General features: G+C 74.1%; 100 protein-coding genes, 8 pseudogenes and 1 riboswitch. Of the genes and pseudogenes, 66 read left to right on the forward strand and 42 right to left on the reverse strand.

Going from position 1 to position 115343, the window contains the following annotated elements; translation table 11 throughout:
- Positions 1-49 precede the first annotated feature (49 nt).
- The gene (locus KCH_RS20460) at positions 50-625 is read right to left on the reverse strand and encodes a TerD family protein (protein WP_035864943.1); all 576 of its coding nucleotides are present in this window, start codon (positions 623-625) and stop codon (positions 50-52) included.
- Positions 626-742: 117 nt separating this feature from the next.
- Positions 743-1234, reverse strand: coding sequence for a hypothetical protein (locus tag KCH_RS20465; protein ID WP_035872985.1), 492 nt, complete (start codon positions 1232-1234; stop codon positions 743-745).
- A 62-nt stretch (positions 1235-1296) separates the two neighbouring features.
- Between KCH_RS20465 and arfB the strand changes: the two genes are divergently transcribed.
- Positions 1297-1725 (forward strand): alternative ribosome rescue aminoacyl-tRNA hydrolase ArfB, encoded by a 429-nt coding sequence (gene arfB, locus KCH_RS20470; protein WP_035864945.1) that lies wholly within the window; start codon positions 1297-1299, stop codon positions 1723-1725.
- Between the two features lie 7 nt (positions 1726-1732).
- On the opposite strand, the gene KCH_RS20475 is transcribed toward arfB, so the two are convergent.
- Positions 1733-2296, reverse strand: coding sequence for a flavin reductase family protein (locus tag KCH_RS20475; RefSeq protein WP_425268792.1), 564 nt, complete (start codon positions 2294-2296; stop codon positions 1733-1735).
- A gap of 286 nt (positions 2297-2582) precedes the next feature.
- Here KCH_RS20475 and KCH_RS20480 point away from each other — a divergent pair.
- From KCH_RS20480 to KCH_RS20495, 3 genes and pseudogenes are all read left to right on the forward strand, one after another.
- Positions 2583-4357: pseudogene (locus KCH_RS20480) on the forward strand (diguanylate cyclase domain-containing protein).
- 75 nt (positions 4358-4432) lie between these two features.
- Positions 4433-4945 carry a hypothetical protein gene (locus tag KCH_RS20490; RefSeq protein WP_035864949.1) on the forward strand — a complete coding sequence of 171 codons (513 nt, stop codon included), beginning with the start codon at positions 4433-4435 and terminating at the stop codon, positions 4943-4945.
- Positions 4946-5138: 193 nt separating this feature from the next.
- Positions 5139-5360, forward strand: coding sequence for a hypothetical protein (locus KCH_RS20495; protein WP_157032132.1), 222 nt, complete (start codon positions 5139-5141; stop codon positions 5358-5360).
- Positions 5361-5408: 48 nt separating this feature from the next.
- On the opposite strand, the gene KCH_RS20500 is transcribed toward KCH_RS20495, so the two are convergent.
- The 4 genes from KCH_RS20500 to KCH_RS20515 form a co-directional block, all read right to left on the reverse strand.
- Complete coding sequence (locus KCH_RS20500; RefSeq protein WP_035864955.1) at positions 5409-6266, reverse strand: class II fructose-bisphosphate aldolase; 858 nt, start codon at positions 6264-6266, stop codon at positions 5409-5411.
- A gap of 88 nt (positions 6267-6354) precedes the next feature.
- Entirely contained in the window at positions 6355-7530 is a 1176-nt protein-coding gene (nagA, locus tag KCH_RS20505) for an N-acetylglucosamine-6-phosphate deacetylase (RefSeq protein WP_035864957.1), read from the reverse strand.
- Complete coding sequence (locus KCH_RS20510) at positions 7527-8459, reverse strand: ROK family protein (protein WP_035864958.1); 933 nt, start codon at positions 8457-8459, stop codon at positions 7527-7529. Before KCH_RS20510 ends, nagA begins: the two co-directional genes overlap by 4 nt.
- Before the next feature lie 126 nt (positions 8460-8585).
- On the reverse strand, positions 8586-9506 hold the full coding sequence (locus KCH_RS20515; protein WP_035864960.1) for an SIS domain-containing protein: 921 nt from the start codon (positions 9504-9506) through the stop codon (positions 8586-8588).
- Between the two features lie 175 nt (positions 9507-9681).
- On the opposite strand from KCH_RS20515, the gene KCH_RS20520 reads away from it, so the two are divergent.
- The 4 genes from KCH_RS20520 (at position 9682) to otsB (ending at position 12994) form a co-directional block, all read left to right on the forward strand.
- Positions 9682-10470, forward strand: a complete 789-nt coding sequence (locus KCH_RS20520) for a DeoR/GlpR family DNA-binding transcription regulator (protein WP_035864961.1) — start codon at positions 9682-9684, stop codon at positions 10468-10470.
- A gap of 148 nt (positions 10471-10618) precedes the next feature.
- A complete protein-coding gene (locus tag KCH_RS20525; RefSeq protein ID WP_244305380.1) occupies positions 10619-11881 on the forward strand; it encodes an extracellular solute-binding protein in 1263 nt (420 codons plus the stop codon).
- A 25-nt stretch (positions 11882-11906) separates the two neighbouring features.
- On the forward strand, positions 11907-12137 hold the full coding sequence (locus KCH_RS20530; RefSeq protein ID WP_035864965.1) for a DUF3263 domain-containing protein: 231 nt from the start codon (positions 11907-11909) through the stop codon (positions 12135-12137).
- A gap of 41 nt (positions 12138-12178) precedes the next feature.
- Positions 12179-12994 (forward strand): trehalose-phosphatase, encoded by an 816-nt coding sequence (gene otsB, locus KCH_RS20535; protein WP_425268793.1) that lies wholly within the window; start codon positions 12179-12181, stop codon positions 12992-12994.
- Between the two features lie 178 nt (positions 12995-13172).
- On the opposite strand, the pseudogene KCH_RS20540 reads toward otsB, so the two are convergent.
- Together KCH_RS20540 and KCH_RS20545 are read right to left on the reverse strand one after the other, a co-directional pair.
- Positions 13173-14637 (reverse strand): annotated as a pseudogene (locus tag KCH_RS20540) (alpha,alpha-trehalose-phosphate synthase (UDP-forming)).
- 245 nt (positions 14638-14882) lie between these two features.
- A pseudogene (locus tag KCH_RS20545) lies at positions 14883-15843 on the reverse strand (glucosyl-3-phosphoglycerate synthase).
- Between the two features lie 175 nt (positions 15844-16018).
- Positions 16019-16147, forward strand: a riboswitch (SAM riboswitch).
- Positions 16148-16164: 17 nt separating this feature from the next.
- Between KCH_RS20545 and thrC the strand changes: the two are divergent.
- The 5 genes from thrC (at position 16165) to KCH_RS20570 (ending at position 20944) form a co-directional block, all read left to right on the forward strand.
- Positions 16165-17445 carry a threonine synthase gene (thrC, locus tag KCH_RS20550; RefSeq protein ID WP_035864973.1) on the forward strand — a complete coding sequence of 427 codons (1281 nt, stop codon included), beginning with the start codon at positions 16165-16167 and terminating at the stop codon, positions 17443-17445.
- Between the two features lie 35 nt (positions 17446-17480).
- Positions 17481-17759, forward strand: a complete 279-nt coding sequence (locus KCH_RS20555; RefSeq protein WP_035864975.1) for a MoaD/ThiS family protein — start codon at positions 17481-17483, stop codon at positions 17757-17759.
- A gap of 588 nt (positions 17760-18347) precedes the next feature.
- The gene (locus KCH_RS20560) at positions 18348-18554 is read left to right on the forward strand and encodes a cold-shock protein (RefSeq protein ID WP_014137493.1); all 207 of its coding nucleotides are present in this window, start codon (positions 18348-18350) and stop codon (positions 18552-18554) included.
- Between the two features lie 320 nt (positions 18555-18874).
- Positions 18875-20497 carry a chaperonin GroEL gene (gene groL, locus KCH_RS20565; RefSeq protein ID WP_035864977.1) on the forward strand — a complete coding sequence of 541 codons (1623 nt, stop codon included), beginning with the start codon at positions 18875-18877 and terminating at the stop codon, positions 20495-20497.
- A 90-nt stretch (positions 20498-20587) separates the two neighbouring features.
- The gene (locus KCH_RS20570; RefSeq protein ID WP_035864979.1) at positions 20588-20944 is read left to right on the forward strand and encodes a hypothetical protein; all 357 of its coding nucleotides are present in this window, start codon (positions 20588-20590) and stop codon (positions 20942-20944) included.
- A 13-nt stretch (positions 20945-20957) separates the two neighbouring features.
- On the opposite strand, the gene KCH_RS20575 is transcribed toward KCH_RS20570, so the two are convergent.
- On the reverse strand, positions 20958-21587 hold the full coding sequence (locus tag KCH_RS20575; RefSeq protein ID WP_035872995.1) for an HD domain-containing protein: 630 nt from the start codon (positions 21585-21587) through the stop codon (positions 20958-20960).
- A gap of 170 nt (positions 21588-21757) precedes the next feature.
- Here KCH_RS20575 and KCH_RS20580 point away from each other — a divergent pair, with 170 nt between their 5' ends.
- The 8 genes and pseudogenes from KCH_RS20580 to KCH_RS20610 all read left to right on the forward strand — a co-directional run bounded on the left by KCH_RS20580 (position 21758) and on the right by KCH_RS20610 (position 27416).
- Entirely contained in the window at positions 21758-22474 is a 717-nt protein-coding gene (locus tag KCH_RS20580; protein ID WP_035864982.1) for an ABC transporter ATP-binding protein, read from the forward strand.
- The gene (locus KCH_RS20585; protein WP_035864984.1) at positions 22471-23070 is read left to right on the forward strand and encodes a hypothetical protein; all 600 of its coding nucleotides are present in this window, start codon (positions 22471-22473) and stop codon (positions 23068-23070) included. Before KCH_RS20580 ends, KCH_RS20585 begins: the two co-directional genes overlap by 4 nt.
- Before the next feature lie 344 nt (positions 23071-23414).
- Positions 23415-23750, forward strand: a pseudogene (locus KCH_RS47255) (FtsX-like permease family protein); the annotation flags it as partial.
- Between the two features lie 344 nt (positions 23751-24094).
- On the forward strand, positions 24095-24949 hold the full coding sequence (locus KCH_RS20595; protein WP_035864988.1) for a hypothetical protein: 855 nt from the start codon (positions 24095-24097) through the stop codon (positions 24947-24949).
- 71 nt (positions 24950-25020) lie between these two features.
- The gene (locus tag KCH_RS41535; RefSeq protein WP_157032133.1) at positions 25021-25173 is read left to right on the forward strand and encodes a hypothetical protein; all 153 of its coding nucleotides are present in this window, start codon (positions 25021-25023) and stop codon (positions 25171-25173) included.
- Between the two features lie 103 nt (positions 25174-25276).
- Complete coding sequence (locus KCH_RS20600) at positions 25277-25621, forward strand: PadR family transcriptional regulator (RefSeq protein WP_035864990.1); 345 nt, start codon at positions 25277-25279, stop codon at positions 25619-25621.
- Positions 25618-26604: a hypothetical protein gene (locus KCH_RS37610; RefSeq protein ID WP_051653272.1), complete on the forward strand. Its 987-nt coding sequence runs from the start codon at positions 25618-25620 to the stop codon at positions 26602-26604. The genes KCH_RS20600 and KCH_RS37610 overlap by 4 nt, the downstream gene beginning before the upstream one ends.
- Positions 26605-26729: 125 nt before the next feature.
- A complete protein-coding gene (locus tag KCH_RS20610; RefSeq protein ID WP_035864993.1) occupies positions 26730-27416 on the forward strand; it encodes a copper homeostasis protein CutC in 687 nt (228 codons plus the stop codon).
- 30 nt (positions 27417-27446) lie between these two features.
- Here the strand turns inward: KCH_RS20610 and KCH_RS20615 are convergent.
- A pseudogene (locus KCH_RS20615) lies at positions 27447-29515 on the reverse strand (HelD family protein).
- Positions 29516-29826: 311 nt separating this feature from the next.
- On the opposite strand from KCH_RS20615, the gene KCH_RS41540 reads away from it, so the two are divergent.
- Positions 29827-29982, forward strand: coding sequence for a hypothetical protein (locus KCH_RS41540; protein ID WP_157032134.1), 156 nt, complete (start codon positions 29827-29829; stop codon positions 29980-29982).
- A 7-nt stretch (positions 29983-29989) separates the two neighbouring features.
- Here the strand turns inward: KCH_RS41540 and KCH_RS20620 are convergent, their stop codons facing one another.
- The 4 genes and pseudogenes from KCH_RS20620 to KCH_RS46670 all read right to left on the reverse strand — a co-directional run.
- A complete protein-coding gene (locus KCH_RS20620) occupies positions 29990-31621 on the reverse strand; it encodes a DNA repair helicase XPB (protein ID WP_035864995.1) in 1632 nt (543 codons plus the stop codon).
- Between the two features lie 121 nt (positions 31622-31742).
- A complete protein-coding gene (locus tag KCH_RS20625; protein WP_063750170.1) occupies positions 31743-32930 on the reverse strand; it encodes an acyltransferase family protein in 1188 nt (395 codons plus the stop codon).
- A 111-nt stretch (positions 32931-33041) separates the two neighbouring features.
- A complete protein-coding gene (locus KCH_RS20630; protein WP_341865485.1) occupies positions 33042-34061 on the reverse strand; it encodes a DUF2079 domain-containing protein in 1020 nt (339 codons plus the stop codon).
- A gap of 79 nt (positions 34062-34140) precedes the next feature.
- Positions 34141-34872 (reverse strand): annotated as a pseudogene (locus KCH_RS46670) (DUF2079 domain-containing protein); the annotation flags it as partial.
- Here KCH_RS46670 and KCH_RS20635 point away from each other — a divergent pair.
- Positions 34795-35067 (forward strand): hypothetical protein, encoded by a 273-nt coding sequence (locus KCH_RS20635; protein ID WP_157032135.1) that lies wholly within the window; start codon positions 34795-34797, stop codon positions 35065-35067. The pseudogene KCH_RS46670 and the gene KCH_RS20635 overlap by 78 nt on opposite strands.
- Positions 35068-35109: 42 nt before the next feature.
- On the opposite strand, the gene KCH_RS20640 is transcribed toward KCH_RS20635, so the two are convergent.
- Entirely contained in the window at positions 35110-37545 is a 2436-nt protein-coding gene (locus KCH_RS20640; protein ID WP_035864999.1) for a helicase C-terminal domain-containing protein, read from the reverse strand.
- A gap of 209 nt (positions 37546-37754) precedes the next feature.
- On the opposite strand from KCH_RS20640, the gene KCH_RS37615 reads away from it, so the two are divergent.
- A complete protein-coding gene (locus tag KCH_RS37615; RefSeq protein ID WP_157032136.1) occupies positions 37755-38627 on the forward strand; it encodes a hypothetical protein in 873 nt (290 codons plus the stop codon).
- A 10-nt stretch (positions 38628-38637) separates the two neighbouring features.
- Here the strand turns inward: KCH_RS37615 and KCH_RS20650 are convergent, their stop codons facing one another.
- Positions 38638-39645, reverse strand: a complete 1008-nt coding sequence (locus tag KCH_RS20650) for an ABC transporter substrate-binding protein (protein ID WP_035865001.1) — start codon at positions 39643-39645, stop codon at positions 38638-38640.
- 109 nt (positions 39646-39754) lie between these two features.
- On the opposite strand from KCH_RS20650, the gene KCH_RS20655 reads away from it, so the two are divergent.
- Positions 39755-40360 carry an HAD family hydrolase gene (locus KCH_RS20655; protein ID WP_035865003.1) on the forward strand — a complete coding sequence of 202 codons (606 nt, stop codon included), beginning with the start codon at positions 39755-39757 and terminating at the stop codon, positions 40358-40360.
- A gap of 7 nt (positions 40361-40367) precedes the next feature.
- On the opposite strand, the gene KCH_RS20660 is transcribed toward KCH_RS20655, so the two are convergent.
- Positions 40368-40622 (reverse strand): hypothetical protein, encoded by a 255-nt coding sequence (locus KCH_RS20660; protein ID WP_035865006.1) that lies wholly within the window; start codon positions 40620-40622, stop codon positions 40368-40370.
- Positions 40623-40790: 168 nt separating this feature from the next.
- Here KCH_RS20660 and KCH_RS20665 point away from each other — a divergent pair, with 168 nt between their 5' ends.
- Both KCH_RS20665 and KCH_RS20670 read left to right on the forward strand, forming a co-directional pair.
- Positions 40791-41924 (forward strand): alpha/beta hydrolase, encoded by a 1134-nt coding sequence (locus tag KCH_RS20665; RefSeq protein WP_035865008.1) that lies wholly within the window; start codon positions 40791-40793, stop codon positions 41922-41924.
- A 325-nt stretch (positions 41925-42249) separates the two neighbouring features.
- A complete protein-coding gene (locus KCH_RS20670) occupies positions 42250-42633 on the forward strand; it encodes a cold-shock protein (protein ID WP_035865009.1) in 384 nt (127 codons plus the stop codon).
- A gap of 43 nt (positions 42634-42676) precedes the next feature.
- Here the strand turns inward: KCH_RS20670 and KCH_RS20675 are convergent, their stop codons facing one another.
- The 4 genes from KCH_RS20675 to KCH_RS20690 form a co-directional block, all read right to left on the reverse strand.
- A complete protein-coding gene (locus tag KCH_RS20675) occupies positions 42677-43528 on the reverse strand; it encodes a 1,4-dihydroxy-6-naphtoate synthase (RefSeq protein ID WP_035865011.1) in 852 nt (283 codons plus the stop codon).
- A complete protein-coding gene (locus tag KCH_RS20680) occupies positions 43513-44208 on the reverse strand; it encodes a futalosine hydrolase (protein ID WP_035865015.1) in 696 nt (231 codons plus the stop codon). The genes KCH_RS20675 and KCH_RS20680 overlap by 16 nt, the downstream gene beginning before the upstream one ends.
- A gap of 11 nt (positions 44209-44219) precedes the next feature.
- On the reverse strand, positions 44220-44738 hold the full coding sequence (locus KCH_RS37620; RefSeq protein ID WP_051653275.1) for a hypothetical protein: 519 nt from the start codon (positions 44736-44738) through the stop codon (positions 44220-44222).
- Between the two features lie 61 nt (positions 44739-44799).
- Complete coding sequence (locus KCH_RS20690; RefSeq protein ID WP_035865017.1) at positions 44800-46122, reverse strand: MFS transporter; 1323 nt, start codon at positions 46120-46122, stop codon at positions 44800-44802.
- 510 nt (positions 46123-46632) lie between these two features.
- Here KCH_RS20690 and KCH_RS20695 point away from each other — a divergent pair.
- On the forward strand, positions 46633-47514 hold the full coding sequence (locus KCH_RS20695) for a DUF3027 domain-containing protein (RefSeq protein ID WP_035865020.1): 882 nt from the start codon (positions 46633-46635) through the stop codon (positions 47512-47514).
- Between the two features lie 206 nt (positions 47515-47720).
- Positions 47721-51008: a sacsin N-terminal ATP-binding-like domain-containing protein gene (locus KCH_RS20700; RefSeq protein WP_157032137.1), complete on the forward strand. Its 3288-nt coding sequence runs from the start codon at positions 47721-47723 to the stop codon at positions 51006-51008.
- Between the two features lie 38 nt (positions 51009-51046).
- On the opposite strand, the gene KCH_RS20705 is transcribed toward KCH_RS20700, so the two are convergent.
- Entirely contained in the window at positions 51047-53470 is a 2424-nt protein-coding gene (locus tag KCH_RS20705; protein ID WP_035865030.1) for an HAD-IC family P-type ATPase, read from the reverse strand.
- An 84-nt stretch (positions 53471-53554) separates the two neighbouring features.
- Positions 53555-53830, reverse strand: a complete 276-nt coding sequence (locus tag KCH_RS20710) for a DUF2530 domain-containing protein (RefSeq protein WP_035865033.1) — start codon at positions 53828-53830, stop codon at positions 53555-53557.
- Between the two features lie 174 nt (positions 53831-54004).
- Between KCH_RS20710 and KCH_RS20715 the strand changes: the two genes are divergently transcribed.
- Positions 54005-55465 (forward strand): NCS2 family permease, encoded by a 1461-nt coding sequence (locus KCH_RS20715; RefSeq protein ID WP_035865035.1) that lies wholly within the window; start codon positions 54005-54007, stop codon positions 55463-55465.
- Between the two features lie 63 nt (positions 55466-55528).
- Here KCH_RS20715 and KCH_RS20720 read toward each other — a convergent pair whose 3' ends face one another.
- A complete protein-coding gene (locus KCH_RS20720) occupies positions 55529-56839 on the reverse strand; it encodes a type III PLP-dependent enzyme domain-containing protein (protein WP_051653276.1) in 1311 nt (436 codons plus the stop codon).
- 280 nt (positions 56840-57119) lie between these two features.
- A complete protein-coding gene (locus KCH_RS20725) occupies positions 57120-58757 on the reverse strand; it encodes a helix-turn-helix domain-containing protein (RefSeq protein WP_035865037.1) in 1638 nt (545 codons plus the stop codon).
- A 216-nt stretch (positions 58758-58973) separates the two neighbouring features.
- On the opposite strand from KCH_RS20725, the gene aspS reads away from it, so the two are divergent.
- Positions 58974-60290, forward strand: coding sequence for an aspartate--tRNA(Asn) ligase (aspS, locus tag KCH_RS20730; protein WP_157032138.1), 1317 nt, complete (start codon positions 58974-58976; stop codon positions 60288-60290).
- A gap of 13 nt (positions 60291-60303) precedes the next feature.
- Here the strand turns inward: aspS and KCH_RS20735 are convergent, their stop codons facing one another.
- A complete protein-coding gene (locus KCH_RS20735) occupies positions 60304-60792 on the reverse strand; it encodes a hypothetical protein (RefSeq protein ID WP_035865039.1) in 489 nt (162 codons plus the stop codon).
- A gap of 184 nt (positions 60793-60976) precedes the next feature.
- Here KCH_RS20735 and KCH_RS20740 point away from each other — a divergent pair, with 184 nt between their 5' ends.
- From KCH_RS20740 to KCH_RS20750, 3 genes are all read left to right on the forward strand, one after another.
- Positions 60977-61522 carry a DUF1707 and FHA domain-containing protein gene (locus KCH_RS20740; protein WP_035865041.1) on the forward strand — a complete coding sequence of 182 codons (546 nt, stop codon included), beginning with the start codon at positions 60977-60979 and terminating at the stop codon, positions 61520-61522.
- 74 nt (positions 61523-61596) lie between these two features.
- Positions 61597-62031, forward strand: coding sequence for a MarR family winged helix-turn-helix transcriptional regulator (locus KCH_RS20745; protein WP_035865044.1), 435 nt, complete (start codon positions 61597-61599; stop codon positions 62029-62031).
- A gap of 119 nt (positions 62032-62150) precedes the next feature.
- Positions 62151-63710: an MFS transporter gene (locus KCH_RS20750; protein ID WP_035865046.1), complete on the forward strand. Its 1560-nt coding sequence runs from the start codon at positions 62151-62153 to the stop codon at positions 63708-63710.
- A gap of 111 nt (positions 63711-63821) precedes the next feature.
- On the opposite strand, the gene KCH_RS20755 is transcribed toward KCH_RS20750, so the two are convergent.
- Complete coding sequence (locus KCH_RS20755) at positions 63822-64358, reverse strand: GNAT family N-acetyltransferase (protein ID WP_208865972.1); 537 nt, start codon at positions 64356-64358, stop codon at positions 63822-63824.
- Positions 64359-64410: 52 nt separating this feature from the next.
- Between KCH_RS20755 and thpR the strand changes: the two genes are divergently transcribed.
- Entirely contained in the window at positions 64411-64989 is a 579-nt protein-coding gene (gene thpR / locus KCH_RS20760; protein WP_051653277.1) for an RNA 2',3'-cyclic phosphodiesterase, read from the forward strand.
- A 90-nt stretch (positions 64990-65079) separates the two neighbouring features.
- On the opposite strand, the gene KCH_RS20765 is transcribed toward thpR, so the two are convergent.
- Complete coding sequence (locus KCH_RS20765; RefSeq protein ID WP_035865048.1) at positions 65080-66846, reverse strand: glycoside hydrolase family 35 protein; 1767 nt, start codon at positions 66844-66846, stop codon at positions 65080-65082.
- 94 nt (positions 66847-66940) lie between these two features.
- Between KCH_RS20765 and KCH_RS20770 the strand changes: the two genes are divergently transcribed.
- Positions 66941-67795, forward strand: coding sequence for an AraC family transcriptional regulator (locus KCH_RS20770; protein WP_035865050.1), 855 nt, complete (start codon positions 66941-66943; stop codon positions 67793-67795).
- A 225-nt stretch (positions 67796-68020) separates the two neighbouring features.
- On the forward strand, positions 68021-69013 hold the full coding sequence (locus KCH_RS20775) for an aldo/keto reductase (RefSeq protein ID WP_035865052.1): 993 nt from the start codon (positions 68021-68023) through the stop codon (positions 69011-69013).
- A gap of 63 nt (positions 69014-69076) precedes the next feature.
- Here the strand turns inward: KCH_RS20775 and KCH_RS20780 are convergent, their stop codons facing one another.
- The gene (locus tag KCH_RS20780) at positions 69077-69538 is read right to left on the reverse strand and encodes a MarR family winged helix-turn-helix transcriptional regulator (RefSeq protein WP_035865055.1); all 462 of its coding nucleotides are present in this window, start codon (positions 69536-69538) and stop codon (positions 69077-69079) included.
- Between the two features lie 136 nt (positions 69539-69674).
- On the opposite strand from KCH_RS20780, the gene KCH_RS20785 reads away from it, so the two are divergent.
- Positions 69675-70772, forward strand: a complete 1098-nt coding sequence (locus KCH_RS20785; RefSeq protein WP_035865058.1) for an NAD(P)/FAD-dependent oxidoreductase — start codon at positions 69675-69677, stop codon at positions 70770-70772.
- A gap of 56 nt (positions 70773-70828) precedes the next feature.
- On the opposite strand, the gene serC is transcribed toward KCH_RS20785, so the two are convergent.
- Together serC and KCH_RS20795 are read right to left on the reverse strand one after the other, a co-directional pair.
- Entirely contained in the window at positions 70829-71953 is a 1125-nt protein-coding gene (gene serC / locus KCH_RS20790) for a phosphoserine transaminase (protein ID WP_035865059.1), read from the reverse strand.
- A 182-nt stretch (positions 71954-72135) separates the two neighbouring features.
- The gene (locus tag KCH_RS20795) at positions 72136-73236 is read right to left on the reverse strand and encodes a citrate synthase 2 (RefSeq protein WP_035865060.1); all 1101 of its coding nucleotides are present in this window, start codon (positions 73234-73236) and stop codon (positions 72136-72138) included.
- A 402-nt stretch (positions 73237-73638) separates the two neighbouring features.
- Here KCH_RS20795 and pdxH point away from each other — a divergent pair, with 402 nt between their 5' ends.
- From pdxH to fxsT, 6 genes are all read left to right on the forward strand, one after another.
- Positions 73639-74274, forward strand: coding sequence for a pyridoxamine 5'-phosphate oxidase (gene pdxH, locus KCH_RS20800; protein ID WP_035865062.1), 636 nt, complete (start codon positions 73639-73641; stop codon positions 74272-74274).
- A 206-nt stretch (positions 74275-74480) separates the two neighbouring features.
- Complete coding sequence (locus KCH_RS41545) at positions 74481-74651, forward strand: hypothetical protein (protein ID WP_157032139.1); 171 nt, start codon at positions 74481-74483, stop codon at positions 74649-74651.
- A gap of 44 nt (positions 74652-74695) precedes the next feature.
- Positions 74696-77092, forward strand: a complete 2397-nt coding sequence (locus KCH_RS20805; protein ID WP_279635894.1) for an FxsB family cyclophane-forming radical SAM/SPASM peptide maturase — start codon at positions 74696-74698, stop codon at positions 77090-77092.
- A 138-nt stretch (positions 77093-77230) separates the two neighbouring features.
- Positions 77231-78022 (forward strand): AAC(3) family N-acetyltransferase, encoded by a 792-nt coding sequence (locus KCH_RS20810; RefSeq protein WP_035865067.1) that lies wholly within the window; start codon positions 77231-77233, stop codon positions 78020-78022.
- A 102-nt stretch (positions 78023-78124) separates the two neighbouring features.
- Complete coding sequence (locus KCH_RS20815) at positions 78125-79375, forward strand: TIR-like protein FxsC (RefSeq protein WP_157032140.1); 1251 nt, start codon at positions 78125-78127, stop codon at positions 79373-79375.
- 122 nt (positions 79376-79497) lie between these two features.
- On the forward strand, positions 79498-83499 hold the full coding sequence (gene fxsT / locus KCH_RS20820) for an FxSxx-COOH system tetratricopeptide repeat protein (protein ID WP_244305381.1): 4002 nt from the start codon (positions 79498-79500) through the stop codon (positions 83497-83499).
- 188 nt (positions 83500-83687) lie between these two features.
- Here the strand turns inward: fxsT and KCH_RS20825 are convergent, their stop codons facing one another.
- The 3 genes from KCH_RS20825 to KCH_RS20835 form a co-directional block, all read right to left on the reverse strand.
- Positions 83688-84557: an alpha/beta fold hydrolase gene (locus tag KCH_RS20825; RefSeq protein ID WP_035865069.1), complete on the reverse strand. Its 870-nt coding sequence runs from the start codon at positions 84555-84557 to the stop codon at positions 83688-83690.
- A gap of 14 nt (positions 84558-84571) precedes the next feature.
- Positions 84572-85501 (reverse strand): DUF4231 domain-containing protein, encoded by a 930-nt coding sequence (locus tag KCH_RS20830; RefSeq protein WP_035865071.1) that lies wholly within the window; start codon positions 85499-85501, stop codon positions 84572-84574.
- A 152-nt stretch (positions 85502-85653) separates the two neighbouring features.
- Positions 85654-86403 (reverse strand): sugar isomerase domain-containing protein, encoded by a 750-nt coding sequence (locus KCH_RS20835; protein ID WP_035865073.1) that lies wholly within the window; start codon positions 86401-86403, stop codon positions 85654-85656.
- 220 nt (positions 86404-86623) lie between these two features.
- On the opposite strand from KCH_RS20835, the pseudogene KCH_RS39885 reads away from it, so the two are divergent.
- Positions 86624-87312 (forward strand): annotated as a pseudogene (locus KCH_RS39885) (iron-dependent transcriptional repressor DtxR).
- Between the two features lie 351 nt (positions 87313-87663).
- On the opposite strand, the gene KCH_RS20850 reads toward KCH_RS39885, so the two are convergent.
- Positions 87664-88368 carry a bifunctional DNA primase/polymerase gene (locus KCH_RS20850; RefSeq protein WP_035865080.1) on the reverse strand — a complete coding sequence of 235 codons (705 nt, stop codon included), beginning with the start codon at positions 88366-88368 and terminating at the stop codon, positions 87664-87666.
- A gap of 255 nt (positions 88369-88623) precedes the next feature.
- On the opposite strand from KCH_RS20850, the gene KCH_RS20855 reads away from it, so the two are divergent.
- Both KCH_RS20855 and KCH_RS37625 read left to right on the forward strand, forming a co-directional pair.
- Entirely contained in the window at positions 88624-90000 is a 1377-nt protein-coding gene (locus KCH_RS20855; protein WP_035865082.1) for an NsdA family TPR-like regulatory protein, read from the forward strand.
- 274 nt (positions 90001-90274) lie between these two features.
- Positions 90275-91408, forward strand: coding sequence for a hypothetical protein (locus tag KCH_RS37625; RefSeq protein ID WP_051653279.1), 1134 nt, complete (start codon positions 90275-90277; stop codon positions 91406-91408).
- 51 nt (positions 91409-91459) lie between these two features.
- Here KCH_RS37625 and KCH_RS20865 read toward each other — a convergent pair whose 3' ends face one another.
- Positions 91460-92734, reverse strand: coding sequence for an ABC transporter substrate-binding protein (locus tag KCH_RS20865; protein WP_063750294.1), 1275 nt, complete (start codon positions 92732-92734; stop codon positions 91460-91462).
- Between the two features lie 282 nt (positions 92735-93016).
- Here KCH_RS20865 and KCH_RS20870 point away from each other — a divergent pair, with 282 nt between their 5' ends.
- The 8 genes and pseudogenes from KCH_RS20870 (at position 93017) to KCH_RS20905 (ending at position 100260) form a co-directional block, all read left to right on the forward strand.
- Complete coding sequence (locus KCH_RS20870; protein WP_244305382.1) at positions 93017-93454, forward strand: SCO4402 family protein; 438 nt, start codon at positions 93017-93019, stop codon at positions 93452-93454.
- A 114-nt stretch (positions 93455-93568) separates the two neighbouring features.
- Positions 93569-94432: a formyltetrahydrofolate deformylase gene (purU, locus tag KCH_RS20875; protein ID WP_035865084.1), complete on the forward strand. Its 864-nt coding sequence runs from the start codon at positions 93569-93571 to the stop codon at positions 94430-94432.
- A 362-nt stretch (positions 94433-94794) separates the two neighbouring features.
- Positions 94795-95246 (forward strand): annotated as a pseudogene (locus KCH_RS20880) (ATP-binding protein).
- Between the two features lie 381 nt (positions 95247-95627).
- Positions 95628-96896, forward strand: coding sequence for an MFS transporter (locus KCH_RS20885; RefSeq protein ID WP_244305383.1), 1269 nt, complete (start codon positions 95628-95630; stop codon positions 96894-96896).
- A gap of 81 nt (positions 96897-96977) precedes the next feature.
- Entirely contained in the window at positions 96978-98294 is a 1317-nt protein-coding gene (locus KCH_RS20890) for an MFS transporter (protein ID WP_035865089.1), read from the forward strand.
- A 22-nt stretch (positions 98295-98316) separates the two neighbouring features.
- Positions 98317-98844 (forward strand): GNAT family N-acetyltransferase, encoded by a 528-nt coding sequence (locus KCH_RS20895; RefSeq protein WP_035865090.1) that lies wholly within the window; start codon positions 98317-98319, stop codon positions 98842-98844.
- Between the two features lie 74 nt (positions 98845-98918).
- Entirely contained in the window at positions 98919-99245 is a 327-nt protein-coding gene (locus tag KCH_RS20900) for a DUF4229 domain-containing protein (protein WP_035865092.1), read from the forward strand.
- A 4-nt stretch (positions 99246-99249) separates the two neighbouring features.
- Positions 99250-100260 (forward strand): LacI family DNA-binding transcriptional regulator, encoded by a 1011-nt coding sequence (locus KCH_RS20905; RefSeq protein ID WP_051653282.1) that lies wholly within the window; start codon positions 99250-99252, stop codon positions 100258-100260.
- Positions 100261-100267: 7 nt separating this feature from the next.
- Here the strand turns inward: KCH_RS20905 and KCH_RS20910 are convergent, their stop codons facing one another.
- Positions 100268-100702 (reverse strand): GNAT family N-acetyltransferase, encoded by a 435-nt coding sequence (locus KCH_RS20910; protein WP_035865097.1) that lies wholly within the window; start codon positions 100700-100702, stop codon positions 100268-100270.
- Positions 100703-100748: 46 nt separating this feature from the next.
- Positions 100749-101939 (reverse strand): MFS transporter, encoded by a 1191-nt coding sequence (locus KCH_RS20915; protein ID WP_035865099.1) that lies wholly within the window; start codon positions 101937-101939, stop codon positions 100749-100751.
- 425 nt (positions 101940-102364) lie between these two features.
- Between KCH_RS20915 and KCH_RS20920 the strand changes: the two genes are divergently transcribed.
- Together KCH_RS20920 and KCH_RS20925 are read left to right on the forward strand one after the other, a co-directional pair.
- Positions 102365-103681: a dicarboxylate/amino acid:cation symporter gene (locus tag KCH_RS20920; RefSeq protein WP_035865108.1), complete on the forward strand. Its 1317-nt coding sequence runs from the start codon at positions 102365-102367 to the stop codon at positions 103679-103681.
- Between the two features lie 119 nt (positions 103682-103800).
- Positions 103801-104349 (forward strand): Uma2 family endonuclease, encoded by a 549-nt coding sequence (locus KCH_RS20925; RefSeq protein ID WP_035865110.1) that lies wholly within the window; start codon positions 103801-103803, stop codon positions 104347-104349.
- Here KCH_RS20925 and KCH_RS20930 read toward each other — a convergent pair.
- From KCH_RS20930 to KCH_RS20940, 3 genes are all read right to left on the reverse strand, one after another.
- Positions 104259-104909, reverse strand: a complete 651-nt coding sequence (locus tag KCH_RS20930) for a DUF1707 SHOCT-like domain-containing protein (protein ID WP_341865397.1) — start codon at positions 104907-104909, stop codon at positions 104259-104261. The two genes, KCH_RS20925 and KCH_RS20930, sit on opposite strands and share 91 nt — an antisense overlap.
- Positions 104906-105937 carry a bile acid:sodium symporter family protein gene (locus tag KCH_RS20935; RefSeq protein WP_084223800.1) on the reverse strand — a complete coding sequence of 344 codons (1032 nt, stop codon included), beginning with the start codon at positions 105935-105937 and terminating at the stop codon, positions 104906-104908. The genes KCH_RS20930 and KCH_RS20935 overlap by 4 nt, the downstream gene beginning before the upstream one ends.
- A 230-nt stretch (positions 105938-106167) precedes the next feature.
- Positions 106168-106371 (reverse strand): cold-shock protein, encoded by a 204-nt coding sequence (locus KCH_RS20940; protein ID WP_031063656.1) that lies wholly within the window; start codon positions 106369-106371, stop codon positions 106168-106170.
- Between the two features lie 388 nt (positions 106372-106759).
- Here KCH_RS20940 and KCH_RS20945 point away from each other — a divergent pair, with 388 nt between their 5' ends.
- The 9 genes from KCH_RS20945 (at position 106760) to KCH_RS20980 (ending at position 114986) form a co-directional block, all read left to right on the forward strand.
- A complete protein-coding gene (locus KCH_RS20945; RefSeq protein WP_035865115.1) occupies positions 106760-107659 on the forward strand; it encodes a menaquinone biosynthetic enzyme MqnA/MqnD family protein in 900 nt (299 codons plus the stop codon).
- A gap of 123 nt (positions 107660-107782) precedes the next feature.
- Positions 107783-108751 (forward strand): serine/threonine-protein kinase, encoded by a 969-nt coding sequence (locus tag KCH_RS44715; protein ID WP_051653283.1) that lies wholly within the window; start codon positions 107783-107785, stop codon positions 108749-108751.
- On the forward strand, positions 108703-109257 hold the full coding sequence (locus KCH_RS44720; RefSeq protein WP_051653284.1) for a hypothetical protein: 555 nt from the start codon (positions 108703-108705) through the stop codon (positions 109255-109257). Before KCH_RS44715 ends, KCH_RS44720 begins: the two co-directional genes overlap by 49 nt.
- A 78-nt stretch (positions 109258-109335) precedes the next feature.
- Positions 109336-110544, forward strand: a complete 1209-nt coding sequence (gene mqnC / locus KCH_RS20955; protein WP_035865117.1) for a cyclic dehypoxanthinyl futalosine synthase — start codon at positions 109336-109338, stop codon at positions 110542-110544.
- 7 nt (positions 110545-110551) lie between these two features.
- Complete coding sequence (locus KCH_RS20960) at positions 110552-111136, forward strand: hypothetical protein (RefSeq protein WP_035865118.1); 585 nt, start codon at positions 110552-110554, stop codon at positions 111134-111136.
- Positions 111137-111259: 123 nt separating this feature from the next.
- Complete coding sequence (locus KCH_RS20965) at positions 111260-111829, forward strand: hypothetical protein (protein ID WP_157032141.1); 570 nt, start codon at positions 111260-111262, stop codon at positions 111827-111829.
- A gap of 44 nt (positions 111830-111873) precedes the next feature.
- Positions 111874-112569 carry a demethylmenaquinone methyltransferase gene (locus KCH_RS20970; RefSeq protein ID WP_035865120.1) on the forward strand — a complete coding sequence of 232 codons (696 nt, stop codon included), beginning with the start codon at positions 111874-111876 and terminating at the stop codon, positions 112567-112569.
- Positions 112570-112657: 88 nt separating this feature from the next.
- The gene (locus tag KCH_RS20975) at positions 112658-113938 is read left to right on the forward strand and encodes a geranylgeranyl reductase family protein (protein ID WP_035865121.1); all 1281 of its coding nucleotides are present in this window, start codon (positions 112658-112660) and stop codon (positions 113936-113938) included.
- Between the two features lie 139 nt (positions 113939-114077).
- Positions 114078-114986 (forward strand): DMT family transporter, encoded by a 909-nt coding sequence (locus KCH_RS20980; protein ID WP_035865123.1) that lies wholly within the window; start codon positions 114078-114080, stop codon positions 114984-114986.
- The last annotated feature ends 357 nt before the right edge of the window (positions 114987-115343 follow it).

A 115343-nucleotide genomic window follows, 5' to 3' on the forward strand; every position in this document is an offset into this window, starting at 1 on the left:
GGCCCCCGCTCCGGCCGGAGCGGGGGCCCTTTCACGTGGTGCCGGGGGCTCAGACGTTGACGCCGAAGTCCTGGGCGATGCCGACCAGGCCGGAGGCGTAGCCCTGGCCGATGGCGCGGAACTTCCACTCGGCGCCGTTGCGGTACAGCTCGCCGAAGATCATCGCGGTCTCGGTGGCCGCGTCCTCGGAGAGGTCGTAGCGGGCGATCTCGGCGCCGCCGGCCTGGTTGAGCACCCGGATGTAGGCGTTGCGGACCTGGCCGAAGCTCTGGCCGCGGTTGTTGCCGTCGTAGATCGACACCGGGAAGGTGATCCGGGTGACGTCGGCGGGCAGCGCGGCCAGGTTGACGTTGACCTGCTCGTCGTCGCCGTCGCCCTCGCCGGTGCGGTTGTCGCCGGTGTGGACGACGGTGCTGTCCGGGGTGCTGGTGTTGTTGAAGAAGACGAAGTGGCGGTCCGAGTAGACCTTGCCCTCGCCGTTGAGGACGATCGCGCTGGCGTCCAGGTCGAACTCGGTGCCGGTGGTGGTGCGGACGTCCCAGCCGAGGCCGACGGTGACCGCGGTCAGGCCGGGGGCCTCCTTGGTCAGCGAGACGTTGCCACCCTTGGAGAGGCTCACGGGCATGGTCTGTGGTGTCCCTTCGGTCGGTTTTGCCCAGAGAACGCGGGACGGGCGGCCTTTGGTTCCACCGCTCGGTGGACGGACGGTTCTTTCCCCCGTCCGGCCGCGCCCGACGCCGGGTCAGATTCTGGGGTACCGGCCCTGCACGGTCCAGATGTTCGGATTGTCGGCCAGGTCCTCGTGGAGCTCCGTCAGGTCGGCCAGCACGTCCTGGAGGAAGTCCCGGGCCTCCCGCCGCAGTTCCGCGTGCCGGACCACCAGCGGTTCGTCCTCGGGCCGCCAGGTGGCGGTGATCTCCACCCAGCCGAACCGGCGGGCGAAGCGCAGCAGTTCGGTGTTCTGGGTGAAGTCGAGGTCCTCGGTGCGGACCCGGGCCTCCCGGCTGCCGCGCGGGTCGTCGTCCAGGCGTTCGACGACGTCGCACAGCGCCCAGGCGAAGTCCAGCACCGGCACCCAGCCCCAGCGGGTCTCCACGCCGGCGCCCTCGTCGGTCTCCAGGTAGACGTCGCCGGCGAACAGGTCGTGCCGCAGCGCGCGGACCTGGGCCGTGCGGTAGTCGGTCTGCGGGGGGTCGGGGAAGCGGTTGGAGAGGGAGTAGCCGAGCTCGATCACGCCCGCCATTGTGCCGGGTTAACCAGGTGACGGCGGCCGTGCCCGGGCGGGATGATGGCCGCATGACAGAGCCCGTGCGCGTACGGGGTTCGGTGATCGTCCCCGATGCCGAGCTCGTCTGGCGCTTCTCCCGTTCCTCCGGCCCCGGCGGCCAGCACGTCAACACCTCCGACAGCAAGGTCGAGCTGCGCTGGGACTTGGCGGCCTCCGAGGCGCTGCCGCCGGTGTGGAAGGAGCGCGCCCTGGAGCGGCTGGCCTCCCGGCTGGTCGACGGGGTGCTGACGGTGCGCGCCTCCGAGCACCGCTCGCAGTGGCGCAACCGCGAGGTCGCGGCCGCCCGGCTGGCCTCCCTGCTCGGCGAGGCGACGGCGCCGCCGCCGAAGGCCCGGCGGGCCACCAAGCCCAGCCGCGGCATGGTCGAGCGCCGGCTGGAGAACAAGCGGCACCGCGCCTCGCTGAAGCAGGGGCGCGGCCGGATCAAGCCGGAGTGACGGCCCGTCAGCCGAGCTGGCGGTAGCCGGCCCGGAGGTACACCAGCGGCCGGCCGGCCGGGGCGGGCACCTGCGCGGCGAGCACCCGGCCGAGCACCAGGGTGTGGTCGCCCGCCGGGATGCGCTGCTCGGTGCGGCACTCCACGGTGGCGAGCGCGCCGTCGATCAGCGGGGCGCCGGAGTGCGGGCCGCGGTGCCAGGCGGTGTCGGCGAACAGCAGGCGGTCGGAGAGCCGGCCCTTCATCGCGAAGCGCGAGGCCAGGGTGCGGTGCTCCTCGGCGAGCAGCGAGACCGCCCAGGTCTCGGCGCGGGCCAGCAGCTCGTCCATCCGGGAGTCCTCGCGGACCGAGACCAGCACCAGCGGCGGCTCCAGCGACACCGACAGGAACGAGGTGGCGGTCATGCCGGCGTCCTCGCCGTCCTCCGGGTCGTGCACGGTCACCAGCGAGACGCCGGCCGCCAGTTGGCCGAGGGCGGCGCGGAACTCCTCGGGAGTGGCGCCGGCCTCCGCGACCGGGGCGGGAGCGGCGGGGGACGTGGGGGGCTGCGGGGCGCTGTACACGTACCGCACGGTAGTCCCCGGTCGGGCGCGCCGGTATCGGGCCCTGGTCGTAGGCCGGATCGGTCGCTCGGCCGAGCGGGCGGGCGGTGACGCGGCGGAAGTCGCCCGGTGGGCGTCCTGGCGTTCACCGGCGATTCCGAATACGATCATCACTTGATCATTATGTGATTTGAGTCACACTCACAGGCTATTGCTGACCGAGCGTGCCTATCGGAGTGCTCGCTGTGATTCAGTTCTTCTGGCAATCGGACGACAACCTTTCAAGAACTATCCGAAGCAGCCGGGGAGCCCCCGCATGGAAGCCGAGTCGGAGCCCTACGTCCGCCTCGCGACCCTCCGCACCTTGCACCGGGTCGTGGCGGACCTCAACGCTGCCCGGAGCCTGGCGGGAACCCTGCAGGCGGTCGTCGAGGGCGCGGTCCACGGGCTCGGATTCGACGCCGCCGCGGTCAGCCTGGTCCGCCCCGACGGCGACCTGGTGATCGCCGCCGTCTGGGAGATCGAGGAGACCGCCTTCGGCGGCCCCGCCGTGCTGCTCGGCCAGGTCGGCTCCCGCGAGTCCTGGGACCGGATGCTCCAGGTCGCCGACCACTGGGGCACCCTGCGCTTCCTCCCGCACGACCGCGGCTGGGCCATCGGCACCGACATCCCTGCCTGGACCGGCGACGGCCCGCTGCCCGTCTACGACAACGACTGGCACCCCGCCGACGTCCTGCTCGCCCCGATGTACAGCGCCGGCGGCGACCTGCTCGGCATCCTCTCGGTGGACCGCCCGCGCAGCGGCAAGCGCCCCGGCGCGTGGACCCGCGAAGCCCTGGAGATGTTCTCCCTGCAGGCCTCCATCGCCATCGGCAACGCCCGGCTGCGCGCCGAGATGCAGCGCGCCCTGGCCCGCCTGGAGAAGGAGCAGCAGGCGCTGCGGGCCAGCGAGGAGTCCTTCCGGCAGGCCTTCGAGTACGCCCCCAGCGGCATGGCCATCACCGAACTGCACGGCGACGGCTGCGGCCAGCTCACCCGCGTCAACGACGCGCTCTGCCGGCTGCTCGGCCGGCCCCGGGCCACCCTGCGCCAGCAGCGCTTCGTCGACCTGGTCCACCCCGACGACCTGGAGCTGCTGCGGCGCACCAGCGCCGAGGGCGGCCGGGCAGAGCTGAGACTCTCCCGCCGGGACGGCGGCTACCAGTGGGTGTGCCTGCGCAACTCGGTGGTCGCCGACGCCACCGAGGGGCCGAGCTTCCTGCTCACCCACGTCGAGGACATCGAGGAACGCAAGCGGCACGAGTTCCAGCTCGCCCACCGGGCCAGCCACGACGCCCTCACCGGCCTGCCCAACGGCGCCGAACTGCGGGCCCGGCTGGCCCGCCGCCTCTGTTCCCGCCCCGGACTGCCCGGCCAGGCGCTGCCGCCCGGCGCCGCGCACCAGCCGCCCCACGCCGCCCAGGACGGCCCGGCGGCCCCGCAGCCCCCGCCGCCCTCGCGCACGGCTACGCGGCCCCGGACGAGGCCCTGGAACGCGACCGCGAGGCCTTCGCCGCGGGCGAGGTGCTCCGCCACGACGGCACCCCCGCGCACCACGTGCACGCCGTCGTCCCCGCCGACCCGGCGCACGGCGAGCTCTGGCACGGCCAGCGCCGGGCCGGCGCCGACAAGGGGCTCGCCGTCCTCTACTGCGACCTCGACGGCTTCAAGCTGGTCAACGACCGCTACGGCCACAACGCCGGCGACGCCGTGCTGATCGAGATCGCCCGCCGGCTCCTGCAGGTCGTCCGGGAGGGCGACACGGTGGCCCGGATGAGCGGCGACGAGTTCGTGGTGCTGGCCGACGCGATCGGCCGCGAGGAGGCGAAGGAGCTCGCCGGGCGGCTGCGCAGCGCGATCCTCCCGCCGATGCGGATCGACAACCGGGTGGTCCGGGTCGGCGTCAGCCTCGGTATCGGCTGGGCCGGCTGCGGGATGAGCATCGACGAGGTCCTGCACTCCGCGGACGAGCGGATGTACGACGAGAAGCGCACCCGGGGCGGCGCGGCCCGCGGCTCGCGCGGCGATCGCTCGCACCGTCGGGCGGGCTGAACCGTTTGTTCCGTCCTCGGTGACGGCAGGTAGGGTGCCCTGGGTACGAGAGCATCCAGTACTGGGGAGTTGACCGTGACCACGGCCGGCAGCAACGGCGGCGCGCCCGACGGCGCGGGCGAGGACGACCCCTTCGCGTACCTGTACCGCCCCGCCGAGGGCGAGCAGCCCGCACCCGAGCGGCCCCGCGCAGGCTACAGCCGCCCGATGGAGGTCGGCCGCGCCAACTACGGCGAGCGGCCCGCCTACCCGCAGACCCCGCCGCCCGCCGGCCCCGGCGCCGCGCCCGGCGTCGCGCCCGGCCAGGAGACCGCCGCGCTGCCGCAGCAGTCCCGGTACGCCGAGCGCTCCCGACCCCGGCCCGGCGAGGACAGGCCGGCCGGCCGCGGCAAGGCCGCCGTGATCGGCGCCGTCGCGGTGGTCGCGGCGATCGCCGTCGGCGCGGGCGTCGCGCTCTCCACCGGCGACCCGGACGGCGGCAAGAACCAGGCCGCCACCACGCACAGCCCGACCGCCCCGGCGGCCCCGAGAGCGCGGCCCCTCCAGCGCCGCGCCGAGCCCCAGCGCCGCGACCGAGCCGCTCGGTGACGCCTCCAAGCTGCAGGCGCAGGGCGCGAGCACCGGCTCCGCCGTCAAGGGCGCGATCTCCGCGGACGGCAACTACCTTGCGCTGCAGGGCGGTTCGTCGTTCACCTGGACGGTCAACTCGGACACCGGCGGGCAGACCAAGTTCTGGCTGCACTTCAACAACACCGGCGCCGACCAGCCCGCGCAGGTCACCGTGAACGGCAAGGAGCACCCGGGCGGGGTGACCTTCAAGAACTACTCCAAGGGCGGCACCCAGGACCCGAACCAGTCCTGGTACAGCACCAACATATGGCCCGTCCTGCAGGCCGGGCCCAACACCCTGACCGTCACCCTGCCGGCCGGCGCCGCCAGCCCCGTCCTGGTCGACCAGGTCGCGCTGACGCCGATGTCGGTCGGCAGCTACCCCACCAAGTGACGCACCGCGACGGGGCGCCGGGAACCTCCCCGGCGCCCCGTCGGCAGGTCAGCGGGCCGCGGCGACCACCCGGGCCAGGTGCTCGACGGTGCGGGTCATGGCGTCCCGGGCGGCGGTGAGGTACGGGCGCGGGTCGGTGGTGTCCGGACGGGCCGTCAGGTGCTCGCGGACGGCCGGGGTGTAGGCCAGGTTGAGGGCCGTACCGATGTTGATCTTCACCATGCCGGCCGCGACGGCCGCGGCCAGCTGCCCGTCGGGGACGCCCGAACTGCCGTGCAGCACCAGCGGGACGGGGACGGCGGCGGCCAGCTCGCCGATCAGCGCGAGGTCGAGGTCGGCGGTGCGCGAGGTCATCGCGTGCGAGGAGCCGACGGCGACGGCGAGCGCGTCCACGGCGGTGTCGGCGACGTAGCGGGCCGCCTCCGCCGGGTCGGTGCGGGCGCCGGGGGCGTGCGCGGACAGCGGCGGCTCGCCGTCCTTGCCGCCGACCCGGCCGAGCTCGGCCTCCAGGTGCAGGCCGTGGCGGTGCGCCCAGGCGGCGGCCTCGGCGGTGGCCTTGACGTTCTCGTCGTGCGGCAGCGCGGAGGCGTCGAACATCGCGGAGGAGAACCCGGCGGCGGGGGCCGCGCGCAGCAGGTCGAAGTCCTCGACGTGGTCGAGGTGGAGCGAGACCGGCACCCGGGCGGCGGCGGCGATCTCCGCACAGGCGCGGGCGATCGGCAGCAGGCGGCCGCCGCGGTAGGCGACCGCGTTCTGGCTGAGCTGGAGCACGACGGGCGTGCCGACGGCTTCGGCGCCGGCGGCGATCGCCTCGGCGTGCTCCAGCGTGATCACGTTGAAGGCGGGCAGTCCGCGCCGGTCGGCGGCGGCGGACGCGAGCAGGTCGGAGGTGGGGACGAGCGGCAAGGGGGTCTCCCGGTTGGGGTGAGCAACGAGGCGCAGGTTCCGCTGCTCACCCCCGTGCGGGAGCGGTCGGGGGAGGCCCCCGGCCGGGTCAGGCCGGGTTGCCGGCCCTGGTGAAGCGGTCCGCGCCGACGATCCACTCGCCGCGGCGCATCACCGCGGCGAGCTCGAAGGTGTCGGAGTCGAGGACGACCAGGTCGGCGTTCTTGCCTGCCTCCAGGGTTCCGAGGGTGTCGGCCAGGCCCAGCAGCCGGGCCGGGACGGTGGACAGCGAGGTGACGGCCTGGTTCAGGGAGAGGCCGAGCACGGTGACGGCGCGCCGGAAGGCGACGTCCAGGGTGAGGGTGGAGCCGGCGATCGAGCCGCCCTCGACGAGGCGGGCGACGCCGTCCTCGACCCGGACCTGGAGCGGGCCGAGCGGGTACAGGCCGTCGCCCATGCCGGCCGCGCCCATCGCGTCGGTGATCAGCGCGACGCGCTCGGCGCCGGCCGTGCCGTAGGCGAGTTCGAGCACCGAGGGGTGCAGGTGGATGCCGTCGTTGATCAGCTCGACGGTGACCCGCTCGTCCTCCAGCAGCGCGACGATCGGGCCCGGGGCGCGGTGCTGGATGCCCGGCATCGCGTTGAACAGGTGGGTGGCGACGGTGGCTCCGGCGTCGATCGCCTCCAGGGTGACCGCGTAGTCGGAGTCGGTGTGGCCGACGGCGGCGATGATGCCCTGGTCGGCGAGCATCCGGACGGACTCCAGGCCGCCGGGCAGCTCCGGGGCCAGGGTGAACATCTTCGCGTGGCCGCGGGCGGCGTCGGCGAGCTTGCGCACCAGCGCCGGGTCCGGGTCGCGCAGCAGGTCGGGGCGGTGGGCGCCGCACCGGTTGTGCGAGATGAACGGGCCCTCGAAGTGGATGCCGGCCAGCACGCCGTCCTCGACGAGCTCGGAGAGGACGGCCGCCTGGCGGCAGACCTCGTCGATCTCGCCGGTGACGGTGGAGGCCATCGTCGTGGTGGTGCCGTGCTCCAGGTGCGTGCGGGCGGCGGTGAGCGCCTCCTCGGCGATCCCGGACGCGTAGCTGGCGCCGCCGCCGCCGTGCACGTGCAGGTCGACGAAGCCGGGGACGACGGTGTACCCGGCCAGGTCGAGGTCGCCGGCCGCGGCCTCGCCGCCGAGGTCCGCGATGCGCGCCCCCTCGACCGTGAGCCGGCCGCCTTCGATCACCCCGCCGGGCAGGACAAGTCGGGCTCCGGCCAGTGCAGTTCGGTCCGCGGTCACGCGGTCACCTCCATGGAGAGCAGATCCCAGGCGAGCAAGCCGGCGCCCAGGGACGCGGCGGTGTCTTTGAGCATGGCCGGAACGACCTTCGGGGGCATCTGGAAGGTCAACCGCTCGGTCACCGCGGCGCGCAGCGGCGTGAAGAGGGTGTCACCGGCCTCGGCCAGCCCACCGCCGACGATCACCGTCGACGGGTCGAGCAGGCTCTGCGCCAGCACGATGCCGTCGGCGAGGGCGTCCACCGCGTTCTGCCAGACCTCGACGGCCGCCGGGTCGCCGGCGTCGACGGCCAGCGCGCAGGCGGCGGCGTCGGCGTCCGGGTCGCCGGTGGCCGCGGCCCAGGCCCGGGACACCGCGGAGGCGGAGGCCAGGGTCTCCAGGCAGCCGCGGGCGCCGCAGCCGCACAGCGGGCCGCCGGGGCGGACCACCACGTGCCCGATCTCGCCGCCGTAGCCGTGGGCGCCGGCCTCGATGGCCCCGCCGATGCCGATCGCGCCGGCGATGCCGGTGCCGAGCGCGATGAACAGGAACCGGTCGACTCCCCGGCCGGCCCCGATCCGGCCCTCGGCGAGGCCGCCGGAGCGGACGTCGTGGCCGAGGGCGACCGGGATGTTGCCGAGGCGCTCGCCGAGCAGCTTGCGCATCGGCAGGTCCCGCCAGCCGAGGTTGGCGGAGAAGACCGCGATCCCGTTCTTCTCGTCGATCGTTCCCGGCACGGCGACGCCTGCCGCGAGGGGGGCGGCACCGAACCGGGTGCGGCCCTCCTGCGCCAGGTCGGCGGCGAAGTCGAGGATGGTGGCGACGACGGCATCCGTGCCGTGCTCCCGCCCGGTCGGTCGGCGTGCTTCGTACAGCACGGAGCCGTCCTGGGCGACCAGCGCGGCCTTCATGCCGGTGCCGCCTACATCGAGTGCGATGACGTGCTTCACGGGGGACAGTTTCCCTTGGCCAGGTCGAAGAGGTCTAGTCCAGTTGCTCGATTGGTCTGGTCCTGAGAGGTGAGGTTTATCGCTCTTTGCCGACTCCTGGGGTTTTTGCCGGGCCGGGGCGGGCGGTCAGGACAGGATGATCGAACGGGTCAGGTTACGCGGCTCGTCCGGGTTCAGGCCGCGGTGCGCGGCCAGCGCGACGGCCAGCTTGTGCACCCGCACCAGGTCGGCCAGCGGGTCCAGGCCGCCCGCGCCGGAGTCGGCCACCAGCCGGCCGCCGACCGCCGCCACCTCGTCCGCCAGGCCGGCCGGCAGCGCGCCGAAGGCCCAGGCGGCGCGGCCCGGAGCGGTGATCGAGATCGGGCCGTGCCGGTACTCCATCGCCGGGTACGCCTCGGTCCAGGCGAGCGCCGCCTCGCGCATCTTCAGCCCGGCCTCCTGGGCCAGGCCGTTGGTCCAGCCCGCGCCGAGGAAGGAGATCTGCTCCAGCTCGACCAGCTCCCGCGGCACGTCCCAGGCGACCGCGCGCTCGGCGTCCTCGGCGGCCTCGGCGACGGTGGCCACCCCGGCGGGGCGGGCCTCCTCCAGCTCCAGGTGGGCGCGGAGCAGGGCGAGCACCGTGGTGGCGAAGCGGGTCTGCACCACCGAGCTCTCGTCGGCGAAGCCCAGGTCGATCAGGTGGCCGGCCGAGGCGGCCACCGGCTGGTCGGTGCAGGCGGTGATCGCGGTGCTCGGCAGGTCGGTGTCGGCGAGCAGCCGCAGCACCTCGGTGGTGGTGCCGGAGCGGGTGATCGCCAGGACCCGGTCGTAGCGGCGGCCGTGCGGGAACTCGGACGCGGCGAAGGCGTCGGTCTCGCCGTGGCCGCCGGACTCGCGCAGCGCGGCGTACGCCTGCGCCATGAACCAGGAGGTGCCGCAGCCGACCACGGCCACGCGCTCGCCGCGCTGCGGCAGGCCGGCCGGGCCGCTCGCCGCCAGCGCCGCGGCGGTGCGCCAGTTCTCGGGCTGGGTGGCGATCTCCTCGCCGGTCAGGGACGGGTGCGGCATGGGTGCGGACTCCTTCGGCGGTATCCGGGCGGCGACACAGGAAGTGTGCGCAAATCTGATTGATTTATAGCCGTTTCGCGCATCACTGCGCAATGCACTGGCGCAGACCCGGTTGTGCGAAGCTGTCCCGACCGGCCGCGGGGCGCGCGGTGGCGAGCGCGGGAGGAGCGGAACGATGTCCAGGTACGAGCGGTGGAACGCACTGCTGGAACTGCTGGCCGAGCACGGCAAGTTGGACGTCGAGGAGGCGGCCGGCGCGCTGGACGTCTCGGCCGCCACCATCCGGCGCGACCTCGACCAGCTGGCCCGCCAGCAGATGGTCACCCGCACCCGGGGCGGTGCGGTGGCGCACAGCGTCTCCTACGATCTGCCGCTGCGCTACAAGACCGCCCGCAACGCCGACGCCAAGCAGCGGATCGGCGCCCTGGTGGCCGGCCTGATCGCCCCCGGCGAAGTGGTCGGCCTCAACGGCGGCACCACCACCACCGAGGTGGCCCGCGCCCTCGCGGTCCGCCCCGACCTGGCCGAGCACCCCGAGAACGGCCAGAGCCTCACCGTGGTCACCAACGCGCTCAACATCGCCAACGAGCTGACGGTCCGCCCGCAGGTGAAGATCGTCGTCACCGGCGGCGTCGCCCGCCCGCAGTCCTACGAGCTGATCGGCCCGCTGGCCGCCCAGGTGCTCGGCGAACTCACCCTGGACACCACGGTCCTGGGCGTGGACGCGATCGACGCCGGACACGGCGCCACGGCCCACCACGAGGGCGAGGCGGCGGTCAACCGGCTGCTCGCCGAGCGGGCCCGCCGGGTGGTGGTGGCCGCCGACTCCTCCAAGCTCGGCAACCGCGCCTTCGCCCGGATCTGCGGTCTGGACCGGGTGGACACCCTGGTCACCGACGACCAGGTCACCGAGGAGCTGGCAGCCGCCTTCGCGGACGCCGGGGTGGCCGTCCTGAAAGCGTGAACGTCCCATTACCGGACAGTTGTTGATGGATCGTCACGCTGAGCGAAACTCGAACTGACACTTCGATAACTCCGTCACCACAGGTATGGACCACCACCTCGGGCGGCTGTCAGGGTCACGCTGTCACCCTCCTGAAGGCGGTCCATCCGTGAAGCGATCAGCGCTGCTCCCCCTGCCCATCGTCGGATCCCTGCTGCTCACCGGCTGCGGCGTCCTGGACATGTCGGGGGGTGTCACGCTCAACCTGGTCGCAGCCGACTACGGAGACAACGAGACCAACTCCAGCTCGATCTACTGGAACGACCTCGCCCGCCGTTTCGAGGCCGCCAACCCCGACATCAAGGTCCGTGTCGACGTGGTCAGTTGGACCGACATCGACAAGCACGTCGCCGACCTGATCGCCAAGGGCAGGACCCCCGACGTGGTGCAGACCGGCGGCTACGCCGACCAGGTCGCCGCCGACCGGCTCTACCCGGCCGGCGACGTGCTCTCCATCGACACCCAGGTCAACATCCTCGACTCCTTCGCCAAGGCCGGACAGGTGCTCGGCAGCCAGTACGGCATCCCGTTCATCTCCTCCAGCCGGGTGTTCTTCTACAACAAGGACATCTTCGACAAGGCCGGCATCACCGCCCCGCCCACCACCTGGGAGGAACTGCGCCGGGACGCCGAACTGATCAGGAGCAAGGTCCCCGGCGTCACCCCGTACGCGCTGCCGCTCGGCCCCGAGGAGGCCCAGGGCGAGTCGATGATCTGGACCATGAGCGGCGGCGGCGGCCTCTCCGACAACGCCGGCAACTACACCATCGACAGCCCGCAGAACCGTTCCACCTTCAACTGGCTGCGCACCAGCCTGGTCGAGAAGCACCTCACCTACGACGACCCCGCCAAGGTCGACCGCAAGACCGCCTTCGCGGACTTCGCCGCCGGCAAGGTCGCCATGCTCAACGGCCACCCCGGCTTGGTCAGCAAGGCCGTCGCCGGCAACGTCAAGTACGGCACCGCCGCGATCCCGCGCAAGGACAAGGCCGTCAAGCCCGCCACCCTCGGCGTCGCCGACTGGATGATGGCGTTCAAGGCGAACGACCACCGCGCCGAGATCAAGAAGTTCCTCAACTTCGTGTACAAGAAGGAGAACACCCTCAAGTTCGACGAGCAGTACAACATGCTGCCCGTCACCCAGGACACCCTCGACGAGATGTCCGCCAACCCCGCCCACAAGGACCTCACCGAGTTCCTCAACGCGCTGCCGAACGCCAACTTCTACCCGCTCGGCGACCCCTCCTGGGACAAGGTCTCCAGCATGCTCAAGCAGCGCATGGGCGAGGCCGTGAAGCCCGGCGGCGAGAACGTCCTCGGCGAACTCCAGGCCGCCGCGGCCGCCGAGGCCTCCCGCGCCCGCAAGGGCTGACGGCCCCCGCGGCTAGCCTGGACGCATGGCCGAACTGACCGACCGCGACCGGGCGGTACTCGAACTGGAAGCACGCGGGTGGCGGACCGCCGGCGCCAAGGAGCAGGCGATCCGGCAGGAACTCGGCATCTCCGCCACCCGCTACTACCAGCTCCTCAACGCCCTGCTCGACCGGCCCGAGGCGCTCGCCCACGACCCCGTCCTGGTCAACCGGCTGCGCCGGATCCGGCAGACGCGACGCGACGCCCGGCAGTGAGACGCGCCCGCGGGCGGCCGGCGCCAGGTAGCGTCTGGGACATGGGAATTGCTGAGCAGATCACGTCCCAGGCAGGTCGGACCGGACTGGCGGGCCTGCTCGCCGACCCGCGCTCCGCGGTCGTGGGACTCGACTTCGACGGCACGCTCGCCCCGATCGTCGCCGACCCCGAACAGGCCCGCGCCCACCCCGGCGTCCTCCCCGCCCTCACCGCGCTCGCCCCGCTGGTCGGCTCGGTCGTCATCGTCACCGGGCGGCCCGCCGCGACCGCCGCCGCGTACGGCGGCTTCGCCGCCGCCCCCGGGCTGGAGCACCTCACGATCCTCGGGCACTACGGCGCGGAGCGATGGAGCGCGCGGGACGGCGTGACGGCTGCGCCGGTGGCGCCGGGGGTGGCCGCGGTCCGGAGCGAACTCCCTTCGCTGCTGGCCGAGTCGAAGGCCGCGGAGGGCGTCTTCGTGGAGGACAAGGAGCGGGCCCTCGCCGTGCACACCCGGCGGGCGCCGGACCCCGACGGGGAGTTGGCACGACTGCGGGCGCCGCTCGGCGAACTGGCCCGGCGGCACGGGCTGGTGGTCGAACCCGGGCGGATGGTCCTCGAACTGCGGCCGCCGGGCGTCGACAAGGGCGTCGCCCTGCGGAAGTTCCTGGCGGAACGCGACGCCGGGGCGGTGCTGTTCGCCGGCGACGACCTCGGGGACATCGCCGCCTACGAGGAGATCGCCTCCCGGCGGGAGGCCGGCCACCCCGGCCTCCTGGTGTGCAGCGGGCCGGTCACCGGCGAGCCCCCGTACGCGAACTCGCCGACCGGGCCGACCTGGTGGTGGCCGGGCCGGCGGGGGTGGTGGACGTGCTGAACGAGCTGGCGGAGCGGCTGGGCGCGTAGCGGCGCGCCGGGGGCTGGGGAGAACCGCGCGACAGGCGCAGGGCATGTCCGCAAGGTCGCGATCGCGTGCAGGTCGTGGCCCTGCGTCGCGACCTTGCGGTTCGGTGCCCGCCGCTTCGCGCGGTTCCCCGCGCCCCCTGGTGGTGCTCCTACAGCGCGTCGAGCTGGTCGAGGAACCACTGCTGGGGCGGCAGCGCCGTCGCCGCGGCGGCGAGCCGCTTGTTCCGGTCGGCGCGTTCGGCGGGGGGCATGGCGAGGGCCCGGGCGAGGGCGTCCGCGGTGGCGACGACGTCGAAGGGGTTGACGGTGATCGCGTCCTCGGCGAGCTCCTCGTGGGCGCCGGCCTCGCGGGAGAGGACCAGGGCGCAGCCGTGGTCGGAGACGACGGGGACTTCCTTCGCCACCAGGTTCATGCCGTCGCGGATCGGGTTGACCAGGGCGACGTCGGCGAGCCGGTACGCGGCGAGGGAACGCGGGAAGTCGTCGTTGACGTGCAGCAGGACCGGCTGCCAGTCGGGGGTGGCGAACTCGGCGTTGATCTCCTCGGCGATCCGCTGCACCGCGGCGGTGTACTCGCGGTACTCGGCGAGGTCGGTGCGCGAGGGGTAGGCGAAGGCGATGTGGACGACCTTGTCGAGCCACTCGGGGCGGGTGCGGAGCAGGTGCCGGTAGGCGAGCAGGCCGCGGACGATGTTCTTGCTGAGTTCGGTGCGGTCGACCCGGACGACGGTGCGGCGGTCGCCGACGGCCTCGCGCAGGGCGGCGAGGCGTTCGTCGACGTCGGGCCGGTGGGCGCGTTCGCGCAGGAAGTCGGCGTCGGCGCCGAGGCCGTGGACGCCGAGCCGGGTGGTGCGGCCGGCGTGCGTGACGGTGAGGGCCTCGCGGTCGACCTCGGCGCCGAGGACGGCCTCGCAGCAGTCGGCGAAGGCGAGCGCCCAGCGGCGGGTGAGGAAGGCGGCCCGGTCGGCGCCGAGGATGCCTTCGAGGACGTCGGCGGCGACGTCGTCGGGCAGCAGCCGGTAGTAGTCGGGCGGGGCCCAGGGGGTGTGCGAGAAGTGTCCGATGCGCAGGTCGGGGCGGAGCTCCCGGAGCAGCGCGGGGCCAGCGACAGGTGGTAGTCCTGCACCAGGACGGCGGCGCCGGGGGCGGCCTCGGCGGCGAGGGCCTCGGCGAAGGCGGTGTTGTAGGCGCGGTAGGCGGCCCACTCGGTGCGGAAGTCCGCGTCGAAGGCGGGCTGCACCGGGGTCTGGTACAGCAGGTGGTGGACGAACCACAGGGTGGAGTTGGCGACGCCGTTGTAGGCCCGGGCGAAGGTCTCCGGATCGATGTCCAGCATCCGGACGGCCTGCCCGCCGACGTCGTGGCCGGCCCGGTCGAGGCGGCCCTCGGGGCCTGCCGGGCGGCGGTGCGGTCGGCGTCGGAGAGGGCGGCGCAGACCCAGACGGCGTTCGGATCGTCGATCGCGGAGAGCCCGGAGACCAGGCCGCCGCCGCCTCTGCGGAGGCTCAGCGTGCCGTCGTCCTCCGTGCGGAAGGACACCGGGCCGCGGTTGGAGGCCACCAGGATCGGGGCGGCTCCGGACTGCGTGGGGCGTTCGGACGCGTGATCGGCCATACAGCCAACCTTGCCGTGTGATCAGCGGACCAAACCACCCGGCGCGGCCCGTGCCGGGTGAACAGTCGGGGTCGGCCGCCGCTCCGGCCCCCGTTCGGCGGGCCGGAGCGGCGGACGGGGACGGCGCAGGGCAGCCGGGCCGGGCGGCCGTCCGGGCACTTCGCGGGCAGGTCGGGGGCGACCGGTCGGGCCGCGCCGAGGCGGTCGGACCAGGTGTCCTCGACCACCGCCCCGCGGGCCGCGAGTCAGCGGTGGCGGTACTCCGGGACGGTGACCATCGGGGGGCGCTCGGTGGCGGGACGGGGTGGGTGCGGGGGCGAAGCCGGCGGCGGCGCGGGTGTACTGGGTGAGCAGCGGGCGGACCAGGTCGGCGTCCGCCTTCAGGCGGTGGGCGCGGTCGAGGCGTTCCAGCGCGGTGCGGTAGATGGTGGCGGCCATCCGGCCGAGGGCCTGGCCGTCCTGGTGCCGGTGGTGCCGCACGCCGACGTCCACCTGGGCCAGCGCGTCCAGTCCGACCAGCTCCAACGCGTCGACCAGCAGGCCGAGTTCGACGCCGTAGCCGGTCGGGAAGGGCAGCCGCTCCAGCAGGCTGCGGCGGGCCGCGTACTCGCCGCCGAGGGGCTGGACGAAGCCGGCCAGCTGCGGCCAGTGCAGGTTGAGCAGCGGGCGGGCGACCAGTTCGGTGACCCGGCCGCCGCCGGCCGGGACGATCGCCCCGTCGGCCTCGAACGGGCGGTCGTACATGGCCTTGACCAGGTGCAGCGCCGGGTCGGTGAGCAGCGGGCCGACGATGCCGGAGACGAACGCCGGGTCGAACTCGCGCAGGTCGGCGTCGACGTAGCAGACGATCGCGCCGCTGCTGGCGAGCAGCGCGCGCCACAGCACCTCGCCCTTGCCGGGGGCGGCGGGCAGCCGGGGCAGGATGGCGTCCCGGTGCACCACCCGGGCGCCGGCGGCGGACGCGGCGGCGGCGGTGCCGTCCACCGAGCCGGAGTCGATCACCAGCAGCTCGTCGACCAGCGGGACGCGCTCCATCAGTTCGGTGCGGATCGCGGCCACGATCTCGCCGACGGTGGGCTCCTCGTCCAGGGCGGGCAGCACCACGCTGACGGTGCCGGCCGGGCCGGCGGCGCGCTTGGCGGCGAGCAGCAGGTCGAGGGGCCGGTCGGCGGCCGTCCAGGACCGGCGGCGCAGCCAGTCGGCCACCTCCGGCAGGACCCCGGGCTCGGGCTGGTCGGCCAAGATCTCGCTCCCTGTCTCGGTTCGTCTCGGGTGTCGGACGGTCGGGTTGGACGGCACGGGCCTTCGGTTACAGTCTTCGTACTGCGCTCGGACCTTCGCACGCCGGGGTCGCTCGCAGCGTACGACCACAACTTCACAGAGCTCATCCAGAGGGACTGAGGGAACGGCCCGTTGAAGTCCCGGCAACCCTCCCGCGCGGCCTCGCAGGCCCGGCGGGACAGGTGCCAATTCCGTCCCGGGCGCGACCGCGACCCGGGGAAGATGAGGAGAAAGGGCCTCGCCACCATGGCTGTTGACACCCCCGCACCTGCCGCCGTCGACCTCGGTCCGGCCACCGCGCTGTCCTGTCGCGAGTGCGGCACCCGCTTCCCGCTCGGCCCGAGCTTCGCCTGCCTGGAGTGCTTCGGCCCGCTGGAGATCGCCTACGACTACGCGGGCTACGACGCCGAGGAGCTGCGCAAGCGCATCGAGGCCGGCCCGGCGTCGATCTGGCGCTACGCCCCGCTGCTGCCCGTCCCCGCCGACGTGGCCGGCAAGCCGAACCTGAACCCGGGCTGGACCCCGCTGGTGAAGGCCGACAACCTGGGCCGCGAGCTGGGCTTCACCGCGCAGCTGCACATCAAGGACGACTCCGGCAACCCCACCCACTCGTTCAAGGACCGGGTGGTGGCCTGCGCGATCGAGGCCGCCCGCGCGTTCGACTTCACCACGCTGTCCTGCTCGTCCACCGGCAACCTGGCCGGCGCGGTGGGCGCCGCGGCGGCCCGGGCCGGCTTCAAGTCCTGCGTGTTCATCCCGCACGACCTGGAGCAGGGCAAGGTCGTGATGGCCGGGGTGTACGGCGGCGAGCTGGTCGGCATCGACGGCAACTACGACGACGTGAACCGGTTCTGCTCGGAGCTGATCGGCGACCCGGCCGGCGAGGGCTGGGGCTTCGTCAACGTCAACCTGCGCCCGTACTACGGCGAGGGCTCCAAGACCCTGGCGTTCGAGATCTGCGAGCAGCTCGGCTGGCGGCTGCCCGAGCAGATCGTCATCCCGATCGCCTCCGGCTCCCAGCTCACCAAGATCGACAAGGGTCTTCAGGAGCTGATCAAGCTCGGCCTGGTCGAGGACCGCCCGTACAAGATCTTCGGCGCCCAGGCCGAGGGCTGCTCCCCGGTCTCCGCCGCCTTCAAGGCCGGCCGCGACGTGATCAAGCCGGTCAAGCCGGACACCATCGCCAAGTCGCTGGCGATCGGCAACCCGGCCGACGGCCCGTACGTGCTCGACATCGCCCGCCGCACCGGCGGCGCCGTCGAGGACGTCACCGACGCCCAGGTGGTCGAGGCGATCAAGCTGCTGGCCCGCACCGAGGGCATCTTCGCCGAGACGGCCGGCGGCGTCACCGTCGGCGTGCTGAAGAAGCTGGTCGAGACCGGCCGGCTCGACCCGAGCAAGGAGACCGTCGCGATCAACACCGGCGACGGCCTGAAGACCCTCGACGCGGTCGCCGACTCCGGCATGACCGCCGTGATCCGCCCGACGCTGGAGTCCTTCCGCGCCGCCGGCCTCGTCTCCGCCTGAAACCTCCCCCCACGCCACGCCCGAGGAGTCACCCCATGAGCGCCACCGTCCGCATCCCCACCATCCTCCGCACCTACACCGGCGGCGCCGCCGAGGTGACCGCCGAGGGCTCCACCCTGTCCGCCGTGATCGCGGACCTGGAGGCCAACCACGCCGGCATCGCCGCCCGCCTGCTGGACGACACCGGCAAGCTGCGCCGCTTCGTCAACGTGTACGTGAACGACGACGACGTGCGCTTCGCCGACGGCCTGGAGACGGAGATCAAGGACGGCGCCTCGGTGTCGATCATTCCGGCGGTGGCCGGCGGCTGCTGACGCCGCCCCGCGCATTCGCCCCGCCGCCGCCAGGCCCGGAATTCGGATTTCCGGCCCGCCTGGCGGCGGTTCGGCGCGCCGGCCCCCGCCGGGCCCCCGCGCAAGCCCTTTGCGGGGCCGGACACCTGCGGTTTCCGGCCCGGCGGGTCGCTGGAATTCCGGCACCTGCGGGGGAGTAGAGTGCCGAGCGGGCCGTTCCCCTCCAACGGCCGTTCCAATCCTCGTTTTTCACCGCACCGCACCTCGCGCAGGCCCCGTTCCGTCCCGCGCTCCGAGACATGCGCCGGACCGCTTACCGCCCGTCCTGTCAGGCCGCCGTCAGAATTCTTCCGGCAATTTGCGGTGATGCGTCCGTTATGTCCGGTGGCAATTGTCGCGCCCCATACCTTTCGCCCCGTCATATCCCCTGCGGGGCCCGGCCTTTCCGTGAAATTGGGGCCTGTTGCAGAGGGCGCATATCCGGATACATTCAGCCGCGACAGAGGCTGCGCCGTACGGGGGGGAGTCCCCACAGGCCGGCCTTCCAGACCTCCGGGTCCGCGTCCCGCGGATCTCTGAAGGGCCAGCACAGCACAAGGGGAGTTCGGAATGGCTCAGGGCACCGTCAAGTGGTTCAACGCCGAGAAGGGCTACGGCTTCATCGCGGTCGACGGTGGAGCGGACGTGTTCGTCCACTACAGCGCGATCCAGATGGACGGCTACCGCACCCTGGAAGAGGGCCAGCGGGTCGAGTTCGAGATCTCGCAGGGTCAGAAGGGTCCGCAGGCCGACATGGTCCGGGCCGCCGGCGCCTGACGGCTCCGGTAGACCGCACACACGCAGATTCAGACGGCAGGTCCGTCCCCGGCGCGACGCGTCCGGGGCGGGCCTGTCGGCGTTCTCCGGCCCGGCCTGCGGGTTTCCCGGGAGGGCCGCCGGAGCGTGCCGAATGGGCTTGCACTCGACACCCCTGAGTGCTAATCATTGGCGTTAGCACTCACAGCGTGAGAGTGACAACGGACCGGGCCGGTGAGGCCCCGGAAGCGGTAGGGGACAGGACCCCCGCTCTCCTGGGCCGTCCGTCGCGGGCACCCCTTGGTCCGAGCAGTCGACCGTGTCCCGGAGGACCACTTCTGATGGCCAAGATCATCGCCTTTGACGAGGAAGCCCGCCGCGGCCTTGAGCGTGGCATGAACCAGCTTGCCGACGCCGTGAAGGTGACGCTCGGCCCCAAGGGTCGCAACGTCGTCCTGGAGAAGAAGTGGGGCGCCCCCACGATCACCAACGACGGTGTCTCCATCGCCAAGGAGATCGAGCTCGAGGACCCGTACGAGAAGATCGGCGCCGAGCTCGTCAAGGAGGTCGCGAAGAAGACCGACGACGTCGCGGGTGACGGCACCACCACCGCCACCGTGCTCGCCCAGGCGCTCGTCCGCGAGGGTCTGCGCAACGTCGCCGCCGGCGCCAACCCGATGGCCCTGAAGCGCGGCATCGAGAAGGCCGTCGCCGCCGTCTCCGACCAGCTGCTGGCCCAGGCCAAGGACGTGGAGACCAAGGAGCAGATCGCCTCCACCGCCTCCATCTCGGCCGCCGACACCCAGATCGGCGAGCTCATCGCCGAGGCCATGGACAAGGTCGGCAAGGAAGGCGTCATCACCGTCGAGGAGAGCAACACCTTCGGCCTGGAGCTCGAGCTCACCGAGGGCATGCGCTTCGACAAGGGCTACATCTCCGCCTACTTCGCCACCGACCTGGAGCGCATGGAGGCGAGCTTCGAGGACCCGTACATCCTCATCGCCAACTCCAAGATCTCCTCGGTCAAGGACCTGCTCCCGCTGCTGGAGAAGGTCATGCAGAGCGGCAAGCCGCTCGTCATCATCGCCGAGGACGTCGAGGGCGAGGCCCTGTCGACCCTGGTCGTGAACAAGATCCGCGGCACCTTCAAGTCCGTCGCCGTCAAGGCCCCGGGCTTCGGCGACCGCCGCAAGGCCATGCTGGGCGACATCGCCATCCTGACCGGCGGCACCGTGATCTCCGAGGAGGTCGGCCTCAAGCTCGAGAACGCCGGCCTGGACCTGCTGGGCACCGCCCGCAAGGTCGTCATCACCAAGGACGAGACCACCATCGTCGACGGCGGCGGCGACAGCGACCAGGTCGCCGGTCGGGTCAACCAGATCCGCGCCGAGATCGAGAACTCGGACTCGGACTACGACCGCGAGAAGCTCCAGGAGCGCCTCGCCAAGCTGGCCGGCGGCGTGGCCGTCATCAAGGCCGGCGCGGCCACCGAGGTCGAGCTCAAGGAGCGCAAGCACCGCATCGAGGACGCGGTGCGCAACGCCAAGGCCGCCGTCGAGGAGGGCATCGTCGCCGGTGGTGGCGTCGCCCTGCTGCAGGCCGGTGTCGCGTTCGACAAGCTGGAGCTGGACGGCGACGAGGCCACCGGTGCCAACATCGTCCGCGTGGCGCTGGAGGCCCCGATCAAGCAGATCGCCACCAACGCCGGCCTCGAGGGCGGCGTCGTGGTCGAGAAGGTCCGCAACCTGCCCGCCGGCCACGGCCTGAACGCCGCGACCAACGAGTACGTCGACCTGATCGCCTCCGGCATCATCGACCCCGCCAAGGTCACCCGCTCCGCCCTGCAGAACGCCGCCTCCATCGCGGCGCTGTTCCTCACCACCGAGGCCGTCATCGCCGACAAGCCGGAGAAGGCCGCCGCGGCCGCCGGCGGCGGCATGCCGGGCGGTGACATGGACTTCTGATCCGGTTTCTGATCGGGTCCGTCGTTCTCACGCTGAGGGCGGCCTCCTTCGGGAGGCCGCCCTTGCGGCGTTCTTTGGGACAATGGACGGATGGCCAGCCCCCAGATCGAAACCGCCCTGCACAACGCCCGCGCGCTGATCCTCGCCGACCTCACGGCGCGGGACGTCGCCGACGCTCCGATCGTCTCGCTGGTCGAGGACGCCGTCACCCATCGCCGGTGGTGGCTCGAACAGTGGCCCGACGGCTGCGAGTTCGTCCTCGGCCTGATCGCGCAGGACGTGCAGGACGCGCTGCTGGAGTCCTACGGCCGGTGGCCGCTCTGTTCCGCCTGCGCGGCGGAGGACGACCCGCACGCGCTCGGCGTGGAGCCGGAGTTGGGGGCGGACCCGCACTGGGTGTGCGGCAAGAAGGGCGTGGTGGTGGCGCCGGTGGGCGGGCTCTCCTGAGGGCCCCGGTCCGTCACCCGGCCAGCTTCCCGATCTCCGCCTGCATGTTGGCCCGCGCCTGCGCGTCGTAGCGGGCGTGGGCCTCCGGGGTCCGGTAGAGGGCGGGGAGGGCGAGCAGGTGGTGGAGGATCGCCGCGCGGCCCTCGCGGAAGGCGTCCGGGGGGACGAAGGAGTATTCGTCGCGGATGGCGGCGGTGTAGGCGGCGTACTGCTCGGGGGGTGAGCCGAGGACGGCGAGGTCGGCGTCGCAGAGGACTTCGCCGTTGTGGTCGCCGGGGGCCGGGTGGTGGGTGACGGTGAGGCGGACCAGCCGGGCGACCTCGTGGACCAGCGGCTCGGGAAGGCCGGCCTCGCGCAGCGCGCGGCAGGCGAGGGCGGCGCTGCGCTCCTCGTTCTCGGAGCGGTCGGGCCGGTAGACGGCGTCGTGGAACCAGGCGGCCAGGCGGACGGCGTCCGGGTCGTCGGCGTGGTCGGCGAGTTCGTCGATGCGGTCGAGGACGGCCCGCAGGTGGTCGGTGGTGTGGTAGCGGCGCTGCGGTTCGGCCCAGCGGTCGAGCAGGTCGCGGGCGTACGGCTCCGGGTCTGCGGTGGTGCCGCAGCGGGTGAGCAGGGCGTGCCAGCGCTCGGTCAGCGATGCGGTCATGACGGTCATTCTGCTCCCTGCCTCGGGTCGTGGTGGCGCGGTCCGGCACCGGCGTGATGTGATCCAGCCTATAGGTAGTTCACCGACTTATGACGCAGACTTGAGTAGTCGTCGCGCGAAGGCTATACATACTCGGTATGCAAGACGTTCCGCTGTTCCGAGGGGGAGCCATGACCGGATCGACCGCGCACGCCGTGCTGCGCCTGGAAGGAGTCGCCCGGGTGCACGGCCGGGGCGAGGCCGAGGTGCACGCCCTGCACCCGATCGACCTGGAGGTGCGCGCCGGGGAGTTCCTGGCCGTGATGGGGCCGTCGGGCTCCGGGAAGTCCACGCTGCTCGCGCTGGCCGGCGGCCTGGACCGCCCCAGCGCCGGCCGGGTGCTGGTCGAGGGCACGCCGCTGGAGGGCCTGAGCCGGGCCCGGCTGGCCGACGTGCGCCGCCGCTCGGTCGGCTACGTGTTCCAGTCGTACAACCTGATCCCGTCGCTGACGGCGGCGGAGAACATCGCGCTGCCGAGGGAACTGGACGGAGTCTCCGCCCGCACCGCCCGCGCCGAGGCGCTCGCCGCACTGGAGGAGCTGGGCATCCGTCAGCTCGCCGACCGCTTCCCGGAGGACATGTCCGGCGGCCAGCAGCAGCGGGTCGCGATCGGCCGGGCGCTGGCCGGCGAGCGCCGCCTGGTGCTCGCCGACGAGCCGACCGGCGCCCTCGACTCGGCCACCGGCGAAGCCGTCCTTCAGGTGCTGCGCGCCCGCTGCGACGCCGGCGCCGCCGCCATGATGGTGACCCACGACGCGACCCACGCGGCCTGGGCGGACCGGGTGGTCTTCCTGCACGACGGCCGGATCGTCGACCGGGCGGCCCAGCACGCGGGAGCGGCCCGATGAGCGCCTGGCGGGCGGTGCTGCGGATCGCACGCCGCGACGCCTGGCGGGCCAAGGGCCGCAGCGCGCTGGTGGTCGCGATGATCGCGCTGCCGGTGCTCGGCGCGACCGGCGTCGACGTGGTGCACCGCAGCGGCCAGCTCACCGCCGCCGAGCGCTCCGACCGGCTGATGGGCCGCGCCGACGCACTGATCGGCGCCTACGACCCGGGCCGGACGATCGAGCAGGCCGTGTTCCCGGCCGACGGCGTCCGCACCCTGCCGCAGCGCCCCGACGCGCGGACGCCCGAGCAGCAGCGCGCCGCCGCGACCGAACCGACCGCGCTGCTCGGCGAGCTGCTCCCGCCGGGAAGCACCCTGGTGCCGGCCCGCACCGGCCCGGTCGCCGCCGTGCAGACCCGCGACGGCCTGGCCCCCGTCGACACCTTCGAGGCCGACCTGACCGGCGGACTGTGGCAGGGCCGGCTGGACCTGGTCTCCGGCCGGGCCCCGCCGCCGCCCACGAGGCCGCCGCCACCCGGGCGTTCCTGGACGCCACCGGCCTGCGGGTCGGCGACCGGGTCACCGTCCGCGGCCTGGAGTCCGCCCCGTTCACGCTGACCGGCACGGTGGAGCACCCCGGCGACCTGAACAGGTCCGAACTGGTCGCCCGCCCCGGCGAGTTGTACCAGCAGCTGGACGCGGCGCAGGTCGTCGCCGGGCTCGCCCCGCAGACCCCGAGCGCCGAGCAGGCCGCCGCCAGGAAGGCCGCCTGGCTGGTCCGGCTGCCCGCCGGGGCGAGCCTCGGCTGGGAGCAGGTCCGCGAACTCAACCGCCACGGCTACACCCTGGCGAGCCGTCAGGTCGCGGCCCACCCGCCGGCCGACGCGATGGCCCGGCAGGAGGCCGTCGGCTCGGCCGACGCCCGCGAACGCCGGCTGATGACCGTCGCCACCACCGCCGCGATGGCGCTGCTGGAGGTCGCCCTGCTGGCCGGTCCGGCGTTCGCCGTCGGCGCCCGCCGGGCCCGCCGCCAGCTCGCGCTGCTCGGCGCGGTCGGCGGCCGTCCCGGGCACGTCCGGGCCGTGGTGCTCGGCGGCGGCCTGGTGCTCGGCGCGGCGGGCGCGGCCCTCGGCGCGGCGCTCGGCGCCGGGCTGGTCGCCGTGCTGCGCACCCCGATCGAGGAGTGGGGCGGCAGCCGGTTCGGGCAGCTCACGCTCCGCCCGTCCGACCTGGCGGCGATCCTCGCGGTCGGCGTGGTCACCGCGCTGCTGGCGGCGCTGCTGCCCGCCCTGCAGGCCGGCCGCCGCGAGGTGCTCGACGGCCTGACGGACCGTGACCCGGTGCGCCGGTCCGGCCGCTGGACGCCGCTGCTCGGCCTGGCCGCCGTGCTGGCCGGTGCCGCCCTCGCGCTGTACGGGGCAGTGCTCGCCCCGACCGGCGGGATGCCGGTGCTCGCCGGACTGTCCACCCGCACCCTGTCGGTGCTGACCGGCGCGACCCTCGCCGAACTCGGCCTGCTGCTGTTCACCCCGGCGCTGCTGGCCCTGCTCGGCCGGCTCGCCCGCCTGCTGCCGGTCGGCCCGCGCCTCGCGCTGCGCGACGCCGCCCGGCACCGCTCCCGCACCGGCCCGCGGTCGCCGCGGTGCTCGCCGCCGTCGCCGGAGCCGTCGCGGTCGGCGTGCACACCGCCGGCGCCGAGGCCCAGGACCGCGCCGCCTACCGGCTGGAACAGCCCGTCGGCGCCGTCCGGATCACCCTGCACGGCGACGCCGGCACCCTGCCGCAACTGCGCACCGCCGTCCTCCAGGACCTCCCCGACCTCGGCGAACGCGCCGACCTGTACGAGGCGCAGTACGTGTTCTGCGAGGGCTGCCTGGGCGTGGTGTACGCCGAGGGCGGGCAGCGCTACGGCGAGGCCGTCGCCCACCCGGCCGTGGTCGGCGAGGCCCCGGTGCTGCGCAACCTGCTGGCGCTGCGCGACCGCACCGCCGAGGCGGCGCTGCTCGACGGGAAGGCCGTGGTCACCGACCCGTCCTACCTGCACGACGGCAAGGCGGTGCTGCGGATGCAGGGCAACGGCCAGGAGGTGCGGAAGGTCGCCGTCGACGCCGTCCTGGTCGAGCGCCCCGCCGGGCAGCGCTACGCGCCGCTGGTGGTCGCGCCCGAGACGATCCGCCGGCTCGGCCTGCAGGTCGCGCCGACCGGGGCGATCTGGCTGTCCACCGGGCCCGTCCCCGACAAGGCCGAGCAGCGGGCCGCCGCCACCGTCGCCCGGCTCGCCCCGCACTCCGAGTTCGGGGTGGAGCGCGGCTACCGGCCGCAGGACAGCGTGGTGCGGGTCGCCCTCAGCGGCTTCGCCGCCCTGGTGGTGCTCGGCGCGGCCGTGGTCTCCACCGCGCTGGCCGCCGCCGACGCCCGCCGCGAACGCGCCCTGCTCGCCGCGATCGGCGCCCGCCCCGGACCCGGCGCACCGTCTCCGGGCTGCAGGCCGCCCTGATCGCCCTGCTCGGCGCCGTCCTCGGCACGATCAGCGGCTTCGTTCCCGCGTACGCCCTGCTGCGCTCCCGGGTGGCCGGGGAGATCGGCGCGCCGCCGGTGCTGAACCCCGGCGACGTGCCGTGGGGGACGGTCGTGCTGCTCGCGGTGGCGCTGCCGCTGCTGGCCGGACTGCTCGGCGCGCTGCGCCGGGACGACCTGGCCGGCTGGCGCGGGCAGGCCTGACGACCGGAACCCGACGGCGCGGTCCCGAGGGTGCGGTCCCGACGGAGCGGTCCCGACGGCGCGGGATGGCGCGGATAGGACGGTCGGCGATATATGTAGTCGTATGACTGAACGCGCCATGCAGGAACCCACCCTGCTGCTGCTCACCGCCCTCGCGGACGCCCCCCGGCACGGATACGCGCTCATCCAGGAAGTCGACGCGATCTCCGGGGGGCGGGTGAAGCTGCGCACCGGCACCCTGTACGGCGCCCTCGACCGGCTGCTCCAGCAGGGCCTGATCGAGGTCGCCGCCGAGGAGATCGTCGACGGCCGGGCCCGCCGCACCTACGCCCTCACCGGCTCCGGCCGGGACGTCCTGGCCACCGAGGCCGAACGGCTGCGCACCGTCGCCGCCGAGGCGCAGCGCCGCCTCGGCGGCGCGGTCCGTCCCCGGGGGGCCACCGCATGAGCGTCGCCCTGCCGCCGGGCGCCGGCCGCGCGGGCGTCGCCCTGCGCACCGCGCTCGCGCTCTACCCCGCCTGCTACCGCCGCGACCGGGGCGCCGAACTCGCCGAGGTGTTCGCGGACAGCACCGCCGGCTCCGGCCGGCTCGCCACCGCCCGCGAGGCGCTCGACCTCGCCGCGTACGGCCTGCGGCTGCGCACCGGCCTCACCGACACCGCGATCGGCGGCCGCCTGCTGGTCGCCGCCGCCCCGCTGCTGGCCGGCACCCTGCTGGGCGTCGGCGTGTTCCCCGGCACCGGCGACTGGCGGGCCTTCCGGGTCACCGACGCCGCCCGCGCCGGGACGGACGTGTCCGGGAGCCTGCTGGTCGAGAACCTCGCCGTGCTCGGCCTCGTCGTCGTCCCGCTGCTGCTGGCCGTCGCCGCCGCCCTCGGCGCCTGGCGCGCCGCCCGGTCGCTCGGCGCGGTCGTCGCGCTGCTCGGCGTCGCCCGGATCTGGTACGCCGCGTTCCACCAGCCGTCCGGCGGGGAGTGGAGCGGCTGGTTCTTCGGCTACGAGGTCACCGCCCTGGTGCCCCACCTGCTGGGCGGCCTGCTGCTGGCCGTCGCCCCGACCGGCCCGGTCGACTCCCGCGGCCGGGCCGACCGCCTGCTGGTGCTGGCCGGCGCGGCCACCGGATTCGCCGTCACCCGCGCCCAGGGCGGCTACGACACCCGCAACCTGATGGACGGCTGGTGGCCGGTCGCCCTGCTGCTCCTCCCGCTGCTGCTGGTGCTGTTCGCCGCCCGCGACCGGCTGCTGCCCGCCGCGCTCGGTCTCGCCGTGCTGCCGCTGACCGCCGCGTTCAGCCTGTTCTCGCTCTGGGAGCAGGTCGGCGGCATCTGGCGGCTCGCCCCCGGGGTGGCCGTCGTCGCCCTGGTCCTGGTGCCGGCCGCGCGGCTGCTCGGCCGTCCGACCCGGCGTCGGTTCACGTCCCGGGCGGGCTGACCGGACGCACGAACGGGACGCCGGCGGGCGAACGGGACACCAGTGGGGCGCGAACGGAGGAGGGCGCGGGGCCGAACGGCCGAGGGGGGTCGCTCGGGGCGGACCGATGTGGCAGGCTATCGGATATGTCTAGACCAATGTTCGAAGTGATCGCGCTGACCGCCCAGGACGCGAGGGCCGCCGAGTCGGGCGGAGCGGACCGCCTCGAACTGGTCACCGACATGGCCGCCGACGGGCTCACCCCCGGCGTCCGGGACTTCGCCGGGATCCGCGCCGCCGTCTCGCTGCCGCTGCGGGTCATGCTCCGCATCCGCGACGGCTTCACCCCCGGCGACCTCGACGAGCTGCTCGCCCGGGCCGCCGCGCTGCGCGCCGAGGGCGCCGAGGAGTTCGTCTTCGGCTTCCTCACCCCCGACGGCGCGATCGACCTCGACGCGACCCGCGCCGTCGCCGACGCCGTCGCCGGCTGCCGCTGGACCTTCCACCGGGCCATCGACCACAGCGCCGACCGCTCCGAGGTCCGCGCCGCCGTCGCGGACCTGCCCGGGCTCGACACCTTCCTCACCTCCGGCGCCGCGGCCGGCATCGACGCCGGGCAGGAAGTCCTGCTCGGCGAACTCGCCAAGTCCGGCGAACCCGGCTACCGCCAGCGGATCCTGGTCGGCGGCGGCCTCCGCGCCGAACACGTCCCGGACCTCCGCGCCGCCGGCTTCGACGCCTTCCACATCGGCGGCGCGGCCCGCGAGGGCGGCTGGGCCGGGGCGGTCGACGCGGCGAAGGTCGCGCAGTGGCGCGAGCTCATCGGAACGTAGCAGCGAAGGCCCGGCCCGCCTGCCCCTGCGTCAGCCCAACTCCTCCGGCAGCGGCTCGGTGTGAAGCACCGTCAGCCCGGAGACGGCTCGGGTCAGGGAGACGTAGAGGCGGCGCAGGCCGGTGCGGCGGTCGGGTTCGCCGGTGACGATCGCGGCGGGTTCGTCGAGGACCACGTAGTCGTACTCGAGGCCCTTGGCGAGCGAGGCGGGGACCAGCGTCAGCCGGGCGTCGGCGGTGGTCTCGGTGCCGGGTTCGAGGTGCGGGAGCCCGGCGGCGGCGAGCGCCTCCGCGAGGACCGGGATCCGGGCGTCGGCCGCGATCAGGCCGACCGAGCCCTCGTGGCGGAGGGCGTCGCGGCAGGCGGCGAGGACGGCCCCGTCGCGGCCGTCCGGGACGTGACGGACGGTCAGCGAGCCGGGGGTGTCGCGGACGGAGGTCGCGGGGGCCAGGCCGGGGGCGATCGTGGGGAGCAGCCGGGACGCGTAGGCGATCACCTCGCCGGGGACGCGGAAGCCCTGGGTGAGCTCCTCGATGTGCGCGCCGTCCTTGCCGAGGTGGTGCAGCGCCTCCTGCCAGCTGCCGGTGGCCCACGGGGTGGTGCCCTGGGCGAGGTCGCCGAGGACGGTCGCGGAGCCGGTGGTGCAGCGGCGGCCGACGGCGCGGTACTGCATGGGGGAGAGGTCCTGGGCCTCGTCGACGACCACGTGGCCGAGCGACGGGGTGCGGTGCACCAGGTCGGCGGTCTCGTCGATCAGCACGGCGTCGGCGGCGGACCACGGCGCGGTGCGGGCGGAGCGCGGCGCCTTGGCCCACCGGATGGCGGCCTGCTCCTCGGCGTCCAGGACGCCGTCCGCGGCGGCGGCCAGGAACTCGGCGTCGGTCAGCAGGCGGTGCACCAGCTTGACCGGGTCGACGGCCGGCCAGCAGGCCTTGACCACGGCCTTCACGGCGGCGTTCCGGGCCACCGCGTCCTGCACCCGGTCGTCGGGGCCTCGCCGCCGTGCTCCATCTTCACCAGCACGGCGTGCGCGATCCGCTGCGGGAGGGCCTCGGCGGCGGCCCCGTAGCGGATCTCGCGGGCCATCAACTCGCGGACGATCTCCTCGAGTTCGTACGCGGGCACGCGCCAGCGGCGGGAGCCGCGGACCACCACGCAGGGCTCGGTCGGCAGCGTGATGCCGGCCCGGACGGCGTTGCGCAGCACCCGGGCCATCCGGGCGTCGCCCTTGATCCGGGCGGCTTCGGCGGAGTCGGCGCCGCGGACCTCGACGTGGCCGACGAGCTCCTGCACGGTGGCCTGGGCGACGTCCAGCTCGCCGAGGGCGGGCAGCACCTGCTCGATGTACTGGAGGAAGGACCGGTTCGGGCCGACCACCAGGGTGCCGGTGCGGGCGAGCCGCTCGCGGTGCGCGTACAGCAGGTAGGCGACACGGTGCAGGCCGACGGCGGTCTTCCCGGTGCCGGGGGCGCCCTGCACGCAGACGGTGCCGGAGATGTCGGCGCGGACGATCTCGTCCTGCTCGGGCTGGATGGTGGCGACGATGTCGCGCATCGGGCCGACGCGGGGCTTCTCGATCTCCGCGGCGAGCAGCGCCGAGCGCGTGTCGCCCTCGTCCGGGTCGGACAGGTTCTCGTCCTCGTAGGCCGTCAACTCGCCGCCGGTGTAGCCGAAGCGGCGGCGCTTGGCGACGTCCATCGGGTCCTTGCGGCTGGCCCGGTAGAACGGCTGGGAGACCGGGGCGCGCCAGTCGATCACCATCGGGTCGCCGTCGGCGTCGTGGACGTGCCGGCGGCCGATGTAGAACTGCTCGCCGCCGCTGCCCTCGGAGTCGGCCTCGCTGATCGCGTGCAGGTAGTCCAGGCGGCCGAAGAACAGCGGGGTGTGCGCCAGGTCGGCGAGCGCCTTGATGCGCTCGTCGATCTGCTTCTGCAGCACCAGCGCGGACACCCAGGTGCCGGTGACGTCGCGCAGGTCGAGCGCCTCGACGTCCTCCCGCATCGCCGTCAGGGCGGCCCGGGACGCGGCCAGGTGGGAACGTTCGCGGCCGAGCGGATCGGCGTCGGCGGCGAGCGTGTCGGTGGAAGTGGGGGAGTGCACGGCGGACCTTCCCGGCCGCCCGGCATCCACGGGCGGCGGACTCGTCTTGGCTCACGGTGAAGGACACCGGCCGGTTTCCGAGCGGCCGGTACCTCCCACGGCTGCCGACGCGGCACCACGGTTCGGGAGGGGCAGACGGACGATCCTAGACCCGCGACCGCGCGGGTGCGAATCGTTTTCCCCTACCCCGGTCCCGGGGATCACCCCCGGAACGGAGTAGGGGTCGGTACGCCTCCAGGACGACCGGGCGCCCGCCAGGTACGGCCTTTCGGGCGATGCCCGCGGCAGGTCGGCGGACCTACCGTGGACCCATGACGACCGAACGAATGAACCCGCAGGTCAACGGCGCGCACAGCAGCTCCGCGCGCCGCCGCAACCCGGTGGCCAACGCCGTCCGCAACGTCGGCATCGTGCTCGACACCGCCGCGCGCGTGCTCTTCCTGGGCCGCGACGGCGTCAAGATGTAGCCGCCGCCTACAGGTCGTCCGCGTCGACGATCCGGTAGGCGTAGCCCTGCTCGGCCAGGAAGCGCTGGCGGTGCGCCGCGAAGTCCTGGTCGACGGTGTCCCGGGCGACCACCGAGTAGAAGTGCGCCGCGTGCCCGTCCGCCTTCGGCCGCAGCACCCGGCCCAGGCGCTGCGCCTCCTCCTGGCGGGAGCCGAAGGTCCCCGACACCTGGATGGCCACGGTGGCCTCCGGCAGGTCGATCGAGAAGTTCGCGACCTTGGAGACCACCAGCACGCTGATCTCCTTCGTCCGGAACGCGTCGAACAGCTTCTCGCGCTGCGCGTTCGTGGTCTCGCCCTTGATCACCGGGGCGTTCAGCGCCTCGCCCAACTCGTCCAGCTGGTCGATGTACTGGCCGATGACCAGGGTCTGGTCGCCCTTGTGCTTCTCCACCAGCCGCTCCACCACCCGGCGCTTGGTCGCCGTGGTGGAGCAGAACCGGTACTTCTCCTCCGGCTCGGCGGTGGCGTACATCAGCCGCTCCGAGTCGGACAGCGTCACCCGCACCTCGCAGCAGTCGGCGGGCGCGATGTAGCCCTGCGCCTCGATCTCCTTCCACGGGGCGTCGAAGCGCTTCGGGCCGATCAGCGAGAACACGTCGCCCTCCCGGCCGTCCTCGCGCACCAGCGTCGCGGTCAGGCCGAGCCGGCGGCGGGCCTGCAGGTCGGCGGTGAACTTGAACACCGGCGCGGGCAGCAGGTGCACCTCGTCGTACACCACCAGGCCCCAGTTGCGGGCGTCGAACAGCTCCAGGTGCGGGTACACGCCCTTCCGCTTGGTGGTCATCACCTGGTAGGTGGCGATGGTCACCGGGCGGATCTCCTTGCGGGTGCCGCTGTACTCGCCGATCTCGTCCTCGGTCAGCGAGGTCCGCTTGACCAGCTCGTGCTTCCACTGCCGCGCCGAGACGGTGTTGGTCACCAGGATCAGCGTGGTCGCCTTGGCCTCCGCCATCGCCGCCGCGCCCACCAGCGTCTTGCCGGCGCCGCACGGCAGCACCACGACGCCGGAGCCGCCGTGCCAGAAGCCGTCCACCGCGTGCCGCTGGTACGGGCGCAGCTCCCAGCCGTCCTCCTCCAGGTGGATCGGGTGCGACTCGCCGTCCACGTACCCGGCGTGGTCCTCGGCCGGCCAGCCCAGCTTCAGCAGCACCTGCTTGATCTGCCCGCGCTCCGACGGGTGCACCACCACGGTGTCCGGGTCCACCCGGGCCCCGACCAGCGGCGCGATCTTCTTCGACCGCAGCACCTCCTCCAGCACCGGCCGGTCGGTGGTCGACAGCACCAGCCCGTGCACCGGGTGCTTCTGCAACTGCAGCCGCCCGTACCGGGCCATGGTGTCCGCGACGTCGACCAGCAGCGCGTGCGGCACCGGGTACCGCGAGTACGTCACCAGCGCGTCGACCACCTGCTCGGCGTCGTGCCCCGCCGCGCGGGCGTTCCACAGGCCCAGCGGCGTCACCCGGTAGGTGTGGATGTGCTCCGGCGCCCGCTCCAGCTCGGCGAACGGCGCGATCACCCGCCGGCACTCCGCCGCCTGCGGATGGTCGATCTCCAACAGCAGCGTCTTGTCGCTCTGCACGATCAGCGGTCCGTTCACGCCTGTGCATCCCCTTCCGCGCGGGCCAAACCTCCAGTGTGCCGCATCGGCGGGCCGACGGCGGACGGCCGCCGCAGCGCATCCCGGAGGAGGCTGCGACGGCCGTCGCCGAAGGCCGGTGCTACCGCGCCGCGCGGGCGCCCCCGGACCGGTTGCGCAGCAGCAGCCTGCGCCCGGGGTTCTCGACGTAGGTGTGCAGCAGCCAGGCCGCGCTCAGCGAGATCGTGAAGGCGGCGCCGGCCACCAGCAGGCCGGTCGGCCAGGGGTCCTTCGGGTGCGAGCGGTACAGGTGCTCGCCGGTGCGGATGACCAGGATGTGCACCATGTAGAAGGCGAAGGAGATCTCGCCCAGCTTCACGCTGATCCGCCCGCGCCACGGCGAGGGCTCGTCCCGCAGGTCGGCCACCGCGGCGGCCGCGATCAGCGAGGCGAAACCGACCACCGTGCAGGCCGCGTAGCGGTACGGGAAGTCCGCCTGCGAGGCCATGAAGTAGCCGAACATGGTCAGGCCGAACGCCACGGTCAGCCCGGGGCCGCGCCACCGGTTCTCCCGGACGAGCTCGGCCAGCACGATGCCGAGCAGGAACTCCGGCACCCGGGCGAGCGGGAAGTAGTAGATCGCCCAGTCCGCGTGCATCGGCTCCGCGAAGCGGTCGACCAGCGTCGGCATCGCCACCACCAGGGCCAGCGAAACGGCGCCGATGGCCACGCTGCCGCGCCAGCCGGTGGCCCGCAGCGGCCGGATGATCAGCGGGAACAGGAAGTAGAAGAACGCCTCGCAGGCGAGCGACCAGCTGACCGGGTTCGCGCTCTGGTAGAAGCTCCCGTCGTGGACCCACGACTGCACCAGGAACAGGTTCGCCAGCAGCTGCCGCCGCTCCGGGATCGTCCCCGCGGCGAGGAAGTACGCCATCGCCAGCGCGATCAGCGCCGTCGCGAGGTGCAGCGGGTAGACCCGCGCCAGGCGGCGCCGCCAGAACCGGACCACGCCGCGGCTGCCCGGCGGCGTCGACCAGGCCAGCACGAAGCCGGAGAGGATGAAGAAGAACGACACCCCGGTGTTGCCGACGCCGAACGCGTAGCCCAGCATGCCGCCGGTCCGCCCGCCGAAGTACTCGACGATGCACACGTGGAACAGGAAGACCATGAGTGCGGCGGTCCACCGCAGGCCCGTCAGCGAGGGCAGCGAGACCGGCCGGGCGGTCTTGGCAGAGCCCCCCGCCGAGGCCTGCTGCGGCAGCGGAGCGCCGTGCGACTCAGGGGCCGGGCCTGTTATGCGATCTGTCGTTGACACGCTGCAAGATAGCACGCGCCCGACCGCGCTCCGGGTAGGCCGGGCACCCGGATCGGGCGCCGAAATAGGCGGCCGGGCGGCCCAGTTGGCAGCCGGACCCGCCGTCACGCGCGGGCCTGCCGGAGGTCAGCCCAGGAAGAAGTTGTGGCCGACGTCCGGCGGGATCTTCTCCTGGTACGGGGTCGAGTCAGGGCCGGGCAGGTGGGTGCCGGGGACCGGCTCGGTGCCGGTGTGCCGGAGCAGGGTGACGCCGTCCTGGTCGAAGAGCTCCTGGTAGCCGTGGGCCAGCAGGAACGCGCGGTACGCGGCCTGGTCCGGGTCGCGCTGGAACGGGAAGGCGCGCTGGGTGTAACGGAGGATCACGTACTCCTGGCCGCGCGGCGTGCCGTCGGCCAGCATCACCCGCGTGCGGTTGGTCAGGCGCGGCGCGACCTGGTTGTCGGCCTCCACCGTCGCCCCGTCCGGGATCAGCTCCGCCGCCCGGGCCAGCGCCGCCGTCGGCGCCTTCGGCTGCCACTCGTACGGCACGGCCAGGTGGTACAGGCCGAGCCCCGCCGCGGCGGCCAGCGACAGCACGGCGGCGGTGGCGCCCAGGCGGCGGGCCCGCCGGCGCCGGCCGCCCGCCCACAGCACGCCCAGGGCCTCGATCGCGGCGGTGACCAGGATCGGCCACAGGAACGCGTCGTAGTGCCGGGCGATCGACCAGTGGTTCGGATTGTCGGACAGGATCCGCTCCGCCAGCAGCGGCAGCGCCACCAGCGAGGTCGCCGAACGGAACGGCAGCGCGGCCGTGGTGAGCACCAGCCAGCCGAGCAGGATCGGCTTCAACGGGCTGGAGAACGCCGACTCCACCAGCAGCCACGGATCGCCCAGCACGTTCCGCAGCGCCTCGCCGCCGTCCGCGCCCAGCTGCGTGTAGTTCCAGTAGTAGCCGGGCACCCCGCCCATCGCCGGTATCAGGTAGCCGATCTCCACCGCGCTGGCCAGCGGACCGCCCGCCAGCAGCAACCAGCCGAACACCTTCGCCCGGCGGTCCGGACCGCCGCGCTCCCGCCACAGCACCACCGCGCCGAACGCGCCGACCGCGAGCCCCAGGTCCTCCTTGGTCGCGCACAGCAGCAGCGCCGCCAGCGCCGCCGCCCCCAGCGCCGCGCCCCGCCCGCTCGAACAGCAGCAGGAACAGCGGAACGGCGAACCCCACCTCGTGGAACCCGCCGCGCGAGGAGATCAGCAGCGGCCAGCCCAGCCCGTACACCAGTGCCGCGACGTCCAGCACCCGCGTCCGGACCCGCGCGTCGGCGCCCGCGAACGCCCGGCTCGCGATCCGGCGCACCAGCGGGACACCCGCCGCGAACAGCGCCGCCTGGCCCACCAGCAGCATCCGCGGGTCGTCCCACACCCAGTACAGCGGGGCGAGCAGCGCCAGCACCGGCGAGAAGTGGTCGCCCAGCAGCGAGAAGCCCGGCGGGAACTCGTGGTGCACGCTCTTCAGCGTCGACACCGGCAGCCTGAAGTGCGCGTAGCCGCGCACCCCCTGGTCGAAGATGCCCAGGTCGAACCCGCCCAGCTGGAGCGACGTCCACTGCTGCAGGCCCAGCGCCAGACACGCCGCGAAGCTCAGCAGGGTCAGCAGGACGGTACGGCGCCGACGGGTGAGCCGGACCCCGGACGCGCGGTCCGTCGCCCGGACGACCGGCGTCTGCACAGCGGGGGAAGTGGTCACGGATTCGGTCCTGTCGGGGGCCGACAAGGGCCCGGTCCGGCGGTCGTTCCGCAGTCTAACCGCCGCCCCGGGCCCCCTCCGGCGGAACGGCAAGCGGAACCCGGGCCCCCGCAGCAGTGACCCCGGGGCCGCCGGCTCGTTGGGCAGGCCATGACCATGCGCAACCGATTCCTGGCCGGCCTCGCGCTGTCCGGCGCCGCCCTTGCCACCACCCTCGGGGCGGCCCCCGCCCACGCGAGCGAGGGCCCCGCCCTCGACCAGGTCGCCGACATCGGCCAGCCCGGCGGCCTCATCGGCACCCTCGCCTTCACCGGCACCGGCCTCCTCACCGGCGTCGAACCGAAGATCCCGGACCCGAAGACGATCGTCGAAGAGGCGAAGAAGCAGAAGGCGGACGAGGAAGCCAAGCAGCACGCCGCGGGCAAGTAGCGGGGGCGAAGGCCGGGAGCCGGCCCGCCGGCCTACTAGTCCCTAGTCGTCGACCTCGGCCACGCCCGTGATGCGGTGCAGGGCGAAGGTGCGGACCTCGTCGGAGAGGTGGTCGTAGGCGGTGACGAAGCCGCCCTCGACCTTCACCGGGTCGATGACGCGCTGCGAGGACAGGCCCTCCGCGTTGATGTAGCCGATCCACATGCGCTCGCCGAGCAGGACGGCGGTCTGCAGCGAGGCGAGCGTGTCGGCGGCGGCGGTGCGCGGAACGGCCGCGCCCGCCGGGCCGGCGACGGCCTCCTTGCGGGGCGCGGTCGCGGCCCGGTCGCCGGCCCGGATGGCGCGGACGGCGGCGGTGAGCAGGGTGTCGTCGGGCCGGGCCGGCCCGTCCGGGACGGGGGTGGGGGCGGTGCGCGGCGGGGTGCGGCGGGCATCGGGGCGGGTGATCACGACATCGCCCTCGGCGGACTCCGCGGCGGGCGCGTATCCCATCGTGCGGAGCACGGTGAGCAGGATGTCCGGCGGGGCCTGCGCGGCGAGCACGGTCGGCGCGAGCAGCCGCAGCCGCAGCTCGGCGGCGCGCCGGTCGGCGAGGACCTCGCCGAGCAGCCGGGGGTCGTCGCAGCGCAGGTAGGAGCTCGCGGCGCCGACGCGCAGGATGCCGTGCCGGCGGGCGACGTCGTCGATCAGGTAGGCGAGCGGCTGCGGGACGGGCGTGCGGGAGTGCTGGGCGAGGAACCCTTGCAGGTCGACGGCGGTGCGGCCGGCGTCCAGGGCGCGGCGGACCGAGTCGGGGGTGAAGCGGTAGACGGTCGCGCCGCCCTTGGACTCGATGTCGGCGCAGAGGGCGAGGGCCTGTGCGAGCGGGGTGAGCAGCGGGCCGGGCGCGATCGCGGTGAGGTCGGGCTGCAGGATGACGTGGTCGAGGGGTTCGGGCAGCAGCGGGGCGAGGACGGGCGTCGGGTCGGCGCCGTCGAGCAGGGCGCGGGCGGGGGCGGCGAGCGCGCCGCGGCCGGTGACGCCGAGCAGTTCGGCCTCGTGCAGGGTCCACTCGGTGAGCCGGTCGCGCAGCTCGTGGCCGTCGGGCCCGGTGGGGCCGCCGCGCAGCGGGCGGTGCCAGCGCAGCGCGGGCAGCAGGGCGTCCGCGCCGGCGGCGGTGCCGGCGGGCAGCTCGGCGAGCCGGGTGAGGGCGGCGCGGCGGACGGACGGGGCCAGGGTGCGGTCGAGTTCCGGCCCGAGGGCGGCGCGCGGCCGGCCCTTGCCGTCGGGGGTGCCGGTGAGCCGGCCGACTCGGGTGGCGGCGAGCCAGGCGCGGGCGAGCAGCGTCCAGCGGTCGGCGGTGTCCTGCTGCCGCCACTGGTCGTACGCGGGGGTCGGCGCCCACACTTCGTCGATCTCGCCGTCGGGGGCGACCAGCCCCGCGGTGTACGCGAGTTCGAGCCAGAACGCGGCGTCGGCCTCGGAGCTCTCCAGCAGCGCGGCGGCGCGCTTGAGGTCGCGGACGCCGAGGCCGCCGGCCCGCAGGGTGGGCGGCGGGGTGACGCCCCAGGCCTCCAGCAGCTCTTCGAGGACGCGGACGGCGGTGGCGGCCTGCCCGGCGGCGGTGCGGTCTACCACGGCCGGGTCGCGTCCGACGACGGGTTCCACGGCGGGCGGGGCGGGCTCGACGGTGCGGTGGGTGCGGCCGCCGCGCAGGTGCAGGGCGAGTTCGCGGGGCAGCACCACCGAGGTCGGGCTGGACGGCAGCAGCAGGCCGCGGGCCAGCAGCCACTCGACGGGGCTGTGCGCGTCCGCGGCGGTCACCTGCCGGGCGGCGTCCGGGACGGTGCCGGTCGGCGGCCCCCAGACCAGGCGCTCCAGCAGGCCGGCGGCGGCGGGCGGGGCCTGGTCGAGCAGCGCGGCCAGCCGCTTGCGGTCGCCGAGCAGCGCGGTGAGCGCGGCGACGGCGGTGACCGGGTCGGGGGTGGGCGGCAGCCCGGCGCCGGCCAGCAGCTGCTGGAGGCGGGCGGGCGACATGCCGACGGTGGCCTCGGCCAGGGTCGGGCCGAGGCCGGTGCGGCCGGGGTTGAGCGCGCTGGGGGCGAGCGCCTCGCGGACGGCGAGGACCAGGCGCAGCGCCGAGTCCGGCCCCCAGACCAGGGCCTGTTCGCGCAGCCGGGCGAGCGCGGCCGGGAGCGCGGCGGTGACGGCGGCCCGGTCGACCGGGTCGGCGCCGGGGTGCGGCTTGACCCGGGCGGGCCCGGCCAGCAGGTTGCGGACCACGGTGTCGGACGCGCCCTCGGGCGCGGCGGCCAGCGCCTCGGCGGTCTGCAGCGTGAAGCGGTCCAGCCGTTCCAGGGCACGCAGCACGGACGCCCGGCCGGAGAGCCGGGCGGACAGCTGGGTGAGGTCGGTGGGCACCGGGTTCAGCAGGTCGGGGCGGGCCCGGAGCAGCGCGGCGACAGCCTCGTCCTCCCGGCCGCGGAGTTCCTCGGCCAGCGTCCGGGGGCGCCTGTGCGGGTGGCGCGCGGCGCGCTCTGCGGTGCGGTCATCCGCTCCAGATTAGTCAACACCCCGGCCGAGGCCCAGAACGGTGGGCGAACTCCCGGCGAATCCGGGCGCCGGCCCGGGCCCGACGGGGCGTCGGGGACGGCCGGCCGGGGCTCGCTTCGGGCGGGTGCGGATGGGTACCGTCTCGGTGCGGCGGGATGTGCGACGTGAGGGCGGGTGGCGGGGCGATGGCGGGCGGCTCGTGGTGGCGCGAGGACGGGTCGGCGGACGGCGCGGACAGCGGGGAGAGCGTGTACGTGCCCGCGCAGGCGCCGCCGCCGCCGGCCCCGGCCGTCCCGCCGCCGCCGACGGTGCCGCCGCAGCCGGCGGCGCCGCCGGTCGGGTTCGACAAGCCGCGCCTGCCGCCGGCCGACCTGCTGCCGCCCGGGCCGTCCCCGGACGAGGTGGACCGGGCCGCGCGGTGGGCGGAGGGGCGCGGCCGGGCCGACGTCACCTCGGTGTTCCCCGGCTGGACCGAGGTGTACTTCGACCTGCCGACGGAGGAGCCGGAGCCGACGGCGGCCCCGAGCCGGAGCCGGAACCCGAGCCCGTGCCCGAGCCGGAACCCCCGCCGAGCCGCGCCCCGGCCTCGGCAGGCAGGTCCTGCGCCTGCTGTTCGGCAAGCCGCAACCGGCCCCCGAGGCCGCGCCGGAAGCCCCGCCCGCGGCCCGGCGGGCGGCGGGGCGCGGCGGCCCGCGCCGCTGCTGCTGCTCGGCGCGCTGCTGCTGGTCGGCGGCGCGGTGGTCGGCAACCTGCTGGTGATGCTGCTGGGCTGGGGCCTGGCGTACCTGTCGAGCGGGCTGTCCGACCTGATGAAGAAGTTCGCCGTGCTGGGCATCCCGCTGCTCACGGTGTCCGGCCTGACGCTGTGGAACTGGGGCCGGGAGAAGGGCCGCTGGGGCGCCGCGCTGGCCCCGGGCACCGATGCGGGCCACGCCACCTGGGCGGCCGCGCCGGGCGTGCTGCGGATCGCGGCGGGCCTGACGGCGCTGTTCCTGCTGGCGGTGACGCTGCGCCGGCGCCGCTCGTAGCCGGGCGGGTTCAGCCCGCGCCGAGGATGTGCAGCAGGTCGGCGATCAGGAAGTGCGCGCCGGTGTAGCCGATGCCCTGGAACCAGAGGCGGTCGTCGACGGGGAAGGCGCGGTGGGCGCGGACCGCGCCGAGGGTGCGCCAGGCGGGGGAGGCGAGCGCGGCGTTGAGGCCGTTGCGGTCGGGGTCGCCGTACCCGGCGTAGAACAGCACGTCGCCGTCGGCGCGGGCGAGCTGGTCGGGGGCGGTCTCGACGGCGAACTGGTCGGTGTTCTGCGGGTCGGGCCGGGGCAGTCCGAGGTCGGCGAGGACGCTGCCGGGGAAGTTCTGCCGGGCGTACAGGCGGACGGTGGGGGAGCCCTCGACGAACCGGACCAGGCTGACGTGCTGCCCGGTGAGGCCGGCGGCGGCGAGGGCCCGGCCGGACTGGTCGAGGTGGCGGGCGTAGGCGGCGACCACGGCGGCCGCCTGCTCGCGGCGGTCCAGGGCCTCGGCGTGCAGGTGGAAGTTCTCCTTCCAGGGGGCGCCGGTGGTCTGCGTGAGCACGGTCGGGGCGAGGCCGCGCAGGAGGTTCAGGTGGGCGGCGTCCCGGGTCCGGTTGGAGAGGATCAGCTGCGGGCGCAGGCTGGCGATCGCCACCGGGTCGGGCGGGTCGCCGATGTCGCCGACCACGGCGATCCGGGCCAGCCAGGAGGCCGGCCAGTAGTCGGGCAGGCCCGGGGCCAGGGGCGCCTTGGCGGCGCCGACCGGCGGGATGCCGAGGGTGATCGCGGAGTCCAGTTCGGCGGTGTCCAGGGTGATCACCCGGGTCGCCCCGCCGGGCACGGCGACCGGCCCGTCCGCGCCGTCGACGGTGACGCTGGGTGTCGGGCTGGGGCTGGGCGAGGGCGAGGGCGGCGGCGAGCCGCCGGCCGTCCCCGGCAGCGGCGGGGCGGCGGGCAGTTCGTGCGGGCCGCAGCCGGCCAGCAGGACGGCGCCGAGCCCGGCGAGGGCGGCACGGCGCGAGAGCGGGGGCGGCACCTGGGACCTCCGGCGGCTCCGGTGGCACGGTCGGACTCCAGCAGTATGTCCGTAATGCGGTCCTCCGTCCGGCTTTTCCGGGCGAATCCGCCCTGACTAGGCTGGCGGCATGGCTCTCACCGTCGGCTTCGACCTCGACATGACGCTGCTCGACACCCGTCCGGGCATCAGGACCACCTACGACGCGCTGGCCGCCGAGACCGGGACGTTCATCGACTCCGAGCTGGCGGTCAGCCGGCTGGGGCCGCCGCTGGTGCACGAGCTGGCCCACTGGTTCCCGGCCGAGCGGGTGGACGCGGTCGCCGACCGGTACCGGGAGCTGTACGTGGAGCACGCGGTGTCCGGCTCGCTGGAGCTGCCCGGCGCACTGGCGGCGGTCGCGGCGGTGCGGGCGGTCGGCGGCCGGGTGCTGGTGATCACCGGCAAGTGGGAGCCGAACGCCCGCCGCCACCTGGACGCCATCGGGCTGGAGGTGGACGCGCTGGTCGGCGACCTGTGGGCGGAGACCAAGGGCGACGCGCTGCGCGAGCACGGTGCGCACGTGTACGTCGGCGACCACCTGGGCGACATCCGGGGCGCGCGGGCCGCCGAGGCCGTCGCGGTCGGCGTGGCCACCGGCCCGTACAGCGCCGCCGAACTGGCCGCGGCGGGCGCGGACGCGGTGCTGCGCGACCTCACCGAGTTCCCCGACTGGCTGGCCGCGCACCTGGCCTGACGGCCGCTCAGGAGGCGGCCGCGGCCTCCCGGGCGGCGCGCCGGCGGCGGGACTCGGCGCGGGCGGTGGCGAACAGGCCGACCAGCGCCACCAGCAGCCCGAGCGGCATCATCATGGACAGCCCCCACGCGATCGACGGCAGCCGCGGCAGGTCGAGGAGGTACGGCACCACGGTGGCGATGGTGGCGAGGGTGCCGAGAACGAACACCACGCCGCCGACGCGGACCAGGTTCTCACCGAGATCGCGGGACCGACCAGTCACTGCTGCACTCCTTCGCGCGGGCTTTGTGCCAGTTTCCCACGTGTGTCCCCGCCGATCGGCGGGGGCACGGGCGCGCGCATTCCACCTGAACGCTCAGGATTCCCAGGAAGCTCTCAGGCATGCTGAATCCTTCGGGGAAATCGGCAGGGAACGAGGGCGCGCGGCGGCATGGGTCTGACCAGTCACAAGGTGCTGGCACTGTCGGCACTGGTCTCGGCGCTGATGGTGGCCGGCACGGTCTGGCTGTGGCCCCGGCTGGCCCGGCAGAGCTGGCGGGCGGTGCTCGGCCGGCTGGGCACCATCGTCGGCACCCAGCTCGCGGTGATGTGCACGCTGGGCCTGCTGGCCAACAACTACTTCGCGTTCTACAGCAGTTGGGCCGACCTGCTGGGCACCGGCGACGACGGCCCGGTGACCATCCAGAACCAGCTGCTCGGCCGCACCCGCGGCGTGGAGCGGATCAGCGCGGAGAACGTCCGCGACACCGGCGCGATGGGCCGCGACCCGGGCCAGGTCGGCCGGCTGGAGAAGGTCCGGCTGCCCGGCGCGGCCACCGGCCTGTCCACCGAGGGCTACGTCTACCTGCCGCCGCAGTACTTCCAGCCCGGCTTCAAGGACAAGCACTTCCCGGCAGCGATCGTCATCACCGGCTTCCCCGGCGACGCCAAGAACCTGATCACCAAGCTGAACTACCCGGCGGTGCAGCTGAAGCTCAGCACCGAGGGCAAGGCCAAGCCGACCGTCCTGGTGCTGATGCGCCCGTCGCCGGCGATGCCCCGCGACACCGAGTGCGAGGACGTGCCGGGCGGCCCGCAGTCCGACCGCTACTTCAGCGCCGACGTGCCGGCCGCGCTGCGCTCCTCGTACCGGATCGCCGGCGGGCCGGGCAGCCTCGGCGTGATCGGCAACTCCACCGGCGGGTACTGCGCGCTGAAGCTGGCGATGCGTCACCCGGACGTGTTCTCCGCCGCGGTGTCGCTGTCCGGCTACTACAAGGCCGCCGAGGACCCGACCACCGGCGACCTGTTCGGCGGCGACCAGCAGCGCCGCGACGAGGCCGACCTGACCTGGCGCCTCGGACACCTGCCGGCCCCGGGCACCGCGCTGCTGGTCGGCGGCAGCCGGGAGGGCGACGGCGACTACTTCGCCGAGACCGAGCGGTTCCGGGCCGCCGCCAAGGGCACCGCGACCACCGTCTCGGCGATCACCCTCGACACCGGCGGGCACAACTTCAACACCTGGTCGCGGATGCTCCCGGCCTCGCTCGGCTGGCTCGGCGGGCACCTCTCCGACCCCTCCTGACCGGCCCCGCGTCACTGCGCGCAACTCGGTGCGCGCAAAGAGTTTCGACCCGCGCCGACCCCGGGTATGCAGCCATCGCGCGGGCGGACCAGCGGCTGGTCCACGAGATGCCCGCCCCGAGCCGACGGGAGGTGTGGGCCGATGGACGGCGCAGCAGGCGCGAGGCACGGCCACACCCCGGCCCGGAATCCCGTCGCCGTTCCGGCGCACGCTGAGGGATCATTGCCCCACTGAGTGACCAGGCCGCCCGTTCCCGGCGGCCGAGCCGCACATCCATCCGCGACCCGACGGGGTCGCTCGCACCCGACACCGAGGACTTTTCGAGATGCCCACCGGCCAGGTCAAGTGGTTCAACGAGACGAAGGGCTACGGCTTCCTGTCGCGCGACGACGGGGGCGAGGTCTTCGTCCACACCAAGGCGCTGCCCGCGGGCGTCACCACCCTGAGGCCCGGGCAGCGCGTCGAGTTCGGCATCGCCGCGGGCCACCGCGGCGACCAGGCGATGAGCGTGACGCTGCTGGACGCGCTGCCGTCGGTGGCGGCGAACCAGCGCAAGAGCGCCGACGACATGGCCCCGATCGTGCAGGACCTGATCACCAAGCTGGACAGCGTCCTCCCCGGCCTGCAGCGCGGCCGCTACCCGAGCAAGCCGGAGGGCCAGAAGATCGCCATGGTGCTGCGCGCGATCGCCGACCAGTTCGACGTCTGACCCCGGCTCAGGGTCCGGCCCCTGCCCAGGGCCTGACCCTGGCTCAGGGGAACGCCAGCGCGCCCGGGTCGACGGCGGGGACGAGTCCCTGCTCGGCGGCCCGGGTGAGCAGGCCGCGCACCGCGGCGTAGCCGTCCTCGCCGAGGTCGGCGGTGAACTCGTTGACGTACAGCCCGATGTGCTGCTCGGCGACGGCCGGGTCCATCTCCTGGGCGTGCGCCAGCACGTACTCCCGGGAGGCCGCCGGGTCCGCCCAGGCCTGCCGCACCGAGGCCCGCACGGTGTCGGCGAGTCCGCGCAGCCGCTCGGCGCCCAGCGAGCGCCGGGCCACGATCGCGCCCAGCGGGATCGGCAGCCCGGTCGCCGCCTCCCACGCCTCGCCCATGTCGGCCAGGCAGTGCAGCCCGTACTGCCCGTACGTGAACCGGGCCTCGTGGATCACCAGGCCGGCGTCCACCCGGCCGTCCCGCACGGCCGGCATGATCTCGTGGAACGGCAGCACCACGATCTCGCCGAACCCGCCCGGCACCGCCTCCGCCGCCCACAGCCGGAACAGCAGGTACGCGGTGGAGCGCTCGCTCGGCACGGCCACCCGCCGCCCAGCCAGCTCGGCCGCGTCGAGCGGCGCGGCGGTCAGCACCAGCGGCCCGCAGCCCCGGCCCAGCGCCCCGCCGCACGGCAGCAGCGCGTACTCGTCCAGCACCCACGGCAGTTGGCCGTAGGAGATCTTCAGGACGTCCAGTTCGCCGCGCTCGGCCAGCCCGTTGGTGACGTCGATGTCCGCGAACCGGACCTCGGGCGCGTCCGCGCCCGCGACCAGGCCGTGCGCCCAGGCGTGGAACACGAACGTGTCGTTCGGGCAGGGGGAGTAGGCGACACTCAGCGGCTCGGCCATGGCGGGACCTCCTGGAGCAGACGGGACACCGGCAGCGCCGCGAAGGCCCGCTCCAGGGCCGCCAGCGCCTCGCCGATCCGCCAGGCCGCGCGGTCGCGCGGCCCGACGGCATTGGACACGGTCCGCAGCTCCCCCGCCGCGAGGCCGAAACGGGCGGCCGCCTCGGCCACCCCGAACCCCTCCATCGCCTCGGCCAGCGCCCGCGGGTGACGCTCCCTCAGCCGCTCGGCGCGCCGCGCCGAACCCGTCGCCGTGGAGACCGTCAGCACCTCGCCGACCGCCCCGCCGGTCGCCCCCGCGAGCAGCTTCGCCAGCTCGTCCGGCACCGCGTACCGGGCCGTGCCGAAGCCCAGCTCGGTGACGTCCGCGAAGCCGTCCGGCGTCTCCGCGCCCAGGTCGGCCGCCACCAGGGCGTCCGCGACCACCAGCGACCCGATCGGCGCGGCGGGCGCGAAACCGCCCGCGATGCCCGCCGACAGCACCAGCCGGAACCCGCCGCGGGACAGCGCCACCGCGGTGCCGGCCGCCGCCGCGGCCGGGCCGACGCCCGCCGCCAGCACCTCGACCCGGGGGTCCTCGCCGAGCCCCCGGCGCACCGCCTCGGCCTCCGCGGGCACGGCGACGACGACGAGCAGCCCGGCGGCGGGGCCGGACTGCTCGGGACGGAGCTCAGCGGTCATCGACCGGAGGTTCAGCTCTTCTGGTTGTTCAGGTTGAAGAACCAGACCGCGTAGTACTCGTTGGTCTGCTGGTCGACCGCGGCGACCGTCACCATGGTCCGGTCGTCACTGGTCATCAGGGTGGTCGCCGAGACCGAGCCCGAGTAGGTCAGCCCGGTGGCGCCCTGCATGATCGGCATGCGGTTCTGGCCGGAGCCGGTGAAGGCGTACCAGCCCTTCTCCGCCAGGTCCTTCGGCACACCCACGCCGACCCGGTCGCTCGCGCGCACGTCGAGGCTGGTGAGCTTCTTCGCCTCGGAGTCCTTCGCCGCCTGCTGGGCGCACTTGGTGAGGTCCGCGTCGGAGATCGCCTTGCCGCCGTTGAAGCAGGCCGGCTCGGCGCGGACCGTCGAGGTCCCGACGACCAGCGTGGCCTCGTTCTTGGCGGGCTTGCCGTTGTCCACGGCCGTGTAGATGCCGAAACCGGCAAGACCGGCGCCGACGACGACGGCGGCGGCGAGTCCGGCGGTGACGGGGGTGCTGAGGCTCATGGGCAAGAGGCTACTCGCCTTCCGTGATCACACGACGCCGGGGTGCCCGAGTCGCGCGAGGTTACGCCACGCGCGGACGCGCCGACGACCGGCGCGGCCCGACCCGCAGCAGCGACCGGAACGTCCACAGCAGCATCAGCGCCGTCACCCCCGCCGCCACCCACAGACCGAGCACCGGGTTCAGCGGCAGCGAGATGCCCACCACGCCGCCCACCACCCAGCTCAGCTGCAGGGCCGTCTCCGACCGGGCGAACGCCGAGGTCCGCACCGCCTCCGGCACGTCCCGCTGGATCAGCGCGTCCAGCGCCAGCTTCGCCAGCGAGGCCGCCATGCCCGAGGTCGCCGCCACCACCGTCACCGTCACGATGCCGTACCAGAGCGCCGCCGCGGCCGCCGCCAGCGTCGCCAGCAGCAGCATCACCGTGACCGTCACCTCCGAGCCGCGGGTCCGCAGCCACGAACCCAGCACCGAGCCCAGCGCGTTGCCCAGGCCCGCCGCCGCCGCGACCACGCCCAGCGCCACCGTCTCCGGCAGCCCGCCCGGCGGGTGCTGGCGGATCAGGAACGCCAGGAACATCACCAGGAACCCGACCAGCCAGCGCAGCGCCGCCACCCCGCGCAGCGCCATCACCACCGACGGCCCGACCGCCCGCAGCACTCCCTTCGGCCGCGGCTCGGACGGCTCCGCGTGCAGCTCCGCCCGCTGCTCGCCCTTCGCCGAGTCCACCTGGTGCGGCAGGTGAAAGGCCATCAGGGTGCCGATCACGAACACCACGAACGCCCCGCGCAGCGGCCAGGCCGGCCCGAGCAGGTGCAGCAGCCCGCCCACCCCGCCCGCCACCAGGGTCGCCACCAGACCCGCCAGCGTCACCCGCGAGTTCGCCTTCACCAGCGACAACTGGGACGGCAGCAGCCGCGGCACCACCACGCTGCGCACCACCCCGTACGCCTTCGAGGACACCAGCACGCCCAGCGCCGCCGGGTACAACGCCAGCCCGCCGCCCGGCACCAGACCCGCCATCACCCACGCCAGCACCGCCCGGGCCAGCATCGCCATCGCCACCGCCGACCGCCGGCCGTTCGGCAGCCGGTCCAGCAGCGGCCCGATCACCGGGGCCAGCACCGCGAACGGCGCCATCGTGATCACCAGGTAGAGCGCCACCCGGCCGCGGGCCTCGCCGGTCGGCACCGAGAAGAAGATGGTCGACGCCAGCGCCACCGTGATCAGCATGTCGCCGAACGAGTTCAGCGCGTGCAGCTCGATCAGCTTCGCCAGGCCCGATTCGCCCGCGCCCTCCGCCGAGGTCGCCCGGCGGATCCGCCGGCCCGTGCCGTGCACCACCCGCCCCGTGCGCACCCCGGCCGCCGACGCGCCCGCGCCCACACCCCGCGCGGCTTCACCGTCGGCGCCCCCGCGCCGTCCTGACCGGCCGTCGGACGCGGCTCATCCGCCTCCGGCTCGCCGGGGGCCGCGGGATGCTGCCGCGGCGCGGCTGACGGCTCCGGCCGGCTCTCCTCCTGCCCGGGGCGCAGTCCGTGCTGCGGCGGGTTCTCCTCCGCCACAAGCCCATCCTGCCCGACAAACACACGCCGTACGAGTGATTGCCCGCGGCACGGCGCGCCCGCGCCCACGGCCCCGGACTGTGCTCCACCGCCGACCGGCGGGTAGCCTGCACTACGCGCCTGCCCGGCCTGCGCAAGGGGGTGGCGGACCGGGGCGGCGCGGCCCGGCCACGGAGCGGTCCCCGGTCGAGCAGAATGGATCGGTCCCGCGTCGGCGGGGGTTGCTCCGGTGACGTGGCAGCAACCGGTGCGAGCCCGCCCAGCGGGGGCCGTCTCGGGACAGACCGCAGGATGACAGGACTGGGAGAGAACCGACGCCGTGAGTGCTGCGATGCGAAGCCGTACCCCTGACCGGCTCTGTGCCGAGGCCGTCGATCTCGCCCGCCAGGCAGTCGTGGAGAGCGTCGGAGAGACCTTCGTCGGCCCCCACGTGAAGGCGAACGCGGACGCCGAGCGGGTCGTCACCCACACCTTCGAGTGCCTCGACCCCGCCTACCGGGGCTGGCACTGGGCGGTGACCGTCGCCCGCGCCCCGCGCGCCAAGAACGTCACCCTCGACGAGGTCGCGCTGCTGCCCGGCCCCGACGCCGTCCTCGCCCCGCAGTGGGTGCCGTGGAGCGAGCGCCTGCGGCCCGGCGACCTCGGCCCCGGCGACCTGCTGCCCACCGGCGCCGACGACCTCCGCCTGGAGCCCGGCTGGACCGGCGAGGACGAGCCCGCCCCCAACTCGGTGCTGGCCGAAGCCGCCGAGGACGACCTGGTGATCGCCGAACCCGGCATCCAGCCGCCGCCGGCCCGCGCCGAGATCGGCGCCGTGGCCGACGAGCTGGGCCTCGGCCGCCCCCGCGTGCTCTCCCGGAGGGGTCTGCACCAGGCCGCCGAACGCTGGGAGACCGCGTACGGGCCGCAGACGCCGATGGCGCAGTCGGCCCCCGCCTCGTGCAACACCTGCGGCTTCCTGGTCCCGATCGGCGGGTCGCTCGGGCAGGCGTTCGGCGTCTGCGGCAACGAGTTCGGTCCCGCGGACGGCCAGGTGGTCTCGCTCGCGTACGGCTGCGGCGCGCACTCCGAGGCCGCGGTCCTGCCGGCCCCGCCGGTCCCGTCCGAGCTGATCCTCGACGAGACCGTCGTCGAACCGCTCCACATCCACCCCGACCGCACCTCCGGCTCCGTCGAGCCGGACGCGCCGGCGGAGGAGCTCGGGCACTCGTAGCGGCACCGCGGGGATCCGCGCGCGGCGGGAGGCACCCGACCGCGGGGTCGGAGCGCGGGGCGACGACTTGCACGTGATCGCGGCCTTGCTGACGTGCGCTCATTGCCCGCGCGGTTCCCCGCGCCCCGGTCGGTGCGCCTCCTGCCGCCAAAGCCCCTGGCAGAATGCCGACTCGTACGCAGACCACGCGAAGGGCGGCTCGGCACGTGGAGTCTCGGATCATCGGCAGCGCGGCGTCCCCCGAGGGCCCGGACGTCTTCGACACGGGCCGGCTGCGGCGGACGGTGCTGGAGGCGTGGGCGGCGGCGCCCTCGCGGTTCCGGGAGGACGCGAACGCCGAGGAGGAGCTCGCGCTCGGAGGCTACCGGGACCGGCTGATCGTCGAGCTCGCGCAGAACGCCGCCGACGCGGCCGCCCGCGCGGGGGTCACCGGCCGCCTCCGGCTGACCCTGCGGGACGGCGTGCTGGCGGCCGCGAACACCGGTGCGCCGCTGGACGCGGAGGCCGTGGAGTCGCTGTCCACGCTGCGGGCGTCCGCGAAGCGCGGGGACGAGCAGGCGGTGGTCGGCCGGTTCGGCGTGGGGTTCTCCGCGGTGCTGGCCGTCAGCGACGAGCCGGCCGTGCTGAGCCACCCGGGCGGGGTGCGCTGGTCGCTCACCGACGCGCGGGCGCTGGTCGCCGAACGGCCCGAACTGGGCGAGGAGTTGACGCGCCGTGAGGGCCACGTGCCGCTGCTGCGGCTGCCGTTCCCGGCGGAGGGCCGGGCCCCGGAGGGCTACGACACCGTCGTGGTGCTGCCGCTGCGCGACCGCGCCGCCGAGGACCTGACGGGCCGGCTGCTCGCCGCCGTCGACGACGCGCTGCTGCTGACCCTGCCGGGCCTGGCCGAGGTGGTGGTGGAGACCGCCGAGGACGTTCGCACCCTGACCCGCGCCGAGAACCCGCCGCAGCCCGAGCAACTGCCCACCGTCACCGTCACCGACGGGACGCGCAGCACCACCTGGCAGACCGTCGGCGCGTCCGGGACCGCCGCCGCCGAACTGCTCGCCGACCGCACCACCGAGGAGCGGGCCCGCCCGCAGTGGACGCTGACCTGGGCCGTGCCGGTGGACGAGCAGGGCCGCCCGCAGCGGCCCGCCACCGCCGCCGTGGTGCACGCGCCGACGCCCAGCGAGGAGCCGCTCGGGGTGCCCGCGCTGCTGATCGCCTCCTTCCCGCTGGACCCGACCCGCCGGCACGTCGCACCCGGACCGCTCACCGACTTCCTGGTCGAGCGCGCTGCCGACGCGTACGCGGACCTGCTCCGCACCCGCGGCGCCGACGTGCACTCGCTGGACCTGGTGCCGTCCCCGCTCGGCACCGGCGCACTCGACAACGCGCTGCGCACCGCGATCCTGGACCGGCTGCCCGGCACCCCGTTCCTGCCGCACCCGCGCGGCACCGAGGAGGGCACCCCGGCGCTGCGGCCGCGCGACGCGGTGGTGCTGGAGGGCGCCGACCACTCGGTGGTGGAGGCGCTCGCCCCGATCTTCCCCGGCCTGCTGCCGGCCGGCCTGGAGCGCCGCACCGAACTGCGCACGCTGCGGGTGCGCCGCGTCCCGCTGGCCGAGGTGGTCGACCAGCTGGGCGGCCTGGAGCGCGAACCCGCCTGGTGGCGCGGCCTGTACGCGGCACTGGAGGGCGCCGACCCGGAGGCGCTCGGCGCGCTGCCCGTGCCGCTCGCCGACGGCCGCACGGTGACCGGCCCGCGCCGGGTCCTGCTGCCGTCCGACCCGGCCGACTGGGCCGGCTTCGAGGGCTACCCCGAGTCGCTGGCCGAGGCCCTCGACCTGCTCGACCTGCGGCTGGCCCACCCGGACGCCGCGCACCCGCTGCTGGGCCGGCTCGGCGCCGTCACCGCCACCCCCGCCGGCCTGCTGGAGACCCCCGAACTGCGCGCCGCGGTCGCCCGTTCGCTGGAACTCGGCGAGGACGACTACGACGCCGCGGTGGACCTCGCGGACGCCGTCCTGGCGCTGGTGAAGGCCGCCGCCCCCGCCCCCGGCGAGCACCCGTGGCTGGCCCGGCTGGCGCTGCCCGACGACGAGGGCGAACTCGCCCGCGCCGGCGAACTGCTGCTCCCCGACAGCCCGTTGGCGCACCTGGCGGGCGAGGACGAGGTCGCGTTCGTGGACGAGGACCTGCTGGAGCGCTGGGGCCCCGAGGTGCTGGCCGCGGCCGGCGCGCTCACCGGGTTCACGCTGGTCCGCGCCGAGGACGTGGTGCTCGACCCCGACGACCTGGAGCGCCTCGACCCCACCGCCTCCGCCGACCGCGCCGCCGGCGGCACCCCCACCGGCCTGATCGACGAGGCCCCCGACGGCCTCGCCGACTGGTGCGAGGACGCCCTGGAGTCCCTGCACGCCGACGACGCGGCCGAGTTGGGCGTCCCGCCGGTGGCCGCCGAACTGCTCGCCGTCCGCGACCTCGACCTGGTCGCCGACGACGCCTGGCCGGAGGCCCTCGCGCTGCTCGCCCGCCCCCCGTACCGGGACGCGGTGGTGACGCCCGTCCGCACCCTGCTGCCCGACGGCACCTACACCGACCTGCCGCCGTACACCGCCTGGTGGCTGCGCGACCACCCGGTGCTGGACGGCAAGGAGCCCGCCGGCCTGCGCGCGGCCGGCGCCGACCCGCTGCTGCGCGGCCTGTACGACGAGGCCCGGACCAGCCTGGACCCGCAGTTCCTGCACGCGCTCGGCGTCCGCACCACGCTGGCCGCGCTGCTCGCCGAGCCGCACGGCCCCGAGGAGCTGATCGACCGCCTGACCGACCCGCTCTCCGTCGTGACCCACCGTCAACTGCACGGCATCTACAGCGCGTTGGCCGCACTGCCGGCCGAGCGGGTGGAGCCGCTGGACGTGGTGCGGGCACTGGCCCCGCTGGACGACCGCACCGGCCGCCGGGACGACGCCACGGTGATCGTCGACGCCACCGCCGCGGTCGTCGCCGACGCCCCCGACCTGGTCGAGCTGCTGCACGACCACCCGGTGCTGCCGGTCCACCCGGCGCTCGCCCCCGCGCTGGCCGAGCGGCTGCACGTCTCGCTCGCCAGCGAGGTGGCCGGCGGCCGGGTGCTGTCCGAGGGCACCCTGCACCGCACCCCCGCCGTGGTCCGCGAACTGCTCCCCGGCTGTCCCGCCGTCTACGAGGAGCACGAGGAGCTGCTGGTCGTCGGCCCCGACGGCGAGGACGCCCGGGTGGACTGGCGCTGGGACCCCGCCGCCACCGCGCCCGAGCAGCCCTACGACCCCGAGGACGCGGACGAGGCCGACGAGGACGACGAGTTCGAGGTGCCGCCCGTCCCCGGCCTGCTGCACGCCGCCACCCCCGAGGGCCTGGCGGCCGGCCTCGCCTGGTCGGTGCAGCAGTGGCACCGCCGCTTCGAGATCCTCGCCGCGCTCACCGAGCCCGACCGGGCGTACGAGCTGCTGGCGGCGCGCGACTACGAGTGACGTCCGCGCAGGCCCGCCCGCCCGCCCGGCGGGAGGGCCTACGCGGCGTCGGGCTCCTTCTTCTCGACGAACACCCGCGAGGTGACCTCCAGCAGGCACCCCGCGACGGCGGCGATCGCCACGCCGGTCAGCGGGTCGCGCCAGCCGACCAGCTGGAGCTGGAAGAAGTCCGACAGCCACGGCACCACCAGCACCAGCGCGAACGCGCCGGACATGGCGCCGATCAGCAGCAGCCGCCACCAGGTGTACGGCCGGGCGACGATCGCCAGCACCCAGATCGCCACGATGAACAGCGTCAGGGTGGCGACCGAGGTGTCCGCCTTCAGCGCCGTCCCGCTGTCGCTGCGGGCCAGCGCGTAGGCGACGAAGGTCGCGGTGCCGCAGATGATCCCGCCCGGCACCGCCAGCCGCAGCACCCGCCGCACGAAGCCGGTCCGGGCCCGCTCGTTGTTCGGCGCCAGCGCCAGGAAGAACGCCGGGATGCCGATGGTCAGCGAGGACAGCACCGTCGAGTGCCGGGGCAGGAACGGGTACGGGACCTGCGTGAACACCACCAGCAGCGCCAGCAGCACCGAGTAGACGGTCTTCACCAGGAACAGCCCGGCCACCCGCTCGATGTTGCCGATCACCCGGCGGCCCTCGGCGACCACCGACGGCAGGGTGGCGAACCGGTCGTCCAGCAGCACGATCTGCGCGACCGCCCGGGTCGCGTCCGAGCCGGTGCCCATCGCCACGCCGATGTCGGCGTCCTTCAGCGCCAGCACGTCGTTCACGCCGTCGCCGGTCATCGCCACCGTGTGGCCCCTGGACTGCAGCGCCCCCACCAGGGCGCGCTTCTGCTGCGGGGTGACCCGGCCGAACACGGCGGTGCGGTCGGCGGCCTCGGCGAGCTGCTCCGGGGCGGTGGGCAGCGTGCGGGCGTCGGTCGCGGTCTCCGCGCCGGGCAGGCCCAGGTGGGCGGCGACCGCGCCGACCGACACCGCGCTGTCACCGGAGATCACCTTCGCCCGGACGTGCTGCGAACGGAAGTAGCGCAGGGTGTCCGCCGCGTCCTCGCGCAGCCGCTGCTGAAGCACCAGCAGGGCCAGCGGCTCCAGCTCGGACGCCGGGTCGGGGCCGTCCAGCGGCAGCGGGCTGCGGCCCAGCAGCAGCACCCGCAGGCCCTTCGCGCCGAGCTCGTCGACCTCGGCCAGCGCCGGGTGCCCGGCGGGCAGCAGCACGTCCGGGGCGCCGAGCAGCCAGCTGCCCTCGCCGCCGCCGGGCTCCAGCAGCTGGACGCCGCTCCACTTGCGCGCCGAGGAGAACGGGATCGCCTCCAGCACTCGCCAGCGGCCCTCCTCCGGCGGCCCGTACGCGTCGATGACGGCCTGCATGCTGGGGTTCGGGCGGGTGTCGGCCGCGCCGATCGCGCCGAGCGCCTCGGCGAGCCGGGCCCGCGCGCCGTCCTCGTCGGTCAGCGGGCGCAGGTCGACCAGGTCCATGCCGCCCTCGGTGAGGGTGCCGGTCTTGTCCAGGCAGACCGTGTCGACCCGGGCCAGGCCCTCGATCGCGGGCAGCTCCTGCACCAGGCACTGCTTGCGGCCCAGCCGGATCACGCCGATCGCGAAGGCCACCGAGGTCAGCAGCACCAGGCCCTCCGGGACCATCGGCACGATCCCGGCGACCATCCGCCGGACGGCCTCCTTCCAGTCGTTGCGCTGCACCGCGAGCTGGCTGACGATCAGGCCCAGCGCGGTCGGGACCAGCAGGTAGGTGATGATCCGCAGGATCTGGTCGATGCCGCTGCGCAGCTCCGACTTGACCAGGGTGAACCGGCTGGCCTCCTCGGCGAGCTTGGCGGCGTACGCCTCCCGGCCGACCTTGGTCGCGGTGAACGCGCCCGCGCCGGCCACCACGAACGAGCCCGACATCACGTGGTCGCCCGGGTGCTTGAGCACCGGGTCCGGCTCGCCGGTCAGCAGCGACTCGTCGATCTCCAGGCCGTCCGCCTCGGTGACGGTGCCGTCCACCACGGCCTTGTCGCCGATGCCGAGCAGCACGGTGTCGTCGAGCACGATCTCGCCGGTGCCGACCTGGACGGCGGCGCCGTCCCGGCGGACCTGCGGGCGGGCCTCGCCGATCAGCGCCAGGCTGTCCAGGGTCTTCTTGGCGCGCATCTCCTGCACGATGCCGATCGCCGTGTTGGCGACGATGACGAGGCCGAACAGGCCGTCCTGGATCGGGCCGACGACCAGGATGATGCCGAACATCACGCCGATGATCGCGTTGAACCGGGTGAACACGTTGGCGCGGACGATCTCCCGCACCGACCGGCTGGAACGCACCGGGACGTCGTTGACCTGCCCGCGGGCGACCCGCTCCGCGACCTCGGCGGCGGTCAGCCCGGGTCGGTACGCCCCGCCCGCGCCGGAGGGGTGCGAGCCTGGGCTCGCCGGGGCCGTGCCTTCCGCTGGGTGCGTCATGGCACCGACTCTAGGTGGGCGATTTGGGCGTTGCGTCCCACCCCGGTCGGATTCGGGCCGGACGAGTGGCGGGCCGCCCGGGCGCTACTGGACCGCGTCGGAGGTCTCGGCCGCCTCCGCGGCCCGGGCGCGTCGGATCGCATCCCGGCGGGCCCGGCAGTACTTCAGGCCGATCAGGCCGAGCAGGCCGCCGGACAGGCAGATCCACGGCCAGCTGCCGTGGCCGTGGTCGGACAGCCGGCCCTGGAACGGCAGCAGCACCACGAAGCCGACGAACCACAGCACCGTGCCGGTGCCGACGATGGCGACGTCGTTCGCCTCTAGCGGCGGGGGAGCGGAGCGCAGCGCGGTCTTGGGCATGCGCCTAGCGTACGGGGCGCCCCCGGCGGGCCGGGAGGGACGGTCGGTCGGCCGAAGACGATCGATCATGATCGTAAGGGCCTCGCTCTACGCGCGAAGATGGCGCGTGCACGACGGGCATCGCCATACTGAAAGTCTCCCCCACCTCTGCCTCACCCGATCGAGGACGCCCGAATGTCTCAGGCCCAGTCGACCACCGCGTCGCCCGAGCCCTCCCAGAACGCGCCGCAGCCCCCGTCCGGCGCCCTGGACCGCTTCTTCCGGATCTCCGAGCGCGGCTCCACGCTGCCGCGCGAGATCCGCGGTGGTGTCGCCACGTTCTTCACGATGGCGTACATCCTGGTGCTCAACCCGATCATCCTGGCCTCCGCCACGGACATGAACGGCGCCCACCTCAGCAGCGCCCAGCTGGTCACCGCGACCGCGCTCACCGCCGGTCTGACCACCCTGCTGATGGGCGTCATCGGCAACGTCCCGATCGGCCTGGCCGCGGGACTCGGCGTCAACACCATCGTGGCGCTCCAGCTCGCCCCCAAGATGACCTGGCCCGACGCCATGGGCATGGTCGTGCTGGCCGGCTTCGCGATCATGCTGCTGGTCGCCACCGGCCTCCGCGAGCGCGTCATGAACGCCGTCCCGCTCGGGCTCCGCAAGGCCATCGCCATCGGTATCGGCCTGTTCATCGCGCTGGTCGGCCTGGTCGACTCCGGCTTCGTCTCCCGCATCCCGGACGTCGCCCACACCACCGTCCCGCTGCAGCTCGGCGCCGGCGGCCACCTGCACGGCTGGCCCGTCCTGATCTTCATCCTCGGCCTGCTGCTCACCATGGCGCTGGTCGTGCGCAAGGTTCCCGGCGCGATCCTGATCTCGATCGCCGTGATGACCGTCGCCGCCGTGATCATCCAGAACTTCGCGGACCTCGCCCCGGAGAACTGGGGCCTCACCGTCCCGGCCTGGCCCGGCAACCCCGTCGCCACCCCGGACTTCGGCCTGGTCGGCCAGGTCAGCCTGTTCGGCGGCTTCTCCAAGGTCGGCCTGCTGACCGGCATCCTGTTCGTCTTCACCGTGCTGATGAGCTGCTTCTTCGACGCGATGGGCACCATCCTCGGCGTCGCCGACGAGGCCCACCTGCTCGACGAGAAGGGCGACCTGCCCGGCATCAACAAGGTCCTGATGATCGACGGCATCGCCACCGCGGCCGGCGGCGCGACCTCCTCGTCCGCCAACACCTGCTTCGTCGAGTCCACCGCCGGCGTCGGCGAGGGCGCCCGCACCGGCTTCGCCTCCATCGTGACCGGCGCGCTCTTCCTGGTGGCGCTCTTCCTCACCCCGCTGGCGACCATGGTCCCCGCGCAGGCCGCCACCCCCGCCCTGGTCACCGTCGGCTTCCTGATCCTGGCGAACTCCATCAAGGAGATCGACTGGTCCGACTACACCATCGCGATGCCGGCCTTCCTCACCATCGTGATGATGCCGTTCACCTACTCCATCACCAACGGCATCGGCTTCGGCTTCATCGCCTTCTGCCTGCTGCGCGTCGTCGCCGGCCGGGCCCGCACCGTCCCGATCCCGATGTACGCGGTCGCCGCGGTCTTCGCGTTCTACTACCTGATGCCGGCCCTCGGCCTGCTCTGACCCCAGGTCGCCCGACGGCCCTCCCCCGCGTTCGCGGGGGAGGGCCGTTCGCGTTGCTGCGGGTCAGGCGGTGGTGCGGGCGACCAGGTCGTCGATGGTCTGGGCGGGGCGGAGGAGTTCGAAGCGGACGGTGCCGTCGGGGTCGGTGCGGGCGCCGTGGACGGGGGGTTCGGGGAGGGAGTTGTAGCTGAAGTGGTGGGAGGCGTAGTAGGCGCCGGTGTCGAGCAGGCAGACCAGGTCGCCGGGGTCCAGGAGGGGGAGCGGGCGGTCGCGGGCGACCAGGTCGCCGGCGAAGCAGCAGGGGCCGGCGATGTCCTGCGGGACGGGGTCGCCGTGCTTGGCGGCGCCGGTCGGGTGGTGGGCGGTGACGCGCAGCGGCCAGCTGTCGGGCATGAAGACGGTGCGGGTGGCGACCTGGGCGCCGGCGTGGCCGACGGCGATGGCCCGGCCGCCGGCCTGCTTGGTGTACTCGACGTAGGAGGCGGTGAAGCCGGCCTTGGCGAGGACGGAGCGGCCGAACTCGGTGACCAGCCGGTAGCCGCCGTCGAACAGCGCGGGGGCGTGCCGGCGGAGCTGCTCCACATAGGCGTCGAAGCCGGGGGCGATCCGGTCGTCGGCGAAGTTGACGGGCAGGCCGCCGCCGAGGTCGATGCCGGTGACCTGGCGGCGGCCGAGCTCGTGGTTGATCCGTTCGGCGAGGTCGACGGTCGCGCCGACGCCGGCCGCCATCAGGGACAGATCGACGCCCTGCGAGCCGACGTGGCAGTGCAGCCCGCTGAGCCAGGGGCGGGCGCGGAAGGCGTCGACCAGGCGGTCCGCGTAGCCGGGGTCGGCGAGCGGGATGCCGAACTTGGAAGTGGCGGTGGCGGTGCTCATCGCCGCGATGCTGCCGCCGCCGACCTGCGGGTTGACCCGGACGCCGATCCGGGAGGCGGTGGGGCGGCCGTTCAGCAGGTCGTCGACGCGGGCGAGCTCCTGCCAGTTGTCGATGTTGACGGCGACGCCGAGGTCGAGCGCGAGGGCGAGTTCGCGGCGGGTCTTGGCGGGGGAGTCGAGCACGATCCGGTCGGGCGCGAAGCCGGCCGCGAGGGCCTGCGCGAACTCGCCGGGGCTGGCCACCTCGCAGCCCATGCCGAGGCCGCGCAGCCGGCGCAGCACCGGCCCGAGCGGGTTGGCCTTGGCCGCGAAGGCGTGCAGCACGTCGAGCCGGGCGGGGAACGCGGCGTGCAGGGCGGCGACGGTCTCGGTGACGGCGTCCAGGTCGAGGAAGGCGGCGAGCGGGGTCTCCTCCGGGTCGAGCAGGCCGTCGCGGACGGCGGCGCGGAGGAGGAGTTCGCGGCGTTCGGGGCCGATCAGGGGCTGGTGGTCGGTCATGGGGCACGCTCCGCGCGGTGTCGGCAGGACGGGGGACCGGGCCCGGTGCGGGTGCCGGGCCGGGCCTCCAGCGTGCGGTTCGGGGTGCCGCCGTGTCTGTGCCCGCCGCGCCGGGTTTCGGCGGGCGCGGCGGTGCGCGCGCACGGCGGGGCGCGGGCGGGCGGCGGCGTCCGGTGCGGGAGGACGGGACGGGCGGGCCGGACGGGTGCGGGACGGCGGGCGGCGGCCGGTACGGCGGCGGGGCGGTGTCCGGACACCGGTTCGGCGGCCCGGAGCGGTGTCAGGACACGCCCGGGTCCCCGTGGTCGAGCAGCCGCAGCTGGAGGTGGGCGAGCAGCCGGGCGTCGGGGTTGTCGACGTCCAGGCCGGAGACCTTCAGGACCTTGTTGTGGAAGCGGCCGGCGAAGGTGGTGCGGGCCACGCCCAGGGAGTCGGCGGCGCGGCCGAGTTCGCGGGAGTGGTCGAGGTAGGCGCGCAGGGCGTCCAGCAGGCTGCGGTCGCCGCCCCGCTCGGCGTGCGCGACCAGCCGGGACACCGAGGTGCGGACCGGCAGCGGCAGGTCGCGGAGGGTCTCCAGGACGTGCCGCAGGGCCACCGCGTCGGCGACCTCGTCGACGGTGGCGCAGCCCAGCTCGGCGCGGCCGAACCGGAGCCCGCTCAGGGCCAGGTCGGCGGACTCGCGGGAGCGGGAGGCGTGGTCCAGCCGGCCTTGGACCGGGCCGAGGCCGGCCAGCACCGGGGTGCGCAGCCGGGCCGAGAGGTCGGCGGCCAGGCGGCGGCCGAAGTCGGCGACCTGGAGTTCGGCGGTGGGCGGGTCGGCCGCCAGGCCGGCCAGCAGGATCAGCACGCCGTGCTCGGCGGGGAGCACCAGGGAGCTGCGGCCCGGGCCGGCCGGGTGCCAGCCGGCCAGCCGCTCCAGCCGGACCCGCAGGTCGTCGTCGACCGGGCCGGCCGGGCCGACGGACAGCACGGCGCAGGGGCGGTCGGCCGGTATGCCGCTGTGCCGGGCGAGCAGGGCGCCGGAGCCGCGGCCGTCCAGCACCGAGCGGGCGGCCTCGGCGAGCAGTTCGCTGCGGCCGTGGTGCCGGGAGCGGTGGTGCAGCAGGTGCGCGGCGGCCAGCCGGGCGGCGACCTGCAGGGCCTCGGCGGCGCTGTCCTGGAGCCGGCCGCCGGAGAGCGCGGCCACCCAGATCGAGCCGAGGCGTTCGCCGCCGGCCTGCACGGCGACCGCCATCCGCTCGGGGATGTCGCCCTCGGCGCGGCGGTGCAGCACCCGGTCGGTGGACCAGAGTTCCTTGAAGAAGCCGCCCTCGGTCATCGCCCGGCGGCGCTCCTCGGGGACCTGCCCGGTGGAGATGGTGAGGATCCGGATCGGGTCGAGTTCGGCGCTCTCGGCGTAGTGCGCGAGCACCCGGGAGTCCGGGTCCTCGATGGTCACTGCGCCCTGCACCTGGACGGCGATCAGCCGGGCCAGGCCGCCCAGGTCGCCGAGCGGCACGTTGGCGCTGCCCGGGGCGGGGCCGGTGGCGTTGGCGGCCCGCAGGGTGGTGATCACCCGCGGCCAGTCCACCCAGGCGGTGCGGAACAGCAGTGCCGTGCCGGCCTGTTCGGCGACCGCCCGCAGCTCCTGCTTGCGCCGGCCGTCGCGGGCCTCGCGCAGCACCACGCCCGCCACCTCGGCCTCCCCGGCGGCGCGCAGCAGTGCCTCGGCGGCCGCGCCCTGCGGGTCGACGCCGACGCCGACCAGCAGGTCGCCGCGGCCGGCCGGACGGTCGAGCGGGTCGAACACCACCAACTGCCGGACGGGCGCCTGGGCCCGCGGCAGCGTGGCGGTCTCGATCAGCGGGCCGACCAGGTCGAGCAGTTCCTCCAGGGACTGCGGCCGCACCACCGGCCGGTCCCACGCGTCCCCGTCCATCCGGACGACCTCCCCGGGTGCGCATGCGTGACGGACCGTCAGACCGGGTCGGCTGCGGTCGAGTCGGGCCATCGTAGGGCCCCGGGCCGCGGCGCGGCGGAAAACCGGAGGTGCCGGGGGTGGGCGGGCGGCTAGCGTGGGCGCGTCCTCGGGCGGCTGTTTACCGCTCTGTTCGTGGCGCGAGCAACGCGCCCGCAACCCAGGGAGTTGCTGGTCATGGTTCGTACCCTCGTCGGTGAGCTGGCGTCCGCGGTGGACGCGACGGTGACGGTCAAGGGGTGGGTGAACACGCTGCGGCTGCAGAGCACGATGCAGTTCGTGGTCGTGCGGGACCACACCGGCACGGTGCAGGTGACGCACCGGCGCGGGGGCGACGGGGACCGGCTCGACGAGATCCTGCGGGGGCTGACGCCGGAGTCGGCGGTGGAGGTCACCGGCAAGGTGGTCGCCAACCCGGTGGTCAAGCTCGGCGGGCTGGAGATCGTGCCGGAGCGGGTCGAGGTGGTGTCGGCCGCCGAGCCCGGCCTGCCGATCACCGCGGAGACCGGGCCGGAGCAGCGGCTCAACTGGCGCTTCCTGGACCTGCGGCGCCCCGAGCGGCGGCTGGTCTTCGAGGTGCAGACCACCGTCGAGCAGGCGATGCGGGAGGTCGCCGCCGAGGAGGGCTGCATCGAACTGCACACGCCGAAGCTGATGGGCACCGCCTCCGAGTCCGGGGCCGAGGTGTTCGAGGTCGGCTACTTCGAGCGCACGGCGTACCTCGCCCAATCGCCGCAGTTCTACAAGCAGATGGCGATCGCCGCGGGCATCGACCGGGTCTTCGAGATCGGCCCGGTGTTCCGCGCCGAACCGTCCTTCACCTCCCGGCACGCCACCGAATTCACCGGCGTGGACGTCGAGTTGGCGTGGATCGACTCGGTCGAGGACGTGATGTCCTTCGAGGAGCGGATGCTGCACCGGGTGCTGGAGCGGGTCGCCGAACGGCACGGCGAACAGATCGAGCGGCACTGGGGCACCCGCGTCGTGGTGCCCGAACTCCCCTTCCCCCGGCTGACGATGGCCGAGGCCACCGCGAAACTGCGGGCCGCCGGCTGGGACCGGGAAGGCGTCCGGGAGGACCTCGACCCGGAGGGCGAGCGGCTGCTCAGCGCGCTGGTCGCCGAGGAGACCGGGCACGAGTTCGTGTTCCTCACCCGGTTTCCCGCCTCGGTACGGCCGTTCTACCACCTGCGGGCCGCCGACGACCCGACCGTCACCGACTCCTTCGACCTGCTGTGGAAGGGCGTGGAGATCACCACCGGCGCGCAGCGCGAGCACCGGCACGAGCGGCTCGTCGCGCAGGCCCGGGAGAAGGGCATGGACGCGAGCCCCGAAGGCCCGCTCGGCCGCTACCTGGACTGCTTCCGCTACGGCATGCCCCCGCACGGCGGCCTCGGCCTGGGCCTCGGCCGGGTGCTGATGCTGGCCCTCGGGCTGCCGTCGATCCGCGACGCGGTCTTCCTGTTCCGCGGCCCGAACCGCCTGGAGCCGTGAGGCACAGGCGAGTTCAGCGGCCGGTGCGGGCCGCGCCGGCCGGCCACAACACGCGCACCGGCACCCCTGCGGTTCGGGCGGCGGCCACCATGTCGGCCGTCCCGCCCGGGCCGTTGCCCGGGCCGCCGTCCCAGACCGCGACCAACTCGTCTGCCAGGGCGAGCAGTTCGGCGTTGGCGGCGACGTAGGCTGCGTCGTCGAGCACCGTCGCGGGCAGCACCAGCGTGCGGTGGGCGGCGGCGCGCAGCCGGACGAAGTCGGCGAGTTCGGCGGGCGTGGCCTGCGGGCCCGGACAGCCGGGGCCGGGCAGCACCGCGACCAGGCGGGCGCCGCGGGCCAGCACGGCCTCCGCGAACAGCGTGTCCGCGCCCGGCGCCAGACACGAGACGCCCGTCAACTCCGCTGCGGGGAACGGCGCGAGAAGCTCGTCGAGGGCGGCGCGCACCGCGCGGGCGGTGTCGGCGGTGAGGTCCAGATGCCCGGTGACGGCGAACACGGGCATGGCGGAGCTCCTTCGTGCGGTGGAACGTGCTGCGCCGGATCCTGCCAGGACTCCCGCCCCGGCCGGGCGACTTGACGGCCAATTCGCCGAAGAGCCCACCGCGGGAGCGCTTCCGGGCAACCCCGCAGGCCGGGCGTACGCCGCACGCTGGACAGCCGCGCCCCGCCCGGCCGACAATCGCGCCATGAGCGCTCAGGAGTTCGGCACCCGACTGGCCCGCCCCTCGCAGGCCGAGCGGGACAGCGCGCTGGAAGTGCTGCGGGACGGCGTCGGCAGCGGCCGGCTCTCCCACGACACCTTCATCCGCCGGATGGAACTCGTCCTCACCGCCCGCAGCCGCGCCGAACTCGCCGAGGTGGTCGGCGACCTGCGCACCTACGGCCCGGTCTCCCGGCTGCTGCTGCGCACCGTCGCCAAGGTCTCCGCGCTGAACGTCCGCCTGCGGCAGACCTGGCACGCCGAACAGCTCACCCTGCTGCGCCTGCCCGACCCCGCCGTCGGCCGCCTCCTGATCGGCCGGATGACCGGCTCCGGCCTGCGGCTCGGCGACGCGACCGTCTCCCGCCGGCACGCCGAGCTGCGGCACGAGGACGGCGACTGGGTGCTCTACGACCTCGGCTCCAGCAACGGCACCTTCGTCAACGACCGCCGGGTCGCCGGCGGCACCGTGGTGCGCCCCGGCGACCGGCTCCGCTTCGGCCGCCTCGGCTTCCACCTCAGCGCGGACTGACCCCTCGACCGCCCGGTGCCGGGCGTGATCGAAATCAATTTTCCTTAGCCTTGGTAATGACGTAGGCTAAGGACATGCCCGAGATGTCCGAGGACGACCTGGTGGCGGTAAGCCAGCTGCGGTCGTCCGCGATGCGTTTGGCCCGGCGGTTGCGACACCAGCGGGTCGAGGAGTCGCTGAGCCCCACCGAGATGGGGGTGCTCGGCACGCTTGCCCGGTGCGGCAAGGCGACGCCCGGCGAGCTGGCCCGCAAGGAGCACGTCCAGCCGCCGTCCATGACCAGGATCATCGCGATGCTGGAGGAGAAAGGCCTGGTGCGGCGGGAGCCGCACCCCGAGGACCGCCGGCAGGTGGTCGTCAGCAGCACCGAAGAGGCGGAGCAGATCCTCAACGAGTCCCGCCGGCGGCGCAACGCCTGGCTGGCGGAGCTCGCCGAGGGCCTCGACGAGGACGAGTGGGAACGGCTGAAGGCAGCCGCACCCGTGCTCTACAAACTGGCCCACCTGTAACCGCTCGCAAGGACCCCTCAGGGCGAACGAAGGAGAACCGCATCACCGCAGCACCCACCAGCGCCACACACCGCGCCGCGACCGTTCGAACGGTCGCGGCGCGTCGAGGGGAGAACACTGTGACACCGCCGGCCGCCCGCGCCGCCGCGATCCGCACCGCGACCATCCGCACCGACTTCCGCACCGACCCCCGACGCATCACCCGCCCCGCCGGGCAGCGCACCGACGAGCCGTTCACCGACGAAACGGCCGCCACCGAACCCGCGCCCGCCGGCGCACCCGCCGCGCAGAGCCAGGCGCCCGCACCCGCGGGCCAGCCGGGCAGCGGCGACGACGACCCCGAGGAACGCACCGCGGCGGAGACCCCCGCCGCTTCGCCGGGCCGGTTCACCCGCCCGGGAGGGATGTTCTCGTCCCTGCGCATCCGCAACTACCGGTACTACTTCGCCGGCCAGGTCGTCTCCAACACCGGCACCTGGATGCAGCGCATCGCCCAGGACTGGCTGGTCCTCAGCCTCACCGGCAGCCCCTTCGCGGTCGGCATCACCACCGCCATGCAGTTCCTGCCCATGCTGCTGTTCGGCCTGTGGGGCGGCGTCCTCGCCGACCGGCTGCCCAAGCGCCGCCTGCTGATCGCCACCCAGGGCGCGATGGGCCTGCTCGCCGCCGGCCTCGCCGTGCTCACCGTCACCGGCCTCGTCACGCCCGTCGCGGTCTACCTGTTCGCGCTGCTGCTCGGCTTGGTCACCGTGGTCGACAACCCGACCCGGCAGGCCTTCGTCAGCGAGATGGTGCCCGCCAAGGACCTGGCCAACGCGGTCAGCCTGAACGCCGCCAACTTCCAGACCGCCCGGCTGGTCGGCCCCGCCGTCGCCGGCGCGCTGATCGCCGCGGTCGGCAGCGGCTGGGCGTTCGGCGTCAACGCGCTGTCCTTCGCCGCGGTCATCGGCGGACTGCTCGCCATGCGCAGCAGCGAACTGCGCCCCGTCGAACGGATCGCCCGCCAACGCGGACAGCTCCGCGAGGGCCTGCGCTACGTCCGGGAACGGCCCGAACTGCTGTGGCCGATGGTGCTGGCCGGCTTCATCGGCACCTTCGGGTTCAACTTCCCGACCCTGCTGGCCGGCTTCGCCAAGGACACCTTCCACGTCGGCGCCGGCGCGTACGGCCTGCTCAACACCGCGATGGCGGTCGGCTCGCTCACCGGCGCGCTGCTCGCCGCCCGCCGCGGCGCGCCCCGGCTGCGCCGCCTGGTCTTCGCGGCGCTGGCGTTCGGCGCACTGGAGATCATGGCCGCGTTCGCGCCCGGCTACTGGACGTTCGCGCTGCTGCTGACGCTGATCGGCGTCTTCGGCCTGACCTTCAACACCTCGGTCAACTCGGCGCTCCAGCTCGGCACCGACCCCGAGATGCGCGGCCGGGTGATGGGCCTGCTGGTGCTGGTCTTCACCGGTGGCACCCCGATCGGCGCCCCGCTGGTCGGCTGGATCACCGCCCAGTACGGCCCGCGCCTCGGCCTGCTCGCCTGCGGCCTGGTCTCCGCCGCGGCCGCCGGCGTGGTCGCCCTGGTGCTCGGCCGGATCAGCGGCCTGCGGGTGCGACTCGACCTGCACCCGGTGCGGGCCCGCGGCCGGGTGTTCTCGGTGGTGCAGAAGGGCGACCTGGCGACCGCCTGCTAGGCGGTCCGGCCGGTCGGGCCCGCAGGCGGTCCGGCCGGTCGGCCCGGCAGGTGGGCTGGCGGGTCGGGCCCGCAGGCGGTCCGGCTGGTCGGCCCGGTCGGTCGGTGTCCGCTAGTCGGAGTCCGCGCCCACGCGCTGCTCCAGCACCTGCCCCGGCCACGGGCCGGTCGGCCGGTCGACGGTGAACGTGGCGGTCCGGGTGAACCCGAGCCGCTCGTACTGCTCGACCAGCCGGCCGTCGCCGCCCGCGTAGCAGTCCACCCGCAGCAGACCGATGCCGCGCCCGCGCGCCACCCGCAGGGCGTCCGCGACCAGCGCGGCCCCGATGCCGGACCCGCTGTGCACGCGGTCGGTGACCAGCCAGCGCACGTACAACTCCCGCTCCGGCACCGGCGGGGCGTACGACGGGGCGTCCTCGGCCAGGACGCACACGCCGAGCGCGTCGCCCCCGCCGGCCGCCCGCTCGGCGACCCGGACCAGCTGCTCGCGGCACGCCTGCTCGGCCCGCGCCACCGACTCCGGGCGCTGCGACCACGGCACCGAACCCCACTGTCCGGTACGGCCCTGCGCGGCCAGCCAGGCCACCGCGCCGTCGATGAGCCTGAGCAGGTCGGGGGCGGAGTCGGGACCTCCGGTACGGATACGCATGGCGTCTTTTCTATCCGGTGGCGGCCACCGGACGGTAGGGCAGGATGACGGGATGAGGCTCTTCGTCGCCGTGAACCCGCCGGCCCGCGCCGTCCAGGAACTCGCCGCTGCGGCGTCCCGCCTGCGCGACCTGCCCGGGGCGGACCGGCTGCGCTGGAGCGAGAGCGCCGGGTGGCACCTGACGCTGGCCTTCCTCGGGGACGTGCCCGCCGACGAAGTGCCGGAGATCTCGCGGAAGTTGGCCGGCGTGGCGGCGGAGCACGCCGGGTTCCGGCTGCGGCTGGGCGGCGGAGGGACGTTCGGCGACCGGGTGCTCTGGTGCGGGGTGGCGGGCGCGACGGCTGCGCTGCGGCGGCTCGCCGAGGACGTCCGGGACGCGCTGGACGTCACGGACGACCATCGCTTCCACCCGCACCTGACGCTGGCCCGCAGCCGGTTCGGGGACCGCGGGATGCGGGCGATGGCCGACGCGATGGCGGGCTTCCGCGGGGTGGAGTGGGAGGCGGGGGAGATCCGTCTGATGCGCAGCGAGACCGGCTTCGGGCCGGCCCGCTACAGCGTGGTCGACGGCTGGCGGCTGCGAGCACAGGGGCGCGGGGAACTGCGCGACGAGCGCACACCACGTCCGTGAGGTCGCGAACGCGTGCAGGCCATCGTCCTGCGTCGCGATCCTCCTGACGGGTGTCTCCCGTCTCGCGCAGGTCCCCGCGCCCTTGTTGGTTCATCCCAGTTCGGGGGCCTCGCGGAGCTCGATGCGGGACGGGGTCGCCCGGCCGAGTTCCAGGAGGGTGAGGGTGTTGGTGCCCTCGTGGAGGAGGGGCTGCGGGCAGTACAGGGTGACCTGGGGGCCGCGGCGGTCGTAGCGGCCGAGGAGGAAGCCGTTGACCCAGAGGTAGCCGTGGTCGCCGTCGGGGACGGCGAGGAAGGCGTCGCCGGTGGTGTCGAGTTCGAAGGTGCCGCGGGCGAGCGTCTCCGGGGCGGGCTCGCCGGGGGCGTAGGCCGCGGCGGGCAGCGGGTCGAGGGCGAGCGGCTGGGCGTGCCAGCCGTGCAGGTACTGGCGTTCGTGGCGGACGCCGGTGATGCCCTTGGTCTCGCCGACCAGGGGGCCGTAGTTGACCCGGCCGAGCGATTCGACGAGCAGGGTGACCCGGTCGCCGCCGGCCGCGGTGACGGGCTCGGCGGCGACGCCGCGTTCGAGCGCGGCGGCGTGCTTGCCGGCGACCTGGACGGAGGCGCGGTCGCGCAGGCCCTCGACGGTGAGCGGCCGGCTGTCGCTGATCGCGGGCACCGTCGTGGTGTAGCGGACCAGGCCGTGCTCCAGGCCGAGTTCCTCGAACAGCGGCGGCACGGGGGAGGCGACGGCGTCCCCGAACGGCAGCTCGGCGAACTCGGTCAGCGCGACCTCACGGGCGGTCAGCACCGGTGCGGGGTCGGGCAGTTCGGCGGTGCGACCGTCCAAGTAGCGCACCAGCGACGGGTTCTCGGCGGCGAAGTCGGCGATGACCTGACGGAAGGCGTCGAACTTCGGGCTGGGCAGGCCGCGTTCGTCGAGGGCGGCGTCGTAGTCGTAGGAGGTGGTGGTCGGCTGGTACGGGGAGTGCGTCCAGTCGGTGGAGTTGAAGGGGGCGTCCTCGTGGTTGGCGCCGGCGGTGGTGCCGAAGTTGGTGCCGCCGTGGGCCATGTACAGGTTGACGGAGCCGCCGGCGGCGAGGATGCGGCGCAGCGCGTCGGCCGCGTCGGCGGCGTCGCGGGTGTGGTGCGGCTTGGCCCAGTGGTCGAACCAGCCGTTCCAGAACTCCATGCAGAACGGCGGGTCCTCGGGGCGGTGGCGGTGCAGCGTCTCGAACGCGGTCTCCGGGTCGGAGCCGAAGTTGACGGTGGCGAGGATGCCGGGGAGGGTGCCGCCGCCGAGCATGTGGTCCTCGGGGCCGTCCGAGGTGAACAGCGGGACGGTGACGCCGCGGGCGCGCAGGCCGTCGGCCAGGTGCTGGAGGTACACCTTGTCGCTGCCGTGCGAGCCGTACTCGTTCTCGACCTGGACCATCAGCACGGTGCCGCCCGGCCGCCCCCACTGGCGGTCGACGACCTGCGGCAGCAGCACGTCGAAGAAGGCGTCGACGGCGGCCAGGTACTCGGGGTCGCTGGTGCGGGCGCGGCGGCCGACCTTCGCGGTGAGCCAGGCCGGCAGGCCGCCGTTGTCCCACTCGGCGCAGATGTACGGGCCGGGGCGGACGATCGTCCACAGGCCCTGGCGGTGCGCCTCGTCCAGGAACGCGCCGAGCTCGTCCAGCCGCTCGAAGCGGCGGGGGGCGGGCTCGTGCAGGTTCCACGGCACGTACGTCTCGACGGTGTTCAGGCCCATCGCGCGCAGGGCGGCGAGGCGGGCGGGCCACTGCTCGGGGCGGGTGCGGAAGTAGTGCATCGCGCCGGAGAGGATGCGCAGCGGGCTGCCGTCGAGGCGGAAACCGGTCGAGTCGTAGGTGAGCATGCGTCCTAGCCTGCAAGAAGGCACCGGCCCCCACCATGGACAAAGCCCGGCGGCGTGTTGGACTTGTCCCGGAAGAACCCGCGGACGGAGGACGATGGAGCGCTGGTGGCACTACCTGACGCCCGGTCCGGCGCAGCTGGCCACCGGCCTGGCGTGCCTGGGCGTGGGCCTGCAGCGCGGACGGCTGCCGGTGGTCGGGCCGCGGGTGCTGGACCGCTGGGTGGCCGTGGTGGTCGGGGCGGGCCGCGGCTGGTACGCGCTGCCGGGCGGCCGGCGGCTGCCGGTGACGGCCCCGGCGGTGCTGTGGCTGCGGCCGGGGGTGCCGCACCACTACGGGCCGGACGCGGACGGCTGGGCCGAGTCCTTCGTGGACTTCACCGGCGCGGGCATCGCCGGGTACGCCGAGCTGGGCCTGCTGCCGGAGGCCGAGGTGGTGCCGCTGGACTCCGCGGAGGCCGCGCAGCGGGTGATCGCCCGGATCGCCGCGACCTGCCGCCGGGGCGGGCCGACGGCGGGCGCGGAGGCGTCCGCGGCGGTGCACGAACTGCTGGTGGAACTGCACCGGCACCGGGCCGACCTGGGCGCGGAGGGCGCGCCGGTGATGGAGGTGCTGCGCCGGGACGCCTGCCTGCCGCTGTCGGTGGCCGAGCACGCCCGGCGGGTCGGCATGGGCGTGGAGGAGCTGCGCCGCGCGGTGCGGGCGCAGGGCGCGGCCGGTCCGAAGGAGTACCTGCTGACGGTCCGGCTGAGCGAGGCCAAGCACCTGCTGGCGGCCAGCGAGCTGCCGGTCTCCACGGTGGCCCGCCGGGTCGGCTACCAGGACCCGGCGTACTTCACCCGCCTGTTCACCCGCCGGGTCGGGGTCGCGCCGACGGTGTTCCGGCAGCGCGAGTTCCGCGGCGGCGCCGTCCCGGAGCGGGACGGTCCGGCGGACCCGGAGCAGGGGTAGGCCGGGCGACCGTCTAATCTCGTGGGGTGGACCCGAAGACCCGTATGCGGATCGTGACCGGCGCGTTCGTCCTGCTGCTCGCCGTGGTGATCATCAGCGCGCTCGTACAGAAGTAGCCCCGGCCGTTTCCGCGAACGGACCGGTTCGCGGGCGGCCGATCCGTAGGGTGAGGCGCGACGCGGGCCCGACCGTGGGGCCCGCCGCGACGCATGGGGGCGGATTTCCATGGAGTACACCAGGCTCGGCCGCAGCGGGCTGACGGTGTCCCGGCTGGTGCTCGGCACGATGAACTTCGGCACCGAGACCTCCGAGCAGGACAGCCACGCGGTCATGGAGCGGGCGCACGAGCACGGCATCAACTTCTTCGACACCGCGAACGTCTACGGCACCCGGCCCGGGGAGACCTCCACTGAGGAGATCATCGGCCGCTGGTTCGCCGGCTCCGCCGAGCGCCGGGACCGGACGGTGCTGGCGACCAAGGTGTTCATCCCGACCGGCGCCCGCCCCAACGAGGGCGGGCTGAGCGCCCTGCACATCCGGCGGGCCTGCGAGGACTCGCTGCGCCGGCTCGGCACCGACCACATCGACCTGTACCAGATGCACCACATCGACCGGCACACGCCGTGGGACGAGATCTGGGAGGCGTTCGCCGTCCTGCGGCAGCAGGGCAAGGTGCTGTACTTCGGCTCCTCGAACTTCGCCGGCTGGCACCTTGCGCAGGCCCAGGAGGCGGCCCGCGAGCGGCACTTCCTCGGGCTGGTCGCCGAGCAGTCCCGCTACAACCTGATGACCCGCTGGGCGGAGCTGGAGGTGCTGCCGGCGGCCCGGCACTACGGGATCGGCGTGATCCCGTGGGGCCCGCTGAACAGCGGTCTGCTCGGCGGCGTGCTGCGCAAGCGGCGCGAGGGCACCGCGGCGCGCGGCGGCAGCGGCCACTCGGCGGCGGCGCTGGCCGAGCACGGCGACACCATCGAGGCGTACGAGAAGCTGTGCGCCCGGGCCGGGGCCGATCCGGCGCACGTGGGCCTGGCCTGGCTGCTCGCACAGGAGGGCGTGACCGGTCCGATCATCGGCCCGCGCACGGTGGCGCAGCTGGACGGTTCGCTGCCCGCCCTCGACCTGGAGCTGGACGCCGACCTGCTGGCCGAGCTGGACCGGCTGTTCCCGCCGCCCGGCCCGAACGGCGGCGGCCCCGCGCCGGAGGCCTACGCCTGGTAGCGGTCGGGGCGGGCGCCCAAGCCTCGGCCGGGGGTGGCTCAGGCCCTACCGAGGGGTGGCGGCTCAGGCCCGGCCGGGCTCGACGAAGACCACCGGGGCCTCGTTGTCCAGCACCACCCGGCCGAGCAGCGCGGCCAGTGCTCCGCGCTGCTCGGCGTCCAGGCCGTCGCCCAGGGCGTCGATCCGGCGGCAGGCGTCGGCGTAGAAGCGTTCGGCGAGTTCGGTGCCCTCGGGGGTGAGGGCGACCCGGACGGCCCGGCTGTCGCGCGGGTCGTCCTCGCGGCGGACCAGGCCGTGCTGGGCGGTGCGGTCGACCAGTCCGGTGAGTGAGGACTTGGCCAGGCCCAGGGCGCCGGAGAGTTCGCCCATGCCGTACGGACGGGCCATCAGGACGCAGAGCAGCTGGCCCTGTTGCGGGGTCAGGCCGTGGGTGCGGCCGGCCTGCGTGTAGGCGGCGTCCACCAGGAAGGAGGACCGCACCAGGGCGGTGACCAGGCTCATCGGACCGGCTTCGGGTTTCGCCATTCGGCGAGCGTACCAAGGCAGGTAGTTCGCTGGGCGAAGTTCTTTTTCGCATCCGCTGGTAATTCGTGCTGCGAACAACTATGTTCGTGGTGCGAACGGAAGGCGTTCGCGGGGGCCGCTGAAGGGGTGGGCAGTCATGAGTCGTACCGTCGTGGTGATCGGTGGGGGCTACGGGGGCGCGTCGGTCGCCAAGGCGCTGCAGGGCGAGGCCGAGGTGGTGCTGGTCGACCCGCGGGACGCGTTCGTCAACGTGGCCGGCTCGCTGCGGGCACTGGTCCGGCCCGACTGGGCGGGCAGCATGTTCTTCCCGTACGAGACGCTGCTGACCGGGGGCCGGGTGGTCCGCGACCGGGCCGTCTCGGTCGACCCGGGCGGCGTGACGCTCGCCTCCGGCGAGCACCTGCCCGCCGACTACCTGGTGCTGGCCACCGGCTCCCGGCACAGCCACCCGGCGCACCCGGCCGCCGACGGCACGGCCGAGGCGATCGAGGCCGTCCGCGCCTCGCACGGCGAACTCGCCGGCGCGCGGCGGGTGCTGATCCTCGGCGCCGGGCCGGTCGGCCTGGAGCTGGCCGGGGAGATCAAGGAGGTCTGGCCGGACAAGCGGGTGGTGCTGGTCGACCCCGGCGAGACACTGCTGCCCGGCTTCCTGCCCGAGGTGGTCGAGGACCTGCACCGGCAGCTGGACGCGCTCGGCGTCGAACTGCGGCTCGGCGCCGCCCTGGCCGAGCCGCCGGCCGGCGAACCCGGGCGCGCGGGGGAGTTCACCGTCACCACCACCGCGGGCGAGCGGCTGACCGCCGACCTCTGGTACCGGGCGTACGGCGCCGCCGTCAACGGCGACTACCTGGCCGACGGCAAGCTGACGGAGCGCACCGCGCGCGGCAAGGTCGCGGTGACCGGGCGGCTCAACGTCGAGGGCCACGAGCACGTGTACGCGATCGGCGACCTGGCGGACCTGCCGGAGGCCGACATGGCCGGCTTCGCGATGCAGCACGCCGAGGTGGTGGCGAAGAACATCTCCGCCCAGCTGCGCGGCGAGCAGCCCACCGAGGTCTACCGTCCGCTCGGCCACCCGATGGTCATGCTGCCGCTGGGCAGCACCGGCGGGGTCGGCCAACTGCCTTCGCCGGACGGTCCGTTCGCGGCGCCGGCCGCGATGATCGCCGAGTTCAAGGGCACCGACCTGTTCACCGCGCGGATGGTCGAGCAGTTCGGCCCGCACGCGGCCTGAGCCGCGGGAACGACGAAGGCCCCGGTCCGCGGACCGGGGCCTTCGAGGGACGGGTGTCAGTCGTTCAGGTGCTCGACCACGTAGTCGATCGCGCCGGTGAGCTTCTCGACGTCCGCCGGGTCGATCGCCGGGAACATCGCGATGCGCAGCTGGTTGCGGCCCAGCTTGCGGTACGGCTCGGTGTCCACGATGCCGTTGGCACGCAGTGCCTTGGCGACCGCCGCGGCGTCCACCGACTCGTCGAAGTCGATGGTGCCGACGACCTGCGAGCGCTCCTCCGCCTTGGCGACGAACGGCTGCGCGTAGGGGGACTTCTCGGCCCACGCGTACAGGATCGAGGAGGACTCGGCGGTGCGGGCGACCGCCCAGTCCAGACCGCCCTGGCCGTTCATCCACTCCAGCTGGTCGGCCAGCAGGAAGAGGGTGGAGATGGCCGGGGTGTTGTACGTCTGGTCCTTCGAGGAGTTGTCGATCGCGGTCGGCAGGTCGAAGAACGGCGGGATGTACCGGCCGGAGGCGGCGATCTCGGCGGCGCGCTCCAGGGCGGCCGGGGAGAAGGTGGCCAGCCACAGGCCGCCCTCGGAGGCGAAGGACTTCTGCGGGGCGAAGTAGTAGACGTCCGTCTCGCGGATGTCGACGGGCAGGCCGCCGGCGCCGGAGGTGGCGTCGACCAGCACCAGCGAGCCCGCGTCCGCGCCCTCGGGGCGGCGGATCGGCATGGCGACACCGGTGGAGGTCTCGTTGTGGGTGAGCGCGTAGACGTCGACGCCCGCCTCGGCGACCGGCAGCGGGTGGGTGCCCGGCTCGGTCTTGATGACGGTCGGCTCGGCCAGCCACGGGGCGGCCTTCACGGAGGACGCGAACTTGGAGGAGAACTCACCGAAGTTCAGGTGCTGCGACTTCTCGCGCACCAGCCCGAACGCGGCGATGTCCCAGAACGCGGTGGAGCCGCCGTTGCCGAGCACCACCTGGTAGCCCTCGGGCAGCGAGAACAGGTCGGCGACGCCCTGGCGGACGCGCTTCACGACGTTCTTGACCGGGGCCTGACGGTGGGAGGTGCCCAGCAGGGAGGTTCCGGTGGCGGCGAGGGCACTCAGGGCCTCGGGGCGCACCTTGGAGGGGCCGCAGCCGAAGCGGCCGTCGTTGGGCAGATTGTCGGCGGGGATCTGAATCTGAGCCACCCCCGCACCCTATCGCCCCGGATTGCCCCGCCGTACGGGCCGTCCGGCCGCTGAGACGTGATCTTCCCGGCACCGGACAGCACTCACCGGAGCACGCGCCGCCCCTGGTCAGGGGCTGTGCGCGTGCCCGGCGGCGGGGTCAGGGGGGCTGACGGTCCGTCAGTTGTTCACCTGATCGGGTGTCAGTGCGCGATCTGGTCCCAGCCCTCGATCTCCTCCGGCTTGCGGGTGCCGGGGCCGATGTAGCGGGCGGCCGGGCGGACAAGCCGGCCGGTGCGCTTCTGCTCCAGGATGTGGGCCGACCAGCCGGCGGTGCGGGCGCAGGTGAACATCGAGGTGAACATGTGCGCCGGGACCTCGGCGAAGTCCAGCATGATGGCGGCCCAGAACTCGACGTTGGTGGCCAGCACGCGGTCGGGGCGGCGGTTGTGCAGCTCCTCCAGCGCGGCCTTCTCCAGCGCCTCGGCGATCTCGAAGCGCGGCGCGCCGAGCTCCTTGGCGGTGCGGCGCAGCACGCGGGCGCGCGGGTCCTCGGCGCGGTAGACGCGGTGGCCGAAGCCCATCAGGCGCTCGCCCTTGTCGAGGGCCTTCTTCACGTAGCCGACCGCGTCGCCGGTGCGCTCGATCTCCTCGATCATGCCGAGCACCCGGGACGGGGCGCCGCCGTGCAGCGGGCCGGACATCGCGCCGACCGCGCCGGACAGCGCCGCGGCGACGTCGGCGCCGGTGGAGGCGATGACGCGGGCAGTGAAGGTGGAGGCGTTCATGCCGTGCTCGGCGGCGGACGTCCAGTAGGCGTCGACGGCCTTGACGTGCTTCGGGTCCGGCTCGCCGCGCCAGCGGATCATGAACCGCTCGACGATGGTCTCGGCCTTGTCGATCTCGCTCTGCGGGACCATCGGCAGGCCCTGGCCGCGGGCGGACTGGGCGACGTAGGACAGCGCCATCACGGCGGCCCGGGCGAGGTCGTCGCGGGCCTGCTCGGCGGAGATGTCCAGCAGCGGCTTGAGGCCCCAGACCGGGGCGAGCATGGCGAGGGCGGACTGCACGTCGACCCGGATGTCGCCGGAGTGGACCGGGATCGGGAACGGCTCGGCGGCGGGCAGGCCCGGGGCGAACTTGCCGTCCACCAGCAGGCCCCACACGTGCCCGAAGGAGACCTGGCCGACCAGGTCCTCGATGTCCACCCCGCGGTAGCGCAGCGCGCCGCCCTCGCGATCGGGTTCGGCGATCTCGCTCTCGAAGGCGACGACACCCTCAAGGCCGGGTACGAAGTCCGACATCAGAACGGCTCCTTCAGTGATCCGACACGACGTGCGGCCGTGGTGGGGCGGCACGCCGGTGACCGATGGTGGTTGGCACTCGGTGCCAGAGTGGCAGGCACGGAGTGCATTGCGCCATACACCACGACGGTGATGTTTCCCCCACGGGCCGCTCGAACCCCTGTCGTCTCCGGCATCGTCGGCGGATTTTCCGGGGCGCTCCGGTGAAAACCGGACGATTCCCCGGGCAGCGGGTCGGGTTGCGGTGGCGAGTCACCCTAACCCCGGGAGTTTGCCCGGACGCAGCGGCGCTCGGCGCTTGTCGTACGGGATGATGTCGGCGTGCCTACCGCGGAACGCCACAGCCACCCGAGCGCCCTGTCCACGCCCGCCGAGGAGCGACCCGGGCCGGACCTGACGGTGATGCGCAAGCATTACCAGCACGAAGGCCTGTCCGAGGACCAGCTCGCCGAGGACCCGTTCCGGCAGTTCGCCCGCTGGTTCCACGAGGCGGTCGAGGCCGGCGTGGTCGAGCCCAACGCCATGGTGGTCTCCACCGCCGACGGCGACGGCGTGCCCTCCTCGCGCACCGTGCTGCTCAAGGGCTACGACCCGCGCGGCTTCGTGTTCTTCACCAACTACGGCTCCCGCAAGGGCACCGACCTGGCCGCCAACCCGAACGCCTCGCTGCTGTTCCCGTGGATCGCGCTGGCCCGCCAGGTGGTGATCGGCGGCCGGGTCGAGAAGGTCGGCCGGGACGAGACCGCCGCCTACTTCCGCACCCGCCCGCACGGCTCCCAGCTCGGTGCGTGGGCCAGCGAGCAGTCCAGCCCGGTGGCCGGGCGCGAGGTGCTGGAGCAGCGCTACGCCGACCTGGCCGCCCGCTACCCGGAGGGCGAGGGCGGCGTGCCGGTGCCGCCGTTCTGGGGCGGCTACCGGGTGGTCCCGCGCACCGTCGAGTTCTGGCAGGGCCGGGAGAACCGCCTGCACGACCGGCTGCGGTTCGTCGCGGAGCCCGGCGAGGGCGGCGGCTGGCGGGTCGAGCGGCTCTGCCCCTGACGTTTCGGCGGACAGTCGAAGATCCACTCTGACTGATCGTCAACTACCCGCCGGTCACTGAGAGTCCGGCCGCCACGGATGGGTCAAGATTCGGTGGTTTAGCTTCGGCTGACGCGGGTAGCGCGGGTACGCTGCGGTCTGGGTGAAATTCTCGGCACAGGACGCCGAGGCCTGTCTCGCGCCGGCAGGCGCAGAAACGAGTCATCATGGTCGCCGCCACCAAGCCCGCCGACAGCGCGCGCGTCGAGGAGTCCGCTCCTTCGCTGGCAGCTCTGGCCTCCCTCGGTGCAGAAGAGCTCACCGCCGAGCTCTACCGAGCCCTCCCCGGCGGTGACTCCGGCCAGGTGGCCGTCGCCGCGTTCAACTCCTCCATCTGACCGGCCGACCGAGCGCAACCGACGCGACGTCACCCCCGATCCCCGTGCCGCGCCCGCTGGTGCCGTTCTCGCAGTACGTGATCAAGATGCACGCACGCTGCGATCTTGCCTGCGACCACTGCTACGTCTACGAACACGCCGACACCAGCTGGCGCGGCAAAACCCGTGCCTCGACCGAGGCGGTGCTGGCCCGCACCGCCGAACGGATCGCCGAACACGCCCGCGCCCACCGGCTGACCGCCGTCCACGCGGTGCTGCACGGTGGCGAACCGCTCCTCGCCGGGCCCGCCCTGCTCGGCCGCGCCGCCGAACTGCTGCGCGCCGCCCTGCCCGCCGACTGCGCCCTCGACCTGCGCATCCACACCAACGGCGTGCTGCTCTCGCCGCGCTTCCTCGACCTGTTCGCCGCCCACGGCATCAAGGTCGGCATCTCGCTCGACGGCGACCGGGCCGCCAACGACCGGCACCGCCGCTTCGCCGACGGCCGCAGCAGCCACGCCAAGGTGCTCGCCGCCGTCGAACTGCTGCGCAGGCCCGCGTACCGGCACCTGTACGCCGGGCTGCTGTGCACCATCGACGTGGAGAACGACCCGGTCGCCGTACTGGACGCGCTGGTCGCGCTGGAACCGCCCCGGGTGGACTTCCTGCTCCCGCACGCCACCTGGGACCAGCCGCCGAAGCGCCCCGCCGGCATGGGCGACACCCCGTACGCGGACTGGCTGCTGGCCGTCTACCGGCGCTGGGAGGAGCTCGGCCGGCCCGTCCCGGTGCGCACCTTCGACTCGGTGCACCGCACCCTGCGCGGCCGCTCCAGCCTCACCGAGTCGCTCGGCCTGGACCCCGCCGACCTGGTGGTGGTGGAGACCGACGGCTCCTTCGAGCAGGCCGACAGCCTGAAGACCGCCTACGACGGCGCGCCCGAGACCGGCTTCACGGTGTTCGAGCACACCCTGGACCAGGTCGCCGCGCACCCCGGCATGGTCGAACGGCAGTCCGGACTGGATGGCCTCGCCGAGCAGTGCCGCGGCTGCCCCGTGGTCCGCTCCTGCGGCGGCGGCCTGTACGCCCACCGCTACCGGGGCGACGGCTCCGGTTTCCGCAACCCCTCCGTCTACTGCGGGGACCTGATGCGACTGATCACCACCATCCGCGACCGGATCGCCCCCGTCGCGGCCGTGCCCGCCCAGGACGCGCCCGGGGCCGTGCTGACCGACAGTCAGCTGGACGAGCTCGCCGCCGGGCACGGCGGCGCCGACACCGTCCGGGCCCTGGCCCGCGCCCAACTCGGGCTCACCCGGCGGCTGGTGGCCGCCGTCGGGACCGCCTCCCCGGCCTGGCCGCTGGTCACCTCGCTGGACGGCGCCGACACCGCCGCGCTGGACGCGGTGCTCGCCCACCCGTACACCCGGGCCTGGGCGGTGCGCTGCCTGCAGGGCGAGCCCGGCGCCGACCTCGGCGGGATGGCCGAACTGGCCGCCGCCGCCGCGCTGCGGGCCGGCCGGAGCTTCGAACTGGCGCTGCCGGTCCGCTCCGGCGCCGTCCACCTGCCCACCCTGGGCCGGGTCCTGGTCGGCGGCTCCGGCGAGACCGTGCTGACCGGCGACGCCGAGGGGTTCGCCGTCGGCGGCCGCCGGATCGGCTGGGACACCCCCGCGGACGCGCACTGGCAGCCGGTGCGGCGCACCGCGCTCGCCGACGGCTGGACGCCCGCCCTGGAGGACACCGACCCGCAGCGCGACAGCCACCAGTGGCCGGTCGCCGACCGGCTGCCGGACGACGAGTACCTGGCCTGGGCCGGGGCGCTGCGCGAGGCCTGGGAGCTGATCGGCCGGGACCTGCCCGGCCACGCCCCCGGCATCCGGGCCGGCCTGTCCACCCTCACCCCGCTGCGGCCCGGGCCGGCCGGCCGGGACGTGTCCGCCGCCGCCCGGCAGGCCTTCGGCGCCGTCGGCATCGCCCGGCCCGCCACCGCGCCCACCCTGGCGCTGCTGATCGCGCACGAGTTCCAGCACGTCAAGCTGGGCGCGGTACTGGACTTCCACGACCTGTACGACCGGGCCGACGAGCGGCTGTTCCACGCGCCGTGGCGGCCCGACCCGCGCCCGCTGGAGGGCCTGTTCCAGGGCACCTACGCGCACCTGGCGGTCACCGAGTTCTGGACCACCCGGGTGCGGGCCTACGACGGGCTGCGCAACGGCCCCGCCCAGCACGCCCGGGTGCAGCTGGCGACCTGGCGGGCGCACACCGCCGCGTCGATCGCCACGCTCGCCGGCTCCGGTGCGCTCACCCCGCTCGGCGTCCGCTTCGCCGAGCGGATGCGCACCGCCGTCGAGCCCTGGCTGGCCGTCCCGGTCGGCCGGGCCGCCGAGGCCGCGGCGCGGGAGGCCGCCGCCGAGAACCTCGCCCAGTGGCAGGCCCGCGCGGCCGCCGCACCGCGCTGAGCGGCGGCTCGGCGAACCTTTGTTCAAAACCAGTGGAACGACGCACCACCACAAGCCGAACGGCGAGCTCCGGAACCGGAGTTCGCCGCCGCGGCCGATAGGGTTGGAGGCTTCGACCCGCGGCTGTGGGAGGCCCCGTTGTACTCCGTTGCGGAGCTCGTCACGGATCTCGACAAGCTCGGCGTCCGGCCGGGGGAGACCTTGCTGGTCCAGGCCTCGCTGCGGGCGATCGGACCGGTCGTGGACGGCGCACCCGGGGTGGTACGGGCGCTCCGGGAGGCGCTCGGGGCGGAGGGCACGCTGGTCGTGTACACCGCTACACCCGAGAACTCCCGGACCTCCTCCTACTACCGGGCCGCCACCGCCGGCCTCACCCCCGCCGAACTGCGCAGACACCACGCCCGGATGCCCGCCTGGGACGCCGCCGCCACCCCCGCCTCGCCCACCATGGGGCGGCTCGCCGAGGAGGTGCGGCTGCTGCCCGGGGCGCTGCGCAGCCGCCACCCGCAGACCTCGTTCACCGCGATCGGCCCCCGCGCCGAGCAGCTGACGGCACGTCACCCGTGGCGCAGCCACCTCGGCGAGGAGTCGCCCGCCGGGCGGCTCTACCGGGACGGCGCACGGTGCCTGATGATCGGCGTCCCGGTGTGGTGCTGCACCCCGCTCCACCTGCTGGAGTACTGGCAGCCCGACCGGCAGCCGCAGCAGTACCGGTGCGTGGTGCGCACCCCGGGCGGCGCGCGGCGCTGGCGGTCCTTCACCGGGGTGCGGCTGCAGGACGAGCACTTCCCCGCGATGGGCGAGGTGCTGGCCGCCGGCCTCGGCGAGACGCTGGAGTCCGGGCCGCTCGGCGACGCCCACTGCTACCTGATGCCGATCCGCGAAGCTGTCGATCTCGCTGACAAGTGGTTCCGCGGCAGGCAGAGTTGACGCACCATCGGATCAAGGCCCTATTCCATTCGGACGGCCGCCCTTCCTACACTTGAGTCCCTTTCGGGGAACAGGTGACAGGCGGGCTCGGGGGAGGCGCGTGTGAACAGCCCAGCGGGCCGGGGGAAGGAAGCACCGAGGCCGTACTTCTTCCTCAGCTACGCGCACACGCCGCGGGTGAACTCCCGCGGCGCGGCGGACCCGAACCTCTGGGTGGCGAAGCTCTACCAGGACCTGTGCGAGGCGATCCTCCAGATCACCGACCTGCCGGCCGGGCACCCGATCGGGTTCATGGACCGCTCCATGCACCAGGGCCAGAAGTGGGCCGAACGGCTGTCCAGGGAGCTCGCCGGCTGCCGGGTGTTCGTGCCGCTGTACTCGCCGCGCTACTTCAAGTCCGAGGCGTGCGGCCGGGAGTGGCACCTGTTCACCCGCCGCTCGGTCTACCAGCGCCGCCCCACCTCGGAGCGGATGACCGGGATAGTGCCGGCGCTGTGGGTGCCGATGGACCACTACCCGCTGCCCCGGGTGGCCGGTGAACTCCAGTTCAACCACGACAGTTTCGGCGGTGACTACGCCGCCGAGGGCCTGTACGCGCTGATGAAGATCGCCGCCTTCAGCTCGCAGTACCACACGGCGGTCTGGCGGCTCGCCCAGCGGATCGTCGACGTCGCCGAACAGACCGTCATCCCGGCCGGCCAGGTCCTCGACTTCGAGTCCCAGCCGTCCGCGTTCGACCCGCCGGACGTCGCCGACAAGGTCCGGATCTCGGTGTACTCCTACCGGCAGCCCGAACTCCCGCCCAACCGCAGCGGCGCCTGGTACGGCGAACAGCGCACCGACTGGCAGCCGTTCCGCCCGGACTCCGGCCGGCCGCTCGCCCAGGACGCCGCCGACGTCGCCCGGAACATGGGATTCCAGCCCACCGTACGGGAGTTCGAGGAGGAGTCGGAGTACCTGCTGACCGGCGAACGCCCGTCCGCGCCGTGCGTCCTGCTGGTCGACCGGTGGGCGTTCCTGGACGGGCGGCGGGTCGAGGCGGTCCGCCGGCTCGACCGGCGCAACCTCGGCTCGGTCGCCATCATCGAACCCTGGAACCGCGAGGACCAGCAGAGCCGCGACCACGAGCGGATGCTCAACGACCTCGGCGACAGCGTGCTCGCCGTCAGCCGCGGCGCCCTCCAGAAGCCCAGCCTGCGCGACGACGCCGCCGGCGGCGCGCCCGGCAGCCTGGAGGAGTTCCGCGGCGAGATGGAACGCGCCGTGATGCGCGCCTGCACCGCCCACGAACAGCACCACCGGGACCGGCCGACCGAGCCGCCCGAGGACCGCAGACCCAGCATCGGACCCTAGACCCGCCCCGCCCCCAGGGGGCGGGGCGGGCGACCAGCAGGACGCCGGACGGTCGGGACTCCGTCCGGCGGCACGGCGTGCGGGAACACGACGGGCACCAAGGGCCCGGGGGAGGGAACGTCATGACCGAGAGGCCGGCGAAGGGCCCGCAGATCCAGGCGCGCCGCCGCGACGCCACCGTGGAGAACCGGCACGGACGGATCGTCACCTTCTACTCCTACAAGGGCGGCACCGGCCGCACCATGGCCCTGGCCAACACGGCCTGGATCATGGCCGCCAACGGCTACCGGGTGCTGGTCGTCGACTGGGACCTCGAAGCCCCCGGCCTGAGCCAGTTCTTCCGGCCCTTCCTCAACCCGGAGATCGTCGGCGCCACCACCGGCATCATGGACCTGTTCGGCGACTACCTCGAAGAGGCCCGGCGCCCCGTCGACCGCGACCCGGACTGGATCGAGGACTTCGCCCGGATCCAGTCCCACGCGCTCTCGCTGGCCTGGCCGCACTTCCCCGGCGGCGGCCGCATCGACCTCGTCCCGGCCGGCCAGCAGAACCGCGACTACTCCGTCGCCCGCCTCGACTGGGACCTGCTCTACGAGCGCTACCAGGGCCGCCGCTTCATCCAGTCGCTGCGCGCCGACATGAAGCGCCGCTACGACTACGTGCTGATCGACAGCCGCACCGGCCTCACCGACACCGCCGACATCTGCACCGTCGAGATGCCCGACGACCTGGTGGTCTGCTTCACCCTCAGCGACCAGTCCATCGACGGCGCCTCCCGGATCGCCCGGGTCATCGAGGACCGCTACGGCGACCGCGACATCCGCATCCTGCCCGTCCCGATGCGCATCGACGAGGGCGAGAAGGAGAAGGCCGACGCCGGCCGCGCGCTCGCCCGGATCAAGTTCGCCGGCCTGCCCGCCGGCTTCGGCGAACCCGACCTGGCCCGCTACTGGGCCGGCGTCGAGATCCCCTACCGGCCGTTCTACGCCTACGAGGAGATCCTCGCCCCGTTCGGCGACCAGCCCGGCCTGCCCGGCTCCATGCTCGCCGCCAACGAACGCCTCACCCGCGAGATCACCCAGGGCCGGGTCGCCGGACTCCCGCCGATGGCCGAGGACCTGAGGCTCCGTCACCTCGACGGCTTCGCCCGCCGCCGGCCCACCGCCCCCGCCGACCTGTACCTCAGCTACGTGCCCGAGGACCGCGCCTGGGCGGACTGGATCTCCGCGCTGCTCGCCGACGCCGGCTACCGCGTCGTGCCGCGCGACCTCGGCGCCGGCGCCAACCCGCGCGAGGCCACCGGCCGCGGCATCGACTCCGCGTACCGCACCGTTGCCCTGCTGTCCGCCGCCTACCTGCAGTCCCCGCAGGCCCAGGCGCTGTGGGACCGCACCGTGCTCGCCGACCCGGCCGGCGCCCGCCGCCAGCTCATCCCCGTCCGGGTCTCCGACGTGCGCCTCAACGCGCCCTACAACAGCCGCAACCCGGTCGACCTGATCGGCCGCGACGAACAGGCCGCCGCCACCGTCCTGCTGCGCGCCCTCGGCCGCACCGAGACCGAACTGCCCGACCGCACCCCCGGCGCGCCCCGCTTCCCCGGCACCAAGCCCACCTACTGGGAAGTCCCGCAGCGCAACCACTCGTTCACCGGCCGGGTCAAGGTCCTCGACGACCTGCGCGCCCAACTCGCCGGCGGCACCACCGCCGTGCTGCCGCCGCCGCAGACCCTGTACGGCCTCGGCGGCGTCGGCAAGACCCAGGTCGCGCTGGAGTACGCGCACCGCTACATGTCGCACTACGACCTGGTCTGGTGGATCGACGCCGAGCAGAGCGAGAACGTCGCCGTCGGCCTCGCCGAACTCGCCGGACGGCTCGGCCTGCGCGTCGGCGAGAACGTCAACGAGGCCGCCCAGTCCGCCCGCGACGCGCTCCGCCAGGGCCTTCCCACCCCCAACTGGCTGCTGATCTTCGACAACGCCGACGAACCCGCCGAGATCCGCCGGTTCTTCCCCGACGGCCCCGGCCACATCCTCGTCACATCCCGCAACCAGGGCTGGTCCGGGCAGGCCGGCGTGCTCAACGTCGACGTCTTCGACCGCACCGAGTCCGTCGACCACCTCACCCGCCGGGTCCGCGGCCTCACCCGCACCGACGCCGACCGGGTCGCCGAGGCCGTCGGCGACCTCCCGCTCGCCGTCGAGGTCGCCGCCGCCTGGCTGGAGACCACCCGCACCCCCGTCGACACCTACGTCAACCAGCTCAAGGCCGAGGCCACCAAGGTCCTCGCCGCCGGCGAGACCCCGGTCGACTACCCCACCCCCGTCGGCCTCACCTGGAACGTCTCCATCACCCGGTTGCGCGAACAGTCGCCCGCCGCCGTCCGGCTGCTCGAACTGTGCGCTTTCTTCGCACCCGAGCCGATCTCCCTCAAGCAGTTCTTCTTCTCCGAGCAGATGCGCCTCGCGCTCTACCCGTACGACGAGGAACTCACCGACACCTTCCTGCTCGGCAAGGTGCTGCGCGCCGTCAGCCGCTACGCCCTCGCCAAGACCGACGCCGGCTCCGACTCCTTCCAGGTGCACCGCCTGGTCCAGGCCGTCGTCCGCAGCGGCATGAACGAGGCCGAGCGCAACACCGCCATGCACCAGGTCCACCGCATCCTGGTGAACGCCCGGCCCTCCCGCGGCGACACCGACGATCCCGCCAACTGGCCCACTCTGGAAGCGATCTGGCCCCACCTCACGCCGTCCCGCGCGCAGGACTGCGACGAGAAGGACGTCCGCGAGATGCTCATCGACCGCGTCCGCTACCTGTGGAAGCGCGTCGACCTCGACCAGGCCCTGCAACTCGGCCGCCAGCTCGACGCCAGCTGGGCCGCCCGCGCCGAGGCCGAGTCCGACCTCGGCGAGAAGCGGCTGTGGCGCCGCCAGATCTACAGCCTGCGCTTCCAGGTCGCCAACGTGCTGCGCTCCCAGGGCTTCTACAACGACTCCCTGGCGCTCAACCAGGAGACCCTCGACGGCCAGCGCGAACTCCTCGGCGAACACCACCCGTACGCCCTGATGACCGCCAACTCGATGGCCGCCGACCTGCGGTACCTCAACCGCTTCCAGGAAGCCCTCACCCTCGACCAGGACACCTACAACCAGTTCATCGAACTGTTCGGCGAGGACGACCCGCGCACCCTCTCGGTCGCCAACAACCTCGCCATCGACCACCGGCTGGTCGGCAACAGCGTCGCCGCCCGCGACCTCGACCAGGACACCGTCGAACGCCGCTCCGCCGTCCTCGGCGCCCGCCACCCCTACACCCTCAGCTCCAAGTCCAACCTGGCCCGCGACCTGCGCGAGATGGGCGACTACAAGGGCTCCGCCGAACTGCTCCGCGAAGTCACCGAGACCTTCGCCGCGGTCGACGCCTCCGGCCTGCCCGAGGAACTCCGCAACGCCAAGTCGCTCGCCGTCTCGCTGCGCCGCGCCGGCCAGTACGCCGAAGCCCGCGAACTCACCGAACGCACCTACGAGCGCTACGTCGACCTGTACGGCCCCGAGTTCCCCGACGCGCTCGCCTGCCGGCTCAACCTCGCCGCGGACTTCAGCGCCGCCGGTGACAAGGAGACCGCCCGCGACATCGCCACCGACGCCTACGAGGGCCACCGCCGGCTCCTCGGCGACGACCACCCGTTCACCTTCGCCTGCGAGAACAACCTCGGCATCTACCTGCGCGGCTCCGGCGACCTCGAAGGCGCCGTCGAACACGGGCGCTCCGCGGTCGGCGGACTCACCCAGGTCCTCGGCGCGGACCACCCGTTCACCCTCAACGCCGTCATCAACCTCGCCAACGCGCTCGCCGAGAACCGGCAGCTCGACGAGGCCGAACAGCTCGGCCGCAGCGCGTACGACGGCCTCGCCGCGAGGTACGGGGCCAACCACCCCGACACGCTGGTCTGCCAGGCCAACCTCGCCATCACGCTCCGCGGCGCCGGGCGGCGCAGCGAGGCGGAGAGCCTGCGGATGCAGGCGGTCGCGGCGCTCGTCGAACTCTTCGGCGAGGAGCACCCGTCGGTGGTCGCGGCACGGAGCTGGCAGCGCAGCAACAGGGACCTGGAGCCGCAGCCGCTGTAGCCGGGGCACGCGGGGGTTCCTCCCGGCCCGCCAGGGCCGGGAGGAGAACCGCGCGAAGCGGGAGGCGTCCGGCCGCGAGGTCGCGACGAGGGCGACGACTCGCACGTGATCGCGGCCTGGCCGGCGTTCACTCCCTGCTCGCGCAGTTCCCCGCGCCCCTGGCGGTGCTCGACCCGGTCTCGCGCCCGCTACTCGCTCGCGGCCCAGCGGATGGCGTCCGTCATCTCCTTGAGGGAGCCGAAGTGGGCCGCGCCGGGTTCGAGGTAGAGCTGGGCGGTGGGGATGTGGTCGGCGAGCCAGGCGGAGTGGCCGACCGGGGAGAACTTGTCGTCCGCGCCGTGCCAGATCCGGACGGGCACGCGGATGGACTCGACGGCGAAGCCCCACTCGGCGATGAAGGCGAGGACGTCGTCGATCCAGCCGTCGGCGCCATAGCGGAAGGCCTGCCGGTAGGTGGACTGGAGCATCCGGCGGATGCCGATGTCGGCGACCACGGTGCGGTCCGGCTGGGTGAGTTCGGGGACCAGGTTGCGGATCAGCTGGGCCGGGTCGCGACGGATCACCTGGGAGCGGACCTGGAACGGGCCGGCGATCCGGACCTGGCCCAACTCCGCCTGGCGGAAGGCGCGTTCGTTGGAGGGCGTCATGCCGACGAACCAGTCGAGGCCCTCCGCGTCGCGCGGGGCCAGGCAGACCTGGGTGGCGGTCCGGATCACCCGGTCGGGGAGCAGGGCCGCGCAGGCGAGCGCGTGCGGGCCGCCGCCGGAGCGGCCGACCACGGCGAAGCGGTCGAGGCCGAGGGCGTCGGCGATGGTCGCGACGTCGTCCGCGGCGCTGCGGACCCGGCGGCCGGGCAGCCGGGTGGAGTCGCCGTAGCCGGGGCGGTCGAAGGAGATCAGCCGGACCCGCATCCGGGCCAGCACGGCGCTGCGCGGGGCGGGGCCGACCCGGCTGCCGGGGGTGCCGTGGAGCAGGAACACCGGCCTGCCGGAGGGGTCTCCGGACGTCTCCACCGCGAGGATGCCCCCGTCCGGTGTGTCGATCCTGCGGGTGGCCACGCGGTGCCTCCTGGTCAGCTGGGGATGTCGAGGCTGCGCACCTCGCGGCGCGCCTGCCAGGTGGTGTGCTCCCGGGAGATGGCGTCCTCGGCGTCCCGGGCGAGCCGGGCCCAGTTCTCCTCGGCGTCCGGGGCGGTCAGGTCGACGGCCGCCAACTGGGCCTCGACCTTGGAGAGTTCGGCCGCCGCCAGGGTGTAGGCGGCGGCCTGCGGGCGGTACTGGCGGAGCTGGGCCCAGGCGGAGATCGAGGCGGCCACGGCGGAGATCGCACCGAGCGCGTCGAAGCCGAACTGGCCGAGGGCGCGCAGCACGGCGAGCAGCAGGCCGGCCGCGGGCAGCACGATGGCGAGCCGGCCGACCCGGCGGGTGGCGTTGCGGCACTGGATGGCCTTGGCCTGGTACCACTCGCGCTGGCTGTGCACCCGCTCGCGCAGGTAGATCTCGCGGCGGACCGGCAGCGGCTGGTCGCGCAGCCGCTCCATGGTCTCGGTGATCTGCGGATGCCGGGCCGGGGCCCGCCAGGTGCGCAGCTCCTCGGCGACCCCCGGGGTGACCCGGTCGGTGTCGAACTCGCCGAGGATGCCCGCAAGTTGGATGTCGTAGAGGCGTTCGGCGTCGGGCAGCTTGCGGGGCGGCGGCTGATAGGAGTCGGCCCGCACCGCGTACTTCCACACCAGGGTCTTGACCGACTCGGCGACCGCCCGGCCGTCGTACCAGAGCCGCTGCGGGTTCTGCCAGGCCACGGTGACGGCGATGAACAGCGCGCCGAGGTAGGCGATCGCCGCGAGCCAGGCCCACAGCGCGCCGTCGGCGGAGCCCGCGAAGGCCGCGCCGACCAGCAGCAGCAGCTCCCAGCGGGAGAGCGCGACCGCGCGGGTCTGGCCCTGCAGGGACGCACCGTCGGCGGCCCAGAACAGTCGCGGCAGCAGGTCCTGCTCCCGCACGAAGCCGATCGAACGCCCTGCCCCAGCCGCCATTCCCGCCCCCGCAGCGCCGTCTCACCGGTCTCGGGAGTCCTTCCCAGTGCCGGACGAACTTACGCGAGCGGCACTGGAGTTGGCCGAATGGGCGGGGTTGCGCCGGGAGCGCGGGGCGGTCACCAGGCGTAGAAGATGCGCTCCGCGTTGTCGGCGATCACCTTGTTGTTCCACTCGGTGCCGCCGTCCACGTTCCCGGAGCGGAACAGCGGCGGGGTGATGCCGCGGTCGGCGAGCTTGGCGGTCGCGGAGGCCATCACGGACTGCATCAGGGCGCTGGTGACGATGGTGGAGACCGAGCCGAACGGGGCGCCCGCGCCGGGGTGGTCGAGCTCGCCGTCGCCGGGGGCGATCTTGCTGTCCAGCACCAGGTCGCAGTTGTCCTTGAGGTAGGTGCCGGAGGGGTGGTTGGAGGTCACCGCCGCCGGATAGGCCAGCGAGGTCACGCCGATCACCTTCATGCCGCGGTCGCGGGCGTGCCGGGCGAGCTCGACCGGCATCACCTGGCGGCCGGACAGCGAGATCAGGAACAGCAGGTCGCCGCTGCGCGCGGGCGTCAGGTCGAGGGTGGTGGTGGCTAGGCCGGAGACCCGCTCCAGGGCGCTGCCCAGGTGTGCGGGCATCACGTTCACGCCGGTCATGCCGGGCACGTTGAGCAGGTTCATCACGACCAGGCCGCCGGCCCGGTAGACCACGTCCTGGGCGGCCAGCGAGGAGTGCCCGGCGCCGAAGGCGAAGATCCGCCGGCCGTGCTCGACGGCCTCCGCCAGCAGTTCGGCGGCGGCGTCGATGTGCTCGCCCTCCTCGGCGCGGATCCGCTCCAGGTGGGCCACGGCGGCGTCCAGGTACCGGCCGACCAGTTCGGTCATGTCGTGCTCCGTCCGAGCGCGGGCGGTCCGGTGGCCCGGGCCGCGGTGGGGGGAGAAGGCTACGGCGTGCACGGTGTCCCGTGCCGCGCCCGGCTGTCAACCGTCGCGCGGGGCGCTCGCAGGGCTGCGCGGACCGGGGCACAACCGAGGAGCGCACCGGGTTGTCACCTCAGTACGTCAGAATTGGCGGTGAGGACACCGAAGAACGGAGCCAGGGGCGATGTCAGGGCTGATCGACACCACTGAGATGTACCTCCGCACCATCCTGGAGCTGGAGGAGGAAGGCATCACCCCGATGCGCGCCCGGATCGCCGAGCGGCTGGAGCAGTCCGGCCCGACGGTGAGCCAGACGGTGGGTCGGATGGAGCGCGACGGCCTGCTCCAGGTCGCCGAGGACCGCCACCTCGAACTCACCGAGGAGGGCCGCCGGCTGGCGGTGCGGGTGATGCGCAAGCACCGCATCGCCGAGTGCCTGCTGGTGGACGTGATCGGCCTCGAGTGGGAGCAGGTCCACGAGGAGGCCTGCCGCTGGGAGCACGTGATGAGCGAGACGGTCGAGCGCAAGGTGCTCGCCATGCTCGGTCACCCCACCCAGTCCCCGTACGGCAACCCGATCCCGGGCCTGGACGAGCTGGGCGACACCAAGGCCGAGGGCGAGGGCTTCGACGCCGGCCTGGTCACGCTGGAGTCGGTGGCCGGCAAGGACGGCGCGGACGTGGTGGTGCGCCGGATCGGCGAGCCGATCCAGACCGACGGCGAGCTGATGCGCACCCTGCGCCGCGCGGGCGTCCGCCCCGGGGCGACGGTGCGGGTGGCCCGGCGGCCGGCGGCGTGCTGGTCGGCACCGGCGACGGCGCGGCCGAGCTCGGCAAGGAGATCGCGGCGCACGTCTTCGTCGCCCAGCCGTAACCGCGACCGCAGGCGGATCGGGACGCGCCTCGGGGCCCGGTGTCCCCGCACCGGGCCCCGCGCGTTCCCTCCCTCCCCCTGCTCCCCTCCGGTCCCTCCCCGGCCCCGGCTTCCCGCCCGCCGCCGCATTCGGCTTCCCCGACCGAACGCCCTCCCGGCAGCCCCCCACGCTCTCCGACCCGCCGCTCCTTCCGCTCCGCTCCACCGACCCCGCGCCGACGCTGAGGATGATCCCCCCGGCCACCGCGGCCAACCCTGGGGCGGTGTCACCCGATCGATGGGCTTTCCCGCGCTGACCTGCGGGTATGACGACTCGTTTCCGGAAGATCGCGCTCCGTACGGCCCGGGGCCTCAGTGCACCGCGGCGGGGGCCCGCTGCACCGGGGGCGGCGTCGACGGCTCGCGCCGGCAGGCGTACGCCAGCGGACTGACCAGCTCCATCGCGTCCGGCAGCCAGCGGTTCATCAGCGTCGGCGGCCGGGCCCACAGCGCCGCGGCGTGCCCGACGAAGCGGGACGGCGGGGCCACCACCCAGTCGCCCTCGCCGCGCGCCACCAGGTCCAGCCCGCCGGGGGTGCAGCCGATCTGCCGCAGCAGGTCCGGCAGCTTGGCGACCGCGCCGGGCAGCACCAGGAAGTGCAGCCGCCGCCCGCCGCGGCCCCGGGCGGCCGGCACCGCCACCACCGGGCCGAGCTGCAGCCCCATCCGCTCCATCCGGGCCAGCGCCAGGCAGCCCGCGACCTCGGGCACGTCCAGCACGTCGAAAGCCCGGCCGGTGGGCAGCAGAATCGATGCTTCCGGGGTCTCCGTCCACCACGCGCGGACCGTCTCCGCCCCGACGCTGGCCAGCTGCCCCCAGTCCGCGCAGACGGGGTGTGCGCCGGGGAGCGCACAGCGCGGATCGCCGCAGGAGCAGCGCGCCGGTCCGCCGCCCTCGACCAGCCACGCCCCCGGGACCACCTCCCAGTGGCGTTCCTCGGCACAGCGGACGGCTTCCAGCAGCAGCGGCGGCGGATCCGGTTCGGGGGATAGCGAGGAATTGTCCACGTGCAGCACAACTACGGTCCGTGAGTGGGGGTTACGGGCCGCCGACGAACGATTCGAACGGGGCGCGCGTTGTCACCCGGGACGGTGATCCTGGTCGGAACCCCCCGTCCCAGCAGGGGCGGTAACGGGCGCAGTGGGGGCGCACAGGGGCATTCACCAGGGCGCGTGGGGAGTGGGTACGTCACCGTGGGTATTCCGCATGGTGTTGCACAGTCGTCGCCCTCCGGTCGGGTCCGGACGGCGTTGGGGAGGCGGAAAAATCCCATGGCCGCGAGACCACTCGTCGCACGAGAGCCGAACGAGCGTCTGCAGCAGCTGATCCAGGAGGCGGGCTGCTCCAACGCGGGCCTGGCCCGCCGGGTCAACCTCTGCGGCGCAGAGCACGGACTCGACCTGCGATACGACAAAACGTCCGTCGCCCGCTGGCTGCGCGGGCAACAACCACGCGGGCAGGCGCCCGCCGTCATCGCCGAGGCCCTCGGCCGCAAGCTCGGCCGCGGCGTCACCGTGGACGAGATCGGCATGGCCGACGGCAAGAGCCTCAGCTCCGCCGTCGGACTCCAGTTCGCGCCCAGCCTGGCCACCGCGCTGGAGCAGATCTGCGAACTGTGGCGCAGCGACGTCGGCAAGCGCGACTTCCTGGCCGGCGCCACCGTCGCCGCCTCCGCCCTGGTCGAACCCAGCCGGGACTGGCTGATCACCCCGCCCGACCCGGTGGTCGCCCGCACCGGCGGCACCCGCGTCGGCCTCGCCGACGTGGCCGCGATCCGGGCCACCACTCAGATGCTGGTCGACCTCGACCACCGGTTCGGCAGCGGCCACGTCCGCCCCGTCGTGGTGCACTACCTGAACAGCGTGGTCTCCGGCTTCCTCGGCGGCTCCTACCGCGACGAGACGGGCCGTCAACTCTTCGGCGCCGTCGCACGACTGACCGAACTCGCCGGCTACATGGCCGTCGACACCGGCCAGCCCGGCCTCGCTCAGCGCTACTACATCCAGGCGCTGCGCCTCGCCCAGGCCGCCGACGACCGCGGCTACGGCGGCTACGTGCTCGCCGCCTCGATGAGCCACCTCGCCGCGACCCTCGGCAACCCCCGGGAGATCGCCCAACTCGCCCGCGCCGCCCAGGAAGGCGCCCGCACCGTCGCCACCCCCACCGCGATGGCGATGTTCTACGCCGCCGAGGCGCGCGGCCACGCGCTGCTCGGCGACGCCTACTCGTGCGAGGCGGTCGCCGCGAAGGCGCTCGCCTCGATGGAGCGCCGCAACCCGGCCGACGACCCGGACTGGATCGTCCACTTCGACGAGGCCTACCTCGCCGACGAGTTGGCGCACTGCCACCGCGACCTCCAGCAGGGCGAGCGGGCCGAGCACTACGCCCGCACCGCGCTCGACCTGCACCCCGCCCACCGGGTCCGCCGGCGCGCCGTCGACCTGGTCCTGCTGGCCACCGCCCAACTCCAGCAGCGCGACCTCGAACGCGCCTGCGAGACCGGCACCGAGGCCGTCCGGCTGCTCAGCGGGCTGCGCTCCAACCGCGGCGTCGAGTACCTGGACGACTTCCGCAGCCGGCTGGAGCCGTACCGGGGCCACCGCGCGGTGCGCGAGTTCCACGCCCGGATGGACGGCGAGGCCGCCTAGGCGTGCCGCGCAAGGGAACTGACGGAGCGGCGGGCGCCCGTGCCGCACGGGCGCCCGCCGCGGCCGTCCGGGGCCGCGGGCGGCCGGGCGGTGACTCCGGGTGCCCGGACGGTCGCAGGAGCTCGTGAAGCAATAGCACAGAACACCGGCCCGCGTAGTCACCTGTGCCGGTGAACCGGTAGCGTGGGCTCGCAGTTGTGGTCCGCCGTCAGCTACCCGGCGGGGCAACCGAGAGGCCCGGGATCCCGGTGCCGTGCACAGGTGAGGAATCGCGTTGAGCCAGCGCCGCTCGTATCCCAACTCCGGCGACTTCAATCTGGACGACCTGTTCCGGCCGGAGCCCGCCGCAGACGGTCAGGGCAACCCGGCGCAGGCCGCGCAGCCCCCGTACGCCCAGCCGCAGCCGCAAGCCCCCGTCCCGCAGCAGCAGTCCGCCCCTCCGCTCGGCCAGAGCGGCAGCCCCGAGTACTGGGGCACCGCACCGCAGCAGGCCGCGCCGGTCGAACCGCAGGGCGACGCCGGAGCCACGCAGTACCTCCCGCCCTACCCCGCCGGGGACCCGGCCGTCGGCGGCGCGCCCACCCAGGCCGGCTTCCCGCAACAGGGCTACGCCGGCGGCACGTTCGGCGGCCAGCAGCAGTACGCCGCGCCGGCGCCCGCGGCCGCGCCCGGGCAGCAGAGCTACGGCGGGGCGTACGGCGCCGTGCCGCCCCAGCAGCCCGCCTACCAGGCCGCCGCGCCCGAACCCGCCTTCGCCGCGGACGGCGGCGGCCGCCGCAAGCCCGACCCGAAGCTGCTGATCGGGGCGGGCGTGGCCGGCGTCGCGCTGATCGCGGTGCTCATCGGCGTGCTCGCCAGCGGCGGCGACGACACCGCCAAGGACCAGGCCAAGACCAAGAGTTCCACCAGCCAGCAGGCCTCCGCGCCGGCCGGCGGCGGGAACGGCGCCGTCGGCCCGGAGATGAAGGCCCAGGCGCAGGCGATGTCCGACCTGCTCGGCACCGCGAGCGCGAGCCGCACCTCGGTGGTCAACGCGGTCACCGCCGTCGGCAAGTGCCAGGGCCTGCCGGACGCGCAGGCCGCACTGACCGCGGCCGCCGCGCAGCGGCAGGACCTGCTGAAGAAGCTCGGCGAGCTGAAGGTCGATCAGCTCACCGAGGGTGGCAAGCTGGTGGAGCAGTTGCAGAAGGCGTGGCAGGCGTCCTCCACCGCGGACTCCGAGTACGCCCTGTGGGCCGGCGACATGGTCGCCGGGTGCGACGCGGGCAAGGCGAAGGACAACGACCACTACCGCAACGGCAACACCGCGAGCGGCTCCGCCACGACGGCCAAGGAGCAGGCCTCGGGGCTGTGGGGGGCGATCGCGTCGAAGACGGGGCTCCCGAACAAGGGCGCGAGCGAGCTGTAGCAGCCGGACGCGGGGGGCGGGCCGGGAGGTGCCCCTCGCGCCCCTGGTTTCTCACCCCGCCAGGACGGTGCGGACGTCGGTGAAGCCCTGGTGCTGTTCGACCAGGCGGCCGTTGCGGACCTGCTGGAAGGTGACGGAGGTGTTCACCAGGCGCGGGGAGTCCGCGGTGGGGAGCATGTTGGTGACGCCCCAGCTGAGCGGCGGGGTGGTGCCGGCGGTGTCGATGGGGTCGCCGCTGTCGAGGACGGACTGCAGGGCCTTCGCGGTGAGCGGCCGCTCGCGGTCGACCCGCCCGGCGGCCTGCTGGAGGACGGCGTAGGCGACCCAGGTGGTCTGGACGCCGGGGTCGGTGACGTCGATGGTGGCGCCGTTGCCGTAGGTGCGGGCGGTGGCGCGCAGGTTGTCCCAGACCGGCGAACTCTCGGCGGGGAACCAGCCGGTGGCGTACGCGCCGCGCAGCGGGCCGTTGTCGCCGCCGGTGGAGTCGACCACGGACTGCTGGAAGGAGCCGATGACCGAGGCGAGTTGGGTGTTCTTCGGGTTGGCCCGGCGGTAGGGGTCGAGCAGGTTGCCGGTGGGTTCGGCGCCGAGCGCGGAGAGCACGCAGTTGCCGGGCCGGTCGTCGCCGATGGCGCGCCTGGTGTAGGGGGAGTAGTCGTTGGACTTCTCCGGGGCCTTGACGTCGATGACCTTGATGCCGGTCTGCTTGACGGCGGTGGAGAGGTAGCTGACCAGGGCGTCGCCGGACCGGCTGTCGGGGCGGATCAGCGCGATCTGCTTGCAGCCGGCCTCGATCAACTGGCGTCCGCTGCCCGCGACCAGGGCGGGCGTGCCGCCGTTGACGGGGTAGGACAGCGGGCTGCTGAACTCGGGGCTGGAGAGGCCGTAGCCGCCGATGAACGGGATGCCGGCGGCTTCCAGGACGGGCATGAAGTTGCTGCCGTACTGGCTGGCGGAGCCGACCACGGCGACGGCGTGCGCCTCGACGGCCTGGTCGGCGCAGGCGGTGGCGCCGTCGGTGGTGTCGTGCTCGTTGCAGGTGAGGATGCGGACCTTGCGGCCGTTCAGGCCGCCGTGCGCGTTCAGGTCGCGGCCGATGGCGTCGGCGAGCGCGGTCATGCCGGGGCGGTCGGCGGCGCCGGTGCCGGACGGGGCGAAGGTCATCACGGTGACGTCCTGGCCGGTGGCGTCGGCGGCGGCCGGGCCGCCGCAGGCGGTGGCGGAGAGCAGGGCGGGCAGGACCGCGCCGGCGGCGAGGGCGGCGGCGGTGCGGTGGCGGCGTCCGCTGACGGCGGGCAGCGGGTGGGGGATTCCGGTCCGCGTCATGGTGCTCAGTTCCTCCCTGGACATGCTGCGGGGGCGACCCGTGCTCCGTTGCGCAGGTTCGGCGGGTCAAGGGTGGTGCGGGCCGGGCACGCCGAGAGGGACGCGATGTGAACGGTCCGCCAACGGGGGAGGAACTCGGGGCGCGGGCGTGTGATGACGCGTGTAGAGGGCGACCGGTCCGGGAACGTACGATCGACTCCCGTGTCCGACAGCATGGATTCTCCGTACCGTTCTGCCCGAAACTCTTCTCGAACGGGCGGCCGCTCCAGCACGATGGGCGTCATGCCCCTGACTGACCTGCCCTGGTGGCGCTGGCGCGCCCGGATCCGTTCGGCGCTGCACATGCTCTCCGACCCCGGCTTCCAGCGCGCGGCCTGGCTGGAGGGTCAGGGCGGCTACGGCGACCTGACCGACGCGGTGTACCGGCTGGTCGAGGACAGCTGGCTGGACCGCTGGTCGGCGGAGAAGTACGTGGGCTCGGTGTTCCGGGACTCGGCGGAGGCGGTCGCGGTGGACGCCGCGGTGCTGCGGGTGCTGCGGATCGTGCACCAGGTCGGCGAGGACGCCCCGGCGGCGGCCTACCTGGGGCACCCGGACTGGCCGGAGGCGGTGCGGGCGGCCCGCGAGGCGCACCACCGGCTGGCCGCCAACGACGGCACCGACCCGGACCTCCCGCCGTCCACGCTGGACGAGTTGCGGCAGCTGACCGCACGCGGCTGACCGGCCGGGGCCCCGCGCGGTCTCGGGTGGCGGGCGGTGGCCGCGCCGCCGGTGGATTTGTGCCAGGCTGGGCGGTCCGTCCGCACCCAGAGCCGAGAAACGGGATTCCGCGACATGGAAGAGACCGCCCCCTCCCAGTACGTTCTGACGCTGTCCTGCCCCGACAAGCAGGGCATCGTGCACGCGGTCTCCAGCTACCTGTTCATGACGGGTTGCAACATCATCGACAGCCAGCAGTTCGGCGACGCCGGCACCGGGCTGTTCTTCATGCGGGTGCACTTCTCGGCCGAGGAACCGGTGACCGCGGAGAAGCTGCGGGCGTCGTTCGCCGCGATCGGCGCGTCGTTCCGGATGGAGTGGCAGATCCACGAGTCCGCGGAGCGGATGCGGGTGCTGCTGATGGTCTCCAAGTTCGGGCACTGCCTGAACGACCTGCTGTTCCGCACCCGGATCGGGGCGCTGCCGGTGGAGATCGTCGGAGTGGTGTCCAACCACACCGACTTCCGGGAGCTGACCGAGTCGTACGGCATCCCGTTCCACCACCTGCCGGTGACCAAGGACACCAAGGAGCAGGCGGAGCAGCAGCTGCTCGACCTGGTCGCGCGGGAGCGGATCGACCTGGTGGTGCTGGCCCGGTACATGCAGGTGCTGTCGGACCGGCTGTGCAAGGAGCTGTCCGGCCGGGTGATCAACATCCACCACTCGTTCCTGCCGAGCTTCAAGGGCGCCCGGCCCTACCACCAGGCGCACGCGCGCGGCGTGAAGCTGATCGGTGCGACCGCGCACTACGTCACCGCGGACCTGGACGAGGGCCCGATCATCGAGCAGGAGGTCGCCCGGGTCACCCACGACGTGACCCCGGCCCAGCTGGTGGCGCTCGGCCGGGACGTCGAGTGCCAGGCGCTGGCGCGCGCGGTGAAGTGGCACAGCGAGCGGCGGGTGCTGCTGAACGGCACCCGGACCGTGGTGTTCGCCTGACGGCAGGTCAGCGGGGGTCCGGCGGCGGTGTTCGAGCGCCGCTGGACATTTGTAGGAAGGGTGGTTCGCTCGTGGCGGCCCGGTGCTGACGGGGCGTGAGGAGTACGGTCGGAGGTACCCGCGGGGGCGGTGGGCCGACCGGTCGTGCGAACCCCGGCAGGGTGAGCGGGACAGTATGCACCGAGGCATCCCCCGAACGCTGGAATATGCCCGAAGCTCTTGCTGCGACCCGGTCCCGGAATCATTCTGGGGCGTATTCGTGTCGATGCCATGGGCAGTACGGATCGGCGGCCTCCCCGAGGCGCGGCCGACCGGACCGGCGGGATCAAGCGGGCCGAATACCGAGTGCGGGTGGTGGAACGGTGCAGGTACTTCAGGTACAGCTGGCGGTCCAGGCGGACCCGGCCGAGGTCTCACGGGCCCGGCGCTGGGTGCGGGCCCGGCTGCAGGCCGGCGGTCTCGACCCGGACTCGCCGGTCGCCGAGACGCTGGTGCTGGTGGTCTCCGAGCTGGTCACCAACGCGGTGGTGCACACCGGCTGTCCGGCGGTGCTGCGGCTGCTGCTGCCGTCCGGCCCGGACGCCCCGCCCGGGGTCCGGGTGGAGGTCGCCGACGCCAGCTGCGCCGCCCCGGCCCCCGGCACGCGGGCGCGGACGCGGAGGCCACCAACGGGCGCGGCCTGGAGCTGGTGGAGATGCTGTGCGAGCGCTGGGGCTGGTACCCGGACGGCACCGGCAAGCGGGTGTGGTGCGAGATCGGTCCCGCCGTGGCGGTGTACGAGCGGGCGGCGCAGCCGGTCGCCTCGGCGCGCTGAGCGCCCGTCGGCGGGTCGGGACGCGCCACGCGTGCGCTCTCCGCGCTCCGGGTGATCCATCTGAATTTCGGACAACCCATTGACGTGACGTATCCGACTGATCACTCTTGGGTGCGGCGCTCCGTTGCGAGGGGACGCCGAGGGAGCCCGGGCGGTGCCGACACTCAGGGGGTCGTTGGCCGCATCCGCCCGGAACCTCGGCGAGATCGGAACGCCGGGCGTCACGGCTTCAGGGCCCGGACGCCGACCTGGACGGCGGCCCGCCGTGCCGTGCTCGGGGTGCGCACGGCCGGCCGTCGTCCGGTCAGTTGCCGGGCAGTCGCCGCATCGTGACCCAAAACCACTGGAAACCTCAGGTGGTCTGGACCAAAACTGTGGGACGTGACCGCCCCAGAACTCCACACCGCCCCCACCGCGCGCGTCAGCACCCCCGTCGGCCCCGCCATCTGGTCGGGCAACTTCCGGCTCTACTTCACCGCCCGCTCGGCCGGCCTGCTGAGCGACGCGATGCTCCCGGTGGCCGTCACCACCGGACTCCTCACCACCGGCCACACCGCCTCCACCGTCGGCTACGCGATGGCCTTCCTGCTCGCCCCGTTCGCCGGCCTGGTGCTGGTCGGCGGCGTCCTCGCGGACCGGTTCACCGCCCGCCGGCTGATGATCTTCGCCGACCTGCTCAACCTCACCACCCGGGTGCTGCTCGCGGTGCTGTTCTTCCGCGGCATCGACCAGCTCTGGCAGCTGTACCTGCTGCTCGCGCTGGCCGGCACCGCCGCCGCCATGTTCCAGCCCGGCGCCGCCTCCACCGTCCCGCTGGTGGCCCGCGACGTGCAGGGCGCCAACGGCGTGCTGCGCATCTCCGAGGCGCTCACCACGCTGGCCGGCCCGCCGCTGGCCGGCCTGCTGGCCGCCGCCTCCACCGGCTGGGTGATGGTCATCGCCGGCACCATGTACGCGGTCAGCGCCACCGCGCTGCTCGCCCTGCGGCTCGGCCCGGTCCCCGCCCCGCCGCCCGGCGACAGCCTGTGGCGCAACCTCGTCGAGGGCTGGCACGAGTTCCGCGCCCGCAGCTGGATGTGGGGCGTCATCCTGATCTGGATGATCTTCACGGTGCTCTCCTGGGGCCCCCTCACCCCGCTGTTCGGCTCGCTGGTGGTGCCCGAGCACGGCGGCACCGTGTTCGGCGTCCTGAACGGCATGTTCGGCGCCGGCACCGTGGTCGGCGGCCTGATCGCGATCCGGCTCAAGCCCGCCCGGCCGCTCGCCGCCGGCGCGATCGCCGTCCTCGCCTTCCCCGTCCAGCAGTTCGCGCTCGCCTTCGACCTGCCCTGGCCGGTGCTCGGCGCCGCCCAGCTGATCTCCGGAATCGGCATCAGCTTCTGGGGCGTCATGTGGGCCACCAGCGTGCAGACCCAGGTGCCCGGCGAGGTCCTCAACCGCATCCACGCGTACGAGGTGGCCGGCTCCGTCTGCATGTTCCCGCTCGGCTCCGCGCTGGCCGGCCCCGCCATGGAGGCGTTCGGCGCGCAGCGGGTGCTGGTGCTCGGCGGCGTCGTCACCGTGCTGACCGCCGCCGCGCTGCTGCTCAGCCCGCCCATCCGCGGCCTGCGCCGGGTCCCCGACGGCGGGCCGGTGGCCGGCGGGCACTGACCGGACGGACGTCCGGATCTCGACGGTGGATGGCAGCAAACCCCGTCGTGCGGGCGGGGCCCGGGAACGCAGACTCGGCGGGTGAACGAACTCACCGGTACGCCCGTCGCGGACCCGGCCCCGCCCCGGCCCGCCCCCCGCCTGCACTACGGCTGGATCGTCGCCGCCGTCTCGCTGGTCGTCCTGGTCGGCTCGGCCGGCTTCCGCTCCGCGCCCGGCCTGATGATGGACGCCCTGCACAACGAGTTCGGCTGGTCGCACGCCACCATCTCCAGCGCCGTCTCGGTCAACCTCACCCTGTACGGCCTCACCGCCCCGTTCGCCGCCGCCCTGATGGACCGCTTCGGCGTCCGCCTGGTGGTGGTCTGCGCGCTGCTCACCATCGCCACCGGCTCCGGCCTGACCATCCTGATGACCTCCGCCTGGCAGCTGATCCTCTGCTGGGGCGTGCTGGTCGGACTCGGCAGCGGCTCGATGGCCGGCGCCTTCGCCACCACCATCTCCGGACGCTGGTTCCAGGCCCGGCAGGGGCTGGTCACCGGCGTGCTGACCGCCGCGGGCGCCGCCGGGAACCTGATCTTCATGCCGGTGATGGCCGCGCTGGTCGAGCACCAGGGGTGGCGGACCGCCGTCGTCGTCATCTCGCTCGCCGCGACCGCCGTCGCCGTCCCGGTGCTGCTGCTGATGCGGGAGCGCCCCGCCGACCTCGGGCTGCTGCCCTACGGCGCGACCGAGGCGCCCGCCCCGCCGGTCGTCGACGGCTCGGCGATCGCCCGCTCGCTGCGGGTGCTGCGCGACGCCGCCCGCAGCCGGGCGTTCTGGCTGCTCGCCGCGTCCTTCGCGATCTGCGGCGCGACCACCGCCGGCCTGGTCGGCACCCACTTCATCCCCGCCGCGCACGACCACGGCATGCCCGTCACCACCGGCGCCTCGCTGCTCGCCCTGATCGGCGTCTTCGACGTGGCCGGCACGATCGCCTCCGGCTGGTTCACCGACCGCTTCGACTCCACCCGGCTGCTGATCACCTACTACGGGCTGCGCGGGCTCTCGCTGCTCCTGCTGCCCTCGCTGTTCGGGGAGAGCCTGCGGCCGCCGATCCTCGCCTTCGTGGTCTTCTACGGCCTGGACTGGGTCGCCACCGTCCCGCCGACGGTGGCGCTCTGCCGGCGGCACTTCGGGGCGGACGCGCCGATCGTCTTCGGGTGGGTGCTGGCGGCCCACCAGGTGGGTGCGGCGATCGTCGCGGGGCTGGCGGGCGTGGCCCGCGACCGGTTCGGCGACTACGACGCGACCTGGTACGCGGCGGGGGCGCTGTGCGCCGTCGCGGTGGGGTGCTGCCTGGCGCTGAAGGGCGCCTCGCGGACCCGTGGCGGGGCTCCCCTCGCCCCCGCCGTGTAATGGTCGCGTACCCTGATTGACCATGACACTGCGTTTCGTTCTCGACCCCGCCCCGACCCCTGAGCTGCGTGCCGACATCGTCGCGCTGTGGACGGACGTCTCGAACGCCGGGGGCGCGGTCGGGTTCGTGCCGCCGGTGACGGCGGCGGAGGTCGGAGCGGTCGCCGAGCGGCACTTCGCCGAGCTGGGGACGGACCGGCTGCTGGTCGGGTACGAGCCCGGCGGCCGGCTGGCGGCGGTGCTGTTCGTGGAGGACATGCGGTTCGGGCTGATGGACCACTGGCGGATGCTGAAGCGGGTGATGGTTCACCCCGACTTCCAGGGCCTGGGCTACGGCGCGGAGCTGCTCGCCGAGGCCGAGCGGGTGGCCCGCGGCTGGGGACTGGCCGGCCTGCGGCTCACCCTGCGCGGCGGGCACGGCCTGGAGGAGTTCTACGGCCGCAGCGGCTACGTCGAGGTCGGCCGGGTGCCGGGCGCCATCCGGGTGGCCCCGGGGGACGACCGCGACGACGTGACGATGTGGCTCGACCTGCGCGCCGGAGCGGTGTGAGGTCGTGCTTCACTGGGAGGGCCATTACCCCCGCGCGCCCCGCGGCGCGACCCGGCAGTGAAGGACGATCCCCGGTGAGCAGCAAGATCAACGCGACGCTCCGCTACACCTCGCTGCGGGCGAGCATCTTCCTGGCGTGTCTGCTGGTCGCCCTGCTGCTGGGCCACTTCAAGGTGATCCCGGTGGTCGGCGACCTCGGTCTGATCATCCTGTTCGCACTGGCGATGGTGGCGTCCTCGGCGATCAGCTACGTGGTGTTGAGCAAGCAGCGCGACGAGATGTCGGCGCAGATCGCCGCCCGGGTCGAGGCCCGCAAGGCGCGCGCGGCCGTCCGGGACTCCGCGGAGGACGAGGCGGACGACGCGGCCCGGGCCGCCGCCCGGCAGGCCCAGGCCGGCTGACGGCGTGTCGGACTCCGGGTCCGGCGAGGGGGCGCGGCGACGGCCGACCGGGCGGGACGTGGCCCGGCTGGCCGGGGTGTCGCAGGCCACCGTCTCGCTGGTGTTCTCCGGCAGCGCCGGGCACCGGGTCTCGGACGCCACCCGGGAGCGGATCCACGCCGCCGCCCGGGAGCTCGGCTACCGCCCGCAGGCGGCCGGCCGGCAGCTGCGGCTGGGCCGCAGCGGCATGGTGCTGCTGGCGGTGCCGAACCTGCTCGGCCCGTTCTTCGGCCGGGTGCTGACCGGCGTCCACGAGGAGGCGGCCCGGCACGGCCTGTCGGTGGTGGTCTCCAGCGGCTGGGACGCGGCGACGCTCGCCGAGGCGGCCGCCGCCGGGCGGTTCGACGGCATGCTGGTCTGCTCCCCCGACGACAAGCAGCTCGGCGCGCTGCCCGCCGACACCGCGGCGGTGTTCCTGGACGCCGACCCGGCGGCCAACCCCGGCCGCCCCACCGTCGAGCTGGACCTGACGGCGGGCATGCGCGCCGCCGTCGACCACCTGGCGGCGCTCGGCCACCGGCGGATCGGGTACCTGCGCTCGGTGCACTCCGCGTACACCTTCCGGGTCCGGCAGGCCGCGTTCGCCGCGGCGTCCGCGCAGCTGGAGGTGCAGGAGCGGGCGGTCAGCCTGAACGAGGGCAGCCGGGAGGCGGCCCGGGCCGCGCGGGAGCTGCTGGCCGGGCCGGACCGGCCGCGGGCGGTGGTGTGCGACGACGACGTGGTGGCCTCGGGGCTGTACCAGGCGGCGAACGAGCTGGGGCTCAGGATCCCCGGCGACCTGTCGGTGGTCGGCATGGACAACATCCCGGTGGCGGAGCTGCTCAGCCCGCCGCTGACCACCGTCGACCTGCCGGGCGAGCAGCTCGGCCGGACCGGCCTGGCCACCCTGGTCGCCCTGCTGGGCGGCGAACTGCCGCCGCCGGCCGGGCCGTTGGCGACCACGCTGGTGGTGCGGCGGTCCACCGCGGCGGGCTGAGGGGCCGTCACTGCTCGCCGAGCAGCATCCACTTCTCGGGTAGCGCGAGCGGGGCGAAGCCGACCTTGGCGTACACCTCGTGGGCGTCCCGGGTGGCCAGCAGCAGGCGGCGCAGCCCGAGTTCGGCCAGCCCGTCGCGGACCGCGGCGGTCAGCGCGGTGCCCAGGCCGCGGCCGCGGGCCTCCCGGGCGATGTACACGTCGCACAGCCAGGCGAAGGTGGCGTGGTCGGTGACCACCCGGGCGTAGCCGACCTGGGCGCCGGACGCGTCCTCGTACAGGCCGAAGTTGAGCGAGTGGTCGATCGCCCGGTCCTGCTTCTCGCGGGGCCGGCCGAGCGCCCAGTAGGAGTCCTCGGAGAGCCAGCGGTGCACCGACTCGCGGTCGAGGAGGGTCGGATCGGTGGACACGGTGTAGCCCGCGGGCAGCCGGATGCTCGTCATGCGGCGCATCCAAGCAGGCCGCGGGCGGTGCGGGCGAGCGGTTTGTTCAGGCGGCCAGTGCGACCGGGACGGGACGGAGCCGGGCGCGGGCGGCGAGCAGCAGCAGGCCGCCGAGGGCGATGCCGGCGACCGAGCACAGCGCGACGGCCTGCAGCGAGGTGTCGACCAGCAGGCCGGAGGTCGCCGAGCCGGCCGCGTTGCCGGTGGCGAACAGGGTGACCAGCCAGGCGAACGCCTCGGTGACGGTGCCGGCCGGCGCGAGCTCGGCGACCAGGACGAACGCGGCGGCCAGCAGCGGGGCCAGGCCGAGGCCGGAGACGAAGGCCAGGGCGGCCATCGGCAGCGGGCCGGGCAGGAGCAGCAGCGGCAGCGAGCCGGCCGCCATCACCAGCGCGAGGATCCAGGTGCGGGTGGCGGTGTCGGCCTTCCAGGAGGCCGCGCCGTAGGCGAGCGCGCCGAGCAGGCCGGCCAGCGCGGCCATCGCCAGCAGGGTGCCGCCGCCGCCGGGAAGGCCGCCGGGGTGCTGCTCGGCGTAGGCGATGAACAGCACGGCCTGCGCGCCGACCGTCCAGCCGGCGCCGCTCAGCCCGAGCAGCAGCAGGACCAGGCCGGGGGAGCGCAGCGGGCCGAGCAGCCCGGCGGAGGCCGCGCGCGGCGGGGCCTGCCAGTTGCGGGCGGGGGCGGCGGTGGCGACCACCAGCGCGCCGACCAGGCCGAGCGCGGCCGCCGTCCACAGGGCTGTGGACGGCGAGAACGCGGCGGCGATCCCGGCGACGGCGAGCGGCCCGGCCACGTACAGCACCTGCTGGGAGGCGGAGTCGAAGGCGTACGCGGTGTCGAGCTGCTCCTCCTCGACGACGTCCGGCCAGAGCGAGCGCAGGCAGGGCTCCAGCGGCGGCATGCACAGGCCGGCGACCGCCGCGCCGAGCGGGGCGGCGACGGGGGAGCCGGGGGCGAGGGCGAGCAGCGCGTAGCCGCCGCCGGCGGCGACGGCGGAGGCGAGCAGCACGCGGGGCTGGCCGGTGAGGTCGACGATCCGGCCGAGCACCGGCCCGCCGACCGCGGCGGCGATCGCGTAGGCGGCGGTGGCCAGGCCGATCCGGCTGTACGGGGTGCCGGCCTCGCGCAGGGCGAGGGCGATGACCAGGGCGGTCATGCCGGCGGGCAGCCGTCCGACCAGGGTGCCGACCAGCAGCCGGGTGACGTGCGGGGCGCGGAGCAGTGCGGCGTAGCCCATGGGCGTCCTTCCGGCGTGGTCTGGGGGAGCACCTCAAGTTATACGTATAACCGGATGGGCGTCAAAGCTGCCCGGAATGGGCCGTTCGAGCTGATGGACAGTCAGGAAAGGGTCGTTCGGGGACGACCTCAAACAAGTACTTTGAACATCTCAAAGGTTTGTTGCTAATCTACCGACCATGACCACCGCAGACGCCGCGCGCCAGGACGGGACGAGCACCCCGCTCGTGTCCCGCTGCCCGCGTCTGCCCGGTGCCGTGGACGGCCCGTGCCGCTGTCGCTCCGGCGGCTGTATGCGGGCGGCACGCCGCTGACGCCCCGGCAGCTCCCGCTGCCGGCCCCCGGGTCTCCTTACCCGGCCCGCGTCCCCCGTGCCGCCGCCTCCGCCCCCACCCCACCCCTGCACCTCACCGGAGTCGCACACCCATGTCCACCGCGCCCGCGCCCGCACCCACACTGCTGGGACGCATCCGCCGCACCCCGTTCTGGGCCCAGATCGTCGCCGGCCTGGTCCTCGGCCTGCTGTTCGGCTGGATCGCCCGAGCCGGCGACGTCTCGTGGCTCACCACCACGCTCGACACCATCGGCAAGACCTTCGTCCAGCTGCTCAAGCTGGCCGTCCCGCCGCTGGTCTTCACCGCGATCGTCGTCTCGGTCGCCAACCTGCGGAACGTCACCAACGCCGCCCGGCTGGCCGCCCGCACGCTGTTCTGGTTCCTCGCCACCTCGCTGATCGCCGTCGCCATCGGCCTGGGCCTCGGCCTGCTCACCGACCCCGGCAAGGGCGCCCACCTCTCCACCCAGGGCCTCAAGGGCGTGGAGAAGGGCGGCACCTGGGTCGACTTCCTGACCGGCATCATCCCAACCAACATCGCGGACGCCTTCCTGAAGGTGAACGTCCTCCAGATCGTCTTCCTCGGCGTGGTGGTCGGCGCCGCGATCCTGAAGATCGGCGAGAAGGCCGCCCCGGTCGCCAAGCTCTCCGAGTCCGTCCTCGAACTCGTCCAGACCGCCCTGTGGTGGGTCATCCGGCTCGCCCCGCTCGGCACCCTCGGCCTGATCGGCAAGTCCGTCGCGGTCTACGGCTGGGACCTGCTCAAGCCCTTCACCACGCTGACCGTCGACGTCTACGTCGGCTGCGCGCTGGTCCTGTTCGGCGTCTACTCGCTGCTGCTGCGCTTCGTCGGCGGCCTCAACCCGCTGAACTTCTTCAAGGGCGCCTGGCCCGCGATCCAGCTGGCCTTCGTCTCCCGCTCCTCGGTCGGCACCCTGCCGGTCACCCGCCGGGTCACCGAGCGCCTCGGCGTCCCGTCCGAGTACGCCTCGTTCGCCGTCCCGTTCGGCGCGACCACCAAGATGGACGGCTGCGCCGCGATCTACCCGTCGCTGGCCGCGATCTTCGTCGCCCAGGTCTACGGCATCGACCTCGGCATCGGCGACTACCTGCTGATCGCCTTCGTCTCGGTGATCGGCTCCGCGGCCACCGCCGGCCTCACCGGCGCGATCGTGATGCTCACCCTGACCCTCTCCACCCTGGGCCTGCCGCTGGAGGGCGTCGGCCTGCTGCTGGCCATCGACCCGATCCTCGACATGATGCGCACCGCCACCAACGTGGCCGGTCAGGTCGTCGTCCCGATCCTGGTCTCGGCCCGCGAGAAGACCCTCGACCTCACCGCGTACAACAACCCCACCGGCGACCTGCTCGCCGAGGACCGTCCGGTCGCGGTCGTCGCCGCCGCCTGACGCCCGCCCGCACCGACGGCCCGCACCCCGCAGGGGGTGCGGGCCGTCGCTCGTTGGAGTGAGACTCCTTGGGCCGGGCTGGGCGGATCAGTAGCGTGGGGCCGACGAAGGAGGGGTCGATGACTGCTCTGCCCTACGACTCTGTCGATCCGGAACAGGCCCTCAAGTACGCGATCCAGCACCACGTCAGCGAGCGGGTCCAGATCGTCGAAGGCATCGTCGAGCCGCTCGCGTCCGGCTGGGACGACGAGGCGGCCGCCAGCCGGCTGCGCAGCCAGCTCAACGACCGGGTCCGGGCCCTGGACTGCGTGATGGGGGCGGGAGACCTCGACCTCCCCGGCTCCAGCAACTGGTTCGTCCCGGACGTGGCGGTGGTGCCCGCCCCGCTCACCAGGGACGGCGGCGCGCTGCTCCCCGAACAGACCCTGCTGGTGGTCGAGGTGACCTCCGAGGCGGACGGCGACACCGACCGGGTGGTGAAGCCCCGCCGGTACGCCGAGTACGGGGCGCCGCTCTACCTGCTGGTCGACCGCCGGTACGGGACGTGCACGCTGTTCGCCGAACCCGGCCCGTCCGGCTACGCCCGTACCCTCGGCCCGCTGCCGTTCGGCACGCCGGTCGACCTGCCGGAGCCCTTCGGACTCCGGCTGGACACCTCGGGGCTCTGAGGCCGCTCAGCGGGCGCGCGCGTGGCGGACGCGGAGGCGGCCGAAGCCGGGGGCGCCGGTGATCCGGATGAGCGGGCCGCCGGGGCGGGGTAGCGCGGCGGGCGGTAGCGGACGTCCTGCCAGCCGCCCTGGACGCCGTCCACGTCGACGGTGGCGTTGTGCGGGACGGTGATGGTGGCCCGGCCGAAGCCCAGGCCGAGCTCGATGTCGACCACCGGGTGGTCGATGATCGCGTGCGAGAGGTCGAGCCGGACCTTGCCGAACGCGGAGGCCACCGTCAGCTTGCGGGGCACCCGCCAGGGGCCGCGGCGGACGATCCGGCCGCCGGCCGTCGCGATGGTGGCGGCGGAGTCGTCCTCGGCCGGGCGGCCGGCGGGCAGGTCCGCGGTGACCAGATCGAGTTCGGCGCGGGTGGCGGCGGTGAGCGCCTGCTGGAGGCGCTGCTCCATCTCCTCCCGGGAGATCCGTTCCTCGGCGTAGGCCTGTTGGAGGCGGTCGGCGGCGGCGTCGCGTTCGGCCGCGCCGACCCGGATGTGCGGGCCGTCCGGAAGTGAAGTCACCCGGGCAGCCTAGCCGTTGACGCTTCGTCAGGGGACTGCCGGGCCCAGTGCTGGGCGAGCACGGTACAGACCATCAGCTGGATCTGGTGGAACAGCATCAGCGGCAGCACCGCCAGCCCGACCGCGCCGGCCGGGAACAGGATGGCGGCCAGCGGCAGGCCGTTGGCCAGGGACTTCTTGGAGCCGCAGAACTGGATGGTGATCCGGTCCGGGCGGGAGAAGCCGAGCCGGCCGGACACCACGTGGGTGAAGCCCAGCACCGTGCCCAGCAGCACCGAGGAGATCGCCACCAGGGCCAGCAGCTGGCCCACCGTGACCCGGCCCCAGATGCCCTCGCGGACGCCCTCGCCGAATGCGCTGTAGACGATCAGCAGGATCGAGCCCCGGTCCACCACCTGGGTCACCAGCCGGTGCCGGCCGATCCACGGCCCGACCCGGCGGCGCAGCAGCTGCCCGGCGGCGAACGGCACCAGCAGTTGCAGCACCACGTCCAGCACCTGCCCGCCGTCCACCGCGACCCCGGACCCGCCGGACAGCAGCCAGGCCGCCAGCAGCGGGGTCAGTACGATGCCCAGCAGGCTGGAGAAGGTCGCGGCGCAGATCGCGGCGGCCACGTTGCCGCGGGCGATCGAGGTGAACGCGATCGAGGACTGCACGGTGGACGGCAGCAGGGTGAGGAACAGCACGCCGGTGAACAGCTCCGGCGGCAGCACCGCGTCCGGCAGCAGCCGGGTGGCCTCGCCGAGCAGCGGGAACAGCACGAAGGTGCAGCCCAGGATCAGCAGGTGCAGCCGCCAGTGCCGGGCGCCGGCCACCGCCTCCTGCGGGGAGAGCCGGGCGCCGTACAGGAAGAACAGCAGGCCGACGGCCAGGTGCACGCCGCCGGTGACGGCGCTCGCGGCGACCCCACGGGCGGGCAGCACGGTGGCCAGCAGGACGGTGCCGAGCAGCAGCAGGAGGTAGGTGTCGACGCCGATCCGGCGCAGCGTGCGGTCGAGGGCGCGGTGGGCGGATCGGAGGCGGTGCATGCCTCGATGATCCCCCGCGCGGGCCGCGGCGCCGGGAGCGGGGTGGGGGCACGGGGCGGGGGACCGGGCCGGCCGGGAATTCCCGGAATTGCGTCCGGAATGCGGACGGGCGGTGGCGCGGAGAAAAAGCGCGGGCAAAAAGGCAGGGGGCCCGCCGCCGGGCGGGCCCCCTTGGGAACTGCTACTCATACGGACCCGAGGGGCCGTGAGCGATCAGATGTGAAGAGATGTCAGATAGCGACGACGTTCTCGGCCTGCGGGCCCTTCGGGCCCTGGGTGACGTCGAAGCTGACCGCCTGGTTCTCCTCCAGCGAGCGGAAGCCGCTCGCGTTGATGGCGGAGTAGTGGACGAAGACGTCGGGGCCGCCGCCCTCCTGGGCGATGAAGCCGAAGCCCTTCTCGGCGTTGAACCACTTGACGGTTCCGGTCGCCATACCGTTCTCCTTGCAAGGGACGTAGTGGACACCACACCTTGTGGCGCCCGGGTCCGCTGCGCTGATCGCCCTGCCTCCGGACGAGCCCGGAGTTTTTCGCACAGTGCTCAATCAAAGCTCAATTGATGCCTGATACTGCTGAAAAATTACAAAAAGCCTGCGGTTACACGCTCCGCAGGCTCCAAGTACTGCAAGGGGAATCAAACTGCAACTGAAGTGAACGGTAGCACGCGGTGGCGGCCCCGACCAGGGGCCGACGAGGGTGTCGGAGAGCGTGTCGGAGCGCGGGTCGGAGCGCCCCCGAACGGTGTGTCGGGCACCGGATGCGGACCCTCCCGAGCGGCAGGCATACCCTGCCGGAAGAGCACCAACGGCAAGGGAGTACACGGTGAGCAGTCGGGACGCCGAACGGCCGGCGACCGCGGTCAGGCCGCGGGTCGGACACATCCAGTTCCTCAACTGCCTGCCCCTCTACTGGGGGCTGGCGCGCACGGGGAACCTGCTCGACCTCGACCTCACCAAGGACACCCCGGAGAAGCTCAGCGACCGCCTGGTGGCCGGCGACCTCGACATCGGCCCGATCACCTGCGTGGAGTACCTGCGCAACGCCGACCGGCTGGTGGTGCTCCCCGACATCGCGGTGGGCAGCGACGGCCCGGTGATGTCCTGCGTGATCGTCAGCAAGCTCCCGCTGGACCGGCTGGACGGCCGCCGGGTCGCGCTCGGCTCGACCAGCCGCACCTCCGTCCGGCTGGCCCGGCTGCTGCTGGAGGAGCGCGAAGGGGTGCGGCCCGAGTACTTCGGCTGCCCGCCCGACCTGGACGCGATGCTCGCCGAGGCCGACGCCGCCGTGCTGATCGGCGACCCCGCGCTGCGCGCCTCGCTGGAGCAGGCGCCCCGGCAGGGGCTGGCCGTGCACGACCTCGGCGCGATGTGGAAGGAGTGGACCGGCCTGCCGTTCGTCTTCGCCGTCTGGGCCGCCCGCCGCGAGTACGCCGAGCAGCAGCCCGAACTGACCGCCGCCGTGCACCGGGCGTTCCTGGAGTCCCGCGACCTCTCGCTGGCCGAGGCCGCCAAGGTCGCCGAACAGGCCGCCCGCTGGGAGGCGTTCGACGCGCCGCTGCTGGAGACCTACTTCAGCGAGGCGCTGGACTTCTCGCTGGGCGGGCGGCAGCTGGCCGGCCTGGCCGAGTTCGCCCGCCGGGTCGCCCACGACAGCGGCTTCGCCCCGGACGTGGCGATCCGGCTGCTGGAGTCCGAGCCGGCCGGGTCGGTCGTGCCGGCCTGACGGTTCACCGGCGGTCGGGGCGTGAACGGTTCCCGGCCGGTGGTCGTTTTGGGATGATCGGACCGGTCCTGGTGGGGGACGCCGACGCCGAGCGGCGGCAGCCGGGGGCGGAGGGGAACGGTCATGGAGCTGCTGACGGCTGACGACCCGTCGACGATCGGCGACTACCGGCTGCTGCGGCGGCTCGGGGCCGGCGGCATGGGGCGGGTCTACCTGGGCCGGACGGCGGGCGGGCGGACCGTCGCCGTCAAGGCGGTGCGCCCCGAACTCGCCGACGACCCGGAGTTCCGGGCCCGGTTCCGGCAGGAGGTGTCCGCCGCCCGCCGGGTGGGCGGCCGGTGGACCGCGCCCGTGCTGGACGCCGACACCGACGGCCCCCGCCCCTGGGTGGCCACCGGCTACGTCGCCGGCCCCTCGCTCGGCGCCGCCGTGCACACCGGCGGCCCGCTGCCCGCCGCCTCGGTGCACGCCCTCGGCAGCTGGCTCGCCGAGGCCCTGGAACAGGTGCACGCGCTCGGCCTGGTGCACCGGGACGTCAAACCGTCCAACGTGCTGCTCACCCTGGACGGCCCCCGGCTGATCGACTTTGGGGTGGCCCGGGCGCTGGATGCCGCCGCCACCCTCACCCACAGCGGGTACGTGGTCGGCTCGCCCGGCTTCATGTCGCCCGAGCAGGCCGCCGGTTCGCCCGTCGGCCCGGCCGGAGACGTCTTCGCACTGGGCGCCGTGCTGGCCTTCGCCGCCACCGGCACCGCCCCGTTCGGCGAGGGCGTCAGCGCCGCCGTCCTGCTCTACCGGGTGCTCCACGAGGAACCCGAACTGCGCGGCCTGGACGGCGGACTGCGCGCGATCGTGACGGCCTGCCTGGCCAAGGACCCGGCCGACCGCCCGACCCCCGCCGAGCTGCGCGCCCGGCTCGCCCCGGCGCGACCGCCGTCGGCCCCGAGACCTGGCTGCCCGGCCCGCTCGCCGCCGCCGTCGGCCGGGCCGCCGTCGAACTGCTCGACCTGGAGGCCGACGGCGCCCCCGCCACCCGCCCGACCGTGCCCGCCGTCGCGGACCGGGCGCCCACCGAGCTGGACGGCCCGGTGACGGCCCGTCGGAAGCGCGGCCGGGGCCGGGTGCGGGCCTCGGTGGCGGCCGCGGCGGTGCTGCTCGGCGCGGCGTTCGGCGGGCTGGCGGCGGCCGGGAAGCTGCCCTGGCAGGACGGGGCGCCCGGGAAGGGGACGGCGGCGGACGGGGAGGCGCTGCCGCAGGCCTTCCTCGGCACCTGGCGGGGCACCATCACCACCAAGGTGGTGCCGCTGCCGTCCACCTTCACCGCCACCTTCACGGCGGGGAGGATCGGCGAGGACGTCGGTCGGACCAGCAACGCCTCCGCGTTCAGCAGCACGGTCTGCCGCGGCGTGCTCACCCTGCTGTCGGTCGAGGCGGGGACGGTCACCCTGCAGGAGCGGCCGGAGGGCCCGCAGGCCGGGTGCAGCGAGGCGCGGGAGAAGCAGACGTACACCGTGCTGGACGGCGGCGCCCGCCTGCACGTGGCGGTCACCGGGGCGCAGCTCGGCACCGACCCGGAGGGGGACCTGGCGAAGCAGTAGCGGGGCTGGGCAGGGGCGAAATTACGCTGGCGTAGGCTGGGCGGGACGCCCCTCCGACGACGAAAGCAGGCCCGCCAGGTGTCCGAGCAGAACCTTTCCGCCGCCCAGCTGCAGGCCGTTCTGGACCGTGCGGCCGAGGGCGGCCGGATCACCGCCGACGAGGCGCTGGAGCTGTACCGTTCGGCCCCGCTGCACGCGCTCGGCGCGGCCGCCGACGCGGTGCGCCGGCGCCGGTACGCGGGCGTGGAGCACATCGCCACGTACATCATCGAACGGAACATCAACTACACCAACGTCTGCGTGACCGCGTGCAAGTTCTGCGCGTTCTACGTCCCGCCGAAGAGCGACAAGGGCTGGTCGCGGGAGCTCGACGAGGTGCTGCGCCGCTGCGCGGAGACCGTCGAACTGGGCGGCACCCAGATCATGTTCCAGGGCGGGCACCACCCCGAGTACGGCGTGGAGTACTACGAGAAGAACTTCTCCGCGATCAAGGAGCGCTTCCCCGAGCTGGTGATCCACTCGCTGGGCGCCTCCGAGGTCGAGCACATGGCGAAGATCTCCGGCGTCTCCGTAGAGGAGGCCATCACCCGGATCCACGCCGCCGGCCTGGACTCGTTCGCGGGTGCCGGCGCCGAGCTGCTGCCGGAGCGGCCGCGCAAGGCGATCGCCCCGCTGAAGGAGTCCGGCGAGCGCTGGCTGGAGATCATGGAGACCGCGCACCGGCTGGGCGTCGAGTCCACCTCCACCATGCTGATGGGCACCGGCGAGACCAACGCCGAGCGGATCGAGCACCTGCGGATGATCCGCGACGTGCAGGACCGCACCGGCGGCTTCCGGGCGTTCATCCCCTACACCTACCAGCCGCAGAACAACCACCTGAAGGGCTCGACCCAGGCCACCGTGTTCGAGTACCTGCGGATGATCGCCATCGCCCGCCTGTTCCTCGACAACGTCGCCCACATCCAGGGCTCCTGGCTGACCACCGGCAAGGAGGCCGGCCAGCTGTCGCTGCACTACGGCGCGGACGACCTCGGCTCGGTGATGCTGGAGGAGAACGTGGTCTCCGCGGCCGGCGCCAAGCACCGGTCCAACCTGCACGAGCTGATCCACCTGATCCGCACCGCGGGCCGCGTCCCCGCGCAGCGCTCCACCACGTACGAGCACCTGCGGGTCCTCGACGACCCGGCCAACGACCCGGTGGACCCGCGGGTCGCCTCGCACATCGCCTCCACCGCGATCGAGGGCGGCACCGCGCACCCCGAACTCACCATCCTGGCCACGAACTGAGCCCCGGGTGCTGACGCTGCACCGGGCCCGCCTGGTGCTGGCCGACCCCGCCGCCCCGCCGGTCACCGACGGGGCGGTGCTGGTCGACGGCGCGGTCGTCGCCGCGATCGGGCCGTTCGCGGAGCTGGCCGGGCGCGGGGCGAGGGTCCGCGCCTGGGACGGCGTCCTGGTGCCCGGGCTGGTCAACCGGCACGGGCGGTGGCTGCTGGAGAGCGCCTACCACCCGGACCCGCGGGAGGAGTCGGGCGACCGGCCGCTGCCGCCGCCCGCGGAGCTGACCGAGGAGCGGTGGGGCGGCAGCGCGCGGCGCGGGCTCCAGCGGATGCTCGGCCACGGCGCGACGGCCCTGACGGGCCCGTTCGACCGTCCCTCGGTCCGCACGGCGGTGGCCCGCTCCGGGCTGCACGTGCTCCCGGGTGACGGCGCGTCAGGAAGCCTCGACCCGCTGGACGGGCAGGCGCTCCCGGCCGCGGTGCACCGGCCGCTGGCCGTCGGGGGAGCGGCGGACTTCGCGGTGTTCGACGAGCCGGGGCCCGGGGCGGGCTGCCTGGCGACGGTCCTGGGCGGACGGCTGCTCCACCGGCGGAGGTAGCGGACGGGCGGGGGCGCGGGGCATCGTCGTGTTCAGGCAAGAGTTCTGACTCCCCGTGACCTGAGGGTCCACCAGCGGCTACGATCCCGGTTCAGTACTTCCGCCGAGCCAGGAACAGGACGCATGCGAGCCGCCACACCTGATCGTCCGCGGACCAGGCCCGGCCGGGGGTGGTACGTCGGGGCGGTGCTGAGCGCGGTGGTGGCCGTCACGATGTGCCTGCTGGGGTGGCGGCAGGCCGACCAGGCGGACCGGATCAACGCGCACCCGGTGCGGATCGAGGGCACCGTGACCCAACTGCCGGGCGGCAGCGGGACGTACAGCCAGGTCGCGTACGCGGCGGACGGGCGGAAGCTGACCGCCGCGGACCTGTGGCTGCCCGCGGAGGCGAAGGTCGGCGACCGGATCTGCCTGGAGCACGCGGCGGACGACGCGGGCGCGGTGCGGGTGTGCGGGAAGCGCTACCCGCAGCCGGTGGGCGTGGGACTGGCGCAGACCACGGTGCCGCTGGCGGTGCTGCTGTGCCTGGGCTGCCTGCTGCGGATCCGGCACTTCCGGCGGGCGCACCCGGTGGCCGGGCGGGAGGGGACGCCCGGGTTCACGGTGGCGTTCGCGGCCGAGGGGATGCCCGCGATCACCCAGGGCAAGCGGACGCGCCGGCGCCGCAAGGGGGGTCGGCGCGCGCTGCGGTGAGCCCTGGTGGCGGCCGTCCGGACCGCAAGGTGAACAATGGGGGCGTGACCCGAGCCCATCTGGACAAGCAGCCGCAGGACGTCGCCGCCATGTTCGACGATGTCGCGGCCAAGTACGACCGCACCAACGACGTGCTCTCGCTGGGCCAGGCCCGGCTGTGGCGCCGCGCGGTGGCCGATGCGGTGGGGGCCGTGGCGGGCCAGCGCATCCTGGACCTCGGCGCGGGCACCGGCACCTCCTCGCTGCCGTTCCTGGAGGCCGGCGCGGACGTCGTGCCGTGCGACTTCTCGATCGGGATGCTGACCGAGGGCAAGAACCGGCACCCCGAGCTCGCGCTGACCGCCGGCGACGCGACCCGACTGCCGTTCGCGGACGAGTCGTTCGACGCGGTGACGATCTCCTTCGCGCTGCGCAACGTGCAGGACCACGAGGCGGCGATGCGCGAGATGCTCCGGGTGACCAAGCCCGGCGGCAAGGTGGTGATCTGCGAGTTCTCCACCCCGACGTGGACGCCGTTCCGCACCGTGTACACCGAGTACCTGATGCGGGCGCTGCCGCCGGTGGCGACGAAGGTGTCCTCGAACCCGGAGGCGTACGTCTACCTCGCCGAGTCGATCCGGTCCTGGCCCGACCAGCCCGCGCTGGCCGCGGAGTTGCAGCAGGCCGGCTGGACGAAGGTGGCCTGGCGCAACCTGACCGGCGGCATCGTCGCCCTCCACCGCGGCTTCAAGGCCCCGTAGACTGCGAGGGTTCGGCGCTCCGTACCGTTCCGTTGACGGAGGGTCGGACCCGACCACCGTGACCCCGACGCGCTCAGGAGAGAGCCGAATGACCGAGACCGCCGTGGAGTCCACCGCCGACGTCATCGTGGTCGGCGCCGGTCCGGCCGGCTCCACCACCGCGTACTGGCTGGCCCAGGCGGGCCTGGACGTGCTGCTGCTGGAGAAGACCGAGTTCCCGCGCGAGAAGGTGTGCGGCGACGGTCTGACCCCGCGGGCCGTCAAGCAGCTGGTGGACATGGGCATCGACGTGTCCGCCGAGGCCGGCTGGCTGCCGAACAAGGGCCTGCGGATCATCGGCGGCGGCGTCCGGCTGGAGCTGGACTGGCCGGAGCTGGCGTCCTTCCCCGACTACGGACTGGTGCGCAAGCGCGCCGACTTCGACGAGCTGCTGGCCCGTCAGGCGCAGAAGGCCGGCGCCCGGCTGTACGAGAACTGCAACGTGAGCGGCCCGATCCAGGACCGCACCGGCCGGATCACCGGCGTCACCGCCAAGCTGGGCCCGGAGAAGCGCGAAGTCGCCTTCCACGCCCCGCTGGTGGTCGCGGCGGACGGCAACTCGACCCGGCTGTCGCTGGCGATGGGCCTGCACCGGATCGAGTCCCGGCCGATGGGCGTCGCCTACCGGACGTACTTCACCTCGCCCCGGCACGACGACGACTACCTGGAGTCGTGGCTGGAGCTGTGGGACACCCGCGGCGGGCAGAAGAAGCTGCTGCCCGGCTACGGCTGGATCTTCGGCATGGGCGACGGCACCTCGAACGTCGGCCTCGGCATCCTCAACTCCTCGCCCGCGTTCGGCGACCTGAACTGGCGCGAGGTGCTGAAGAGCTGGTGCGCCGGCATGCCCGAGGAGTGGGGCTACACGCCGGAGAACATGACCGAGCCGATCCGCGGCGCGGCCCTGCCGATGGCGTTCAACCGGCAGCCGCACTACACCCGCGGCCTGCTGCTGGTCGGCGACGCCGGCGGCATGGTCAACCCGTTCAACGGCGAGGGCATCGCCTATGCGATGGAATCCGGCCAGCTCGCCGCGGGCGTCATCGTGCAGGCGATGGCCCGGATCACCCCCGAGGGCCGGGAGCGGGCGCTGGCCCGCTACCCGCAGATCCTGAAGGACACCTACGGCGGCTACTACACGCTCGGCCGGGCGTTCGTGAAGCTGATCGGCAACGACCGGGTGATGCGGATCGCCGCCGAGCGCGGCCTCACCCACCCCGTGCTGATGAAGTTCGTCCTCAAGCTGCTGGCCAACCTCACCGACCCGACCGGCGGCGACGCCGCGGACCGGATCATCAACGGCCTCGCGAAGGTCGCGCCCCGGGCCTGACCGGGGGACGGCGGCCGGACAGCGGCGGCGGGCAGGCGGAATCCGCTTGCCCGCCGCCCTTCGCGTGCGGGACAGTGTGCGGCGATCTTGTCCGTCCGACGGCGCACGGGCCCCTGCGGTGTTCCCCGGGAGTCCTGCCATGGCCGTTGCGTCCCTCGATGCCCGCCCCCGCGCCGCGCGCGACCTGCCGCTGCTGGCGGTGGCGGTGGTGTGGGGTTCGAGCTTCCTGGTGGTGAAGCGGGTCGCCGAGCCGGACACCGTGGTGGCCGTGCTGGCGCTGCGCTTCGGCCTGGTGCTGCCGGTGCTCGGCCTGGCCGCCCGGCGGCAGCTGCGCGCCCTGACGGCCCGTCAGTGGGCCGGCGGGGCGCTGCTGGGCCTGGTGCTCGGCGCGGTGTTCCTGCTGGAGACGTACGGGGCGGTGCACACCTCGGCGACCAACGCGGGGCTGGTGATCAGCCTGACGATGGTGTTCACCCCGTTCGCCGAGGCCGCGCTGCGCCGCAGCGCCCCGTCCGGCGCGTTCCTGGCGGCGGCCGGCCTGTCGGTGCTGGGGGTGGCGCTGCTGACCGGGGACGGCGGCCTGCGGGCGCCGTCCGCGGGCGATCTGCTGGTGCTGGGCGCGGCGGTCGCACGGACCGTGAACGTGCTGGCGACGGCCCGGCTGCGGGCCGTGCGCGGGGTGCCCCCGCTGGCCCTGACCTGGGTCCAACTGGCGTTCGCCACCCTGGTGTTCGCGGCGGCCTCGCCGTGGGCCGGGCCCTCGCCGTGGGCGGTGGCGGCGTCCTTCGACGGGCGGCGCTGGGGACTGCTGCTGTACCTGTCGCTGCTGTGCACGCTGTTCGCGTTCTTCGTGCAGCTGTGGGCGGTGCGGACCGGCTCGCCGTCGCGGGTGAGCCTGCTGCTGGGCACCGAGCCGCTCTGGGCGGCGGTGTTCGGGGTCGCACTGGCGGGCGACCGGCCGGGCCCCCTGGCGCTGCTGGGGGCGCTGGCGGTGCTGGCCGGAACCGAGTGGGGGCGGCGCCGCGCGCCCTCCTTCGAGAGCTTGTGAACGAAGGGTCAAGCGGCTGCCGACCGGGGTCCGTCGCGCGGGTGAGTTCCCCTATCACGTAAACCCGATCGCTCCGAAATTTGCCTGTTCCGCCGCAGAATTGATATAGGCCGTGGCCAAACGGCAGCCGTTTCGCGGTGAGTTGCGACTGTATGTGGCCAATTGCCTGCTCCGGGTAGAACAGTGGTGACCCCTCCCGCTCCGGGCGGCTTCGTCGGGTGGCGAAGATCACAAAGATCGTCGGGAACTGCGTGTCGCAGATCACAAGCAGACAGGCATAGGATGCGCTCCAACCTGGCTTTGTGAACTGCCTCACATGGAGCCGGATCCCACGAAGTGGATCATCGGTTCACCGCT

The sequence above is a fragment of the Kitasatospora cheerisanensis KCTC 2395 genome (genome assembly GCF_000696185.1).
GTDB classification, from domain to species: Bacteria; Actinomycetota; Actinomycetes; order Streptomycetales; family Streptomycetaceae; genus Kitasatospora; species Kitasatospora cheerisanensis.

Coding starts and splice junctions, on each gene's coding strand:
- KCH_RS20725 (WP_035865037.1), bottom strand. CDS start 58,757: ATGGACGGGGACGCGTGGGACCGGCCGGTGGTGCGGCCGCAGTCCCTG.
- KCH_RS20765 (WP_035865048.1), bottom strand. CDS start 66,846: ATGCTCACCTACGACTCGACCGGTTTCCGCCTCGACGGCAGCCCGCTG.
- KCH_RS37615 (WP_157032136.1), top strand. CDS start 37,755: ATGTGCGACGTGAGGGCGGGTGGCGGGGCGATGGCGGGCGGCTCGTGG.
- fxsT (WP_244305381.1), top strand. CDS start 79,498: ATGACCGAGAGGCCGGCGAAGGGCCCGCAGATCCAGGCGCGCCGCCGC.
- KCH_RS20460 (WP_035864943.1), bottom strand. CDS start 625: ATGCCCGTGAGCCTCTCCAAGGGTGGCAACGTCTCGCTGACCAAGGAG.
- KCH_RS20835 (WP_035865073.1), bottom strand. CDS start 86,403: ATGACCGAACTGGTCGGCCGGTACCTGGACGCCGCCGTGGCCCACCTG.
- KCH_RS20855 (WP_035865082.1), top strand. CDS start 88,624: ATGGCCGCGAGACCACTCGTCGCACGAGAGCCGAACGAGCGTCTGCAG.
- thrC (WP_035864973.1), top strand. CDS start 16,165: ATGGCTGTTGACACCCCCGCACCTGCCGCCGTCGACCTCGGTCCGGCC.
- KCH_RS20895 (WP_035865090.1), top strand. CDS start 98,317: ATGACACTGCGTTTCGTTCTCGACCCCGCCCCGACCCCTGAGCTGCGT.
- KCH_RS41540 (WP_157032134.1), top strand. CDS start 29,827: ATGACGACCGAACGAATGAACCCGCAGGTCAACGGCGCGCACAGCAGC.
- KCH_RS20775 (WP_035865052.1), top strand. CDS start 68,021: ATGGAGTACACCAGGCTCGGCCGCAGCGGGCTGACGGTGTCCCGGCTG.
- KCH_RS20705 (WP_035865030.1), bottom strand. CDS start 53,470: ATGACGCACCCAGCGGAAGGCACGGCCCCGGCGAGCCCAGGCTCGCAC.
- KCH_RS20740 (WP_035865041.1), top strand. CDS start 60,977: ATGAGCGCTCAGGAGTTCGGCACCCGACTGGCCCGCCCCTCGCAGGCC.
- pdxH (WP_035865062.1), top strand. CDS start 73,639: ATGCGCAAGCATTACCAGCACGAAGGCCTGTCCGAGGACCAGCTCGCC.
- KCH_RS20915 (WP_035865099.1), bottom strand. CDS start 101,939: ATGGGCTACGCCGCACTGCTCCGCGCCCCGCACGTCACCCGGCTGCTG.
- KCH_RS20935 (WP_084223800.1), bottom strand. CDS start 105,937: ATGCACCGCCTCCGATCCGCCCACCGCGCCCTCGACCGCACGCTGCGC.
- KCH_RS20940 (WP_031063656.1), bottom strand. CDS start 106,371: ATGGCGACCGGAACCGTCAAGTGGTTCAACGCCGAGAAGGGCTTCGGC.
- KCH_RS41545 (WP_157032139.1), top strand. CDS start 74,481: ATGGTCGCCGCCACCAAGCCCGCCGACAGCGCGCGCGTCGAGGAGTCC.
- KCH_RS44715 (WP_051653283.1), top strand. CDS start 107,783: ATGGAGCTGCTGACGGCTGACGACCCGTCGACGATCGGCGACTACCGG.
- groL (WP_035864977.1), top strand. CDS start 18,875: ATGGCCAAGATCATCGCCTTTGACGAGGAAGCCCGCCGCGGCCTTGAG.
- KCH_RS20780 (WP_035865055.1), bottom strand. CDS start 69,538: ATGGCGAAACCCGAAGCCGGTCCGATGAGCCTGGTCACCGCCCTGGTG.
- thpR (WP_051653277.1), top strand. CDS start 64,411: ATGAGGCTCTTCGTCGCCGTGAACCCGCCGGCCCGCGCCGTCCAGGAA.
- KCH_RS20580 (WP_035864982.1), top strand. CDS start 21,758: ATGACCGGATCGACCGCGCACGCCGTGCTGCGCCTGGAAGGAGTCGCC.
- KCH_RS20695 (WP_035865020.1), top strand. CDS start 46,633: ATGCGAAGCCGTACCCCTGACCGGCTCTGTGCCGAGGCCGTCGATCTC.
- purU (WP_035865084.1), top strand. CDS start 93,569: ATGGAAGAGACCGCCCCCTCCCAGTACGTTCTGACGCTGTCCTGCCCC.
- KCH_RS20655 (WP_035865003.1), top strand. CDS start 39,755: ATGGCTCTCACCGTCGGCTTCGACCTCGACATGACGCTGCTCGACACC.
- KCH_RS20720 (WP_051653276.1), bottom strand. CDS start 56,839: ATGACCGACCACCAGCCCCTGATCGGCCCCGAACGCCGCGAACTCCTC.
- KCH_RS20925 (WP_035865110.1), top strand. CDS start 103,801: ATGACTGCTCTGCCCTACGACTCTGTCGATCCGGAACAGGCCCTCAAG.
- KCH_RS20680 (WP_035865015.1), bottom strand. CDS start 44,208: ATGACCGCTGAGCTCCGTCCCGAGCAGTCCGGCCCCGCCGCCGGGCTG.
- KCH_RS20795 (WP_035865060.1), bottom strand. CDS start 73,236: ATGTCGGACTTCGTACCCGGCCTTGAGGGTGTCGTCGCCTTCGAGAGC.
- KCH_RS20560 (WP_014137493.1), top strand. CDS start 18,348: ATGGCTCAGGGCACCGTCAAGTGGTTCAACGCCGAGAAGGGCTACGGC.
- KCH_RS20870 (WP_244305382.1), top strand. CDS start 93,017: ATGCCCCTGACTGACCTGCCCTGGTGGCGCTGGCGCGCCCGGATCCGT.
- KCH_RS20670 (WP_035865009.1), top strand. CDS start 42,250: ATGCCCACCGGCCAGGTCAAGTGGTTCAACGAGACGAAGGGCTACGGC.
- KCH_RS20710 (WP_035865033.1), bottom strand. CDS start 53,830: ATGCCCAAGACCGCGCTGCGCTCCGCTCCCCCGCCGCTAGAGGCGAAC.
- KCH_RS20570 (WP_035864979.1), top strand. CDS start 20,588: ATGGCCAGCCCCCAGATCGAAACCGCCCTGCACAACGCCCGCGCGCTG.
- KCH_RS20770 (WP_035865050.1), top strand. CDS start 66,941: ATGGAGCGCTGGTGGCACTACCTGACGCCCGGTCCGGCGCAGCTGGCC.
- KCH_RS20575 (WP_035872995.1), bottom strand. CDS start 21,587: ATGACCGCATCGCTGACCGAGCGCTGGCACGCCCTGCTCACCCGCTGC.
- KCH_RS37620 (WP_051653275.1), bottom strand. CDS start 44,738: ATGAGCCTCAGCACCCCCGTCACCGCCGGACTCGCCGCCGCCGTCGTC.
- KCH_RS20515 (WP_035864960.1), bottom strand. CDS start 9,506: ATGCCGCACCCGTCCCTGACCGGCGAGGAGATCGCCACCCAGCCCGAG.
- KCH_RS20520 (WP_035864961.1), top strand. CDS start 9,682: ATGTCCAGGTACGAGCGGTGGAACGCACTGCTGGAACTGCTGGCCGAG.
- KCH_RS20920 (WP_035865108.1), top strand. CDS start 102,365: ATGTCCACCGCGCCCGCGCCCGCACCCACACTGCTGGGACGCATCCGC.
- KCH_RS20965 (WP_157032141.1), top strand. CDS start 111,260: ATGCGAGCCGCCACACCTGATCGTCCGCGGACCAGGCCCGGCCGGGGG.
- KCH_RS20610 (WP_035864993.1), top strand. CDS start 26,730: ATGTCTAGACCAATGTTCGAAGTGATCGCGCTGACCGCCCAGGACGCG.
- KCH_RS20675 (WP_035865011.1), bottom strand. CDS start 43,528: ATGGCCGAGCCGCTGAGTGTCGCCTACTCCCCCTGCCCGAACGACACG.
- KCH_RS20865 (WP_063750294.1), bottom strand. CDS start 92,734: ATGACGCGGACCGGAATCCCCCACCCGCTGCCCGCCGTCAGCGGACGC.
- KCH_RS20555 (WP_035864975.1), top strand. CDS start 17,481: ATGAGCGCCACCGTCCGCATCCCCACCATCCTCCGCACCTACACCGGC.
- KCH_RS20975 (WP_035865121.1), top strand. CDS start 112,658: ATGACCGAGACCGCCGTGGAGTCCACCGCCGACGTCATCGTGGTCGGC.
- KCH_RS20635 (WP_157032135.1), top strand. CDS start 34,795: ATGCGCAACCGATTCCTGGCCGGCCTCGCGCTGTCCGGCGCCGCCCTT.
- KCH_RS20715 (WP_035865035.1), top strand. CDS start 54,005: ATGTCTCAGGCCCAGTCGACCACCGCGTCGCCCGAGCCCTCCCAGAAC.
- KCH_RS20745 (WP_035865044.1), top strand. CDS start 61,597: ATGCCCGAGATGTCCGAGGACGACCTGGTGGCGGTAAGCCAGCTGCGG.
- KCH_RS20980 (WP_035865123.1), top strand. CDS start 114,078: ATGGCCGTTGCGTCCCTCGATGCCCGCCCCCGCGCCGCGCGCGACCTG.
- arfB (WP_035864945.1), top strand. CDS start 1,297: ATGACAGAGCCCGTGCGCGTACGGGGTTCGGTGATCGTCCCCGATGCC.
- KCH_RS37610 (WP_051653272.1), top strand. CDS start 25,618: ATGAGCGTCGCCCTGCCGCCGGGCGCCGGCCGCGCGGGCGTCGCCCTG.
- KCH_RS20735 (WP_035865039.1), bottom strand. CDS start 60,792: ATGCCCGTGTTCGCCGTCACCGGGCATCTGGACCTCACCGCCGACACC.
- KCH_RS20665 (WP_035865008.1), top strand. CDS start 40,791: ATGGGTCTGACCAGTCACAAGGTGCTGGCACTGTCGGCACTGGTCTCG.
- KCH_RS20755 (WP_208865972.1), bottom strand. CDS start 64,358: ATGCGTATCCGTACCGGAGGTCCCGACTCCGCCCCCGACCTGCTCAGG.
- KCH_RS20530 (WP_035864965.1), top strand. CDS start 11,907: ATGGCCGAACTGACCGACCGCGACCGGGCGGTACTCGAACTGGAAGCA.
- otsB (WP_425268793.1), top strand. CDS start 12,179: ATGGGAATTGCTGAGCAGATCACGTCCCAGGCAGGTCGGACCGGACTG.
- KCH_RS20585 (WP_035864984.1), top strand. CDS start 22,471: ATGAGCGCCTGGCGGGCGGTGCTGCGGATCGCACGCCGCGACGCCTGG.
- aspS (WP_157032138.1), top strand. CDS start 58,974: ATGGTTCGTACCCTCGTCGGTGAGCTGGCGTCCGCGGTGGACGCGACG.
- KCH_RS20910 (WP_035865097.1), bottom strand. CDS start 100,702: ATGACGAGCATCCGGCTGCCCGCGGGCTACACCGTGTCCACCGATCCG.
- KCH_RS20600 (WP_035864990.1), top strand. CDS start 25,277: ATGACTGAACGCGCCATGCAGGAACCCACCCTGCTGCTGCTCACCGCC.
- KCH_RS20785 (WP_035865058.1), top strand. CDS start 69,675: ATGAGTCGTACCGTCGTGGTGATCGGTGGGGGCTACGGGGGCGCGTCG.